Genomic DNA, 113,336 nt, shown 5'->3' with positions numbered 1-113,336 from the left:
TCGAGCGGACCAGCCGCAAGGTCGTCCTGACGCCGGTCGGGCGTCAGTTGTGCGAGGAACTTCGTCCCGCCTACGAGCAGGTTCGGCGCAGCGTCCGCAATGCCGAACTGGCCGGACGCGGACTCCACGGCACCTTGCGGGTCGGCTATTTCGGGTCGGCCGGTGGGCGGTATCTGCTGGAAATAGGTGAGATCTTCGAGGCCCGGCATCCCGAATGCGCTGTGCGGATCACGGAATTGCAGCTCAGCGACGGTGCGAGTCGGTTGCGCAGCGGTGCTGTCGACACCATGCTGTGCTGCTTTCCGATGCGCGAGCCCGATATGACCATCGGCCCGCCGCTGATCTCCGAGGCCAAAATGCTCGCAGTCCCGTCCGGCCACGATTTCGCCCGCAGGGCCTCGCTATCGCTGGAAGACCTCGCCGAGGTCGCGATGATCCGGAATCCGCCGGAACTACCCGCGTACTTCGACCAGTTCCACCATCCCGAACGAACCCCGTCCGGCCGCCCCATCGAACCGGGCCCGACCGCCGCGACCTTCCAGGAGATCCTCGCCCTCGTCGGCGCGGGCAAGGGCGTGTACCTGACAACCGAACAGGCCCCGCTGTTCTACGTCCGCCCCGACGTCACCTTCGTCCCCGTAACCGACGCCCCACCACTGCAATTCGGCCTGGGCTGGCTGAACACGGGACTCACCGCACGGGTACAGGCATTCGTCCGGACCGCGAGCGACGTTGCTGCCCAGCGGCGCTCCTGAGGAACCTCAGCTGTCGTGCTCGGTGGCTCGCTGTTCGGCGCGGTGAGTGAGGGCGTCGACGATGCGCTGCCAGGAAGGGGAGGACTCGGAGATTCGCGAGGCGACGAGTTCGGTCGACCGGGTGGTGCCTCGCCTGTGCCGGATCTCCCAGGCGTCCAGGTCGTCGATGAGCCGGTCGAGGCGCGGATCGTGCGGGTCCCAGTCGACTGATCGGTCCACCGCGAGGTACAGGCGTGTGGTTTCGGGATCGTCGAATTCGGCGTTCTTCTCGCGGACCCGCTGTGGGAGAGCATCGGCGTCCAACGCTTGCAGAAGGATCCAGGCGTCGCGCTCCAGGCGCACCCGTTGTTCGCTGACGCCGAGACCGCGCATCCGGTCCAGGATGGCGACCACTTCGGTGGGGAGGAAGAGGCTTTCGCCGCTCGCCAGTGCGGCGATCCGGTGGCGGTACTCGGCGAGCTGATCGATCTTGCGCTGCAATTGCTCATCGATATCGCCGATGGCCGCATCGAATTCGGTCGGTTGCGCATGGAGCAGCGCGTCGATCCTGGACAGTGGAACACCGGCGTCGGCGAGGGTCCTGATCCGGATGAGATCCACTGCCGCCTGCGCCGCATAGCGCCGGTAGCCGGAGGCGTCGCGCTCGGGCTCGGGTAACAGCCCGACCTGGTGGTAGTGGCGCACGGTGCGCACGGTCACGCCGGCGGTCGCCGCGAGTTGGCCGATGGTGAGCACCGCGCCGATTCTAGGGGCCTGCCACCTGGTCGACGACATCGCGGATCGCCTCGACCACGGCATCGGGACGGTCGAAGCAGAGTCGGTGGTGCACGGTGTCGGTGATGATGCGCTGTTCCCCTCGCGAAACCCCGTTCACCACGGCGGCATCCATTCGCCGCCTGCCGTCGTGCATCTCGGACAGCGCCGCAGCGGACTGGCCGGGATCGGCGCCGAGCACGCTGAGCGCCACCAGCGGAACATCAGGAAGGTTCGGCCCACTACGCAGTTCGGCTGCCACGTCGGTCAAGCCGTTGCGCTCGGCGAAGCCCACACGGATCCACTCGGCACTCGACCTGGCATCGATCAGGGGCAGGCGCACGTGCTCGGGGTAGTCCGCGAGCAACTCGCCGCGCAGCTCGCGCAGGGCGGTGCGCATCTGTTCGACCTGTTCGAGATCAGGCGCAGGTGCCGCCGCCGCGGCCAGCCGCATCGCCTGCGGCATGAACTCGTCCCAGTCGCGATGCAAGCCGTCCATCCAGACCAGTCCGGCCACGTCGTGCGGGTACAGCTGAGCGAACCGGTGCGCGTACAGGCAGCCGAGGGAGTGGGCCGCGAGCACATAGGGGCCGGGGATGTTCTCGGCGAGCAGTAGCTCGCGCAGTTCCGTGGCGACCGCCGTGGCGGTGCGAGGCAAGGGCAGCGAATCGCTGTAGCCGGTGCCGGCGCGGTCGTACACGACGGCGGTGGTGAACAGCGAAACCTGTTGCTGCACACCGAAATAATCGAGTCCGACCGCGCTCGCGCCAGGGAGGAACACCACGGCCGGGCCGCCGCTGCCCGACCGGTGCACGAAAATGCGCTTGCCGTCGATCTCGGTGAATCCGCCGACCGGCGGGGCGAGCCTGGTCGAAGCTGTGTTGTCGTTCGTCATGCGTCCAGAGTGCAACCCTGACGCAGCGTCAAGGTCAACTCCTCCTCTGATATGAATTATGGGCTCTGACATATTCGTCTGCCGGACCGAAAGAGAGTCACCCGTGCGCTACCGCGACTGTCCGACGATCGAAGTGACCGAACGGGTCCCCTGCGATGCCGCCACCGCGTGGGCGCTGGTCACCGATATAGAGCTGCCGGTGCGCTGCGCGGGCGAGCTCACCGCCGTCGAATGGATCGGCCCGGCCGACCGGGTGGAGATCGGCGCCCGGTTCCGCGGGTACAACAGCCACCCCGCCTTGGGCACCTGGGAAACCGAGTGCGAAATCGTGGAGGTCGAACCGGGCCGCCGCTGGGTGTGGAACGTCCTCGGCGCGGAGGGGGTCAGTGCCACTTGGGGATTCGAGGTCGATCCGGCGCGCGAGGGAGCGCTGCTGCGGCAGTGGGCTCGGGTCGGCCCTGGGCCGTCGGGATTGACGTTCGCGATCACCGCGACGCCGGATTTGGAGGGCCGGATCATCGCCCGTCGGCTGGACGAATGGGCGAAGGGGATGCGAGCCAACCTCGCCTGGATCCGGGCGCACGTCGAGGCGGAGGGCGATCGGGGGTGAGGGCGGCCGCGGCCCTCACATCGCCAAAGGTGGTGTCGCGACGGCGGGTCTGTTCGGTGGGCGGTAGGTGCGCCAGGCTTCGGCGAGCCGGTCGACGGCGGCCGTGAGGGTGTCCAGCGGATGCAGGAAATGGATCCGCAGGTAGCGTTCGCTGCCGCCGGTCGGATCGAGGCCGCTGCCCGCGAGGATCGAAACATGGTGGCGCAGTGCGGCTTGGGTGAAGGAGGCGCCGTCGCCGTGTGGCAGCCGGATCCACAGGGTCTGTCCGCCCTTGACCGGCGGCACGTCCCATTCGGGGATTCGGCGGGCGAGTTCGGCGCGCAGGTGGTCGTGGCGACGTTCGCGTTCGGCGGCTTGTGCGCGCAGCAGGCTGTCGAGGCGGGGGAGTAGCTCGGCCGCGGCCAGCTGCGCGGGAAGGTTGCCGCCCAGGTCGTGCACCGCGCGCAGCCTGGCCAGCTTGGCGACGACAGGGGGAGCCGCGCGGATCCAGCCGACTCGCAGTCCGCCCCAGACGCTTTTGCTCAGCGAACCGATGGTGATCACGGTGTCTGCGAACGCGGCCAATGGTCGGGGCGTTTCGTGGCCGGGGAAGCCGAGCTCGGCGAGTACCTCGTCATCGATGAGCGTAATCCCTTCCGCTGCGGCTGTTTCCGTGAGTCTGCGCCGTATGAGCGGGGACAGCACCGAGCCGGTCGGGTTCTGGAAGGTGGGGATCACGTAGGCGAGAGTCGGTCGTTGCTCGCGGATCGCCTCCGCGAAACCGTCCAGTCCGGGCGGTAATCCGGACACGACCGCCGCTTCCGCGCGGAAGGCTTCCAGCGCTCCGGGATAGGTCGGAGCTTCCACGAGTACTCGATCGCCGGGCCGCAGATGAGCCCGCGCGAGGAGTGAAAGCGCTTGTTGCCCACCGGTGGTGACGAGGATCTGCCCGGCCTCGGTGGGTAGACCGCGCCCTCGGTAGTACTCGGCGACAGCCTCCCGAAGCACCGGATGGCCGGACGGGTAGTAGCCGATGTCGTCGGTCGTCGCGGCCAGTGCCGGCAGCATCGCCGCATAGGACTCGGCCAATTCGACAGGCGGCCGGTCCGGTGCCGCGCAAGCCAGCGAGATCACATCGGACCGCGGTTCGAGCAGGTCGAGAAACATCGGTTCACTGGTGGTTTCCGGCGGATCGACCTGCGGCGTCCCCGCGACGCGCGTGCCACTGCCCTGCCGTCGAACGATTCGCCCTTCGTCGTGGAGCAGGTCATAGGCCGCCACCACGGTGCTCCGCCCGACCGACAACGCGACGGCCAGCTTGCGATCCGGCGGCAGCAGCGCGCCCGGCGGGAGTTCGCCGTCATCGATCAGCCCACGCAGTCCCGCCGCGAGCAGGGCATACAGCGGCCCACGCCCCGCCGACCAGCGACCGAGCCGATCAGTCACCGTGATTGGATCCATCACCAAACCAATTATTGCCGATTGGCGCTGGATCGTCGCCCCGAGCGGCCCGACGATGATCACCATGACAGCCTCGAGCACCACCGGTTCCGTATCGATCCCCGCGGCCATCGCCGCCCTGCCCGGCCCCTTCCGGCAACACGAGCTGGCAATGGTCAACGACACCGTCGTCCGCGTGGCCCAGCTGGCGGGCGAATTCCCCTGGCACCACCATGACGAAGACGAACTCTTCCTCTGCTGGGACGGCACCTTCCGCATCGACCTGGAAGACCGCGCCCCCGTAACCCTGCACCCGGGCGAATTGTTCGTGGTGCCCAAGGGGATTCGGCACCGACCGGTCGCCGACGCGGTCGCGCACGTGCTCTTGATCGAGCGCCCGGAGACCGCGCAATACGGCAGCTCACCGTCCGGATTCGACAGGCACGGTACGAAGTAGTTCGGCGACTTCCGCGGGCGTGGCCGTCGGAAAGAGTTGTCGCACACCGATCATGGCCAGTAGTCGATCCTGATCGGTGCCGACGCCCATCCGTGAGACCACGTCGTGCGCGGCGCGGTTGGCTTCCGCGATCTCGTCGGCTTTGCTCAGGCGTGTGAGATTCTCGCTCACGATCTTGTCGAGGTCGGTGGAACGCTTGTAGAACAATGCGGTGATCCCGACCGGCACCGCTCCCATGATCGAGGTCGCGGCGGCGGCATCCCGATTGCCGAACGCGACCATCGACGCGGCGGCGAGAACCACCACGACTCCACAGCAACCGCTGATCATGTACGCCCAGAAGAACGCCGTGCTCTGTGCCATCGCACTGCGCACCTGCCGAAGGTATTCCTCCGTTCGATGACGCGGCGTCTGGATGTGTTCGGTGTCCGGGACGGCCGGGTCGGTCGATGTCGAGACGACGGGAACGGCGTCCCCGGTCATGGTGCCTTCGATGGTCCGCTTGTTGATCCGGCGGCTGAATGTCGTCGAGAACCACGCCGACACCGCGGCGATCACCGTCGGGATCAGCCCACCCACCCCGATCAAGGCCAAGAGTTCGTTCACGATATTCCCCCGAATCAAGCGCTACACCCCTGCGAACGTCCCCGCGCACTCTATCGCGAGCCGTTCTCCGCTTGCCTGTTGCCCACTCGCGCAGGGTGATTCGTGGTCATCGTTCGGCCAGTGGCTCGGATGCCGGGTCGAAGAGGAAGGAGATGCGTTCCATCCTCACAGGTGGCCTGGCGCATTTCTAACAAGAACTCTTGTTAGAAACAAGTGTGCGTGCTGTAATCAGCGTCACCTAGTAGAGGAGACGCCATGCAGCGCAGCGCGGCAGCCACCGTTCGTCCGAGTCGCCTGGGTGGGCGCGGTCGGCCGAATCGGGGACGAGTGTTCGGAACAAGGTGGGCGGCAGTGCCTTTGGTGGCGGTGTGGCTGGCGATGTCGAGCGTCGGCAACGCCTCCGGCGACCCGTATCCGAGCTTCCCACCGGACCAGAACCAGCTCCCGCGGCTGCCCGCCGAACCGCAGCTCTACGACATGCTGCCGATCCCGGTGCCCGCTGAGGATCCCTGGTACGACGATCCGGCGGATCTGAATTCCTACGCGCCCGGCCAGATCGTCCGCTCCCGAACGGTGCAGACGCGCCTGCTCGGCCTGCCCTTCCCGGTGCACACCGAACAACTGCTGTTCCGGAGCAACGACGTGCACGACAACCCGATCGTGACCGCTACCTCGGTGATCATCCCCGGCATCCCGTGGTCGGGCAGTCCGCGACCGGTGGTGTCGTTCCAGGAGGCCATCGACTCGACCGATTCGTCGTGCAACCCGTCCTACACGTTGCAGACGGGCACGATGAAAGAAGCCGCGCTGGCGGTCTATTGGCTCGCGCAGGGGTTCGCGATCAACGTCGCCGACTTCGACGGCAAGTTCAATACCTTCAACACCTATGACGAGGGCAAAATGGTGCTCGACAGTCTGCGCGCCATGAAGAACTCGGCGTTGGGCCTGACGGACTCCGGGATCGCGCTCTACGGGTACTCCGGCGGCGGCTCGGGTTCGATCCGCGCGGCCGAACTCCGTGAGAGTTACGCCCCCGATGTGCGGTTGCTCGGCACTGCGGTGGGTGGATTCCCCGCCGATCTACGGGCCCAGGCCCGTTACGCGATCGCCCAGCAGCCGGGCCTTACCGGCGCCAGTAATTTCACGATGTGGCTCGGCTTCGCCGCGTTGTCGCGGGAATTCCCCGAACAGTTCGACGCGAAGGAATTGCTGACACCCGAAGGTCAGGCGATCGTGGCGGATATGCGGGGTCGCTGCGTTTACACGATCGCCGCCACCGGCGCGTACCGGCCGATCAGTGCCTATTTCCAGCCGGGGAAGTCACTCGAAACGGCGCCGGGTGTGATGGAAGTTCTCGCGGATCAGAGTCTGGGGCACCACATTCCGGACAGCCCCATCTTCTGGTGGCACGGAATCTGGGACGAGCTGATCCCGACATCGGCGGTACTGCCGACGGTGAACGACTACTGGAACCGGGGCGCGGACCTGCGGTTCTACACGATGCCGCTGCCCGAACACCTCGTCAACGCCGTCGCGGGCTGGCCGCCCGCGGTGGCCTGGATCAGTGCGGTGCTGCGCGGTCTACCGCCGGGGGAGCGATTCAAAGCCGAAATTCCGCTGCCCAACTAGACGAAAACAGCACGGCGCGCGGAGGGAATGCGCGCCGTGCTGTTGCCGAACCGCAGCTTTACGCGGATGCCTGCTCATAGGCCGAGATGACTTCCGCCGAGATCCTGCCGCGGCTGGACACGGTGTGCCCGTTCTGCGAAGCCCACGCCCGGATCTCGGTGAGATCGTTGCGGCGAGTGGATTCGGCCGCCGGTGCCGAGCCGAGGCGACGTGCTGCGCCCGCCTTCGCCCGACCGGTGCGACGCGCGTACGGAACCCACTGTTCGAACACCTCACGCAACTCTGCCGCGTTGGCGTCGGACAGGTCGATTTCGTAGGCTGCCCCATCGATTCCGAATGTGACAGTCGCATCGGCAGCGGACGTGCCATCGAAATCATCGACAAGTGTGACAACGACTTTGCGCGCCATGGGAGTCCTGTTCGTTCGGGTGCCGAGAATTACCGTCGCTGATCTTAGTTGACCGCGGCGCGGGTTATTCGCTCGGCATCAGTGGCGATCAGCTCGCGCGGCGTTGTGGCTCATCGCGGTAGTCGGTGTATTCAGTCGGCGCGCGGGATTCGTCCGTCGACGTCGGTGAACCCGTAATCCTCGGCGAGGTCGGCGACTTTCCAGGACTGCCCGGTGCGTGTAGACCGGCCCGGGTCGGCGGCCAGGGCCACCACGGCGCGCCCGGGGAAGCGCGGTGTCTCGGCGGTGTCGAGGTCGAAGGTGCCCTCACCGGGCAGGGTGACCCGGCGGTGGCCGTGCTCGTCGGCCGGGACCAGTTGCAGCAGCTCGGTATCCACGATCCCCGGCCAGATCGAGACCGCGGTCGCGCCGGTGCCGCCCAGGTCGTGGGCGAGGTCGGCGGTGAGGCGATCCAGTGCGGTCTTGCCGACGCCGTAGACGGCGTTGTGCATGTACCGCCGAGCGCCGGGGGAGGAGACGTTGACGATGAGCCCGGCCGACTCGATCAGCAGCGGAGCGGCGAACACGCTTGCCACATAATGTGATCGCACGCCGATGTCGAAGGTCTCGTCCCATGCCTTGGGTGGCACGTCCCAGAACTTGCGGCCCAGCCAGCGGGCGGCGGCGGGGGAGTTGTAGACGTTGTTGACCAGCACGTCGAGGCGACCCTGCTCCTCGCGGATCCGGGTGAAGAGTTTCTCGACCGCGTCGTCGTCGCGGTGATCGCAGACCGCTGCCACGCCGTGCCCGCCGAGTTCGGTCACCATCGCGGCGGTGTCGTGCACCGTGCCGGGTAGCTTCCCTGGCTCGGTGGTGCGTCCGGTGACGTACACGGTCGCGCCGGCCGCGCCCAGTTCCAGGGCGATGCCTTTGCCGATGCCGCGACTGGCCCCGGTGACGACCGCGACGCGCCCGGCCAGAATCTTGGGTGTTCCGCTCATGACCTCCGGACACTACCGTCAAATCAGAACACGTTCTAGAAATTGGAGGCGGTAGTGGAGCAGAGATTCCTCGACACGGGCGGAATCAGGATGCATGTCACCGAGCAGGGGCAGGGCTACCCGGTCGTGTTCTGTCACGGCTTTCCGCACACCGGGTTCATCTGGCACCGGCAGATCGAGGCGGTGGCCGAGGCCGGATTCCGGGCCATCGCGCCCGACCTTCGCGGTTACGGCCGCACCGAGGCGCCCGCCGATGTCGCCGCTTACACCAATGCGGCCGTGATCGGCGACCTTCTCGGCCTGCTCGACGACATCGGCGCCGAGAAGGCCGTGTTCGTCGGCCTCGATTTCGGCGCCCAACTGGTGTGGGAACTGTCGCTGCGCGCTCCCGAGCGCGTCGAAGCACTCGTGGTGCTGAACAATCCGTACTCGCCGCGTCCGCCCCGCGCGCCCTCGGCCTTCTGGACCAAGGCCGCCCAACGCCACTTCCTGCACCTGTCCTACTTCCAGGAGCCCGGTGTCGCCGACGTCGAACTCGCCGCGCGACCGAGGGAATTCCTGTCCCGCGTCTACTTCTCGCTCTCCGGCGACTACCACTATCTCGACACCTGGAAGAATCCGCCGGGGCTCGGCTACCTGGATGTGCTTCCCCAGGCGCCCGCGCTGCCGTGGACGTGGCTCAGCGAGGATGAATTCGACACCATCGCCGCAGAATTCGAACGGACCGGCTTCACCGGTGGCTTGAACTGGTACCGCAACCTGGACCGCAACTGGGAACTCGCCGAGCCCTTCGCCGACGCGAAGATCGAGGTCCCGACCTACTTCCTCTACGGCGAGAACGACCCCGACATGGAGGGCTTCAGTGGCCGCGACCCGCTCGCCACGCTACGCGCGAACGTCACCGATCTCCGGGCGGTAGTGGAACTTCCGGGCGCGGGCCATCTGGTCCACCTCGAACGAACCGAGGCGGTCGACAACTTCCTGATCACCGCGTTGCGGGAGGTCGGCGCCGATCAGCGCGCGCGGTCCTAGATCAGGGGCGATCTCGCGAAGTGGCGGTACTTTAGGTGGGAGGCACATCAGGCTGACCACTGAAAGGATGCGGCCTCTTGGAGATTGCACTCGGAGTCGACGAACGGGCGGCGAGCTGATGTTCACGCGCTGGGGCGATCTGGTCTATCGATTCCGGTTCGCCGTGCTCGGCGTCGTCGTGGCCGCACTGCTCGCGCTCGGCGGGTACGGGCTGGGGCTGCACGATCAGCTGAGCTCCGGCGGCATGGACGATCCCGGATCGGAATCCGCGCTGGCGGCGCGGTTGGCGGACAGTGCGTTCGGTCGCAACCACGACGTGGATGTGGTTGTGCTGTACACCGCGCCGCCCGGCAAGACCGTCGACGATCCCGAGTTCAGTCGTAAGATCGTCGACAACCTCAACAGCCTGCCGCGTGCGTATTCCGGCGCGATAGCCGGCGTCAACGGGGCCTACTGGCAGACCGAAACGGGCCGGGCGAGTGGTTCCCTGTTCGCCACACCGGACCGCACCCGCGCGGTCGCCGCCGTCGCCATCGTCGGCGACAACGACACCGAGATGCTGCGCAATACCAGAAAGGTGAAGGACGCCTTCGCGATTCCCGGTGTCGATGTGCAGGTGGGCGGCCTGCAACCGGTAGCGGGGACACTCAACGACACCCTGTCCGACGACATCCGGCGGATGGAATTCCTCGCATTCCCGGTGGTCGCGCTGCTGCTGTTCTTCATCTTCGGCGGGGTGGTCGCCGCTGCGCTGCCGTTGATCGTCGGCGGGCTGACGATGATGGGCGCGAGCGGGATCGTGCGTACCTTCACCTACTTCACCGAGGTGAACTCCTTTGTCGCGCCAGTTGTTTCGATGATCGGCGCCGGATTGGCCATCGACTACGGGCTGTTCATCGTGAGTCGCTTCCGCGAAGAACTCGCCGAGGGCCACGACACCGCGGCAGCCGTGCGGCGCACCATGACGACGGCGGGCCGCACCGTGGTGTTCTCCGCGACGATGATCATCGCCAGCGCGGGCGGCATGCTCCTGTTCCCGCAGGGGTTCCTGAAATCCATCGCCTACGGCGCCATCGCGACCGTGTCGCTGGCCGCGCTCACCGCGATTACGTTGCTGCCCGCGATGCTCGCGATGCTCGGTGCGCGCGTGGATATGTGGGGAAGCAGGCGGCTCAGGAGAACGAAGTCCGCCTACGAAGTGGAGAACGGTTTCTGGGGCCGCAGCACCCAGTGGGTGATGAAGCATCCGGTGAAGGTCGCCGGCGTGCTGTGCGTGATCCTGGTGCTGTTGATTCTGCCCGCTCGCGATCTCGCCTTCGGCGGCTTCAGCGAACGGTATCTGCCGCCGGACAACAGCACTCGCGTCGCCCAGGAACAGATCGACGCGACCTTCCCCGGCCGTCGCTCCGATCCGATCGACCTGATCTTCGTCTCCGGTGACAGCGTCGCGATCGGCACCGCCCTGAAGATGGCCAACCAAGCCCCCGGTCTGGCGGCGAAGTTCGAACTGCCGTCGCGGTCGCCGGTGCAGTCGGACGTGTACCGCACCAAAACCACGCTCGCGGACTCCGATTCCGCCGACGCCACCATCGACTACCTGCGTGGCATCGAACTTCCCGACGGTGTGCGGATGCTCGTCGGCGGCGTCCCCGCCATCCAGAAGGACTCGCTCGACGCGCTGCTCGAGCGCATGCCGTGGATGATCGCCCTCGTTCTGCTCGTCACCACGCTGCTGATGTTCCTGACCTTCGGTTCGCTGATCCTGCCGATCAAGGCCGCCCTCATGAGCGCGCTCGGCCTCGGCTCGACGCTGGGCATCCTCACCTGGATCTTCATCGACGGTCACGGCGCGGGCCTGCTGAACTTCACCCCGCAACCCATCCAGGCCAACATGCTGGTGATGATCATCGCGATCATCTACGGCTTGTCCACCGACTACGAGGTCTTCCTGCTCTCGCGCATGGTCGAAGCGCGGGCCCAGGGTGCGACCACCACCGAGGCGGTCCGGATCGGCACCGCGCACACCGGCCGCATCATCACCGCGGCGGCGCTGATCTTGCTCGTGGTCACCGGCGCCTTCGCCTTCTCGGACCTGGTCCTGATGCAATACGTCGCCTACGGCATGATCGCCGCCCTGATCATCGACGCCACCGTCCTGCGCATGCTCCTCGTCCCCGCGACGATGAAACTCCTCGGCGACGACTGCTGGTGGGCCCCGGCCTGGATGAAGACCGTCCACGCCAGATTCGGACTCGGCGAATCACCGTCCCCGGCAATCACAGCGGCAGATTGTCGGACCCCTGGCATACGGTGACGCGAAGGTCTGTCACGCCGTGTGTCCAACTGCCATGAACGGAGTACTGATGAGCCGCCACATTCAGATCACCTTCGACGCGCACGACCCGGCCGCGCTGTCGACCTTCTGGCGTGATGCGCTGGGATATGTGCATCCGGGGCCGCCGGGAGTCGAGGTGCCTGCCGGAGTCGACCCGCTTGTGGTGTGGGATCAGTTTCTCGCGCGGATCGGTGTGCCTGCGCAGGAGCGCAATTCGAAGTCGGCGATCGAGGATCCGGAAGGGCATGGCCCGCGGGTGTTCTTTCAGCAGGTGCCGGAGGGCAAGGTCGCGAAGAATCGGGTTCATCTCGATGTCCGGGCGGCGCCGGGCTTGCAGGGGGACGAGCGGATGGCGGCGCTGGAAGCGGAGTGCGAGCGGCTGGTCGCGCTGGGTGGCAAGCGAGTCGAGCGCTTCGAGCCCGAGCCGCCGATGAGTGCCGGGTGGATCGTGATGACCGATCCCGAGGGCAACGAGTTCTGCCTGGATTAATTCTGACACTATTGTCAGAATTAGCAATGGGGAGCTAGTTTTTACCGCATGAAACACGCTCCGATACGCGCGCTCGCCCTGCTCACCACCGGCCTTCTCACCGGTGCGTTCGGCTACGGTGCCGCGAATCTGGTCCCGACTTTTCATCGAGTCCCGTTGCAGATGCGCCTGGAATTCCACACCGAGCTCATGCAGAACAACAGCATCAGCATGCAACTCACCATGGCCGCCGCCGCGCTGAGCTGCCTCGCCCTGGCCTTCGTGCAGACCGGCAGGGACCGGGTGCTCGCCGCGGCGGCCACGGTGCTGGTCGTCGGGTCGTTCCTCATCACCCGGCTCGGCAACGTGCCGATCAACCACAAGATCAACGCCTGGGCCGTCGACGGAGCGCCCGCCGACTACGCCGCCATCCTCGAGCGCTGGGATTTCTTCCATTTCCTCCGTACCGGGACAGCGCTGGCCGCGTTCGCGCTGATCATCGCGCTGGTGGTGTGGTGTTCCGGCGAGGCGAAGCGGGAGTTTCGCCGTGCGAGCGAGGGTGTCGGCGTTACCGTGGATTGACCACGACGACGTGGTCACGTGGCTGCCACTGGAAGGAAGCCCGGGGATGCGCCATTTCGACTTTCGCGGAACCTCGATCGCCTATGACGAGGCGGGTGCGGGGCCACCGATCGTCTTCCTGCACAACCTCGGCGGTGACCGTCACATCTGGCGTGCGCAATTCGACGCACTGAAGCAGACCCATCGGGTCTTCGCGATCGACCTCATCGGATACGGCGACTCCGACGCCCCGGACGACGGGTACACGGTCGAGAACTATCTGGCCATGGTCACCGCGTTCTTCGAGGAGCGGGATCTGCGCGATGTGACGCTGGTCGGCCACTGTTTCGGCAGCGCGCTGTCGCTGCTCTACACCCAGCGTCATCCCGGCCGGGTGCGGTCGCTGGTCATCAGCAGCCCGCTCACCCCGGCCACCTTGCGGCCGACCCGAACCGGATGGGCGGCCCGGCTCGGCCGGCAGCTGCACATCGACTCGCTGCTCGCACGGGTCCGCATTCCCGGCCCGGTGGCCGGGCTGATCGTGGCAGAACAGCTCGGTTCGGGGAACGCGCCCGCGGAGATCGTCGCGCATTTGCGCAAGAGCTGGACCGAACCCCGTCGGCTGATGGTCACTGCCGCGATCTCGCGCGAGATTCCGCTCCTCGGCGAACTGGACAACTTCGTGCCGCCCGCGGACTTTCCCCCGATCACCACGGTCTGGGGCAGCCACAATCGCGTGCTGAGCGCACAAGCCGGTGCCACGCTGAACCGCACGCTGAAACCGTCGCGCGCGATCGTCGTCGACGGCGCGGGTCACCTGGTGATGGTCGAGACGCCCGATCCGGTCACCGCCGCGGTGCTCGCCGCGACGACGGGCACGCGCGTCGTCGATTCCTAGTCCGGACGAACCGCCGTCGCGGTCGAGCGTGGTTCCCGCCCACCGCGACATGCGGCCACAGCGGGCGCTGTTCGCCGGTGAACCGAACTTGTCGGTGCGCCCCTTTAGTCTGGCTCACATGGACGGACCGGACTCTGCGCTACGCCGCCTGACACGCGAGGCGGGAAAGTTGTTGCGGCCATATGGCTTTCACGGAACGGAAGCTTCATGGACGCAGGTCACCGACGGCGGTGTCGCGACGATCCGCCGCACCCGCACCCAGCGGACCTGGACAGACGGTCAGCAGGCGATCGGATTCGGCCTGGAACTGCGCGCGACGCCGATGGCGTGGTGGGAATTCTGTACCTGGCGCGATACCGTGCGGGGACTCCCACCGACCGCGCTCGAACAGGCAACCGGACCCGCATTGATCGACGAGCGCGGGATGAGCCAGGAGTTGACCGAGTTGTGGTCGCTGCGGGTCGATCCGGCCCACCGGGAGCGCCCCGCGCTCCAGGCCGACGTCGATGCCATTCGTGCCGACTTGCCTGTGCGTGTCCATGCCTACGCGCGCCGGGCGCTGCGCCTGCTCGAACCGGACGCCTACCTGAACGAACTGCTGGCGGACCCGAATCCACAACCGGCCGCCTTGGAGGCGATCGTCGTTCTGCTCGCCGAACACGGCCCGGGGCCACGACTCGATGATGCGGTGACCCGGTTCCGATTATCGGCTGCTGATCCGGACGAGTCAGGCGCCGAGAACGTCATCGCTTACTTGCGCGGCCGAGCGGTTCCGGTCTGACTGCCCTGCTCGAGGAGCCGACGGACAACTCCGCCATTAACATTGGCGACCGTGGGAGATGCGGTACAGGAAAATGCTCGGCGGATCCGCCCCGGCAACAGGAAGGACTTCGGTGTCGCCGCCGAACTGCTGGCAGCGTCCTTGGCGGCGGACCCGGCGACCCTGTGGCTGCACCCTAAAGAATCCAGCCGCAGGACCCGACTCGTCCGGTCGTTTCGCTCGTCTCTCGATGATTCACGCGATTGCAGCGATGGAGTAGACCTCGCCCTCGACAGCACCGGTGCGATCGTCGGCGTGGCGGTGTGGCTGGCCACTTTTCACATCCTGCCCCGAGCGACGGTGGGTCGAGAGTTGAAGGAGTGGCACATCTATGGTTCGCACGCCGCGCGTGCGCGGAGGGGCGCACGCGTAACCGGCGCGGCAGGCGTGCAGGAGCAGCATTGGCACCTGATGGCGGTCGGCGTCTCCGCGGCGGCACGCGGACGCGGACATGGACGGGACCTGATCGCGGCGGGAATGTATCGGGCGGCCGCCGACGGCGTTCCCGTGCACCTGGAAACAACGAACCCGAACAACGTCTCCTTCTATGAACGCCTCGGATTCGACACGACCGCGGTGATCGACCTGCCGGGCGGCGGCCCGCGCAGATGGCTCATGCGTCAAGTGCCACAATCGATCCCGGACCATGCCCGCAGTAGAAGGTCACGCGATACCTGAAGGCGCTACGAAACGCGAGTAGTTCGCGGTGGAACTTGTTGTGGGAATCCATGACAATTCCGCGGATAGGGAATAGGAACGTCAAAACCTGTGCACGGTGATAGCGATCGGCGTGGCGTTCGTGATCTGATCGAGATGTCCCGAAGCTGGGATGTTTCAACAGTGCAAATAAGGATGACCGTATGAACTCCAGAATTTCCCGTCCGCTCGCCGTCGCCGCCATCGTATTGTCCGCCGGTGCGATCGGCGCCGGTACCGCCACGGCAGCGGCTCCGGCGCCCGTCTCGGGTTCGGTGGAAGTGTGTGTCCCCCTTCCGCTTCCGGTACTCGAGGTCAGCCTCTGCCTGTAACCGGCTAGTACGGATACATGCGGCGGTGGCGACACTGGTCATGGGGTGAAGATGTGCGCGGCTCCTGTTCGGGACCGTCACCGCCGCACCGTCGTTGACCCGCAGGTCTGCGGGCGTCTTGTCGGAGATCATCATTGATCCAGCGTTCTCTTACTCGTTGTCACAAGCGAAGGCTGGGCAGACGGATTGTCGTACACGGTAGTTTGGGAGCTTGCCCAGCGATCTGGGTGGGAAGGATTCATCATGGCTGGCGCAACTTCCATTGAACCGTTCCTGACCGTTTCCGGGCGGCCGGTATCAAACCCCTTGAAGGATGTGCGGACGATATCCCGCCAGATAGTGGTGCATTTCATCGAGAATGTCGTTCCGTGTGGCACACTGCCCGGTGAAGCGCTCGACGGAGAAGTGACCACGGTGACTCGCGTCTGTCTGGAACTGACCAGAAGCTTGCTCGACGGCCGCGATATCCCGGGGCGCGTGGAGCGGGTGCAGGCCGCCGCAGCCGACTGGGCACGCGAGGGAATCCCGATCGGCACCATTCACGACGCCGTGCACGAGGGCTTCAAACTCTGCTTCGATCTCGTCATCACCAATGTCGCCAACCACGACTACGACACCGCAGTCGGGGTGGCGCGGCGGCTGATGGACGCCCAGAACATGATCTCCTCGGCGGTCTCGGTGGCCTACGTTCGTGAACTGCGATCGGTGGACAGTGAGCACCGGACGGCGGTTCACACGCTGACCTCGGCATTGCTCGGCGGCCAGAACACCTCGACGATGGCACGGGAGTGCGGCATCGAAGTCGCCGACCGCTACCACGTGATGGCCCTCGAGCTTCCGCCGCACGCGGAGGAATTCGACCCGTCCCTCGACGCGAAAGTCGTCGCTCGCCGCAAATTGCGCCGTGTTCAGGCCGAACTGGCCGACCGGTGCGACGGGAAGGTGCTCTCGCTGTTGAGCGTGGACGGCGGCACGTTGCTGCTACCGGCCCCGGAATTCGCCGAAGCCGAGCTGGACGAGTTGATCGTCCACCTGTCCGCCGCGGCACAGGTGCCGGTGCGTGCGGTGGCGACGCTGGCGACGCCGGCCGAAATTCCGCGCGCCGCCGAGCAGGTCCACGAACTCGTCGAAATCGTGCATCGGTTCGGTGGTCCGAGCAAGGTATATCGCCCGCACGAATTGGCATTCGAATATCAACTGACCCGGCCGGGCCCCGCGCGCGATTATCTGAGTTCCATCGTCGATTCTCTCGAAGCGCATCCGGAGCTGTTGCGAACGCTCGAGGTATATATGTCCACGAATATGCAGCGTTCGCGGACCGCGCGCACCATGTTCATCCACACGAATACCGTCGATTACCGATTGAAACGGATCGGCCAGATGACCGGGTTCGATCTCAACGATGTTTCCGGTCTCTGCCATCTACGTGCCGCTCTGTTGATCCGGGCCCATCGTGGATCCGGATCAACAGAGCTCTATCGAAGCCCGAGCGAAACCAGTTCGCGCGCAGGCTGATCACATGGGATAGAGCGGGTGCTTACGCGGGTTGAACTCCGGCTTGACCGGCGGCTTGTCGCGCAGCAGGCGCAGTGCGTGCCGGATCTCGAGGCGGGTGCGTGAGGGCTCGATCACCGCGTCGATGTAGCCGCGCTCGGCGGCGACCCACGGGGTGGCGATGGTCTCGTTGTACTGGTTGATCATGAAATCGCGCGCTGCGGCGCGGTGTTCCTCGGGGACAGCGGCCAATTGGCGTTTGGCGGCGAGGTCGACCGCGCTTTCGGCGCCGATCACGGCGATCCGGGCCGTCGGCCAGGCGAAGCTCACGTCGGCACCGACCTGACGGCAGCCCATCATTCCGTAGGCGCCGCCATAGGACTTGCGCACCACCAGGCTGATGATCGGTACTGTCGCCTCGATGATCGCCCGCGGCATCCGGCCGCCCCGGATGATCACGCCCGCGTCTTCCTGATCGAGGCCGGGCAGTACGCCGGGAGTGTCGGTGACGAAGATCAGCGGGATGTTGAAGGCGTTGCACAGCCGGATGAAGTAGGTGCCCTTGTCGGAGCAGGCGGCGTCGACGGACCCGCCGAGGACCAGTGGCTGATTGGCGATCACGCCGACCGGATAGCCGTCGACCCTGGCGAACCCGGTGATCAGGTTCGGGGCGAAAGCCGCTCGGATCTCATGGAATTCACCATCGTCGAACAGGCGCAACAGGACGTCGTGCATGTCGTACCCCGCACGATCGGAATCCGGGATGATCGTCTCGAGTTCCAGGTCGTAGGCGGTGATGTCGGGTTCCAGGCCGGGATTGACGACCGGCGGCTGTTCCAGGCAGCTCGCCGGCATGTAGCTGAGGTAGTTGCGGGCCCAGTCGAAGGCTTCCTGCTCGTTGTCCGCGACGTGATGCAGGGTGCCGCGTTTGGCCTGCACCTCCGCGCCACCGAGCGCCTCGGCGCTGATGTCCTCACCGTTGACGGCCTTGATCACGTCGGGCCCGGTGACGAACATGTAGGTATCCTTCGTGCCGACGAGCACGTCGGTATTGATCGGCCCGTAGACCGAGCCCGCGGCGCATTTGCCGAGCATGATCGACACCTGCGGCACATAGCCCGACAGCTTCTCCAGAACCCGGGTCATATCGCCGAACGAGGCGAGCGAACCGGCCGCGTCCTGAACCCGTGCACCGGGGGATTCGTTGATCGTCACCACCGGGCAACCGTTGTCGAACGCGAGTTTCAGCGCCTGCATGAACTTGCGCGCCGCCGTGATGCCGACCGACCCGCCGTACACGGTCGGATCATGAGCGATCACGATCACTGTCCGGCCATGGATCAGCCCACGACCGGTCACCAGTCCGTCACCGTAGAGGGCATCAGGCTGTCCGGGCTGTCGTGCCAACGCTCCGATTTCGATGAATGTCCCAGGGTCGAGCAGCATGTTCATCCGCTCGCGAACGCTGGGAACGCCCTTCTTCGCTCGCTTGGCTACGGCGGCCTCACCTGCTGGTTCCGCGGCGATCGCCAGAATCTCGGCCAGCCCGTCGAGCTTCGCCTTGGTACTTACCACGCTTACTGCCACCTTCCAACCAACTCAAATGCTGTGCGCGACGGTAGTCGAATCACGGTGTGGCAGCGCGATAAGCGGGGGAGGCGGGAGAGGTCACAAAGTCTCGGTCGGCGATCTCATCGCATTCTCTACACCGCGCTCAGCGGTCCTCGCGGGTGGACGCGGTCACCGGCCAGATCGGCAGGCGAAGGGCGGCGGTCGCGGTGACGGGAACGACGGGGTTGTTCGGTGCCACCGCGGCGATCCGCTCGTACGCAACGCCCATCGCCGGGCGCGGATCCGGCTCGCCCTTGTTGGGCCACAGCGCGGCGGCGCGCTCGGCCTGGGCCGCGATCGTCAGTGACGGATTGACACCGAGGTTGGCCGAGATCGCCGAGCCGTCGACGACGCTGAGGCTGGGGTAGCCGTGAACCCGGTGGTAGGGGTCGATCACGCCGGTGCCCGGGTCTGTGCCGATGACGCAGCCGCCGATGAAGTGCGCGGTCATCGGGACGTTGAACACATCCGGCCAGGTACTGCCCGGTGTGGCGCCGAGTTTCGCGGCGACGTGGCGGGTCGCCTCGTGACCGGGCGGAATCCAGGACGGATTGGGTTCGCCGAAACCCTGCTTGCTGGTGAACCGTCGGCCGAATACCCCGCGCCGGGTGTAGGTGGTGATCGAATTGTCGAGGCTCTGCATCACCAGCAGCACCAGCGTGCGCTCGCTCCACCGGTTGGTGCGCAACAGCCGCACGGTCTGTACCGGGTGGCGCCCGGCGATCAGCAGGACTCGCGACCAGCGCGGCAGTCGGTGATCGCCGTCGACGAGGTAGGTGTTGAGCAACCCCATGGCATTGGACCCCTTGCCGTAGCGCACCGGCTCGACATGGGTGTTCGGCGTGGGATGGAACGAGGACGTGATCGCCACGCCCTTGGTGATGTCGACGGCCGGGTCGACCTCGGTGCGTCCGGCGCCGAGGATCGCTTCGGAATTGGTGCGCGTCAGCACACCCAGCTGGGGCGAGAGCTCGGGAAGAATCGCGGTGTCCCGCATCCGGAACAGCAGGTGCTGGGTTCCCCAGGTGCCCGCGGCCAGGACGACATGTCGCGCCGACAGCGTGGCGCGGTGTTTGCGGACCCAGCGTCCGGTGCGCGCGGTGTCGACCAGCCAGCTGCCGTCGGACTGCGGCCGGATCGCGGTCACGGTGGTCATCGGCGAGACCACGGCCCCGGCCTGCTCCGCCAGCCCGAGGTAGTTCTTGACGAGGGTGTTCTTGGCGCCGTGACGGCAGCCGGTCATGCACTCCCCGCATTCGATGCAGCCGGTGCGCTCGGGTCCGACGCCGCCGAAGTACGGGTCGGGGGCGGTCCGGCCTGGTTCGCCGAAATACACGCCGACCGGGGTCGGCACGAAGGTGTCACCGACTCCCATCTGTTCGGCCACCGACTCGATGATGGTGTCGGCCGGTGTCATGTGTGGATTGCGCACGACGCCGAGCATGCGGCGCGCCTGGTCGTAATGGGGGCTGAGCTCGGTGTCCCAGTCGGTGATACCGGCCCACTGTCGATCGCCGAAGAACGCCGCTCCGGGTTTGTAGAGGGTGTTGGCGTAGTTGAGTGAGCCGCCGCCGACTCCGGCGCCTGCCAGGATGAAGCAGTCGCGCAGGCGGTGAATGCGCTGGATCCCGTAGCAGCCGAATCGGGGGGCCCACAGGTATCGGCGCAGGTCCCAGTTGGTCGCGGCGAAGTCGGCGTCCGCGAACCGGCGACCGGCCTCCAGGACGCCGACGGTGTACCCCTTCTCCACCAGGCGCAGGGCCGTGACACTGCCGCCGAACCCCGACCCGACGATCAAAACGTCGTAGTCGTAGGAGTGGGTGGCGTTACCTGGGGAGTCTTCTGACACGGACCCGACGGTAGAAGCCCGCGCGCCGAAGGGACCGATCCGGCGCGCCCACTGGCAGAACTCACGATTCCGGGTGCGAAGTTATGGAACGGATGACAGTGGATGGTTCACCCGCGTTTCACATCTCGCGGTACGCGAACGTCCCGCCGCCGACGGTCCGCGCCGCGCCGGTGCCGACGGACCTTCCGGGCCGACGACACCGGTGACGGCGATCCGTGGGACGAGAGGGATGTCACCTCGAATATGTTGTAGGTCAACATGATTGATAGGATTTCGAAGTGAGTGGATGGTCCGGGACCGCAGACCTTGGCCGTCCACTCGCTCGGGGGATGTGATTGTTCAACTGGGGGGCATCGCCACGCCCGCCAGCCGTCATCTCGGCGTCTTCGATTGCTCGCGTTCGTCGAGTTGTATGGTGCTCGGCGGCCTCCTGTGTCCTGGCTACGTGCCGGTAACCCGCGCACAGTGTTTCCTTATAGGACACGGAGGTGCAGACTGCGCACGGACCGGGAGTTGCAAACCTCACCCGCAGGACGATGTCCTGGGTAAATGGAAGGAGTCGGCGAGTGTTCAGCCGTATCGCCATCGTGAATCGGGGCGAGGCCGCTATGCGCCTCATCCACGCCGTCCGTGATCTGGCGGCGGCGACCGGGCTACCGATCGAAACCGTCGCCCTGTACACCGACGTCGACCGGAATGCCACGTTCGTCCGGGAAGCCGATATCGCCTATGACCTCGGTCCGGCGTCGGCACGGCCGTATCTGGACCTCAAGGCCCTCGAGAACGCACTGGTCGCCACCAAGGCCGACGCGGCGTGGGTGGGCTGGGGCTTCGTCGCCGAGGATCCCGCCTTCGCGGAACTGTGCGACCACATCGGTGTCACGTTCGTCGGCCCGAGTGCCGACGCGATGCGCAAGCTGGGTGACAAGATCGGCGCCAAGCTGATCGCCGAGGAAGTCGGTGTGCCGGTCGCGCCGTGGAGCCGGGGCGCGGTCGACACCGTCGAAGACGCCATCGAAGCGGCCACCGAGATCGGGTACCCGCTGATGCTGAAGGCCACCGCCGGTGGCGGCGGTCGCGGCATCCGCGTGATCACCAACGAGGCCGAACTCGTCGACGCCTACGAGCGCACCAAGCAGGAAGCCGCCCGCGCCTTCGGCAGCGGCGTCGTTTTCCTGGAGCGCCTGGTCACGGGCGCCCGGCACGTCGAGGTCCAGGTGATCGCCGACGGTCAGGGCACCGCGTGGGCGCTGGGCGTGCGCGACTGCTCGGTGCAGCGACGCAATCAGAAGGTGATCGAGGAATCCTCCTCTCCCGTGCTGAGCGCCGAGCAGACCGCCGAGCTCAAGGGTTCGGCCGAGCGCCTCGCGATCGCGGTCGGGTACTGCGGCGCGGCGACCGTCGAGTTCCTGTACCACCCCGGCGACCAGCTGTTCGCATTCCTCGAGGTCAACACCCGCCTGCAGGTCGAGCACCCGATCACCGAGCTCACCACCGGTTTCGATCTCGTGCACGCCCAGTTGCGGGTGGCATCGGGCATCCGGCTCGAGGGTGAGCCGCCGGCCGAGCGCGGCCACGCCATCGAAGCCCGCCTCAATGCCGAAGACCCCGACCGCGACTTCGCGCCTGCCCCCGGTCGCATCGTGCGACTCGATCTGCCCGCGGGCCCCGGCATTCGCGTCGACACCGGCGTCAGCCAGGGTGACACGATCCCCGCCGACTTCGACTCGATGATCGCCAAGATCATCGCCTACGGTCGCGACCGCGACGAAGCCCTCGGTCGACTGCGCCGGGCCATGGCCCAGACCAGGGTCGTCATCGAAGGCGGCGCGACGAACAAGAGTTTCGTGCTCGACCTGCTCGATCAGCCCGAGGTCATCGACGCCAGCGCCGACACCGGCTGGATCGACCGGGTGCGCGGCGAAGGCCGCCTGGTGACCCACCGTCACTCCACCGTCGCGCTGGCGGTGGCCGCGATCGACGCCTACGAGGAAGACGAGCGGGTCGAGCGGCATCGACTGCTGTCGACCGCGTCCGGCGGACGTCCGCAGGTGCAGCACGAGAGCGGACGGCCGCTCGATCTGAAACTGCGTGGCGCGGGCTATCGCGTGCGCGTCGCGCGGATCGGTGCCAACCGATTCCGTGTCGGCATCGAGGCCGGTGGTGACTTGCGCACCGCCGACGTCGATCTCGAACGTTTCGATCACCACACCGGCCAGATCGTCGTCAACGGCACCCGCTACCGCCTGATCACCGGCACCCATGGGCCCACGCACGTGGTCGACGTCGACGGCGTGACCCATCGGATCAGCCGCGACGAAGGCGGTGTCGTCCGCTCGCCCGCTCCCGCGCTGGTCGTCGGCACACCGCTCGAGGTCGGCGCCGAGGTCGAGGCCGGTGCGCCCCTGCTCGTGCTGGAGAGCATGAAGATGGAAACGGTGCTCCGCGCACCGTTCCGGGCCAAGTTGAAGGAGTGCACGGTCTCGGTCGGCACCCAGGTCGAGGCGGGCGCGCCGCTGCTGCGGCTCGAACCGCTCGCCGACGACGACGAAGCCGCCGAGACCGTGACCACCACCGGCACCGTCGAACTCGACCTGCCCAGCGAGGCAACGCCGTTGCGCGCCCACGAGCGGGTGGCGCGTGGCCTGCAGGATCTGCGCAGTCTGCTGCTCGGCTTCGACGTGGATCCGCACGACGACCGCCGCGTCCTCGACGACTACCTCACGGCCCGCCGCGAAGCCGTCAGCGACAACCGGCGCCCGCTGGGTGAAGAGCTCGAGCTGGTGCAGGTCTTCGCCGACCTCGCCGAACTGAGCCACAACCGTTCGGCCGACGACGACCACGGCAACGGTCACGTGCACAGTGCCCGCGAGTACTTCCACACCTATCTGCAGAGCCTCGACGTCGAGCGGGCCGGGTTGCCGCAGGCCTACCAGGCCGAGCTCGGCGCGGCGCTGGGGCACTACGGCGTCACCGAGCTGGATCGTTCGCCCGAGCTGGAAGCGGCGGTCTTCCGGATCTTCCTCGCCCAGCAGCGTCCCGCCGACACCGTCGCCGTCATCACGACGCTGCTGCGTGAATGGCTGACCGAGCCGATGCCCGACCAGGTGCTGCGCGAACCCGTCGGTTTGGCGCTCGAGCGCCTGGTGGCGGCAACGCAGGTGCGTTTCCCGGCGATCGCCGACCTCGCCCGCGGACTGGTCTACAGCTGGTACGGCCAGCCGCTGCTGCGCCGCAACCGCGCTCGCGTGTACACCAATGTCCGCAAGCACCTGAGCTACCTGGACGCGAACCCGGCCGCCGACGATCGCGGCGCCCGGATCGCCGAGATGGTGCGCAGCACCGAACCGCTGGTGCGATTGCTCGGCCAGCGGCTCGAGCGCGACAAGCCCGACCACACCTCGATGCTCGAGGTTCTGACGCGGCGCTACTACGGCAACAAGGGTCTCACCGGGGTCCGTACCGAACAGGTCGGCGACACCACGTTCGTCGTCGCCGAACGCTACGGTTCGATGCTGGTCTCGACCGCCGTGAGTTTCGACAAGCTCGACGGGGCACTGGACGGGCTCGCCGAATTGGCCAGCGGCGCTGTCTCCATCGACGCCGACATCTACCTCAGCTGGGAATCGCAGCCGGAGGACTTCGACGCGATGGCGGCGGCCCTGCAGGAGGTGCTCGGCGCGCACCCGGTGCCCAACCAGGTGCACCGGATCACCGCCACCGTCGCGGGCAGCGGCGGCTCGGTCATGCACCACCACTTCACCTTCCGTCCGTCGGTGACCGGCATGGCCGAGGAACGGCTGATCCGCGGGCTGCACCCCTACATCGCGCAGCGGATGCAGCTGGAGCGGTTGCGCAAGTTCGACCTCACCCGGTTGCCGTCCTCGGACGAGGAGGTCTACCTGTTCCGCGGCGTCGCCAAGGAGAACCCCTCCGACGAGCGCCTCATCGCCTTCGCCCAGGTTCGTGACCTCGCGGCCTTGCGCGATCACGACGGCCGATTGGTGGCCCTGCCCACCGCCGAGAGCGCCATCGCCACCTGCGTCGACTCGATCCGCCGGGCGCAGTCGCGGTTCCCGTCGGCCAAGCGGCTCAACACCAACCGCATCGTGATGTACATCTGGCCGCATATGGATGTCACCCGCGCGGAGCTCGAGACCATCGGTGGCCACGTGCTGCCGACGGCCGCGGGCGCCGGGCTGGAGGAGATCCTGCTCATCGCCCGCCAGCGCGATCCCGAGACCGGCGAGCTGACCAAGGTCGGTGTGCGAATCTCGTTCCGTCCCAACGGCGAATCCGAGGTGACGGTCGGCGAGCGGACCGACGAACCCGTCGAACCGCTGGACGAGTACCGGCAGAAGGTGCTGCGTGCCGCGGCGCGCAACACCGTGTACCCGTACGAATTGACCTCGCTGCTCGGCGATTTCGCCGAATACGATCTCGATGCCGACCATGTGCTGGTGCCGGTCGATCGGCCGAAGGGGCACAACACCGCGGCGATCGTCGCCGGTGTGGTGACCACGCCGACCGCGCAGCATCCGCAGGGCGTCACCCGCGTGCTGCTGCTCGGTGACCCCACCAAGTCCCTCGGCGCGCTCTCGGAACCGGAATGCCGTCGCGTGATCGCGGCGCTGGATCTGGCCGAGAGCATGCAGGTACCGCTCGAGTGGTACGCGCTGTCCTCGGGCGCGCGGATCTCGATGGCCTCGGGTACCGAGAACATGGACTGGGTCGCGGCCGCGCTCAAGCGGATCGTCGAATTCACCCAGGACGGTCGCGAGATCAACATCGTGGTCGCGGGCATCAACGTCGGCGCGCAGCCGTACTGGAATGCCGAGGCCACCATGCTCATGCACACCAAGGGCGTGCTGGTCATGACCCCCGACTCGGCCATGGTCCTGACCGGCAAGCAGTCGCTCGACTTCTCCGGCGGCGTCTCGGCCGAGGACAACTTCGGCATCGGCGGCTACGACCGCGTGATGGGCCCGAACGGGCAGGCCCAGTACTGGGCACCGAACCTGTCCGCCGCCCGCGGTGTACTGATGGCGCACTACGACCACACCTACGTCGCCCCCGGCGAGCAGGCACCGCGCCGTGCCGAGACCGGTGATCCCGTCGATCGCGATATCTCGGCCTTCCCGCATGTGCTGGCGGACAGCACTTTCGCCACTGTCGGCGAGATCTTCTCCGCCGCCGCCAACCCGGATCGCAAGAAGCCCTTCGACATTCGCACGGTGATGCGGGCGCTGGCCGATCAGGACCACCCGGTCCTGGAACGCTGGGCCGGGATGGCCGACGCCGAGACCGCGGTGGTGCACGACGCGCACCTCGGCGGAATCCCGGTGTGCCTGTTGGGTATCGAGTCACGCAATGTGGCACGGCGCGGCTTCCCGTCCACCGACGGGCCCGACACCTACACCGCGGGCACCCTGTTCCCGCGTTCGTCGAAGAAGGCCGCACGGGCCATCAACGCCGCCAGCGGTAACCGCCCGCTGGTGGTGCTGGCCAACCTGTCCGGCTTCGACGGCTCGCCCGAATCGATGCGCAAGCTGCAACTCGAGTACGGCGCCGAAATCGGCCGCGCCATCGTCAATTTCGACGGCCCCATCGTGTTCTGCGTGATCTCGCGCTACCACGGCGGTGCGTTCGTGGTGTTCTCGAAGGCGCTGAACCCGAACATGACGGTGCTGGCACTGGAGGGGTCGTTCGCCTCGGTCCTCGGCGGTGCGCCTGCCGCCGCGGTGGTGTTCGCCGGTGAGGTGAAGTCCAGGACCGCGGCCGATTCGCGCGTGCGGGAGCTGGAATCCCGGGTCGCGACTGCCGTCGGCACCGACCGCGCGACGTTGAGCGCCGAACTCGACGAGACGCGGTCCTCGGTTCGCGCGGAGAAGCTGGGCGATGTGGCCGCGGAGTTCGACCGCGTGCACAACATTCAGCGCGCGGTCGAGGTCGGCTCGGTCGACGCCATCGTCAGCGTCGCGGATCTGCGTCCGCGGATCATCGGCGCGATCGAGGCTCGACTGCCCGCGTAGTCAGTACTCGGCCGACCGGGCTCGGAATTCCGCCGAGCCCGGTCAGTCGGCGCCGTACAGGCGCAGTACCGACGATCGGAACTGGGCGGCCACGGTCGCCACATCGTTTCCGCCGCCGCGCAGGTGCTGTCCGGCGGCATGGCCGAGCGCGATCGTCGCGGCAATGAGCCATTCGGTGTGCAGGTCCGTCGTGAATTCGCCCGCGTCGCGGCCACGGCGGATTAGCGCGTCGAGGTGCTGTTCGATCGGTACGTGGCGCGCGGCATCGGCTGTGCGGTCGTTGTCGGAACAATCGAATCTCGTCTGCTCGGCGAGCATAGTGGCGACCGCGGCCAGGAATCGGTCGAGAGCCGCAGTGGCAGTGCCGGTTTCGAGGTCCGCTGCCGTCAGCGCATCGATGGCCCGTCGGCTCTGTTCGTCACGCACCGAGGCGAGCAGCATCTCGCGGGTGCCGAAGTGCGCGTACGCGGTCTGGCGGGTGACCCCGGCCGCGGCGGCGATCTCGGACATGCTCGCCTCCGGACGCTCGCCGAGCACCCGGATCGCCGCGGCTACCAGTGCCGACCGGTTGCGTCCGACCTCGGCTCGCTGACGGCGCTTCCTTATCTCTGACACGATTGACAACGATAACAGCGCACTTAAAATTGTCAAGTATGTCAGAGATAACTGAACGCGCGGCCCGTCGACTCGTCCTCGACTACACCCGCGACATGGCCCTGTCCGACGAGGATCCCGCCGAGATCGTGGACCGAACCCTGACCGAGGACGTGATCTGGCAGGCCGACGGCACCGAGCTCGATCGCGCCGCGCTGATCGCGCACGCGGCCCCCTCCCGTAAGAACGTCACCGCCGTCGATGTCCGGATCGACGACCTCCTCGTCGACGGCCACCGATTCGCCGCCCGCTGCTGCCTCGCCGCCGAACATCGCAAGCTCGGTCAGGTGGCGATCGAATGGATCATGATCGGCAGCGTCGCCGCCGACGGACGCGTGCGGCGGATTCACCAACTCGCCAGGACCCCGAAGTCCTGAAAGTGGTCCTGACCACATCGAACAGCAACCTCGGCGCCCGTGACCGCCTGTTGCGCTGGGCGGCAGCCACCAGCGTCCCGGCCGAGGTCTGTCCGGCCGCGAAGTTTCACAGGTTCGTCATCTAGGGTGATAGTCGACCCTAAGAACGCCTAACGGAACGCAGGCGCGGAATGGTTTCCGCGCACGGCCGGAACGAGGTTTCGCCTACCTGCGCTGGAAGGAAGGCAGGCGAGAATGCGCCCATCAGGGCCGAGCATCACAACATGCCGAGACGCGCTGCAATTGGCGGTGCGTGCCCCCTCGGTACACAACACCCAACCGTGGCGGTGGCGGATCCGGCCGGGCCGGGTCGATCTGTTCGCCGACTTCGGGCGTCAGGTCAGCGCGACCGACCCCAAGGCGCGCGCTCTCGTGGTGAGCTGCGGCGCCGCGTTGCATCATCTCGAAGTGGCCTTCGCCATGCTGGGCTGGCAGGCCGACATCGACCGGATGCCCGATCCGGACCGGCCCGATCATCTCGCGACGATGGAGTTCACGCCGCGCTCGCCCACAGATCTCGATATCCGGCTGGCCGCCGCCATCCACCTTCGCCAATCCGATCGGCGCCGCTACCCCCGCCTGCCGGTGGCCTCGCACGACCTGCGCGCGGTGTCGCGGTGCGCGGCCCGATTCGGGGCCGCGGCCAGGCATGTTCCGGACCTTCTGCTCTCGCACTTGGCCGCCCCGATGCGCCGAGCCGCCGCCCGGCATGCGACGGACACGAACTATCTGGCGGAACTGGAGCAGTGGAGCGGCTGCCACGGCGCGCCCGCAGGCGTGCCTGCCCGCAATGCCCCGGCAGCCCGGGCATCGGACGAACTGCCGGTGCGGGCCTTCGCCGAAACGGAACTGTCCGAGTACACCGACGAACCCGACTCCGCGCACTGGCTTGTCGTGTGCACGCCGCGTGACAACCGCCTCTCCCAGCTGCGAGCGGGCCAGGCGACGAGCGCGATGCTGCTGCAGGCCACCCACCGCGGCCTGGCGACCAGCCTGCAGTCCGAACCGCTGGGAATGGTGGACCTGCGTGATCAGATCCGCACCACCGTCCTGCAGGAATGTGCCTATCCGCACGTCATGATCCGCGTCGGCGTCATGCCGCACGCCGCCGCCCCGCTGGAATCCACCCCGCGCCGCGACCTGGCCGAGGTCATCGAGACGAACTGAATCACCGGCCCCACGCCGGGTGCCGGTTGATTGCGTCACCGTTTTACGGGCATGTCCACGACAGGGCGGTGTCGTCCTCGAAAGGAGCACGCACGGTGAATCAGTCAGAGAAGCAGTTCCTCGATAACGCTCGGACCACTCGAACACATGCGGGGGAGTCGATCAGGGACACGAGGAACTGGCCCGGATTGATTCTCGCCGCCATCGGGCTGGTGCTGCTCGGGGTCACCCTCACCGCGGCCGGGTACGGCTTCGCGGGCTGGGCGGTGATCGCGGGGGTGGCGTGCGCGGTGTGTCTGGTGGTGGGGATCGGGCTCGTGGTCGCGGAGCATCGGCGGGTGAAGGCGCAGGAGGACCTCGCCCTGGGTGAACCACGAGGACACTGAGGTGGCGGTCGTCAGGGCGCCACGTGTCTACCGGCCGCAGGCCGACACCTGGCTGCTGGCTCGCGCGCTGAACGAGGTGCCCTCGCTGCGTGGCGGCCGGGTGCTCGACGTGTGCGCTGGTACCGGCGCGTTGACGATGGCGGCCGCGGCGGCGGGTGCGGGCAGTCTGACCGCGGTCGACCTGTCCCGATCGGCGCTGATATCGACGTGGATGAACTGTCGGCTGCGCGGCGTGGCGGTGGAGTTGCTGCACGGCGATTTCGCGTCCGCGCTGCGGCTGCCGCGCTTCGACGTGGTGGTCGCGAACCCGCCCTACGTCCCCGCCGAGCGGGCGGGCGGTCGCGGTGCGGCGCTGGCGTGGGACGCGGGCCCCGACGGTAGGAGCGTGCTCGACCGGTTGTGCGCGATGCTGCCGGACCTGCTCACCGACCGCGGCGTCGGGTTGATCGTGCATTCGGCGATCAGTGATCCCCAGCGCAGCTTGGACCAGCTCCGCGAGCTGGGTGCGAACGCCGCTGTCGTGGCGACGGGAACGGTGCCGTTCGGGCCGGTGATGCGGTCGCGTGCCGGGTGGCTGGCCGCGAAGGGCTTCATCAGCCGTGGTCAGCGCGATGAGGAACTGGTGGTGATCCGTGTCGACCGAACATCGTCGTCTGTCGTCGCCGACCCCGCCTGAGCCGCGGCGCGTCGTGCTCACCGACGACGGGCCCGCACTCATCGACGGGCCCGTCGACGTGGTCACCGCCGACGGCACGGTGCTGCACTGCGATCGTTTCGTGGTGGCGCTGTGTCTGTGCCGTCGGTCGAGCACCTACCCGCTGTGCGATACCAGCCACCGGCGCCGACGTCACCCGAGGAGCGCGGACTGATGCCCCTGCGATCACTCCCGCGCCCGCGCGGTGAGCTGTCGGCCGCGGTTGCCGAATTACTCACGCGGACAACAGGTTCGGTGGTTCCCGATCCTTGCGGACTCGACCCCTACGGCGAAGATCTCCTGCTGACCCTGCACACCTGCTACGAACTGCACTATCAGGGATTCGCCGGTGTCGACGAGAACTGGGAATGGGACCCCGACCTCCTGCGCTTACGCCGCGACCTGGAGAACACCCTGCTCGCGGCACTGCGTGACGATGTCCCCGGCGGCGACGACGTCGACGGGGAACTGGACCGTCTGCTCGAACCGACCAGGGACACCGACGGTATCGCCGGGTTCCTCGCCGAGCGGGGGACCGCCGACCAGTTGCGCGAATACTTCGTCCACCGCTCGATCTACCACCACATCGAGGCCGACCCGTATGCCTGGGTGATCCCGCGCCTGCGTGGACAGGCGAAAGCGTCGCTGGTCGCGGTGGAATTCGACGAGTTCGGCGGCGGCCGCGGCGAACGCGTCCACGCGCAACTCTTCGCCGACCTGCTCGCGGGCGCGGGACTCGAGCCGGGCTACCTGCACTACCTCGACACGGTGCCCGCGCCGATGCTCGCGCTGGTGGACATGATGTCGCTGTTCGGCCTGCATCGCGGTCTGCGCGGTGCACTGGTCGGGCATTTCGCCACCGTCGAGATCACCTCGTCGCCGGCCTCCCGGCGCCTGGCCGCGCTGGCCCGCACGCTGCTCCCGCATCCCGCGTGCGCGCACTTCTACGCCGAGCACGTCGAGGCCGACGCCGTGCACGAGCAGGTGATGCGCCGCGATGTCATCGCCGGGCTGCTGGATGCTGAACCCCGCCAAGCCGCTTCGATCGTCTTCGGCATCCAGGCGACGAACCTGCTGGAGGACCGCTTGGCCGATCACATCCTGAAGTGCTGGAACGAGGATCGCTCTTCGCTGCGCGAGGCGATCAGTGCACCCGCCGCACCTGCGTGAAGGTGATGGCGACGGGGTAACCGCCCCGTGCCCGGTCGTAGGCGTCGTGGTCGGTGGTGAGGTGGTCGGTGATCGAGTGCATCACATGCCAGCCGAACCCCGTCGTGTCGATCGGGTCGGCGGCCGCACACACGCCGTCGACCGCGATCCGGATCCGGAAACCGTCGGCGGTCACCTCGCAGTTGATCTGGGAATCGGGCACCGCGCCGAGGATCAGGCAGGTGGCGGCCTCGTCGAGCGCGACTCGCATATCGGCCACGGCGTCGACGGTGAAACCCGCGATCAGCGCAACGGTTTCGGCGACAGCCCGGAGCATGACAACCTGGCCGAGGTCGGCGTCGATCTGGATACGGATCGATGTCGCATGAATCGAATCGGCGATGATCCGGTCGCTCGAATCCACGAGGTCCTCCTCCCGAGCGTGCGCTGGAGTGGCTTCACCGAGCGCATACCCAGGACCGTGGGCCCGAAACAGCTTCTCAACAGCCGGATTCGGATCGCGACGCCTCATCGATGGACAGGTAGTACCGGAACAGTGGCCGCACGCCGACAAGAACCAGCGCCCGCTCCACTTCGCGACCGCCGGTGAGCAGGCGGATGTCGACCCCGCGTGCCCACGCATCAGCTTTGGCGACGCCGAGCACGGCGGCGACCCGCAGGCTCAGGAACTCGGTATCGCGCAGATCGAGGACCACGACGCGCGCGCCGGAACACACAGCGCGGTCGAGCAACGCACTGAATCGGGGCATCCGCGCCGCGTCGAGCTCGATACCGCCGTGCAGAACCCAGCAGCCCGGTCGCCCCGGGTCGCGCAGCGCCAACTCGGCCGCGGCGGCCGCGGAGCACCCGCGGTACCAGCGCAGGCGGCTCGAATGCCGGCGATCCATGACGACGGACATAGAACCTCCTGTGCGACAGGGCGTTCCGGTTCGCACTACCGACAGGCCATTGCCCGACGGTCAGGGTGCGGCGCACGAGAACCGGGTTCGGCTGGAGGTCTCAACCTCGAACAATTTTGGCACGTGAGGGCGCTGCTGTCACGGCGCGGCCATCGGCTCGGCGAGTGCTTGCTCACGCAACGACGTCAGGGTCCGCGAAAGGATCCGCGAGACCTGCATCTGGGAGACACCCAATTCCTCGGCGATCTGGCCCTGCGTCTTGGACTCGTAGAAACGCATGATCAGCACCCGCCGCTCTTCGGCGGGCAGCTCGGCGATCAGCGGACGAACCGCCATCGCGTCCTCGGTGAGCTGGTAGCAGGGCTCCTCGGAGCCGAGAATATCGGTGATCGGCTGGGTGGAATTGTCGCGACCGTCGTGGGTGACGCCGTCGATGGAGTTGGTCTGGTAGCCGTTGCCCGCGACCAGCGTGCGGGTGACCTCGACCAGGTCGACGCCGAGTTCGTCGGAGAGTTCGTGCGCGGTGGGGAACCGCCCGAGCCGCTGCGACAGTTCCTCGGTGGCGGGTCCGATCCTGAGCTGGATCTCCTTGAGCCGCCGCGGCACGCGCACCGCCCACGTGCGATCACGGAAGTGCCTGCGCACCTCGCCCATGATCGTCGGGATCGCGAAGGACAGGAAGGAGGAGCCGCGGGTGACGTCATAGCGATCAACGGCGAGCACCAGCCCTACCCGGGCGGTCTGCTCGAGATCGTCGAACTGCTCGCCGCGGCCGTTGAACTTGCGCGCGATGTGATCGGCGAGCGGCAGACACAGTTCGATGACCTGCCTGCGCAGCGCGTCGTGGTGCGCATCGCCGGGGGGAAGTGCCCGCAGCTTGTCGAACCACGGTTCGATGTTGTCGTAGCTGTCGCCGCGCGAATGGGATCGCCGGGCGGTCGGACGAACTGCTGCTGTCGTTGATTCCCATGTCATCGCTACTTGCCTCACTTCCAGGCGGTTGCGGATGTGTTCATGGGGTACCCACCGGGACCCGGGGCCATGCCCTATCTACGAGGCTAGTGCGCGATCATCACGATTCGGTCGGTCTGTGCAAACGTCTGATCCAGCCGAATTCGACGGTGGTCGGGTAGCCGTCGCGGGCCGGGTCGAAGGCGGCGTAATCGGTGCGCAGCGCGTCGGTCAGGGTCGCGACGACATGCCAGCCGAAGGATTGCTCATCGAGTGCGGCGGGCTCTCGGGCCAGTGCGCTCACCCGGGCACCGAGCACGCCGTCGCCACCGGTGAACGAGCAGTCGAGCTGGGAGTTCGGGGTCGCGACCAGCATCAACGCGGTGGCGACCTCGTCGAGTGCCAGGAGTAGATCGGTGACCTCGTCGAGCGCGAAGCCACCGACGAGCAGCACGGTCTCGGCGAGTGCGTGCACCATGCTCAGCTGGTCCAGCTCGGCGGGCACCTGGAACCCGACGGTCCTCGAGCGGGGAGCGGTGTCGCGATCTCGAGCTCGCACGCCACCTCCCTCATCACCGACCATTTGGTCGGAGGTTACCCCGTAACCGTCAGGTCACGCCTCGAGCTCATCGCGGGCCGTTACCCGCCGAGATCGGACCGCGGTTTGCCCGGCGAATAACGCGGTAGTCCATCAGAGACGACGGCAGGCCGATTCTCCGAATTCCCCGAGTGCGACGAAGGGACGACGAAATTCCATGACCGAGCACGCTGTTCCGTCCGAATTCACCCACCCGCCTACGCCACCCGACGAGGACCCCGCAACACCCTGCGAGCAGGCGGGCCCCGCACCCGATCAGCAAGGACCCGCACTGCGCGGCCCCACCGGCGCACCGATTCCCGGCGACGCGAGCCTGCGTGCCCAGCAGGGCCCTCGGCTGACGACCCCGCAGGGTGCGGGCGTGGCCGACACCGATCACGCGCTCAAGGCGGGCCCGCGGGGTCCCACGCTGCTGCAGGACTTCCACTTGCGCGAGAAGATCACCCACTTCGACCACGAACGCATTCCCGAGCGGGTTGTGCACGCCCGCGGCACCGCCGCCCACGGGGTTTTCGTGGCCAACGGCGCCGCCGCGTCGCTGACGCGAGCGAAGTTCCTGGCCGCCGACGCGCGCACACCGGTCTTCGTCCGGTTCTCCACGGTGCTCGGTTCCCGCGGATCGGCGGACACGGTGCGTGACACCCGCGGATTCGCGGTGAAGTTCTACACCGGTGAAGGGGTCTACGACCTGGTCGGCAACAACATTCCGGTGTTCTTCATCCAGGAAGCGATCAAATTCCCCGATGTGATCCATGCCGGGAAACCGGAGCCGGACCGTGAGATCCCGCAAGCGCAATCCGCGCACGATACGTTCTGGGATTTCGTCACGCTGCACACCGAGGCGACCGCACACACCTTCTGGAACATGTCGGACCGGGCGCTGCCGCGTTCGTTGCGGATGATGGAGGGATTCGGTATCCACACCTTTCGTCTGGTCGCCGAGGACGGCACGACGAGTCTGGTGAAATTCCACTGGAAGCCGCGGCTGGGCGTGCACTCGATGCTGTGGGAGGAATGTCAGCTGACCGCCGGTTTCGACCCCGATTTCCATCGCCGGGATCTGGCCGACGCGATCGCGGCGGGCATGCCGCCGGAATGGGACTTCGGTGTGCAGGTATTCCCCGACACACCCGATCATCTCTTCGAGGGCATCGATCTGCTCGACCCGACCAAGATCGTCCCCGAAGAACTCGCGCCGGTGCGGACGATCGGCACCCTGCGGCTCACCGCGAATCCGGAGAATTTCTTCGCCGAAACCGAGCAGGTCGCCTTCTGTCCGACGCACCTGGTCCCTGGTATCGAAGTCACCGACGATCCGCTGCTGCAGGGCAGGCTGTTCTCCTATCTCGACACCCAGATCAGCCGGCTCGGCGGCCCGAACTTCACGCAGCTGCCGATCAATACACCGCACGCCGATGTCAACGACCATTTCCGCGACGGCATGCACCAGGGCGCCGTGCACCCCGGAGTCGCTGCCTACAAACCCAATTCGCTGGGCGGTGGTTGCCCCTACGCGGCCAGTTTCGCCGCCGACGCCTATGTCGAATCGCCGACTCCCATTCCGCCGCCGACCGCGAAATTGCGGACCTCCGCCGACAGTGCGGGCTCGGTGTCGTTTGCCGACCATTACTCGCAGCCGCGCATGTTCTATCGCAGCCTGACCACCGGCGAACAGCGAAATCTGGCCGACGCGTTCTCGTTCGAACTCGGCAAGTGCCTGTCGGAGACGATCCAGCAGCGTGGTCTGCAGATGCTGGTCAATGTCGATGACGGGCTGGCCGACTATGTCGCCGGGCAACTCGGGCTCGACAAGCCGACCCCGACCAGCGAACGCGTGGAGCTCGCGCCGAGTCCCGCGTTGTCGCAGCGGCACGGCAGCTTCCCGGTGGACGGGCGGACCGTGGCCGTACTGGTCGATGACACCACATCGGCCGACGCGGTGCAGGAGGTCTCGACCGCCCTGGAAGAGGCCAAGGTCAGGCCGATGGTCGTGGCGGCGCGCGGCGGTGTGATCGACGGAGTACCGGTGGCACGGACGTTCGCGACGATGCGGTCGGTCGAATTCGACGGTGCGCTGCTGCTGGCCGCACCGGATGACCCGAGGGTGAACCTGCTCGTCGAGGAGATGTGGCGGCACGGCAAGGCGATCGCTGCGGTCGGTGCCGGGGTATCGGTGTTGCAGCGCAACGACATCGACACCGACGTAGCGGGAATCACCGTCGCCGATTCCGGGGCGGCCACCAGTGGGCTACTCACCGACCTGGGTGAGCATCGCGCGTGGGCCCGCATCGAAGGCGACTGATCCGCGCCGGACGCCGTGACTGTTTGCATCCGGCAGACCCGGGTAGGCCTTCGATGGGTCCCCAGGACGGCCCACGGCCACCAGTTGGCCGAGAAACAGCCTGAAAGGAATGCCATGGGTATCGCTGACAAGGCGAAGAACAAGGCCGAAGAGCTGGCGGGCAAGGCCAAGGAAGCGGCCGGCCGCGCCACCGACGACCGTGATCTCGAGAACGAGGGTCGCGGCGAGCAGGTGAAGTCGAACCTCAAGGGCGCAGGCGAGAAGGTCAAGGACGCTTTCCGCGACTGACCGGTCATACGCCGCACGGGTCATCGGTCCGCGACGGGCCGATGACCCGCGGTCTTTCGAGACGCATCAGATCCATCACAACCGGTGACACCACCGACTCGGCGTGCTGAAATGGACGCACCAGCCGATCCGGAGCTACCAGGTTCGGCCGGGGCAGTCTGTACGCCTGCCGGTGTCGAGGGATCGAGCACTCGTGAACACCCATTCCAGCGATGGTGACAAGACGTTGCGGGTCGAAGACCCGGAACTGTGCGCGGAGGTCACCCTCCATCACACGGCGACGGTGCTGCACGTACACGGCGAGATCGACGCCTGCAATCTGCTCGAGTGGCGCGCGATCCTCGACGATGCCATCGCAGCCGAGGGGCAGTCGGGTCACCTGGTGATCGACATCAGGGACGTGACCTTCATGTCCTGCCGGGCGATTCTCGACATGGCGACCCGCGCCCAGCAGTGCGAGCTGCGCATGAGTGTGGTCAATCCCGTGCCGTCGGTCACCGATCGGATAATCATCGCCGCCGGCCTCACCGAGTGGCTACCCGTCTACGCCAGCCGCACCGAAGCCATGGCCGCCGCGCGCACGCTACCGCTCCAGCAGTCCGTCCGAACGTTCCCGCCGGCGTCGTGGACGACGATGTAGGCACGGGCAGGCGCGGGGTTCAATCGTTCACGCCGGAATCGGTCAGTATCGGCAGCAACGCCTTGGCGCTGACCATGTGGTCCTGCCCGGCGAGCACCCGATGCGTCGCGTGTGGAATCGCCGCGGCCAACTCCCGCGCCACCTGATGCATTCCGGGCGGGTTCTTCGCCCCGACAACGACATTCACCGGCACCCCGATGTTCTCGAAACGCTCCACCGGGGGAAGTACCTCGGTGATCCCGATGTCGTACATCAGCGTGGGAGCGAGTGCCTTCATGGTCCTCCAGCCGGGAAACAGCGGTAGCAGCGCGACGAACGCACGCGGCATACCGATCCCGTGCAGGAATGTCTTCAGCGCCCGGGCATTGTTTCCCTCGTCGAGCAGCGCGCGTACCTTCTCGGCCAGCTCGGCATAAGACGCCCGCTCGGCCTCGTCGTGCACATAGGGAGCGTCGTAGATCACGACCCTGTCGAGCTTGTCCGGCATCCGAGCCGCGGCTTCGAGTGCCAGCGCGGCACCGGACGAATGTCCGTAGAGAATCGCGCGCCCACCAGCGGCGTCGACAACCGCCTCGATATCGTCGACTTCGCGCTCGATCGCGTACGGCAGCACGTCCCCGCTGTCCCCACGCCCACGCCGGTCATAGTTGTAGACAGTGAATTCGGTCGCGAACACCCCCACGTCGGCGACGATCGGCCGAAACCGCCGGAAACACGTCGCACCGGTGATGTACACCAGCGCGGGCCCGTCCCCGGACACGTCATACGCGAGTTCCGTGCCGTCCTTCGACGTAGCGATCCTCATAACTCGTTCCTCTCGGGTGCCGGGCGCGCGGATCCCTGATCGATCCACTGCCTTCTACCAGTACGACGCCTTCACCTCCCGAAACTCATCGGTGCGGCGAGAAGCCCCGGCCGTACGAGCTGTGCCCGCTTCGCCCGCTGAAGCACGTGCGCGGTTCGACCGCTGTGGCGTCCTGGGGTCACCAGCCGGGTGGCAGTCTCGTGTCCGCCGGACCATTCATGAACGCGGAGATCACGTGATCGGTGAGGTAGAGCCTCAATTCGCTGCGCCACTCGGCGGGGAGATCCGCCGGGACCAGGTCGAGTGCGTCCTCGACCTCGTCCCATATGAGGGGAAAGGGAATGCCGTCGCGCGAGCAGGATTCGACGGCGACCATCAGCTGATCTGTCAGGCGATCCATGTGCGCATTCGATGTCACACTGAATCCCGGGTCGAGAAGGAGCTCGAGATCGTCCATGTGTTTCCCCTTACCAGTTTCGCACCCCTGCTGTGCGCTCAACGTAGGTGACCGATTCGCGGCGCGCGAAATCGTGTGGGGGTTACTGGTCGTTCAGATATCTTTCGGCTGCCGGCTTGTGATCGGCACCCACTGACCGGTGTAGGTTCGACCGATGATCTCCACGGCTCTGTACTGCGGCACTCGCTGGGACGAGCAGGGGCGATGGTTCTACGAGCTGCTCGGCGACGACGGGACCACCGAACTGATGCCCGGTATCGGGACGCGGCTGGCGTTCCGGATTACCGATTCCGGGCGATTCTGCCTGGGGTACAACGGGTTCGGTGGCGGCCGTCGCGGGCGGCTGCCGTGCCCGCGCCGCGCACGCGTCGACGCGGGCCGTCAGTGCGAGCAGTGCCGAATCACCGAGGGCTGGTCGGTGGTGCACAGCCATCGTGGTCCGCTCACGGCATTGCCGGAACAGGTCCGCGACTATATGTCGCAGCCTCACCACCTCTACATCGCGTATTTCGGCGACGGGATGACCAAGGTCGGCACAGCGTCGGCGTCGCGGCGCAATCGGCGTCTCTTCGAACAGGGCGCGCTGGTCGCCCGATTCATCACCGATTCCCCTGATGGACTACATGTTCGAGATCTCGAACGGACGGTGACCGAACGAGCGGGAATCGGGCAGGCGGTCGCCGGTGTCACGAAGACCCGCATTCTGACCAAACCGCTGCGCCCGTGGGCAGCCCTGGAATCAGCCGTCGCCGATGCGGCCGAGCACGCCGCGAGCGCACTGCCCACCGACATCACGCGCACCGATATCGCCTGGTCGGGCGGCCGGGACTTCTACGCCACGATCCTCGAACACGGCCGGTTCCCGGTCGCCACCGAAATCGCCGGGGAGCCAGGCGAATACCTCATCGACGCGGTGACCGCGCACGGCCACACCATCGCGTGCCGGGACACCGCGGGCGCGAGCGAACTCGTGCTGGTCAACGACACCCGCCTGGTCGGTCGCCGCATCGAACTCGACTCCACGATCACGGCGACTCCGGAACCCGCGCAAACCAGCCTGTTCTGAAGACCCTCACGCCATGGCGGCCAGTTGCGCCCGCATCGTATCCAGACCCATTCCACCCAATCGCAAAGCGCGGGTGTGGAATTGCTTCGAATCGAACGCCGCGCCCGCTCGTTCCCTCGCCTCCGCGCGGGCCGCGAGCCACAGGCGTTCACCGAGCTTGTACGCGGGCGCCTGTCCCGGCCACCCCAGGTACCGGTCGATCTCGTCGCGGGCGGTGATGGAATCAGTGACCGTCCGGGTCAGCAGGAACTCCAGGCCGAGGTCGGGAGTCCAGCGCTCGCCCTCGTGGAAGCCGGTGCCCGCGGGGATCTCCCATTCGAGGTGCATCCCGATGTCCACGATCACCCGCGCGGCGCGAAACAGCTGCTGCGACAGCATGCCGAACAGATCGCCGTCGTCGCCGAGGTAGCCGAGCTCGTGCATGAGGCGTTCGGCGTAGAGCGCCCAGCCCTCGCCGTGCCCGGAGACGAACGACATCATCCGCTGGTACCGATTCAGCGAATCCGCCTCGCGCACAGCGGTCGCGACCTGGAGATGATGGCCCGGCACGCTCTCGTGGTAGACGGTGCTGACCTCGCGCCAGGTCGCGAAGTCTTCTTTTCCGGGCTCCACCGACCAGCACATGCGAGCGGGACGGCTGAAATCGGCACTCGGCCCGACGTAATACGCCCCGACCACACCGCCGGGCGGCGCGATCGTGCATTCCAGCTGCACGATCTCGTCGGGAATCTCGAAGTGCTTGTCGCGCAACGTCTCCAGGGCCTCGTCGGACACCTTCTGCAGCCACGCTCGCAGCTCGGACTGCCCGCGCACCCGGTATTTCGGGTCGGCGTCGAGCACGGTCGCCGTCTCGGTGAGTGAGGCGCCCGGTGCGATGCGGGCAGCGACAGCCAGCATCTCGGCCTCGAGCCGGGCGAACTCCGCCCACCCCCAGATATAGGCCTCCCGCAGGTCGAGGTCGGCGCCGGTGAAATAGCGCGACCAGAGCCGGTAGGTGTGCTCGCCGACGGCATCCTTGGCGGGAGCCAGGGGCACGAGTTCGGCGCGCAGGAACTCGGCGAAGTCGGCATAGGCCCGCTGGGCCGTGTCCGCGCCCCGGCGCAGTTGCGCCAGCGGCGCACCGTCGATGTCCTCGGCGGCGGCGACGAAGGTGGTGAAGAACCCTTCCTTCCCGCCGGAACCCGCCCACGTGTCGGCCTGTTCGGCGACTTTGACGACCTGTCGCAGCCCGCTGACCTGTCCGCGTTCCGCGGCGACCAGCAGCGACGCGCGCACACCGGCCAGCGCCGCGGGCACCCCCGAGAGACGCTCGGCGATCACCGACCAGTCCGCGGCGGTCTCAGCGGCCATCACGTCGAACACCATTCGAATGTTCTGCACCGGACTCTCGATCACATTGAGCGCGGCGAGGGGGAGCCCGGCGTCATGGATCTCCACGTCGAGCCCGATGCGCTCGGTGAAGACGGCTTTCGCCACCCGTTCACCGTCGTCGGCGGGTTGCGCGGAGAGTATGGCGCGCAAGGCGTTTCGGGCGATCTCCGCCCGAAGCGCGTGCCCGGCAGGCGAATAGTCGGTCAGGCGATCGTCGTGGCCCGCGATGCCGAACATGGTCGCCGTGACCGGATCAGCGGCCGCGTAGTCCTCGACGTACCGATCACAGATCTCATCCACACCCATTCGGGACACGCTAACGGCCATCGAGCTCCGACGGGCAACTAACGAGCGCGAGTGCGGCGGGTCGGGGCGTCAGCCGTTCTGTCGACGCACCATCTCGGTGATCCAGGTGGGTGCGAACGGGGAGGTGCAGCCAGGGGGAGTCGGGTAGTCCTTCAGGACCTCCAGTCGCTCGCCGATGTCGAGGGCACGGGCGCGGTGGTCGGGATGGTCGATACCGATCTGGGCGAGGCAATGGTTCATCGCCCACTGCAGACGATCGGGCGCGGTTTTCATCCGCGCCTCGATGAGGTCGAGCAGCTTCGTGAGGTCGAGGCCATCGGGCTTCTTGGCGACTCGTTCGGTGGTCAGCGCCCAGCCCGCGCTCGCGACCACCGGGTCCGGGTCGGCGAACCACGCCGTGCGCAGCTCTTCGGCGTGCGGGTTCTTCTTCACGACGTAGTTGACGAGCCAGTCGTGGACCTTCGGGGTGCGTGCCTGGCGGATCATGGCGTCGAGCTCGTCCCGCTCGAAGAGCTTCGGGCGGCAGATCAGCAGCGCGAGCAGTTTCGCCGCGGTGTCGTCGGTGTCCCAGAGTTGCCGGGCCAATACAGGTTGGGTCTTCAGGCGTTTGGCCAGCGCACGCAGCTTCGTGAGGTTGACGCCGTGATCGTCGCCGTGTTTCTCGTTCACCGCGCGCATCTTCGGGTCATCGAGGGCGACCAGTTCGGCCATCACCTCGTCCACCGTCATCTCCGACACCTGCGCCTCTTATCTATTGCTCGTCGGTGCCCATCATGCGTCGCGATCGGTGCGCGCGTTCGAGTCGGGTGTCAGGGAGAACACCGCGACCAGGAAGTCGGAGTCGTCGGTGAAGGGCCGCAGATCCCAGGTCGACAGCAGCAGATCAACTGTGAGACCGGCGGATTCGGCATCGGCCAGGAACTCGGCGAACTCGTAGCCACGGTCCGCGCCGAACCCGATGATCGCCCGGCCGCCCGGCGCGAGATGCCCGGCGAACCCCGCCAGCACCGCCGACCGGGTGGACGGGGCGAGAAAGGTCATCACATTGCCCGCGCACACGATGGCGTCGAAGTCGGGGGCAGGCAGATCCAGTTCGGCGAGGTCGCCGACCAGCCAGGTCGGTCCGGGATAGTCCGCACGCGCCGCATCGATGAGCACCGGGTCGACATCGACCCCCACCACCGTGTGCCCGGCGCCGTGCAGGTAGCCACCGGTCCGCCCCGGCCCGCAGCCCGCGTCGAGCACTCGGCTACCGCGCCCGAGCATCGCGTCGATCAGCCGCGCCTCGCCCACAATGTCCTCGCCCTGCGCGGCCAGGGTCCTGAACCGCTCCACGTACCAGCTCGAATGTGCCGGGTCCGCGGCGGTGAGCTCCTCCCATCCGCTGGGTGTGCGCTCGTTCGACGTGTTCATGATCGCCTGCTCCTCAGGTTCGTCCGCCGAATCACCCTGCCGACCTTAGCCGCGCTGGTAAGAAGGCCGAACCACCTGATCGAAACGGCTCCCGACGGCCGCCCGCCCGAGCGAGGCCGGGTCGGTGCCGTCCGCACATCCACTCCTCTTCCTCGAATTGGTCCTCGAACAGTTCGTGGATCTCCGGCGCAGTCCGACAAGTTGTTTCGATGATGTCCACAGGAGACCTGGTCGCCCGCGGAAGCGACTGTCCCTCCGTCGGCAAGGTGTTCACATCGGATGTGGCTTGGTGGCCCCGGATCCGATCACGGGTGGCCGCCGGGACCCGGCGCGGCGGATCGCGGTGATGATCAGGATGGCGACGCCGAGGATGATGGCAGTGATCGCGATCGCCACGGCGAGCAGGATCGGACCGGCGAACGAGGAGCCGAGGTCGTGGCCGACAGCAAGGGTGATGCCGGGGCCGCCGTCGGTTTCGAGGACGTACATGCCGTCCTGAACTGCGTGGAATGTGAACTCCGCGGTTCCCTCGCGGCTGCCCAGTTGATATGACTGCTCGGCGCCGACGGCCTCGGTGCGCACCACTTGCCCTGTGGGGTCGGTCAATCGGGCCCGCACTGCCTCCGGCGGATCGAGCGTGGCCGCCCCGGGATACTCGAAGTAGACGGTGTAATCGCCTGCCGCGAGTTGCAGATCGCCGGAGCCGGGGACCGTAACACGCTGGTAACGGTCGACGTCGTCCGACATGCGGAAGAATCCGATAGCACCAACACCGATAGCGCCGAGGATTCCGACCACGATCACGAGGACCGCCGCCACGATCCAGCCGCCTGAGGACTTTTGCGGTCGCGAGGGACCTTGTTGACGTGTTCGGCCTTGATGCGAGGTCGGGTAGCCTGCGGGACTGGACATGAGGGAGCCTCCTGTGACCGCCGTACAGTTCACGGCTTCGCGGCTCAACTTATCTTGTCCCACAGACAGTTTCGTAGATGACGGAGCGTGGTCGCACTGAGGTGCAGGCGGCAGTGACCGTCACGGCGTGAGTGGCGGCCGTCCGATAGGCGGCCACCACTCACGACCTGCTACGGCGTCGAGTAGCCGATGAGGGCGCCGATGCCCGCACCGATCGGGATGGTCACCAGTGCGCCGACTCCGCCGAGGAAGAAGCCGAGCACTGCGCCGATCCCGGCGCCGATGAGTGCGCCGATGCCCGCGTTGTGCTGCTTGCGGGCCTGGGTGTCACTGGCCGCGTCGACGAAGTCGGCCATGTTGGCGGTGACGACGGCCGGTGCGGCGGCGGGGCTCAGCGTCGCTGAACGTCCGTCGGCGGAGATGCCCGCCACTAGATCGAAATCGCCTGCGCCGGTGATGATTCGGGTCGGTACGGCGGCGACGACTTGGCCCTCCCGGTTCGTGAGGGTGACCGCACCACCGGCGACACGGAACGTGCCGTCCGGGGCGGACACGGTGAGCCCGGAGCCATCGGCCAGCGGACTCGCGGTGAACGCGACGCCGCTGTCGACGCCCTGCACGATCGGAGCCGCCGCTGATGGTGCGGCCTGCGCGGTGGTGGTGGCCGCGAGACCGACAGCTCCTGCCGCGAGAACGGCGATCGCGCTGAATTTCGAGAAAAGCATCCTGCCCCTCCAGTCTGCCCGCCGAGTCCGGCGGAACATCCTCTGCCGGACCGGATCTCGGTCCGAGGACATTTTCGCATCGTCAACGATTCCGTGGAACCCACCAGCTGTGATACCGGAAAAACATCATCACTTCGACATAAATGGTGAATTACATTGCCATACCATAGATATCGATACGGTTACCGGAAATATTCCTATGCTATGGCTGATTCAGCCTTGGGCTCCTGGACGACAACCAGATTCGCCGACAACTCAGCAGCATCGATACGAGTGATCGAGTCCAACATCAACTGCGAGACATCGACGACCTCGACACCCTCGCCCTGACCCTGCTCCTGGCGTGCGGTCACACCATCGTTGAGCATGACCCGACAGAACGGGCAACCCGTCGCGATCTTGGTCGGGTTGGTCGACAACGCCTCATCGACCCGGTCGACGTTGATGCGCTTGCCGAGCTGCTCTTCCATCCACATCCGAGCACCACCGGCACCACAGCACATGGAACGTTCGCCGTGGCGGGGCATCTCGATCAGATTCGAACCCGACGCTTCCATCAGCTCACGCGGTGCGTCGTAGACCTTGTTGTGCCGACCCAGATAGCAGGGGTCGTGGTAGGTGATGTTCTGCGAGACCGTCGCGACCGGGACCAGCTGCTTCTGGCGCACGAGCCGGTTCAGCAACTGGGTGTGGTGGACCACCTCATAGGTGCCACCGACCTGCGGGTACTCGTTGTTGAGCGTGTTGAAGCAATGCGCGCAGGTGACGACGATCTTCTTCTTGGACTGCTCGACACCCTCGAACACCGAGTTGATGACCTCGATGTTCTGCAACGCCAACTGCTGGAACAAGAACTCGTTACCCGCACGCCGCGCCGAGTCACCGGTGCAGGTCTCTTCCGCACCCAAGACCATGAACTTGGTCCCCGCGGTCGCGAGGAGCTCCGCGACTGCCTTGGTCGTCTTCTTCGCACGGTCTTCGTAGGCGCCGGCGCAACCGACCCAGAACAGGTACTCGTACCCGTCGAAGCTGTCGGCGTCCTTACCGAAGACCGGGATGTCGAAATCGACTTCCTTGATCCAGTTCAACCGGTCTTTGGAGTTCTGACCCCACGGGTTGCCCTTGTTCTCGAGGTTCTTGAACAGACCGGCCAGCTCGGAGGGGAACTCCGACTCGATCAGCACCTGGTAGCGGCGCATATCGATGATGTGGTCGACATGCTCGATATCGACCGGGCACTGCTCGACACACGCACCACAGGTCGTGCACGACCACAACACCTCGGGATCGATGATCCCGCCGATGTCCTCGCCGCCGACCAGCGGACGATCAGCCTCCGCACGATCAGCCTCGGACAGTTTGTCTTCGTCTCCACTGGCGAGCAGGTAGGGCGCCTTGGCATAGGTGTGGTCGCGCAGCGACGTGATGAGCAGCTTGGGGGACAGCGGCTTTCCGGTGTTCCACGCCGGGCACTGCGACTGGCAGCGACCGCATTCGGTGCAGGTGGTGAAGTCGAGCAGGCCCTTCCAGGTGAAATCCTCGACCTTGCCGACGCCGAGCGTGTCGACATCGGGGTCGGCGGTTTCCAGATCGAGGACCGCGCCACCCGACATCATGGGCTTGGCTGCTCCGAGGGCGACGCCGCCGTCGGCCTCGCGCTTGAAGTAGATGTTGAAGAAGGCCGAGATCCGGTGCCAGGCCACACCCCAGGTGAGTTTGCGGCCGATGAGATAGAGGAACGCCGCACCCGCGAGCATCTTGATGAACGCGAAGATCGAGATCATCGGCGGACTGGCCGGAAGCAACCGCGCGACCTGCATCGTGAACAGATCGCTCGACGCGTGCCCGCCTCCGTAGGTGGCGATTTTGCCTGCTTTGAGCAAGACATCACCGAGGCCGTGGATGAGCACGATCGTCTCGATGGCGTATGCGGCAACGAGATCGGATCCGCTGAACCGGGAAAGGCGCTCTGGCCGGCGTGGATGATTCAGCTGGCGGATGGTTATCAGCACCACGATCCCGATGACGGTGGCGAGACCGAGGATTTCCTCCAGCAGGTGATAGCCGAACGTGTCGCCGATGATCGGCCAGCCGAACTCCGGGTCGAAGGTTTGTCCGTAGGACTCGAAGTAGAACACCATGCCGAGCAGGAACCCGACCATCACGAGCCAATGCGCCCAGCCGACGGTCCGGAACTTGTTCATCCGCGTGTGCGCGCCGACCTCGACGATGACGGTCTTCATCCGTGGCAGCACCGGGTGTATCCGTGATCGGTCGGGCTGGCCGGCACGCAGGACGCGGACCATCCGGCTCAGGCCGAGAAGCAGTGACCCCCAGCAGATCACGGTGATGATGGCGCCGATGATCCCGAGTGTGATCGTCGCAGTGCTCACGGTGTTGCCCCCGTTCCGCTGGCCGGTAACGGCATGTTACTGGCCGGTAACTTGATCTCCGGTGCCAAATTATCACCGATTCGACAGCGGCGAAAGCCCCCTTCCGCCATGTGCGCCGGTCGGATTTCGTTGGCAGGATCGAAGGGTTCAACGATCCGAGAGGGAGGGAAACCGATGACAATCCTGGTTACCGGGGCGACGGCCAATATCGGGCGCATGGTCGTGGACCAGCTGATCGCGCGAGGTGCCACCGACATTCGCGCGCTGACCATCAACCCGAGCAAGGCCGCACTGCCCGCCGGGGTTCAGGTGGCCAAGGGGCATCTGGGCAGGCCGGACAGCTTGCCCGCCGCATTCGCGGGCGTCGACCGGATGTATCTGGCACCGTCGCCGGACAACGTCACCGAGGTGCTCGAGCTGGCACGGGCAGCCGGTGTGCGGCACGTCGTGGATCTGTCGGGTGAGCCCGAAAGCTGGTGGGGCAGTGTGTGTAACGCTGTGGAGGCCAGTGGGCTGGCGTGGACCCATCTGTGGCCTGCCGACTTCATGGAGAACACCCTGACGTGGTCCCAGCAGATCCGCGAAACCGATGCCGTCCGGGAGCCGCACCCCGACAGCGCGAGCGCACCCATCGCCATGAACGATATCGCCGCTGTCGCCGCCACCGCTCTACTCACCGACGGACATCTCGGCCGCGCGCACTCGCTCGGGGGCCCGGAGATCCTGTCCCGTGCCGACATGGTCGCCCACTTGGCCGACGCGCTCGGCCGCGACATCACCTTCCGCACCTCCACCCGCGAGGAGACCATCGCCGCACTGGAACCCACGATGGGTGACAACACCACCTGGTACGTCGACAACGTCCTGATCGACTTCACCCCGCCGCCGGAATCCCTGCCCATCACCAGCGTCGAGGACATCACCGGCCACCCCGCCACCACCTTCAACCACTGGGCACACGCGAACGCCGCCCGCTTTCTGACTCCCTGATCGATGCCGGAAGTGGCGGGGCCGCAGTCGGTCCCGCCACGAACCTCATTGCCCCGCGGTAGGAAATGTTGTCGGAAACAAGGAATCGGGGGGCGCTGAGGGAGTTCGACCAAATCTTGTGTAGTCGATTCCTGGCGGGCGGGGGAAATGCCACTATGTGGGCATTTCGGGTGGCATCCAGGGGTTCGGCGGTAGGGCTGTGGGAAAGATATCGGCGCCAATAGGTCGTGTACTCGCGGCAATCTTCTTGATTGTCGCGGCGATCATCGCGCTGCAAGGACGTTTACCTGGGACGGTTGTTCCCAGTGAATCCGGTGGTACTTCGCCGGTGGCTGTCGCGTTGATGCCGGTATTGCTGCTGGTTTCGGTGGTGATCTTGCTCGCGGGAGTCGTTGTCAGTCAGCATCGGCTGCCACTGGCGATGCCCGCGGTCGAGCGTGATCTCGGGGTTCGCTTGTCGTTCAGGCGTTTCACGGTGCTGGCTCCGGTCGCGCTCAGTGCTGTCGCGCTGACGTTCGCGGTGGGCGTCACCATGCTGTTCGTGTTGCCCGGCGCCAGGCGTCAGCCCGATCCGGCGCTGCTGGTGACCGAAGCGGGCACACCGCCGGTGTCGGGCGAGGTCGACGTGCAGGTGATCGACTCGGCGGTCGGCCCGGCGCGCCTGAGCGGGATGGCGTTGCTGGGAGCCGCAGGGCTGGCGGTCGTGCTGATCGGCATCGCGCTGGTCGGTCTCGTCGGCGTCACCGTCGCCGGGCGGCGGGTGCCCCTGGTCGATGGAGTGCAGCTGACCGAGGAGGAGGTGGTGAGTACGGTCGACTCGCTCACCAGGGCCGCCGAGCTGGGCCTGGCCGCGATGAACGCGCCGGGTCAGGATGCGCGCACCGCGGTGATCGCCTGCTATGTGGCGATGGAGGCCGGCCTGGCCGCGGATCGTGCCGCGGCGCCGCTGATTTCGGATACACCAAGGGAAGTGCTGGAGCGAGCTTTCGACAGTGGCGTGCTGCACGACGACGGTGCGCACGAACTGGTAGCGCTGTTCGAGGAGGCCCGGTTCAGTCCGCACGCGATGCTGGGCTGGCAGCGCATCCGTGCCGAACAACTGCTTCGCCTGGTACTCGCCGACCTCCAAGCCCGCGACGAAGTATCCGTGTAGCTCCCGCGACCGGGCTGTTCGTGGCGTGGGCGCGGGGCCGCACGATCAGCGTTTCGTACGTTCGGCGCGATCCGTGCTGGTCGTCGGCGTGGGCGTGCCGGTGATTGTCGTACCCCGGTGCCAGACTCTGGCAGGTGCGATGGGCGATTGCGGAGACGGGCGAGGGCGGCGCTCGGTTGTGTCCGCTCGATCAGGACGGGCACCCGGCGGGACCGGTGCTCGACGAGCCCTCGCTCGTCGAGGCGGTGCGCACCCGCCCCGACGTCGAGCGGTGGGTATGGCGATCCACCGCCGAGATCTACCGAGCCTTGCTGGCGGCGGGCGTGTGGGTCGAGCGGTGCTATGACGTGCAGGCGGCGGAGTCTCTGCTGATCGGGCACGAGGAAGGGCAGTCGGGGCAGGCGCGCTCGCTGGCGGCGGGCTGGGCACGGTTACACAACCTGGCTGTCCCGCCGGATGCTCCGGTACGGGCCGCCGAGACGCAGCCGTCGCTGTTCGAGTCAGGTCCGGTGCCGCTGCCGCCGGGGGTCGACGAGTTCACCGCATTGCTGGCGGTCTACGCCGGACAGGTCGCCCGAACTGCTCGCACCGAGCATCCCGAGCGCATGCGACTGCTGCTCGCCGCCGAATCGGCCGGCATGCTCGTCGCGGTCGAGATGGGTCGGCTCGGAATTCCGTGGCGCGCCGATGTCCACCGCGAACTCCTGGATTCGATGCTGGGCGAGCGCTTTCCGGGTGGATCGGAACCGCGGCGGATGGCGGAGCTGGCCGAGCAGGTGTCGCGCGCGTTCGGGACCGGGGTACGGGTCCGGCCCGACCTGCCCGCCGACATCGTCAAAGCCTTCGGCCGCGCCGGAATCCTGCTGTCCTCCACCAGGAAATGGGAGCTCCAGCAGATCGACCACCCAGCCGTCGCCCCGCTGCTGGCCTACAAATCGCTGTACCGCCTCTACACGGCGCACGGTTGGTCCTGGCTGGAACAGTGGGTGCACGGCGGCCGCTTCCGCCCCGAATACCTACCGGGCGGCACAGTGTCGGGGCGCTGGACCACCAACGGTGGTGGCGCACTACAGATTCCGAAGGTCATCCGGCAGGCGATCCGTGCCGACCCAGGATGGTCGCTGGTGGTCGCCGACGCCGACCAGATGGAGCCGAGGGTCCTCGCGGCGATCTCGCGTGACCAAGGGCTGATGGAAGTGGCCGGTCGTGGCGAAGACCTGTACGCGGATCTGGCGGCTCGTGGATTCGGCGGCGATCGGGACCAAGCCAAGATCGGGCTCCTCGGCGCCATCTACGGACAGACCTCCGGCGATGCCCTGACCCACCTCGCCGGCCTGCGTCGGCGGTATCCGGCCGCCGTGGCCTATGTCGACGACGCCGCGCGCGCCGGCGAGGAAGGCCGCCTCGTGCGTACCTGGTTGGGGCGCACCTGCACGCCGTTGTCGGTTGGGCTCGACGAGATCGACGCGCCCCAGGACACGCGCGCCGATTCCGCCGCCCGTGCCCGCGGCCGCTTCACCCGGAACTTCGTGGTGCAGGGCAGCGCCGCCGACTGGGCCCTGCTGCTCCTGGCAGGCATCCGGCACGCGATCCGCGACCTCCGCGCGGAACTGGTCTTCTTCCAGCACGACGAGGTGATCGTGCACTGCCCGACCGAGGAAGCCGCGGCGGTGGCCGAAGCGATCGCGACCGCCGCCGACACCGCGGGCCGGATCGCCTTCGGGCAGACACCGGTCCGGTTTCCGTTCACGACCGCGGTGGTGCAGTGCTACGGCGACGCCAAGTAGCACTCCGTGACGTGAGATGTCGGTGGGTATCGGTAGCGTCTTGTCCGTGGAAACAGGGGAACGCATCCAAGAACTCGCCGACCGGATGGTCGCGCTGCGCGACGCCTACTACCAGGGAGCACCGCTGGTCGCGGACGCGGAATTCGACGCGATCGAAGACGAGCTGCGCGCGCTGATCGAGGCGCATCCCGACCTCGCGCCGGACCCGAATCCGCTCGAGCAGGTCGGTGCGCCCGCGGTGCTGCACGCCCCGGTCCGGCACGCGCGGCCGATGCTCTCGCTGGAGAAGGCGACCAAGCCGGAGCAGGTCGAGGCGTTCTTCGGTCGTTTCCCCGGTCAGTCGGTGGTCGTGATGCCCAAGCTCGACGGCTTATCGCTGTCTCTGGTCTTCGAGAACGGGCGGCTGGCGCGTGCCGTGACCCGCGGTGACGGCACCACCGGTGACGATGTGACCCCGCTGGTCCGTGCCCTCGTCGACGGGGTTCCCGAGCGGATCGACCTTCCCGGCCGCGTCGAAGTGCGCGGCGAGGCGGTGATGCTGCGATCGACCTTCCTCGCCTACAACACCGCGCACCCGGACAAACCGCTGATCAATCCGCGCAACGCCGCGGCGGGCACCCTGCGGGCGAAGGACCCGGCCACCGTGTCGGAGCGGCGCCTGCAGTTCTTCGGCTTCGACTTGGATACCTCGGCCGACGACGCCGCGCACGACCTGGGGGAAGGGCTGCGTGCGATCGGGGTCGCGGGTGCGCGGATGCGGCTGTGTGCCGACGCCGCGCAGGCGCAGGCGGCGATCACCGAGATCGAGCAGGGCCGCAACGATCTGGACTACGACATCGACGGCGCGGTGCTGCGTCTGGCCGACCGTGATGCCTACGCGGCGGCCGGAACCCGGTCGAACTCCCCGCGTGGTGCGCTGGCGTTCAAGTTCGCCGCCGAGGAGAAGACCACCTTGCTGCGCGAGGTGATCTGGGACGTCGGCAAGACGGGCAAGATCGTCCCCGTCGCGTGGTTGGAGCCGGTGTTCGTGGGCGGCACCACGGTCACGAAGGCCACGCTGGCGAACCAGGAGGTGATCCGCGCCCGCGACATCAAGGTCGGTGACACGGTGCTGGTGCGCCGCGCGGGTGATGTCATCCCGTTCGTGGCGGGTGTGCTCGACGCCGCCAAGCGCACGGGCGAGGAACTCGAGATCATCTCGCCCACCGTCTGCCCCTCGTGCGGTCAGCCGGTCACCGAACAGGGCAACAGCCGAGAACTGTTCTGCACCAACGTTTCCTGTCCCGCGCAAACCGTTCGCAGGCTGATCCACTGGGCCTCGCGCGCGGCAGCCGACATCGACGCCATCGGGGGAGTGTGGATCGAACGCCTCGCCGAGGCGGGCATTCTCGAAAGCCCGTCGGACTTCTACACACTGACCAAGGAGCGGCTGCTCGAATTCGACCGCGTCGGCGAGATCTCCGCCACGCGCATGATCGACTCGATCGACGCCAGCCGCCAGGTCGGCCTGCGCCGCGCCCTGATCGGCCTTGCCATCCCGATGGCCTCCGACGGCACCGCCGCTCGCCTGGCGCGAGCAGGCTTCGGCTCGCTGGAAGAGGTCGCCGACGCGGGCGAGGAACGACTCGTGGCGGTCGAAGACATCGGCCCGAAGGTCGCTGCCTCCCTGGTCGCGCACCTGACGCGACTGCGTCCGGAACTGGACCGCCTGCGCGAACTCGGCGTCAGTCTGGATGTGCGCGAAGAGGACCTGCCGCCGGTCATCGCGGCAGGCGCGCCCCTCGAGGGCAAAACGGTGGTGATCACCGGGGCGATCAGCGACCCGCGCTCCGGCGAGAAGGTGGCCCGCCCGACGTTCCAGCGACTGTGTGAGCAGGCGGGGGCGACGGCGGCCTCCTCCGTCTCGGCGAACACCGACATGCTCATCACCGGCGCGGGAGTCGGCGACAGCAAGCTGGCCAAGGCGGAGAAGCTCGGCGTCGAAGTCGTCGATCAGGGCGAGATCTGGACCCTGCTGATCGACGCGAAGGTCATCTGACTGACAGCGTTGCCTCAGTCGGTCCGATGGTCGGGGGCGCGGTCGGTGAGGTAGTCCTTGGCCCAGCGATAGTCGGGTTTGCCACTGGGTGAACGGGAGATCGTGTCTGCCACCCAGATGCGTTTGGGAATCTTGTACCCGGCGAGGTGGGGGCGCAGGTGAGTGCGCACGGCATCGAAGTCCAAGGTGTGGTCCGGGGCGATCGAGATGATCGCGGCGACCTGCTGGCCCCACCGTTCGTGCGGGACCCCGATGACGACCGCGTCGTAGATCGCGTCGTGGGATTTCACGACGGCCTCGACCTCCTCGGGAAACACCTTCTCCCCACCGGTGTTGATCACCATGTTGCCGCGCCCGATCAGAGTGATGGAGCCGTCGGACTCGGCGCGGGCGCGGTCGTCGGTGACCACGATGCGGGCTCCGTCGACCGTCTTGAACAGCCGAGCGGTGCGATCGGGATCGTTGTAGTAGCCGATCGGGACCGCACCGGTCTTGGCCAGCCAGCCCTCCTCGCCGGGGGCGACGGGCCGCCCGTCCTCGCCGACGACCACCGCACCGCGCCCGGTCTGCACCCGTGGCCCACGCGCCGGATCGTCGTCCTTCTGCGCGAAACCGATACCGCCGAAGCCGGTTTCGGACGACCCGATCGAGTCCGACACCATCGACGTCGGAAACTTCTCCAGCAGTGCGTTCTTCACCGGCTGGGACAGCAGCGCGGCCCCCGAGGCGATGACCAGCAGCGACGAGGCATCGACCGGTTCGTCGTCGAAGGCATCCATGAGCGGGCGCGCCATCGCGTCACCGGTGATGACCATGACGTGCGGACGGTGCGTGGCAACGGAACGCCACACCTGCGCCGGGTCGAAGCGCGGCTCGAACAGCACGGAATTGCCCGACCAGAGTGCGTTGAACGTCGGCATCATCGCCGCGGCGTGGATCAGCGGCGGGAGCACGAACCAGATGCTCGGCACCGCCTGCGTACCGTTCGCGGACTGCTGATATTCGTCGCGCACCGGTTCGCCGCTGTAGAAGTCGACGCCGCCGCCGAGCACGCGCCACATGTCCTCCTGCCGCCACATGACCCCTTTCGGCATGCCGGTGGTCCCGCCGGTGTACATCATGAACAGGTCGTCCGCGGTGCGGGTCACCGTGGGGCGCAGCGGTTTTCCCGCCTCGACGAGCTGCTCGTAGCGGATCGAGCCCGCACCCGGTACGCCGACATCGCGGTCGTCGTCGACGCAGATCGCCTGGCGCACAGTCGGCGTGAGCTCGAGGGCCGCACGGACCGTGTCGCCGTAACAGGCGTGGTACACCAGCACTTCGAGGTCGGCGTTGCCGTAGACGTAGGCCAGTTCGGTCGGGCCGTACCGGTAGTTGATATTGATCGGGACGGCCGCCAGCTTGAAGCAGGCGATCAACGTCTCCATCGTTTCGATGCTGTTGTGCATCTGGAAGCCCACGTGCGTGCCGTGGCCGACGCCCAACTCGGCCAGTTGGTCGGCGAGCCGGTTGGCCCGGATATCGAGCTCCCGGAAAGTCACTCGACGATCGCGCTGAATGAGGGCGATCCGATCGGGCATGGCGTCGACGGAATGTTCGAATAGGTCGGCGAAGTTGTTGGCCATGTCAGTCCATCTCTTGACGATCTCTCACACGACGGTGAGTGGCAGGGGTTTTCCGCGGTCGGTGAAGGCGAAGCCAGCACCGGTGCTGAAGCGGGTCACCGCGACCTCGGAGGCTTCTCGGAACGGTTGCTCGGCCAGGTCGATGTCGACGGTCCAGCCGTGCTGGTCCGTCCCGGCGACACGGGCGACGAAACGCGGGTTGACCCCGCGGACAAGGGCATCGAGAGGACGCAGATCTTCGGGCGACAGCATCGAAGACCAGGCACCGTCGGTGCGAGCCCCGCTGGCGTGCGGAAAACGCAGGCGCACACCGGATGGCAGCATCGAGATACCGATATCGGTATAGCTCGCCGGGTTCAGCGCCGGATGCAGGCGCAGGACCGTGGCGAGCGCGTGCGGATCGTCATCGAGGGCAAGGCATTTGCGGATGCGCTCGGAGGTCAGTCCGGCGATCCCGGCGAACTGTTTGCGCCCGATCCCGAGGGCGGTCGCCGCATCGCCGCGTTCGCGGATGGCGACCATGAACCCGAGGGTCAGCAGATGCTGCTGCAGGCAGATCTCATCAGCCATCCGCCGCAAGGCCGCGTGCGAGAAATCGGCGAATCGCAGATCGCTCAGCAGCGGCCCTGTGTAGTCGGCGAGGCCTTCCTCGCGCGGGTCGATCTCGGCCAATTCCAGCCCCGCGGCAACGGAATTCGCGACGAGCGCCGCGTTGCGTGGCACGGCGGGCGGGACGTGGGCGGGATCGATGACGACCGTCCACGCGCACACCGGGGTCCGGTCGGCGGGTTGGCGTGGTGGGCGGTGCACCGGTCGCACCTGGGCGTGCGGGTTGGTGGCCAGCGCCGTCGCGTCGAAGGTGGGGTCCTCGATGTCGTGGCACATCGCCACCACGAATTCCTCACCCATCGGCTCGACATCGGCCAGCGCACCGCAGTGATCGAGCCAGAACTCGCCGTGATCGTGGTCGTCGACCCGGAACCGGAAGTCCATGAACTGCGGTGGCGCGCCGATGTCGAGTTGCAGCCCTTTGAAGATGGTCTCGACGCTGTCCCCGGCGAACCCGAGGGCTTGCTGCATGCGGCGCGTATAGATCGGGCTGGCCAGCTGCCACTCCTCGATGGCTACCGCTGTCATCCCCTCGCGACCGAAAGCGGCGATGGTGTGCGCCATCCCGGACCGGTCGATGAGGTGACCACACAGCAGTAACTCGGGGACCAGCGCGGCCAGCTGGTCCCTGGACAGCATGGTGAAGCTGCTCATCGGTGTCACCACAGGGAGGCGGGTGATTCGCCGACGCGGTACCAGCCGGGCAGCGGGTCACGCGATACCGAGCGCTCGATGCGCTTGTGCATGCCCGGCGACAGCGCGTTGTCGGTGATCATGTCGAGGAACATCGCCGAGACATTGCCGAAGTCGAAGAAGTCGCGCTGCCAGGACCATTGGAAGTCACCGCCGTAGCGGAACCAGCTACCGCCGATGCCCTCGGGGGAGTAGTGGCGGCCGTCGGCGCGCTTGCCCTCGTTGATCTGCTTCCAGAAGCCGATCACGGTGCCGCTGCGCTCGTCGATGACGAACTCCTGGTACGGATAGGTCCAGCCTTCGAGGCCGAGCATCTCCTGGCCGAGGGCGTAGTCGCGGATCTCGTCGCGGCCGACGGACATGAACTCCTGCTTGGGACCGTAGTTCCAGCCGTAGGTCGCATCCACCGTGTACATCTCGGCCAGCGGCTTCCAGTCGCCCTTCTCCTCGCACCGCTGGTTCTCCACGACCCAGCGCCGAACCATCTCGTCGAGTTCGGACCGCTCGAAACTTGCCATCAGACTGTGCCTTTCGCAGAGGAGTCGGATTCGCCACCGTCGGCGATCGACAGAGCTTGGGTGGGGCAGTAGCGGATCGCGGCCTCGACGGCCTTGCGCTGCGCGTCGCCCGGAGTGGCGTCCACGATCTCGACCAGGCCGCGTTTGGGCACGGTGAAGACAGCGGGCGCTTCGTCCTGACAGACCCCGTGTCCCTGGCACAGGTCCAGATCGACCACGATTCTCACGACGCGCCTCCGTCCGGCACCGGCCGCAGGGGCGCCTCCGGCTGCACCTCGACCAGCACCATGTGGGCGCCACGGGGGACGGAGACGACGGTCGCGACCGCATCGGCGAGGTGTTCGGGACGCAACATGTAGGGGTGGCGGGCCAAGCCCCAGTCCTTCCAGTCCTGTAGCACCGGCCCGACGATCTCGGGGGTCGAGTCCATGCCCATCCCGGTCAGGGTCGGGCCCGGCCGTACCAGCGAGGCGCGAATCCCGCTGCCTTCCAGTTCCATGCGCAACTGGCCGACCATCGCTTCGAGGCCGTTCTTCGCGGCGCTGTAGGCACCGGAGCGCGGCCGTGGGTTGTCGGCGCAGTCGGAGCTGATCACGACGAGATCGCCGCGTCGCCGCGCGGTCATCCCCGGCAGCACCCGGTGGACGAGGCGTTGCGCGCCGACGAGGTGGACCTGCACCTGGAACAGGAATCGCTCCGGGTCCATCTCGCCCACCAGCGAGAATTCGATGTCGCCCGCACCGGAGACGAGGATCTCGGTCGGGCCGAGTGTGCGCTCGGCGGCCGTCACGAACTCGTCGACGGAGCCGGCATCGGTGACGTCGAGCCGGTGGGCGTACGCCTCGCCGCCGCCGGCGCGGATCTTGGCGGCGATCTCCTCGCACAGCTCGACCCGGCGCGCGCCCAGCGTCACCGGATGGCCGAGCTGGGCCAGGGCGACGGCGGTCGCGGCGCCGATACCGGAGGAGGCGCCCGCTACCAGTACGGGCCTGCGGTCGGGATTGGGTTCGAATCGGGGCACTAGCTGACCTCTACTGTGATGGGGAGTTTGGCGAAGCCGCGGACGTTCGTGGAGTGCACGCGGGCGATGCCGTCGGCCGCGACGTCGAAAGTCGCTACCCGCGAAGCGAATTCGCCGAGCACGATGGTGGCCTCGAGCCGGGCCAGGTGCGCGCCGAGGCAGAAGTGCACGCCCGCACCGAAACTGGCGAGCGCCGAGCTGCTGCTGCGGTCGATGACGTAGCTGTCACCGTCGTCGAAGGCCGCCGGATCGCGGTTGGCCGAGCCGATCAGCAACAGCACCTTCGCGCCCGCCGGGATGGTGCCGCCGTGGTATTCGAGGTCGACCGCCGCGGTGCGGGCCACGATCTGGCTGGAGGTGTCGTAGCGCAGGGTCTCCTCCACCCAGTCGTTGACCAGCTCCGGTTCGGCGACGACCTTGGCGTACTCCGCGGGGTTGGCGCCCGCCCAGTAGAGAGCGTTGCCCAAAAGCTTTGTGGTGGTCTCGTTTCCGGCGACGACCATCAGGAACATGAAGCCGATGATCTCCTCGTCGGTGAGGGTGTCGTCATCGATCTCGGCATCGAGCAGCGCCGAGGTGAGATCGTCGGCGGGGTCGGCACGGCGCTGGGCGACCATGTCGGCGTAGTAGCCGAACAGCCGGATCGAGGCGTCGATCGCGTCGACCGGTACGTCGAGCACGCCCTCTTCGCGGTGCACCACCAGGTCGGCCAGGCGGCGGATCTCGGCGCGATCGGGCTCGGGCACGCCCATCAGTTCGGAGATGACGTCCATCGGCAGCTTGCCCGCGACCTCGTCGATCCAGTCGAAGCTGCCGCGCGCGAGCGCCGGCTCGAGATGCTCGAGGGTGATCTCCCGGATCCGGACTTCCATCTCGGCCACACGTTTCGGTGTGAAACCCTTGAAAACGAGTCTGCGCATCCGCATATGCCGCGGATCGTCCATCGCCAGGAATGACATCACCCGGTGTGCGTGCGGACCCCAGGCCGCCGGATCGAGGGAGACTCCATTGGCACTCGACAGCCGATTGCTGTCCCGAAATGCCGCGACCACATCGGAATGCCGGGAAAGCGCCCAGAAATCGAGCTCGGGATTGTGGTAAAGCGGCGCCTCGGTGCGCAATCGGTGGTAAGTCGGGTACGGGTCTTCATGGAATCCGTAGTCGTACGGGTCGAAAGTCACGGGCTCCACAGTGGCGCTGGTCATCGCGAATACCCCGGTTTCGATAGGTCGTCCCCTTCGGCGGCGGGGGCCTGCAACCCCGAGGGAGACACGTAGCTGGACATGTGTCTGGACGGTATCATCGACGCAAGTTCGGCACAACGCTTTCTCCGACTTCATGGCTCTGACCGGCCGGTGAACGTCCGTTCGAAGCCGGTCAGCAATCTGGACCAGTGTCTGGAATGTGGTCTAAATCATATGGTACGGTCACCGGCATGGCACGGGTAGACGGCGAAGTTGCACCGGCTCACGGTGGTGTGACGGGCCCTGGTGACCCGGCAGCGCCGGAGGGGGAACAGGTCAGCGCTGGACAAGTAATTCGTCGGAACTTCTCCGACACCGTCCTTTCGAGTGTGGCGACTCTCGGCCGCGCATTGCATATCGGCGCCGCGGCGATCTACATCGGCACGATCGACGCCATTCGAGGGCGATTCCAGGTACACGAAACCCTCACGCAAGCGTGGTTTCTGATCAGAGTCACCGCGGTGCCGAGCATTTTGATGGCCATTCCGTTCGGTGTCATCGTTTCCGCGCAAGTCGGCAATATCGTGTCCGAACTCGGCGCCGATTCGATGATCGGCGCGGCGGGCGGACTCGGCGTCATCAAACAGGGTGCGCCGATGGCCACCGCGATGCTGCTGGGCGGTGCGGGCGCCGCCGCCATCGCGGCCGACCTGGGCGCCAGAACCGTCCGCGAAGAGGTCGACGCACTGCGGGTGATGGGCATCGACCCGGTGCAACGCCTGGTCGTGCCACGCATCGCGGCCATGATGCTCGTCGCGCCGCTGCTCAATGTCCTGATCATCTTCATCGGCGTCAGTTCGGGCTTCGTGGTCGCGGTGTCGGCGCTGAACGTCACCCCGGGCAGTTACTGGCAGTCCTTCGGCGCCTTCACCACCTCGATCGACGTGTGGGTCTCGCTGGTCAAGGCGCTGATCTTCGGCTTCCTGGTCGTCGTCATCGCCTGTCAACGGGGGTTGGAGGCCAAGGGCGGACCGCGCGGTGTCGCCGACGGGGTCAATGCGGCCGTGGTGATGTCGATCGCCGCGGCCGTCGTTCTGAACACCGTGATCACCCAGGTCGTCACCATGTTCTTCCCGGTGAGGATGGCCTGATGAGCGCTCCCTACTATCCCGGTGGGCTGCGGTGGGTCGGCCGGCTCCGCCGGCGTGGCATTCGGCCGTTCGGCCCGATCGAGTCCATCGGGTTCGTGCTCGGCTTCTGCTGGCAGGTGCTGTCGTCGGTGCCCTACACCCTCGTGCACTACCGCCGTCAGACGATCACGATGGTGACGGACATGACCTGGGGTCGCGGTTCGGTGATCATCGGCGGTGGCGTGGTACCGCTGATGCTTCTGCTCGGTGCGGCCATGGGCGCGTCCATCGGCATCGAGGCGTTCAGCGCGCTGAATCTGTTGTCCCTGGGTCAGCTCAGCGGTCTCATCTCGGCCTTCGGTGTCACCCGTGAGCTCGCGCCGATCGCGGCCGGGATCGGATTCGCGGCCCAAGCCGGGTGCCGGATGACCGCCGAGATCGGCTCCATGCGCATCTCCGAGGAGATCGACGCACTCGAATCGCTGGGCATCCGCTCGGTGCCGTTCGTCGTGACGACCCGGGTGATCGCCGGAATCTTCGCCGTCGCACCGGCATTCGTGGTCGCGCTGATCCTGAGCTACTTCTCCTGCGCCTTCATCGTGACGACCATCCATGGGACACCGACCGGAACGTACAACCACTACTTCGATCAGTTCGTCGTCGGCTGGGATGTCTTCGCCGCGACCGTCAAGGTGATGGTGTTCGCGGTCGCTGTCGTGCTGATCCATTGCTATCAGGGCTATTTCGCCACGGGCGGCCCCGAGGGCGTCGGCATCGGTTCCGGGCGCGCCATTCGGGCGAGCCTGGTGGCGATCATCGCGCTCGACATGGTCGCCACCATCGCACTGTGGGGATTCCAATCTCCCGTCACGTTCACCGGGTGATGCCATGCCTGCTTATGCCCTGCCGGGAACCGAAGTCGGGCCACTGCGCGCCCGCGTACTCGGCACCCTCGCCATCGTGCTCACGCTGCTCGGCGTGCTCGTCTGGCGGGTGGTGCCCGACAGTGAGCCCGCCGACCAGATCCAGGTCGCGCTACTGGTCGGCGAGGTCGGCGAGGGAGTGGGGGAGGGGACCGACGTCCGGCTCGACGGCGTGCGCGTCGGGTCGGTCGCCACGATCGACTTCGCGGGCCGGAGCACCCAGCGCATCGAGCTGACGCTGAGCGGGTCTCAGCTGTTCGGCCTGACGAACGCGCTGACCGTCGACTACGCGCCGGGAAACCTCTTCGGCATCAGCGCCATCGAGCTGCACTCGACGGCGGGCGGCGCCGAGCTGGTCGACGGTTCGATCGTCGACCTCACCGACCGCGAAGCCGATCGGGTCCACGACGCCACGCTCTCGGCCCTGCTGAAATCGACGGGACAGCTCACCGACGAGGTGCTGACACCGAAACTCGTCGAACTGCTCAGCACGATCTCGCGCGACCTCACAGCCTTCACGCCGCTGATGCAGGCCATCGGCACGACCGCCCGTTCCTATGCCGAAACCAGGCAGCTCCCGCCGTCGATGCTGTTCGAACAGTTCGGTTCGGCGCTGACCGGGTTGCCGCCGATGCTCACCGGCGGGCTGACGCTGCTGAACGCGGAGTACACGAACAAGTACCTGGCGGTACCCGATCAACTCCAGCGCTTCGGCCAGATGTTCGAAGGCATCCAATACCAATTGCTGCCGACCGTCACCCAACTGCTCAGCACGTCCCGACAGTATTTCGGTGGAATCCTGCCCATGATCAGCCTTGTCCTCGACCGGCTTTCCGCGTCGGTCAGCACCCCGGAACGCTCTGCGCAGCAGCTGAGCGAACTACTCACCCGCCTCGACACCGCCTTCCGCGACACACCCAATGGCCCGGTGCTCACCGCCGGGGTCGAACTGGATGTGGTGCCCGGCCTGGCGACACCGCTGTCCTCGATGCTCGGGGGCGTCCGCTGATGACGACCCGTGCCCTGCTGCTGCGCGTAGCCTCCGCGGTCCTGCTGATGGGTGTGGTGCTGGTGGGCGTCCTGCGCGTGATCGAACGACCCGTCGACGGCGAAACAGACACCTACACAGCGCTGTTCACCGATGCGAACGGCCTGCGCGGTGGCGACGACGTGCGTCTCTACGGCGTTCAGGTCGGCAAGGTGCGCGCGGTCGAACTCGACGGCGCACTCGCTCGGGTGCGGTTCACCGTCAGCAGGGATCGGGCGCTGTTCACCAATACCGTGATCGCCATCCGGTACCAGAACCTCACCGGATTCCGGTATCTGGACATCGAGCAGCCCGAACAGCCCGGGGGAAAGCGTGATCCGGCAGCGGTTTTCGGCACCGCGGAAACGGTGCCCGACTTCGACATCACCCGACTGTTCAAAGGCTTGCAGCCGGTGCTGGCCGAACTCTCGCCCGACGATCTCAATCAGTTCGCGACCAGCATCCTCGCGGTGATCCAGGGCGACGGGACGGGTATCGGGCAGGCGCTGGGCGCCATCGACAAGCTCAGCCGCTACGCCTCCGATCGGCAGGCGGTGCTGGCGACCCTGGCGGGCAACCTCGCCCAGGTGGCCGATCATCTCGGCGGAAAGTCGGGCAATGCGATGACCCTGCTGACCAATCTGACCAACCTGTTCATCACCATCACCGAGAAGCTGCCCGGACTCGTCGACTTCGCGAACGGGATACCCGGTGTCCTGCAACCACTTCGGAGCATGCTGACCGTCCTCGGGGCCACCGGCGAACCCGGCGGAGACCTCGATGTAGCGCTGCGAAGGGCATTTCCCGATCCGTACGACGCGGTGGCCGCCTTCGAGAGCCTGCCCGGCCTCATTCAGGCGATGACACAGGCGATTCCGCCCACCGGGCCCGACCTCACCTGCTCGCACGGGGATGCCACGGCGCCTCAACCTCTGCAAGTGCTCATCGCCGGACAGGGGATCGTGCTGTGTCACCGATAACGCGCGGACGCGCCGCCGATCCGCGGGCAGGCGAATTGCGTTGGGGGATAGCGGGAATGTGCGCGGCCGTCCTGCTGCTGGTCGCGATCGGCGCGGTCTATGTCACCGGAACAACCGCTGAGCGGACGTATGCGGCCGAGATGACCCAGGCGGGCTCGGTCCGCACCGGCGACGACGTGCGGCTCGCGGGGATACCCGTCGGGAAGGTGACCTCGCTGACCCTGCTGCCAGATCGGGTCAGGATGGAATTCACCGTCGCGCAGGACGCGTTCCTCGGTGATCAGACCACCCTCGACATCCGGATGCTCACCTTCGTGGGTGGCTACTACGTGGCCGTCCTGCCCGCGGGCACGAAGCCGCTCGGCGCCGCGGTGATCCCCACGGAGCGAGTCATCGTGCCCTACAACCTGACCAAGGCGTTCCAGGACGCGGTGGAGCCGGTGCGCCGGATCGACGGGAACATCTTCCGGCGCGACCTCGGCGCACTGTCCACCGCGATCGACAAGAGCCCGGACGCCGTGCGGTCGACGGTGCGCGCCGCCGGTGACATCGTCGCGATCCTGGACGAGCAGAACGCGGACATCTCCCGGGCCCTGTCCATCGCCGACGAATACCTGACCGCGCTCAACGCGAACGCCGATGTGCTGGCCGATCTGCTCATCACCCTCGGCACGCTCGAACAGATCATCCAGACCAACAAGGTGCAGGTCGCCGCATCCCTGTACGACCTGGCAGTGATCCTGCAAGACCTCACGCCGCTCGGGCGCGCGTGGGACGCGTCGATCGAACAGCGCGCCCAGCCGCTCGCCGATGCCATCCCCGCGCTCGAGGAGCTCGGCGCGCGCCTCGGCACCCTGCTCGATTCCGTGCGAGCGCTCGAGCAACGGTTGCTGCCGCTGATGCCGACGGGCGGCGGGGTGCGCGTCGACCAGTCCGCTGCGACGATCCAGCTGCCCGCCGTGTGCGTGCCACTGCCGGGAGGCGGTTGTTGATGCTGAAGAAGATCCTGGGATCGCGCGGGCTGATGTCGGCCGGGGTCGTCGTGACGCTCGTCCTCGCCGGTGCGATCGGTCTGCGGCTGAGTTCGCCGAATCCGGCGATGCGTGGCTACTGCGCCGAAATGCCCGACAGCATAGGGCTCTACGAGGGCAGCGCGGTCACGGTCATGGGGGTGCAGGTCGGGCGGGTCACCGAGATCAGCATCGACGGTGCGGTGGCGCGCGTCGAATTCGCCGTCCGCGCCGATCGCAAGCTGCCGGTCGATGTCGGGGCGGTGACCGTCAGCGACACCTTGATCGCCGACCGGCGGCTGGCCCTGATCGGCGCCGAACCCGCTGGGCCGGGCTGGAATTCGAGCGAGTGCATCACCAAGACCCTGACCCCCAAGAGCCTGACGCAGACCTTCGACGCGCTGGCCGGGCTCGCCGACCAGCTCAACGGTGCGGGAGATCCCTCGCAGCGCACCGCCGTCGGGGCCGGAATCGACGCGCTCGATCGCGCGACGGCGGGGACGGGCGATCAGATCAACGACGTCATCGCCGCACTGAGCAGGGCACTGGCCGCACCCGACGCGGCGATCGGCCACATCGGGCAACTGCTCGACGCGCTCACCGAGCTCGCGCACCGGGCCCGCGGCGGCTGGTCCCAGGTGGAGACCACGGTGAGTGGGCTGCCGCAGACGTTCAACGACATCGTCACCATCGCGTTCCCGCCGATCATCGAGATCGTCGCCGCGCTCGCCGATCTGCTGCCTCAGCTCAACGACGTGATCGTGATGTTCGGTTCGCCCGCGCTGCGCGCCTTGGATTCCGTGCCGGATCTTTCGCGCATGATCGCGGCGGGCGTCGGCTCGCTCGCCGACGTCATCGCCATGACTCCGGCCGTGGCGAGCGGCTTCGCCGGCGCCGTCGACCCGGCCAGTGGTGCGCTGACCATCGGCTACACACCACCGAAACTCCTACTCGCCCAGCACGACACGGCCCAGGTCTGTGCGGCCGTGCAGATCATCACCCGGCAGCGATGCCAGGCGGCCGAAAGCGGTGCGATGACGATTCCTGCCCTGCCACTGCTGCTCGGGGCGGTGAGTGCACGATGAGACGCGCCGCCCTGCTCCTGTTCGCGGTGCTGCTCGCCGCCACCGGCTGCGGCTTCCAGCCCGCCGACCTACCGGTTCCGGGTTCGGGTGTCGACGGTCCGACATATCCGCTGCGGATCGAGTTCGCCGATGTGCTCAATCTTCCGCAGGGCGCCAAGGTGATCGCGGCCGGTGTCCGGGTCGGCATGCTCACCGGGGTCACCCTCGTCGATCCCGTCGCCGCCACACCGGACCGGGCCGCCGTGCCCGGCTATGCCATCGCCGATGTGGCCATCGGGCAGTCGGTACGGCTCTCGGTCGGCACCACCGCCGAACTTCGGCAGGAGACTCCGCTGGGCGACGTCCACATCGCGCTGAGTGAACCGGCGCAAGCGCGGGCGGGCGAGCTGACGGCGGGCGCGACCATCCCACTCGCGGACACCACCCAGTCGCCCCCGATCGAGGACATCCTGGCCGGGCTGTCCACCTTCATCGGCAGCGGAGCGGTGACCGACTTCCAATCCATCGTCCGCACCATGAACGGCGTGTTCCCCGACGATCCGCGCGACACCGCCCGCCTCGCGGGCATTCTCGGCGCCGACATCACCGACCTCGGTGACCACCTGCACTCGGTCGACGCCCTGCTCGACGGCTTGGAGGCCACGGTCGAGGAGGGCATGCAGCAGAACCTGCCGATTCTCGACGAACTGCTCACGCCCTACGGGGTCCAACACACCACCGATGCGGTGAACGCGCAGATCCGGGTCATCTTCGTGCTGACCGCGCTCGGCCCGGTCGCGCCGAGCGCGCAGTGGCTCGGCCCGCTGCTGTCCTCCCTGGACGACACCACCCGCGCCCTGGTCCCGATGCTGCTGGGCAGCCGCCCGCTCGACGCCGATTCACCGTCGAACATGAAGGCGCTCATCGACCTGATCAATACCGATCTCGTTCCCTTCGCCACGCACGGCCCGAAGGTCGACCTGGTCGACGTCACCCTCGGGCCGTCGGCCGACCCGGTCACTGCCGACGAGCACACCGCCCGCATCGTCGACACCCTGCGGATGATCGGACTCGTGCGATGAATCTCCGTGCGGCAGTGTCGCTCACCGCGATCGCGGCGGTCCTGGTCTTCGGGGTCGGGTACATGTCTCTCGGTGTGCTGCGGCTGGACCCGCGACTGAGCTACATCACCGCCGACATGCGGCTGGACAACTCGGGCGGGCTCGCGCCGAATTCGCCTGTCCTGCTGGCCGGTGTCCAGGTCGGCCGCACCGAGTCGGTGCGCAAACAGGCGGGAGGGGTGCTCGTCCGGCTCCGGATCGACAGCCGCTACCGCATCCCGGTGTCCAGCGATGTCCGGATCGAGCAGCTCTCGGCGCTCGGTGAGCCCTATATCGCCTTCGCGCCGGAATCGGGTGCGGGCCCGTATCTCGAGGACGGCCAGGTCGTCGCGGCGGGCCGGATCCACCTGCCGATGACCATCACGGCTCTGTCGGCCCGACTGGTCGAATTGCTCGAACAGATCCATCCGGAGGCGATCGCGAACCTGGTCGACACCTTCGACCGCGCGCTGGCCGGGACGGACACGGCGATGCAGACCTTGCAGCGGTCGTCGACCCTGCTCGCGGCCACCCTGCTCAGCCGCACCGAGGCCGTGCGGCAACTGTTCGCCGACGTGCAGGCCCTCGGCGGCAACATGGAATGGCTCGGGCCCTCGCTCGGCACCGCGGGCCCGCTGTTCGGCGAGTTCGGCGTGACGCTGAACGCGATCGTCGAATCGGGTGCGGAGCTCGTCGAGAGTCGTCCGGTGCCCGCCTATTTCACCGGCGACGGCCTCGTGCCGTTCCTGGCCGACCTGACCACCCTGATCGACGAGATCGGGCCGAGCATCGCCTCGCTGGGACAGATTCTCGGTCCGGTCGTCACCGATGCGGTGAACCGGACACCCGCCATCGATATCAGCACCCTGATCGACCAAGCCCTGCAGAGCGTGGACGCCGACGGCACAGTGCATTTCCGCATCGGCGTCAAATAGCCGGACGAAGGACAGACCATGAGTACAGCGACCGAAGAAGCCACCACCACCGAGGCTGCCGCGCAGCCGCCGCGCACCGTGTCCCTGCGACTGTCGACCGTGCTGACCACCGCCGCGATCGCTGTCCTCGTCGCCGCGGTCGTCACCTTCGCGGCGCTGTACTTCTCGGCCGAGGCGACGATCGCCGACCGCGAGGCCCGCGACGCCGACGCCGAGCATGTCGAACAGATCGCGTCGGACTACGGGGTCGGCGCGTCCACCATCGACTACCGCGACGTGCAGGCGTGGTTCACCCGGCTGCGGACCGGCACCACCCCGCAACTGGCCGCGAAATTCGACGCCACCGCACCGCAATTGGAGCAGATCCTGCTGCCACTGCAGTGGACGTCGAAGGCCACGCCGCTCTCGGCGACGGTCACCTCGGAAAACGGTGGCATCTACAAGGTCAACGCCTACCTCGACGTGGTCTCCACCAGCGCCCAGACGCCCGAGGGAACGCGAACCACCGTCACCTACTCCCTCACCGTCGACCGCAATGCCGACTGGCAGATCACCGAGGTGGGTGGCCTGCAGAACGCGCTGCCGACGAAGTAGGCGCTCAGTAGGCGATGAAGAGGATCTCGTCAGGGGTGTAGTCGTGACCGGGGTGGTTCTCGGCCAGGTGCTCCTGGGTCTGCTTGATCAGGTCGGCTTCGTCGGTGCCCTTGATGGCGACGCCGCAGGGGCAGTTGAGGCGAGTCTTCATCGTTGTTCTCCTTTGGTTCCGACTATCCGAGCAGGTTTCCGGACAGTAGTCCGGATTGTATTCCAGGTCGTATGTTAGCGTGGCCCGCATGGGAGCTGTAGACGAAATCGCCGCCGGTACCAGCGACCTGTTCGCACTCGCCGAACAGGCCATCGGATTCATGCCGCCGGACGAGGGACACGCGCTCTACGCTGCCGCTCGCGCGTACGCGGGCGATGGCACCATCATGGAGATCGGCACCTACTGCGGCAAGTCGACCGTCTATCTCGGCGCGGCCGCCCGCGAAACCGGTGCCACCGTGTTCACGGTCGACCACCACCGCGGCTCCGAGGAGCACCAGCCGGGCTGGGAGTACCACGACACCACCCTGGTAGACCCGGAGACCGGCGTCTTCGACACCGTGACCACGTTCCGGCGCACCATGATTCGCGCGGGCCTCACCGACACGGTGACCGCGATCATCGGCTCCTCCACCGCCGCGGCACACATCTGGCGAGCCCCGCTGCGCATGCTGTTCATCGACGGTGGCCACACCGAGGAAGCCGCCCAGCGCGACTACGACAACTGGGTGCACTGGGTGGCAGGCGGCGGGCTGCTCGCCATCCACGACGTCTTCCCCGACCCCGCCGATGGTGGCCGCGCGCCGTTCAACATCTACCGCCGCGCACTCGACAGCGGCAAGTTCACCGAACTCTCGGTCACCGGTTCGCTGCGCATCCTGCAGCGAACCGCCGCCTGCGGCTGAGCCGCCTCAGCGGGGGAGCGCGTCGCGGAAGATGCCGTTGCCCGCGGTGGTGCGGGTGAGGGCGTCGGCGGCGAGCACGACAGCCGCCGCGGTCCAAGTGGTGCGTTCCTCGGGCCAGCGCTTGCCATCGCTGAAAACCAGTCCGGTCCAATAGGATCCGTCGAGTTCGCGCAGATGCTGCATATTGCCGAACAACGTGGTGGCGGCAGCGGTGTCGCCGATGGCATCCAGGGCGAGCACCAGTTCACAGGTCTCGGCGCCGGTGACCCATGGTGCATCGGAGACGCAGCGAATACCGAGGTCGGCGACCACGAATTCGTCCCAGCGCCGAGCTATCAGCTCCGTGGCCGCCGCGCCGCGCACCGCACCGCCCAGGATGGGGTAGTACCAGTCCATGGAGTAGCGGCTCTTGTCCAGGAAGGCTTCCGGATGATGACGGAGGGCGCGGCCGAGCCGGTCGCGGGCCGCCGCCCAATCCGGGCGTGGATCGCCTACCCGCTCGGCGAGCGTCACCGCGCAGCCGAGGCTGTGGAAGATGCTGGAACAACCGGTCAGCAGGGCCTCCCCGGACGAACCGGATTCGTTTGCCGACCAGTGGATCTCGCCGTGGGCGCCCAGCTGGAGGCCGAGGACGAAGTCGATGCCCGCGCGGACGGTCGGCCACAACTCGGCGGCGAAGCCGGTATCGCCGGTGATCGAAAGGGCGTGCAGGACACCGGTGGCCAGGTAGGCGCAGAAGTTGGTGTCGGCGTCGTGGTTCTCGATCACGCCACGGCGCACCTGCATCGGCCACGAGCCGTCGTCGCGCTGCGATTTCGCCGACCAGATGTAGGCCTCGCGGGCCTCGTCCCACAGGCCGGCCACGGTCAGTGCCATCGCGGACTCGATGTGGTCCCAAGGATCGGTGTGACCGCCACTGAACCAGGGGATCGCACCATCGGGTTCCTGTGCGGCGGCAATGGATTCGGCGGTCATCCGGATATCGCGCGCGGAGACGACCCCGGGAACTGCCGGTAGCTCAACGGGCATCGGCGCGCACCGCCGGTTTCGTAAAGTAGAGCGCGACGGACTTGCCGACCAGCGGGTTCAGCACCCGTTCGGCTGTGCGAGTCACCGCGGGCGCCGACATCATGTCCCACACCAGCATGCGGTGATAGGCGCTCACCAGTGGGTGCTTGTCATTGCGCACGCCGACAGCGCATTTCAGCCACCAGAAGGGCGCGTGCAGCGCGTGCGCGAAGTCCTGGTGGTGGTAGCGCAGACCGCGCGCGGTGATCTTGTCGCGCAGCGCGTCGGCGCGATAGATGCGCACGTGGCCGCCCTCGTTGGCGTGGTACTCGTCCGAGAGCGCCCAGCAGATGCGTTCGGGTAGCCAGCGCGGAACCGTGACCGCCAGCGCGCCACCGGGTTTGACCACCCGCGCCAGCTCGGCGATCGCCTGGGTGTCCTGCGGGACGTGCTCGAGGATCTCCGAGGCGATCACGACGTCGAATTCGTCGTTGCCGTAGGGCAGATCGAGCGCGTCGCCGCGCACGGTCTCGGCCTTGGCGTACTCCGGGGCTTCGCCCGCCGCGGCCATGGCCTCGAACATGACATCGACATCGGCGAGGTCGGCGGCGTTCTGGTCGAAGGCAACGACGTCGGCTCCGCGGCGGTAGGCCTCGAAGGAGTGTCTGCCCGCGCCGCAGCCGATGTCGATCACCCGTGACCCGGGGCCGACGCCCAAGCGGTCGAAATCGACGGTCAGCATGAGGCCTCCTGGCAAGGGTCGGAAGTGGTCGTCATCGGGCGGTGCCCGGCGGAGTGGGGGAGCGGCGGGCGATCGCCTGGTCATAGATCGCGACAGTCTGCGCGGCGACGGCCGACCAGCTGAACAGGTCGAGGACGCGAGCACGACCCGCCGCTCCCATGAGCCCGCGTCGGCCGGGGTCGTCGAGCAATTCGCCGAGTACCAGGGTGAGCGCGTCTACATCGCCCGGCGCGACCAGTTCGGCGCACTCGCCGACGACCTCGGGCAGCGCGCCTGCCCGGCTGGCGACCAGCGGTGTCCCGCTGGCCATCGCCTCGACGGCGGGCAGCGAAAACCCTTCGTACATCGACGGAATGCAGGCGATCTCGGCCGAGGCGAGCAGTTCGGCCAACTGCTCGTCGCTCACTCCGCTGACCGGGGTGACGATATCGGCGATGCCGAGCTCGGCGATCAGCTTCTCGGTGGGGCCGTTCGGTTCCAGCTTCGCGACCAGCCGGAGCTCGACATCGCCGGTATGACGCAGCCGGGCAACGGCTTTCAGCAGATGCGCGATGCCCTTGAGTGGCTTGTCGGCACTGGCGACCGCGACGATCCGCCCACGCACCCGCGGTGTCTCGCGCGGCCGGAACAGTTCGGTGTCCACGCCGAGGGGAACGGTATGCAACTGTCCCGGCGTCACGCCGAAGTCTTCCGCGATATCCGCGGCCGACGAGGAAGACACCGTGATCAGATCCGGAATCCGCTGTGCGACTTGCTGTTGCATGCCGAGGAAGCCGTACCAGCGCCGCACGAACAGCTTGCGCCGCCACGGCGTCGCGGCCAGATCGACCGCGCGGTCTCGAGTGATCGGATGGTGGACGGTCGCCACCAGCGGCAGCTGCTCGGCGATGGCGAGCAGGCCGTAGCCGAGGCACTGATTGTCGTGCACGACATCGAAATCGGCTGCGCGCGACGCCAACAGCTTGGCGACGCGCAGGCTGAACGTGCGCGGTTCGGGGAACCCCGCCGTCCACATGGTGGCGAGCTCGAGCAGGTCGACGCGATCGCGGATCTCGCGGGGATGCGGTGTGCGAAAGGGATCTTCGTCGCGATAGAGGTCCAGGCTCGGCACCTCGGTGAGCCGCACCCGCGGATCGAGATCCTCGGGATAGGGCTGGCCGGAGAACACCTCGACCTCGTGGCCGAGCTCGACGAGCCCCTGGCTCAGGTACCGGACATACACTCCCTGCCCGCCACAGTGCGGCTTGCTCCGGTAGGACAGCAGCGCGATCCGCATCAGTCCCTTGCTCCTGACTCGTAGCTGACCTGCCAGTGTTTTATTCCGTTGATCCACCCCGACCGTAGTCGCTGCGGCTCCGACACCTGGGACAGATCGGGCATCACATCGGCGATGGCGTTGAAGATCAGATCGATTTCGAGCCGGGCCAGGTTGGCGCCGACACAGAAGTGCGTGCCGGTGCCGCCGAAGGCCAGGTGCGGATTGGGGTCGCGCAGGATGTCGAAGCTGAACGGGCGCTCGAAGGCATCCTCATCGAAATTGGCTGAGCTGTAAAACAATCCGACGCGCTCACCCGCCCGGATGCGTTGCCCGCCGAGCTCGGTGTCGGCGGTCGCGGTGCGCTGGAACACCGTCACCGGGGTCGCCCAGCGCACGATCTCGTCGGTCGCGGTGCGTGGGCGCTGCTGTTTGAAGAGCTCCCACTGCTCCGGATTGTCGATGAACGCCTTCATCCCGTGGGTGATGGCATTGCGGGTGGTCTCGTTGCCCGCCACCGCCAGCAGGATCACGAAGAACCCGAACTCGTCGGAGCCCAGCGCCTCCCCGTCGAGATCGGCGTGCACCAGCGTGCTGACGATGTCGTCGGCCGGTTCGGTGCGCCGCTGTTCGGCCATGTTCCAGGCGTAGCCGAGGATCTCCATCGCCGCGGCCGACGAGGCGTCGGTGGTCGTGGCGTCGCCGTATTCCGGGTCGTCGTAGTTGAGCATCTGATTCGACCAGTCGAACAGCTTGCGGCGGTCCTGCTGGGGAACGCCGACCAGTTCGGCGATGGCTTGCAGCGGAAGCTCGCACGCCACCTGCTCGACGAAATCACCGCTGCCCGCCGCCCGCGCCGCTTGCACGATCGCGCCCGCCCGTTCGGTCAGCGCCGCGCGCAACCCCTCGACCGCGCGCGGCGTGAACCCCTTGGAGATGATCCGCCGGATCTTGGTGTGCTTGGGCGGATCCATGTTCAGCAACAGGGCGCCGGTGAGTTCGATCTGCTCGGGAGTCACCTCGCCGGGCAGCCGGATGACCGAACCCTTCTGCTGGGAGGAGAACAGCTCAGGATGGCGCGAGATCTCCTTGATGTCCTCGTGTTTGGTGATCACCCAGTAGCCGCCGTCGCGGAACCCGCCCGACTGCGGGTCGGTCTGGGCGTTCCACCACACCGGCGCGGTCCGGCGCAGCTCGGCGAATTCCTGGACGGGGTTGCGGGATTCCCACAGGGCCGGATCGGTGAAATCGAATCCGCTGGGGAGCGACGACGCTGTCACACTGATCTCCGCCCGCGCTCAGCGCTGCCTGCGGCGGTAACGCACGCGGCAGGGTTGCTCGAGCTGCACCACCATCTTCGAATGATCGTTGCGGTAGGTGTCGGACGGCTGCGCGAGTTCGAACTCCCAGTCCCGCAGCAGAATCGAGAAGATCGCCTTGAGCTGCATCAGCGCGAACGGCGCGCCGACGCAGCGGTGCCTGCCGGCGCCGAAGGGAATCCAGGTCCATCGGTTAAGGGTGTCGTCCTGGCGTGGATCGAGGTAGCGCGCGGGATCGAAGGCGTCCGGATCGGGGAAGTCCTCCGGAATCCGGTTGGAGATCGCGGGGGTGGCGGCCACCATGTCGCCGGGCCCGATCCGGTGCCCGCACACCTCGAACTCCCCGCGCGCCAGGCGCATGAGGATGATCAGCGGCGGATGCAGCCGCAAGGTCTCCTTGAGCGCGGCTTCCAGATTCGGGATCTGGCGTAGCGCATGGTGACTGACGTCGGCCCCGTCGGCGTAGAGCTCGTCGAGTTCGGTGACGACACCGGCCAGCGTCTCCGGGTGGCGCAGCAGTTCGATGATCGTCCAGGCGGCCGTACCCGAGGTGGTGTGGTGGCCTGCAAACATCATCGAGATGAAGATGCCGGTGATCTCGCTGGCCGAGAACCGCAGCGCCCCGTTCTCGTCCTTTACCGAGATGAGGACATCGAGCATGTCGCGATCATCTTTGCCCGCGGGTGGATTCGCCTCCCGCTGATCCATGATCGCCTGCACCAGCTCGACCAGGGCGACCCGTGCGGCGTCGCGGCGGGCGAAGCTCTCGATCGGCGCGTACGGATCGACGTAGGCCAGGGCGTCGGTGCCCTGTTCGAGCTCGTGATAGAGGTGCGCGAAGCGCCCGTCGAGCTGTTTGCGGAATTTCACCCCGATCAGACAGGCCGATGAGGTGTAGATGGTCAGCTCGGCGAAGAACTCGAGCAGGTCGATCTCGCCCTCGTCGTCCCACTGGGCGACCATCTGATCCACTTCGTGGGCGATGGTGCCCGCGTGCCCGCGCATATGGTCCGCGCGCAGCGCCGAATTGTGCAGCATCTCTTTGCGACGCTCGGGCGGTGCGTCGAAGACGACGCCCTCGCCGAAGATCGGCTTCATGAACGGATAGGCCGCGCCCTGGTCGAGATCCTCGTCGCCGGCGCGGAAGAAGAACTCGTTGGCTTCGGCGCCGGACAGCAGGACGACATCGCGTCCCGCGAGTTCGAAGGTACCGACATCGCCGCACTCGGCGCGAACACGCCGCATCAGTGCGATCGGATCGGTGCGGAACTCGGTCAGGTGCCCGTGTTCGTCTTCGCCTCCGGATACGCGCTGCGGTTTGACCAGCGTCATTGGAAAGTCCTTCCCGGAATAATGTCCAGACATTATTTGGACATGTGTCTGGACAGTACTACGGTTTCCTGATGCGCGACAGGGTTCGGTCCGAATCCGGTCGTCGAACGCGCTAGTCGTCGGTAGCGGGCTCGGCCATCAACCGGCGCGCGCACATTTCGAGCAGATCGGCGACCTGTGCGTACGACAGCAGTCCCATGCCGCCCTGGAGGAGCGCGCCCGCGTACAGCAGTTCGAGGGCGGCCAGGCGTTCGGGATCTTTCGCGCCGAGCGCTTCGCCGAGCCGATGGCGGATCTGCATGCCGATACGCACCCGCAGGTGTTGCACGTCGGGATCGTCGCCGAGCAATGCGCTGCTGACCGCGCCTGCCAGCGCGGGTTCGTCGGCCACCAGCATCGAGACCTGACGAAGGACGCCGACCACGCGCGTGGTCGCGTCGGCGTCCCCTGCCTCCAGTGGGGGCATGGCGACCAGCCGTCGCCAGAACACCTCGGAGATCAGGTGCTCCTTGGAGGAGAAGTACGTGTAGGCGGTGGCGGTCCCGACCCCTGCCGACGCGGCGACGAGCCGGATCGTCGTCCCCGAATAGCCCTCGCGCGACAGCACGTCGACGGCGGCGACCGTCAAGCGGTCCACGGTATCGGCCTGCTTTTCGGTCAAGCGTCGTCGAGTTGCTTCGATGCCGGTAGGTGCGTTTTCGGACATGTGTCTGGATGCTACTACAGTCGGGTGTACGGGCCAATCGACGTGCATGGTCTTGCGTCCGATCGATAAACCGAACTATATTCCGTACACCTGTCCAGACACGTATCGGAGCCTCGCTATGAACGGCCTCGTCCCCGCCGAAGGCACACCACTGTTGATCGGCGGCAAGTTGATCCCGGGTGGCTCCGGTGTCTTCGTGACCATCAATCCCGCCACCGAGGAGGTGCTCGGATACGCCGCCGACGCCTCGGGCGCCGACATGGACGCGGCCATCGCCGCGGCACGCACCGCCTTCGACGAGACCCAGTGGTCGCGCGATCCGGCATTCCGCGCGCACTGCCTGCGCCAATTGCGTGACGTGCTGGGCGAACACCTCGAGGAGTTGCGGGCGATCACGATCGCCGAGGTCGGCGCACCGGTCATGCTGACCAGCGGACCGCAGCTGGAAGGCCCGATCGCCGATCTGTCTTATGCCGCCGACCTGGCCGAGAACTACACCTGGGAAACCGATCTCGGCACCAGGGACCTGATGGGCATCGCCAGCCGCCGGGTGATCCGCCGCGAGGCCGTCGGCGTCGTCGGCGCGATCACGCCGTGGAACTTCCCGCACCAGATCAACCTCGCCAAGCTCGGGCCCGCACTGGCGGCGGGCAACACCGTGGTGCTCAAGCCCGCCCCCGATACTCCCTGGTGTGCTGCGGTACTCGGCCCGCTCATCGCCGAGCACACCGATTTCCCCGCTGGCGTGATCAATATCGTCACCTCCTCCGATCACGGCCTCGGCGCCCAGCTGGTCCTCGATCCGCGGGTCGACATGATCACCTTCACCGGCTCCACCCAGACCGGGCGCTCGGTGATGGTCGGCGCGTCGGCGACGCTCAAGCGGACCTTCCTCGAACTGGGCGGCAAATCCGCCGCCATCGTGCTCGACGACGCCGATATCGCCACCGCCGCGAGCTACACCGCGTTCACGGTCGCCGTGCACGCAGGCCAGGGCTGCGCACTCACCACCCGGCTGCTGGTGCCGCGCGAGTCCTACGACGCGGCGGTCACCGCGGCGGCCGGTGCGCTGCGCGGACTCGCTGCCGGTGATCCGACAAATGCCGGAACCGTCTGCGGACCACTGATTTCCGAGCGGCAACGGGCGCGGGTGGAGCGCTATCTCGAGATCGCGCGCGCCGAGGGCGGGCACATCGAGGTCGGTGGCGGCAGGCCCGCGGACAAGGAGCGCGGGTACTTCATCGAACCGACGCTGATCAGCGGGCTCGACAACACCGCGACCGTCGCGCAGGAGGAGATCTTCGGTCCGGTGCTCGTCGTGATCGCCCACGACGGCGACGACGATGCGATCCGGCTCGCCAACGAATCGCCCTATGGCCTGTCGGGTTCGGTCTGGGGCACCGACCCGGACCGGGTCGAGCGCGTGGTCTCGGGGGTGCGAACCGGGACGCTGAGCGTCAACGGCGGGCTCTGGTACCACGCCGACGCGCCCTTCGGTGGCTACAAACAGTCCGGCATCGGCCGCGAGATGGGCGTCGCCGGTTTCGAGGAATACCTCGAGACCAAGTTGATCGCCACCCCCGCCTGACCTCACCGACATCGACCACACACAGGAGCTGAACACCATGGCACGTTTCACCGGTCGCACCGCGATCGTCACCGGCGCCGCGCAGGGCATCGGCGCGGTCTACGCCGCAGCGCTCGCCGCCGAAGGCGCCAATGTCGTTGTCGCCGACCTCAATGTCGAGCGTGGCGAGGAGGTGGTCAAGCAGATCGTCGCCGACGGCGGGTCGGCGGCCTTCCGTCGCGTCGATGTCGCCGATCCCGAATCCGCTGCCGCACTGGCGGAATTCACCGTCGCCGAGTTCGGCGCGATCAATCACCTGGTCAACAACGCGGCCATCTACGGCGAGATGAAGCTCGATCTGCTGCTCACCGTGCCGTGGGACTACTACAAGAAGTTCATGGGCGTGAACTTCGACGGCGCGCTCAATGTGACGCGTGCGGTCTGGCAGCCGATGATCGCCGCGGGCGGTGGCTCGATCGTCAACCAGTCCTCCACCGCCGCCTGGCTGTACTCCGGCTTCTACGGGCTGGCCAAGGTCGGCATCAACGGCCTCACCCAGCAGCTCGCCACCGAACTGGGTGGTTCCCGGATCAGGGTGAACGCCATCGCGCCGGGCCCGATCGACACCGAGGCCACCCAGACTGTCACGCCGGGAAACATGGTGAAGGACATGGTGAAGCGCATTCCGATCAAGCGGATGGGCACCCCGCAGGACCTGGTCGGCGCCTGCCTGTACCTGCTCTCCGACGAGGCGAGCTGGGTCACCGGCCAGATCCTCAATGTCGACGGCGGGCAGATCATCCGATGACGACCGAATCCACCAGCGCCCCGGTCGGATTCATCGGACTGGGCAATATGGGCGCGCCGATCGCACGACGGCTGCTGGAATGGCCGGGCGGGCTGACGGTCTGTGATGTGCGCGCCGAGGTCACCGAACCCTTCGTCGCGGCGGGCGCGCGTTCGGTCGCCGATCCGGCGCAGGTCGCGACGCACGCGCGGATCATCTGCGTGACCGTCATCGACGACGCGCAGGTGACCGAGGTCCTCACCGGCCCGGCGGGCATCCTCAGAACCGCGGCACCGGGCACGGTGGTCGCGGTGCACTCCACCATCAGCGACCGGACCGCGCAGGAGCTGGCCGCCCGCTGCGCCGAACACGAGGTCGAGTTCGTCGACGCGCCCGTCAGCGGCGGCGCGCCCGGCGCCACCCAGGGCAGGCTGGCGGTGATGGTCGGCGGCAGTGCCGCCGCGGTGGACCGGATCAGGGCGCCGTTCGGGTGCTTCGCCGACCTCGTCGTGCACGCCGGTCCGGTCGGAGCGGGCACGCGAATGAAGTTGGCGCGCAACCTGCTCCACTTCATCTCGTTCACCGCCGCGACCGAGGCGCAACGCCTCGCCGACGCGGCCGGGCTCAGTCTCACCGCACTCGGCAAGGTGGTCCGGCACTCCGACGCGGTGACCGGCGGGCCGGGCGCGATCATGTTGCGCGACACCACCGCGCCGATCGAGCCGGACGATTTCTGGTTCCCCATCCTCGGTCACGTGCGCGATCTCGGCGAGAAGGACCTGTCCCTCGCGCTCGAACTCGGTGACCGGCTCGAGGTCGACCTGCCCCTGGCGCAACTCGCCATCGAACGCCTGGCCGACGGGCTCGGCGTCGCCCACCCTGTGCTCGACAAGGAGTCATCATGACCACCAACGGAGAAACTCCCGCCGACGTGCGGCAGCGTGGCCTGGCCAAGATGAGCGAGGTCTACGGCTGGGAATTCGCCGACGGCCCCGGCGAGCATTTCGCCGTCACCGCCGACCACCTGTTCGCCGACATCTGGTCGCGTCCCGAGCTGACCGTCCGCGAGCGGCGACTGTTGCTGATCGGGGCGCTCACCGCGCAGGGCAATCTCGACGTCGCCGAGATCCAGATCGGCGCGGCCTTGCGCAACGGTGAACTGTCCGAGGAACAGCTGCGCGAGATCGCGCTGTTCCTGTGCCACTATGTCGGCTGGCCCGCGGGCACGAAGCTCGACGGCACCGTCGGCAAGGTGATCGCGCAGGAGCGGCGCAAGAAATGACGCACTCCGAACCCGGCCGTCGGCGATCGCTGTAGCGTGCGGTCGATGGGTATGCCGAAGAATCAGCCGAAAGGGCTGAACGCGCCGATGACGACGCGGATCATCCGATACGGGTCGCGCGTGCAAGCGTGGGTCTATCGCCGCACCAACGGGCGCGTCGGCGGAACCTGGCGGATCGGCGCCGGGTTCCGCCGCCCGGTGCCGACCCTGCTGCTCGAACATCGAGGTCGCAAGTCCGGCAAGATCTTCGCCGCGCCGCTGCTCTACCTCGTCGACGGCCAGGATCTCGTCATCGTCGGCTCACAGGGCGGCCTCGCGAATCACCCGCAGTGGTATCTGAATCTGCTCGCGGATCCGAACGCGCACGTCCGGATCCGCGCCGAGCACTACCCGGTCCTGGCCCGTGTCGCCGATGCCGAACAGCGGCAACGGCTGTGGCCGCTGTTGACCGAGCTCTACGCCGATTTCGATGCTTACCAGTCGTGGACCGAGCGGGAGATCCCCGTGGTGCTCCTCTCCCGCACCGGCGCCTGAGCGGTCAGTCGGTCGAGAGCCGGTCGTCGTAGGCACGGCGGGCATCGCGGTCGACATCGATGAAGGAGCGGTGCACGCCCAACCGCCGAGCCATGAATTCGCCGAGCGGGCGCGGGGTCAGCTTGTTGAAGGCGGCGAGCACGCCCGCGAGGCGGGTGACCGAGACGCGTCGGCGTGGCCGGGCGATCAGTGCGGCGACCGCGGCGGCGACGTCGGCCGGGTCGGCGAGTAGTGCGCGCGGGGCACGGGTTCCGGCGATCATCTCGGTCCTGGTGAACGTCGGCAGGACCGCCGAGAACCGCACGCCGGTGCCGCGGTGTTCCAGGCGCATGGTCTCGGTGAAGCTGAGCACGGCCTGCTTGCTCGCGCAGTAGGTGGCCATCCCCGGCGTCGGGTTCTCACCGGCCATCGAGGCCATGTTCACGATGTGGCCGCGGCCGCGAGCCAGCATCCGCGGCAGCACGAGTTTGGTGCCGAGGGCGACGCCGTAGACATTGATGTCGAGTATCCGGCGGGTGATCTCGTCGGACTCCTCGGTGAACCGGCCGACCGGCATGATGCCCGCATTGTTGATCAGCACATCGACAGGGCCGCAGGACTTTTCGACCTCGGCGAGGAAGGCGGCGTACGAGGCGGGGTCGGTGACGTCGAGGTGCAGCGCCACGGTTGCCGCGATCTCTTTTCCGGTGTCGAAGACCGTGGTCGCATCGATGTCGCCGATGGCGACGATCGAGCCTGCGTCGACGAGTGCGCTCGCGACCGCCCGTCCGATACCGCGGGCTCCGCCGGTGACAACGACTACTTTGCCGACGGTGGACCGCGCCGTTCGTTCATCAGACATGTGTCCAGATTCTATTCTGGACGGTATTCCAAATCAACCCCCGGACAACCGCCGACGCGGTGTGGTTCACCGAGGCGTCGGGACTGACGAGTAACATCCGGACGCATGTCTGAAAGCGATTCCATCAGCCTCGAAGCGACCAGGCGTCGATTGACCGGTAAGCAGGCCGACACCGTCGATCGGCTGACCAGGGCCGCGCTGGTGGTGCTGACACGCGATGGCTTTTCCGGCATGACGATCCGGCTGGTCGCCGCGGAGGCCGGCGTCGCCACCGCGACCGCGTACACCTACTTCTCCTCCAAGGAGCACCTGGTCGCCGAGATCTTCTGGCGTCGACTGCTGGCCTCGCGTTCACCCGCGAGCGATGATCCCGACTCGACCGTGCGAGTGCTCGCCGAGTTGCGCAATATCGCGCTGCTGGTGGCCGAAGAGCAGGAGCTGGCCGGCGCGGTCACCGGCGCGCTGCTGGGGTCGGACCCCGATGTCGAGCACCTGCGCACCCGCATCGGGATCGAGATCCGCGGCAGGATCGCGCGGGCGCTCGGCCCGGACGCCGACAACGAGGTCATCGAATGGCTCGAGATCATCTACGCCGGTGCGCTGGTGCGGGCCGGAATGGGCTACGAGTCGTACTCCCAGATCGCCGATCGCATCGAGCGGGCCGCGCTGAGGATTCTGCGGCCCGCCTGACGCTCAGGGTTCGAAGCTCGCCAGCATCTGCTCCAGCGCAGCCTGATCGGGACCGACGAACGGTGCGGCGTGGGGCGCCTCGGCAAGCATGTCCAGGTATTCCGAGGTGCGTCCTCGGGCGGGCGGAAGATGTGTACTGAGAATCCGTTGCGGGTCGAACGCACGCAATTCCGACACGGTGGCAAGGTATTTGCTCTCGTCCACAATGTGCACCCACGGGCTGTCCACCGCCGTCCAGAGATGCTGCGCCGCACGAATCGCGTCAGACGGCGCGTAACCGACGTCGTCGGCGGTCGCGAGCTCGGCGCTCGGCATCGGAGCGCCGAAACAGTCCGAGGTGAAACATGATTCGCTGTGTTCGTCGTAGAACCCGACGGTGCTCGGGTTGTCGAACAGCGGTGGGCGAAAAGCGGTCAGGCGTCGGTCGCCGACATCGAGGGACTGTCCCGGATTCAGCAGGTACACGCGATTCATCGGGACCGGTCGAGCGCACGACATGATGCCGAGGCCGAGGAATGTCGTGACCAGCCGGGCGTTGGGGGCGGCATCGAGCAGGTCGAACAGCGATCCGGTGTGGTCGCGATCGGGATGGGTGAGCCAGATCCATTCCACGTCGACGGGATCCACCACCGAACTCAGCGCCGCCATGAATCCGCGGTCGGGCAGGCTGAGTCCGGTGTCGACGACGACGGGTTCCGCCGCGTGCAGAACGTAGGCGTTGACCGGTAGATGGCCGATACCCGGAACCTCCAGTTCATCGGCGAGAACAGTGATGTCGTGCTGGATACGATTGATACGCATGGCGTTTCCTCAGTCCTCGAAATCGACCCGAATGATCGAGCGTGCGATGACGGCGAGATCGTCGGCGGTCGGGTCGTATCCGCGCGTGATCTTCAGCCCGAACTCGAACGGACGGGCACCGTCATCCATCGCCGCCCGCATCGCGGCACCGACTTGTGAGGGTGCGGCATCGACGAGCACCGCCCGGCCGTGGCGGACATGCCCGCGATGGGTGACGGTGACGGGTGCCCCGCCGACAATCAGTCGCATCAATTCCGGCGGCGGCGGGTTGAGGCGCACATGCGTGGTTCCGGTGTTCGTCATACATCGAGGCTAGGAATATCCCGGTCGCCGCGACATCCCACAAACCTGGTATTTCCCCTGGTCCGAGTGCGGCCTACCGTTGATCTGGTGAGCACGGATTCGATGCAACGCGCCGCCGACAAGATCGGGCGGCTGTGCCGGGAGCCGCACGATCTGGTGTCGCTGTGGCAGGAGACGACCGAGGTGCTTGCCACCGCCGTCCCGCACTACTGGACGCCGTGCTGGTACACCCTCGATCCCGCGTCGCTGCTGATGACCAGTCACTTCCACCTCGGCCTCGCCGAGTTTCCGCCGCAGTGGCTGGCCGAGGAATACGGCGAGGAGCGCAACGGCATCGTCGATGTCGTCCGGTCGGTGACCGGATTATCGACGTTGCACGAAGCCCTCGGCGGTGACCCGTCGAAAAGTGAACGCTGGCAACGCAATATGACGATGGGTGGCGATCAGGAATTGATCGCGCGACTGCGCACCCGCTCCGGTGAGGTGTGGGGGGCGCTCGCGCTCTATCGCGAACCCGGTGCCGCGATGTTCGACCCCACCGAGAAGGAATTCGTGGCGACGGTGGCGCCGACACTGGCCGACGGCGTACGCCGGGCCCTGCTGATCGGGCAGGCGGGCGAACCCGAGTACGCGGACTCGCCCGGCCTGCTGGTGCTCAACTCGGCATGCGAGATCGAATCGGCCGGCGCCGGTGTGCAGCGCTGGATATCCGACCTGCCGGACGGCGACTGGGATCGCGCGAAGCTGCCCAGCGCCGTGGTCACCCTCGCCGCCCGCGCGTTTCGCAATGCGGCTGACGACCGGCCCGACGAGGTGCTCGTGTCGCGAGCGCTGTCCAGGTCGGGAACCTGGGTGGTGCTGCACGGCGCCCGCCTGACCTCGACGGCGCAGACCAGGGTGGCGGTGATCATCGAACCCGCCCACCCCAGCCGCATCTACCCGCTGCTGATGTCGGCCTATGGGCTCACCGAGCGCGAGCGCGACGTCACCCGGCTGGTGCTACAGGGCGCCTCGACATCGCAGATCGCCCACGACATGACCGTCTCGGCACATACGGTGCAGCAGCATCTGAAGAGCATCTTCGACAAAACCGGCGTCCACAGCCGCCGTGACCTGGTCGCCAAGGTGTTCTTCACCCACTACGAACCCCGCTTCCGGGACAACGAGCACCGCGTCACCGCCACCAAGCCGGTCCGGGGTGGACCCTGGCCGACGTACTGACCTACCTGTCGACGGTGCGGCTATCGATCCGCGCACTGGATCACCGCTACGGCTCGTCCGAAGATCTTCCTGCCGTCCTGTTTGGCGGTGATGGCGATCGTCGCGGTCTTGCGGTCCGGATCGACAGCCTTCACTTTGCCCGTGTACTCGACCGTGGCTCCGCCGGTCGGGACGTAGACCGGGCTGGTCAGCCGTACCGCGTATTCGGTCACCATGCCGGGATCGCCGGCCCATGAGGTGATATACCCCGCGCCGATGCCGATCATCAGCATGCCCTGTGCGACAGGCGAATCCAGGTCCACCGACGCCGCCGCGTCGTCGCTCCAGTGAATGGGGTTCGGGTCGCCTGCCACACCTGCGTAATTGACCAGATCGCCGAGTCGCACGGTCACGATTCTCGGCGGAAGTTCGTCGCCGACGGCTATCGCGCTGAACGGCAACATATTCCGGCTTCGGTCTGTGACCCGACGTGGCTGATCGGGATGCTCGGGTGTGTGGAGTTGCCGTGGAATCGACGTGCCATGGCGGAAGTTCTGCATCAGCAGTCCGTCGCAGATGCGCGTGGCGGCGATGTTCACCTCCGGCCTGCCGACGAAGGACGTGCGTGTGGTGACGACTTCGTCGCCGTGCTGGTCGGTCACCGAACATTTGAATCCGAAGATTTCGCCGCCGAACGCTTTTCGGAGCGATTCGAACTCGACCTCGAAACGCAATGCGTCGCCCGCCAGGATCGGCCGGTGGATAGTGAGGGAGTGGTCGGTCTGCATGATCTGGCTGAGGTCGTAGCCCTGGACAACTCGATCGAACATCCCTATCTGGGCCAGAAACCCCGGTATCGAGATGAACGTCAACGGCGCGACGAGGCCGGTGTAACCGTGCTCGGCGGCCGCCTGCTCGGACCGGTGAACCGGATGATGGTCCTGAACCGCACGGGCGAACTCGCGGATCTTCTCGCGCCCGACGACATAGCAGTCGCTGGTTCGATAGGACTGCCCGAGCATCGGTGAGGACGTGGCTGAATCGGCGGGTGAATCGAGCAACCTGGAGTCGTCTGGAGTCGGGCGCACACCCCGCAAGATAGCCAATGACCAGCAATTCAGGCGATATTTGCCGTTCCTAGAGTGTCGCAAGGGCACGGGCCGCCGGTCGGCGACGAAACGATCGTTTCACGGGTGCGATTGCCGAGGCGAGAGCTGGTCGATCTGTTCGCGGAGGATGTCTCCGTGGCCCGCGTGACGCGCGAACTCCTCGATCATGGCGAGCAGAGTCCATCGCATGCTCACCGTCCCTTCGCGAGGATTGTCCTTGGTCTCGTCGAGGTCGAAGCGAGCGGCGATCACCCGTGATCGCCCGCTCGCGCGCTCGAATTCGGCGATCACCTCGGCCAGCGACTCGTGGTCGGCGACAACGAAAGTGCCCTCGTCCCGCTTCGAGTATCCATCGCATTCGGATTCGTCGAGTCCGCCCCAGAACCGCTGAAACCAGATCCGTTCCGCCGCGGCGGCATGTTTGATCAACGAGATCGGTGTCGTCAGCGACGCGACGAGCCGTCGGCGGGCATCGGCATCGGACAGCCCGCGTGCGGTCGCGATCAGCGCTTCGCGGTTGCGATCGAGCGTGTTCTCGATCATCGCTCGCTCGGCGCCGATGGTAATCGGGTTGGTAACCATAGACTTTCACTCCATTCTCTTGCTGATCGGCGATGCAGGGAACTGGCAGGGAACCGCTTCAACGACTGATCTCGGGTCGGCACCACACGTCCGATGCCGGAGGCGAACCAGGGGAGGGGCGAATCTGATGTGCTCGTCGCGGAATGCGCACTGAGGAGGTTGATGCGGGTCGATCTACACCGCAACCAAGACCGCCGAGCACCGAAGAAAACGATGCCGCCTGGCGCCAGTATGTCACACCGCTGATCCACCCGTGGACTCCGTTTGCGGGTCGCCGCCACTAGCCGCGGTCACCAGGGACGCCTGGAGTCCGTCCGCGGCGAGACTGCCGACGTTGTTTCTTCCGGAAGCGTTGGGCGCCAAGAAACTCCAGAAGCGGTCTAGGAGGTCGGCTAGGCGCGCGTTCGGTTGACGTGCCGGTCGTCTGTTTGCGTGCGAAGTCATGGCCGGAAGCAACCGCGAGCATCTTTGTCCTCAGAGTTCAGCGGAGGGCCGATGGCCATGGCGGGCTCACACATCGGGAAGCAGTACACCAGGGCTTCGACCTCGCCCGACCGCAACCGGTTCGAACCATCGCTGAGCTGCATCTCGGTACTCGAAGTCGTTCGGCGATCCGGTCGGACCTGTGTGCCTGCGATCATTGCCCGCTGGTTAACGACCCTTGGGTGATTTGTCGTTGATCACGGTTGGCGAACGCTCGATCATTGAACTTCGTACGGGAAATATTCAAAGAGGTCGGTTTTGACCTGGAGGTAGCGGCCGCCAGCAATTCACCGGCCGAACATCGCACTGTCTCGTCCTGAGAGTTGGATCATGCTCACCCCCCTCGCCTATGGCCTCGCAATCTTCCTCATCGTCTTCGTCCTTTTCATCGGAGCACGGTTTCTGCTGACCCCGGAATCCGCCGCCGACGGCTTCGGCGTACCCGCGAAGCCAGACGGAGACGCGGCGTACCTGACCGTCAAAGGATTGCGTGACTTCACCTCCGGCGTCATCGGCCTGGCGTTGATCATCTTCGCCAACGCCGATGCGGTCGGCTGGTACATGCTCGCTGTCGCGCTCATCCCCCTCGGCGACACGCTCATCGTCCTGCGCCACGGGGGAACAAAGGCCACCGCGTTCGGCATCCATTTCGCCACCGCAGCGGTTGTACTGATCAGTGCCGCTCTACTATTCATCGCCTGAATCCGAGGAATGTCGTGAAAAAGATCGTCAACGCGGCGCACATCTACATGATCGTCGGCCTTGTCTCCGGCCTCTACTACCGCGAAATCACCAAACTCAACGACTTCACCGGCGACTCCCAACTCGGGCTTGTCCACACCCACCTGCTGGCCCTCGGGATGCTGTTCTTCCTGATCGTCCTGGCGCTGGAGAAGCTGTTCACGCTCACGGCGGAAAAGCTGTTCAACCCGTTCTTCTGGACCTACAACGCAGGCTTAGCGCTGACCGTCACCGTGATGACCGTGCGCGGCACCCGGACGGTCCTCGGCCACGAAACAAGCCAAATCGCGGCTCATCTCGCAGGAGGCGGCCACATCTTTCTCACCGTTGGTCTGGTTCTGTTCTTCATCACGCTGGGCAAACGCGTCCGTGAAACCCCCGCGCCGATCCGATCCGAAAGTCTTGCCGCGTGAAAGACGCCGATCCGTGCCTGCGCGAGCCCATAGCAGCGACCAAAGACGTTGCAGCATTGACGACCCCCGTCCGACTCCAGTGGCCAGTGGTCAGTGGAAGCGGACATATCTACGAATCGAATGGAACTGATGTGGTAACACAACGAACGGCAATCAACCCGGTGACCTGGTCGGTGGAGATGGGATTCAACCAGGGAGAGCTCGTCGTCGGGCACACCCGGACCTTGTATTGCTCCGGGCAGACCGCAATGAGCAGCGACGGCAAGCCTCAGCACGCCGGTGATATGGCCGCACAACTGGCGCTGAGCCTGGAGAACGTGGAAGCCGTCCTCACAGAAGCCGGAATGTCCCTGGCGAACCTTGTCCGGCTCAATGTCTATACCACCGACGTCGACCTGCTCTTCGAACACTACGGCATACTCGCCTCGCGATTGGGTGCCGCCGGGGTAGCACCGGCCACCACGATGCTCGGAGTCACCCGGCTCGCGATCCCCGGCCAGCTGGTCGAGCTCGAGGCAACCGCGGTCGAGTGATATCGCCTCGTCTCGATATCTGCGCTGCAGGGTGCGGGTGCTGACGGCGAGGCGTCGGGCTGTGGCGTCGAGGTCGGGTTCTCCGTGTGGCAATGCCGCTCCGATGGTGACGCGTCCCAGAGGTAGTCCCATCCCTTCGCAACGTCGGCACGTCACCCAACCGCCGACCGCACCCGCCCCGTAAGATCAGACCCGCCAACCGAACAGCTTGCATCAAGCCTGTCTGCACGGCCGATTACCCGATCACGAACGCCCCACGCTCAACCGATCGTGGGGCGTTCGTCGTACCGTAAACCTTGTCCGAGGACGTGTTTCAGATCCTGCGTCAGCATCGCTGTCACGGTGATCGTTGTCGTCGCCCGCCCGAAGGTTTTGCGCCCGGCGGGCGCGCTGGAACCACACACTTGCTGGTTTGCTCACCAGGTGCGCCGACAGCTCACGGGTCCATCAGGGGCGCAATAGCATCAATCGTGTTGGCCACCAGCAGGTTCAAGGGCTTTCCGGCCGGAAATAGGGCGGGTTCGACACCGCCGCGCCGCTAGTTCAGTAGCAAAGGCGTTGGCGAGCCGGACTGTCCGGTTGAACCAGTGTCCAACCGGACGGTGTCCGTAGCCGGGGCCCTGTCGCATAGCGGGTCCAGTCACCGAGAGTGTTGCGACGACCGCTAGAACCCAAGGCCCTAGCCCGGGCGCTGGCATCATATGGCTATGTACGACACATCCTCGGCCGAGCGAGTGCGCCCGGGTCCGGCACGGAGCTGGCGGATCGCTACCGGCGTGGGTGTCCCGCTGCTCGGCGCGTGGGCTGCCGTTGGGCTGCTGTGGAATTCACTGACGAGCGGTTACCTCTTCGCGACGATAACCAGTGATGGGGATGGCTTTCCGAGCCTCGATATGGCATTACTTGCGCTGCTGCTGGCAATGGCTGCAGCGCTCGGGTGGGCAGTGCTTGCGATCATCGGCATCGTCCGCTACCGGAATCCCTGGCCGCACATAGCGGTCGCACCGCTCATCGCGATCGTCCTTGCCGCACTGTTGCTGTCGGGAGTGCCGGGTTGGCTGGGCTGGCGGCTCTCCGAGAACGCCCTGCGCGACGCTGCGGCACAGTGCACCGCGCAGCACACCCGGATCGGTGTGTTCTACGTTGAGGAGACCCACCCGACCGCGGGAAACGGCTGCGTCTTCCAGCTCAGCGACAGGCTGTACTACGGCGCCAATTTCAGCTACCTTCCGCGGGGACCACAAGCTGGGGCACGAATTGACGGTGCAATACAGGTTCACTTCGAGCACTGGCGCGGGCCGTGGTATCACACCCACGTCTCGACCTGACCGTCCGTATGCCGCGCCGGGTGAAGCGGCGTCCGTCAATAGCTCACGGGCCATGACCTGAGGTGTCGACTCCCTGTCAGGATTGAGCTGACGACCTTTCGCTACAAGGCGAGTGCTCTACCACTGAGCTGCGGAGCGGTGTCAGCCCGACATTTTAGCGAGGACCGTGCGGGAACTAGATCAAGGCCGGGTGCAGGCGTGGTCGCCATTGAACGCGCCGGCGCTTCCGGTGCCGGTGGGGAGGTTGCGGGTGGCGTCTGCGTATGCCTCCCCTGGGTTCGCCCCTTTACCGAAGCCCACGATCGGGAACCCTGCGACGATCGCGAGCGGACTCGTCACGACTGCACCGCAGCCGTTCGCGAACGTCACCACCATCCGGCAGTCGATGATGCCCTGACCCTTGCACGCTCGGTCGGCGGCTCGAATGGCGTCGGCTTCCGTCGGGTGGTTGACCGAAAACGCGTAGACGTTGCCCCACACGCTGAGGGAAGCGGCGCCCCAGTTGACCGGGTCGGCGGCGGCGGGCGGTGCCACGAGGACGGCCGCGGCGCCCACCGAGAGCGCGGCGGCCGCAAAGGACTTGTTGAACATGTGGTGTGTGCTTCCTCTGCGCGCCGACCGGGGTGCGGCGATCGCATGGAAGATACCGCAGCGCATGGACGCGAGGTCGCCCCAAAAGTCTTGGGGTCACGGCAAAGACCGTCACGAACTGCGGCGTTCGTGACGGATCTGCCGAAACCGATCTGCCCGCCAAACGACCGGAACGGCTGGGAGCCGATTCCGCTCACCTCCGGCGACGAATCGAATGCCATCAGCCAGTCGCGCTCCACCCAGACTCGTAGCCGACGTGCGAACCCGTCGTCGCCGACCACCACGATCCCGAGAAGTTCTTCTGATTACGAACGACGGAAACCTCCGCGCCGGGTCAACCCTGTCGAAACGCACTGCCACGCAAGCCAGCAGAGGCAACCGGCAACGACCACCAGCATCCGGATCGCCGAGACCCACGACGCGGCAATGATCCTCCCGGCAGCGCGGTCGCATGACCGGCTGCCCGGCGTCCTTGACGCATCGCGCGAAGCGGAGTGTCGATGGCCGGCTGTGAGACGACGGCGCATGTAAGTGAGCGGCACGATGATGTTGTCGCAGTGACCTGGACGCTGTACTGAAGTCATGACGAACACCACCTCCCGTCAGCACCTCTTCCTTGTCACAGGCGGTACCAGCAAGACAGGTCGCCGCTACCACCTGACCTGGAAATCGACTGTCGCAGCGGCCGTCTGACTGGGCGACAGCCTTCCGCAACTTGCGCATATCTCGCCTCTGAACAGGACACTCTGATGAAGCTCTCCACTGCCGCCGCTGCGCTCACCGTTGGTGTGGCCACACTGTTCGTCGTGCCTGCCGCGAACGCGAACGCCCAGTCTCCGTCTTGTGCCAAGTCCATCGAACTGATCAACATCGCCGTCGAGACCTCCGGCGGCTGCTCCTGAGAGCCTGACCGTTGGTCCCCTGCCGGATCGGCATGCCGAGGGGTCGGCAGGGGATTCCCGCCGCATAGCGATCGGCGGAAACCATGATCGATGGTCGGCCGAAAACCTCTCGGGCGGTATCGAGAACGATCGACCTCCCAGACGATCCGATGAATCTGCAGCAACCGCACCGTCTGATCCTTTGACCGCGAACGACGCGGATCGCAAGAAGTCCACAAGCAGCGCCGAGTACGTTCCTCACGACGCTCGTGCCACTGATTCGGGAGAAAACCATGGGCAAGCTGATCGAATCCACGTTCGTCACGCTCGACGGCAGCGTCGACGCACCGCACGAGTGGAGTGCGTCGTATTGGGACGACGAACATGCCGCGTACGCTTCGGAATTGCTGTTCGCCGCCGATGCGCTGTTGCTCGGCCGCCACACCTACGCGAACTTCGCGCAGGCGTGGCCGAGCCGACCAGCGGGAGATCCTTACACCGACCGTATCAACGCCTTGCCCAAGTATGTCGCCTCCACCACCCTGAAGCCGACAGAGTTGTCCTGGAATGCGGAACTGCTCGACGGTGATGTCGTCGAATCCGTCCGGACCCTCAAGGCGAAGACGAGCGGCAACCTGCTCAAGTTCGGCACGGGGTCGTTTTCCCGGACATTGCTCGAGAATGCATTGGTGGACGAATACCGCTTCTGGGTTTTCCCTGTCGTCGCAGGTCCCGGCGCCCGGCTGTTCGACGACATTGCCGCCACCACACATCTGCGGCTGCTCGATACCACCCGATTCGATTCGGGCATCGTCGTGCACCGTTTGGCTCCGCGGTGACAAGGGATTCCCTGTGCATCGGCGAACACCAGGCGAAAGTTCTGCACCACCGATCGAGGTGCCCCGATGGTTGGATCCGCGAGCGAGTAGGTATCCACTGAACACAGCGATCGTGTTCTTTCAGGCGGGTGAACCACCGGATTGGCGTCCTGCCCTGGGTAAGACCGCTCTGCTGGCCGGTTCGCTCGGTTCCGGGTTCCTGACCTGCACGACGATCGAAGCGTTCTCGCCGGTCGAACTGGCGCGGCCATGGGTGGATTTCGGTGTCTGCGTGGCCCTGCTGGTCGTCGTCACGCTCGTGGTCTCGTTTCGGTGGTGGCGCCGAGATCGCCGACGCGTGAACGCCATTCGTGAGCTTCTCGCCACCGGCCCCATCGTCCTCGCGCTGCCCTTGGTACTCATGATGATCGACCGGCATCGCGAATTCCCGCTCAATCCGTTGAACGAGGAAGTGTGGTGGCAGCGGATCGAGCACGAAATTCGCCATCGAGTCGCCGAGGAGAAGGTGACAACCGCCCTGGCCTCGGGCCGCGCTGCCACGATCGAAGTATCTGAGGCGGATCGGGCAGTCCGACAGGCGTTGCGGCATGAGCGACTCGGCGAACTCGACGCTGCCGAGAAGCAGTGGCGGATCGCCGCGGTGGCGGGCAACGCCAAGGGCGTGATCGGACTCGCGGCAGCACTGCGCGCCCGCGGTGAGGTCCACGAGTCCCTCGCCTGGACTCACCGGATGCAGGTGACCGGACTGGACGACATCCACTTCCTCGTCGACCGCAATCGTGGGATCGACCCCGAACTAGCCGGGTTCATGCGCCTGCTCGCCGACATCGTGACCGACATCGACAAAGGACAGAAGAGACCATGAGCACCGATCGTGCGGCCTTGGGCAATGTCTTGGCTGATGACATCGGTCCGGTTGAGGTGCGACGATTGATGTCATGGTTGCGGTGGAGCTGGTTGGGGTTCCCTTCGACGGATACGGCCGGTCGGGCCATCAGGCAGCCGCTGCCGCGGCGTTGCGTGGGTCCGGTCTCGGCGCCGCCTTGGCGGCGTTCGAGGTCGTCGAGCGTGACGACATGGTGCTGCCCACTGGGAGCCCCGAGCGGGGAACGCAGACTTCGCTGATCAACGAACCCGCACTGCTGGCCATGACCGAGGAGGTCGGCTCCCGGGTCACGACAGCGGTGACTGGTGGACGCTTCCCGCTCGTGTACGGCGCGGACTGCACCACACTGCTCGGCACAATCCCAGCACTTCGTGCTGACGGACCGGTGAGCGTGCTGTTCGTGGACGGGCACGAGGACACGATGCCGTTGGACGTCTCCGAAGACGGTGAGGCCGCCAACACCGAGATCGGCCTGCTGCTCGGGCTCTCCGGGCATCTGATGGAAGGCCCCTTGTCCGAGCGACTACCCGCGCTCGGCCGCGACGAGCTCGCCCTCCTCGGCCCGCGTGACGGTGGCTGGCGTCAGCAGTTCAACGTCGGCTCGCTGCGTGACAGCGGCGTCTGGATGCGCGACTGGCAGGAAGTCGCCGCCGCACCGGAGGACCTCGCGCGCTCGGCGGTGGACCACCTGAAACAGAGTGCCCGACGCTGGTGGCTGCACGTCGATCTCGACGTCCTCGACCCCGAACAGTTCCCGGCCCAGGGCCTACCTGACGTCGCCGACGAACCGCACGGCTTGACCTGGGACCAGCTCACCCGCGCGCTGACCGCCGCAGTGGCATGCGGAGGATGTCTTGGCTGGAGCCTGGCTATCTACGACCCGGACCAGGACCCTGACCGCTCCGACGCCCAGCGGATCGTCCGTCTCGTCGCCGACACAATGGCGGCGCTGCCGGAGACCGCACTCTGAGGCATACCGCGGGATGCTCGGCGACGGTGCCGACGTAGGGCACCGGCATCTCCCACCGCCGAAGGGCGCGAACATGGCGCCCAGTTCGACGTGGACGTCGTGGATCCGTCCTTGCCGCAGGGTTTTGTCGGTCACCTGGGCGAGCGTATCGCTTTGCGCAGACTCGTCAGCGCCTGTGTCTGCGCATGCATGCGGCCGGCCGACCCACGGTTGACGTGGTCGACGGCGGCATACAGCAGCGCCCACATCATGTTCAGGATCCACGAGGCGTCGAGCTCTGCGTCGATCGAGCTGTCGTCGCGCCCCCGTTCTATCGCCGCGATCGCGGCGTCGTCGGACAGGCACGACGTGGTCTCGTCGTATACGCCTGACGTGAAGAAGATGACCGTCAGGACATCGCTGAGTTCGAAGTACTCCTGACACAGCCGCAGGACCGCGTCGAGCCCTGTCCCGTCAGCCAGGCGCGCACGCTTCGAGGCGTCGGCCACGGCCTGTTCGGTGAGCCGCCCGACGGCAGTGATCAGGTCGGATCGTTCGGGAAAGTAGCGGTGCAGCGTCGTGCGCCCGACGCGCGCCTTCTCGGCGACTTCCGTCAGCGACGCGTTGGGCGATTTCGCGAACGTCGCCACTGCCGCATCGAGAATCGCGCGACGGGTGCGTTCGCGGGCACTGGTCTCTTCGACTTCCTCCACAGGTGCAGCATAAGGGAGATCCAGTCTGGATATTTGCTTTACTAAAATGGAACAATGCTGTTCCATTGAAGCGTGACGACGATTGCTCCTCCCATCGAAACAGCTCCACCGATGACCATGTCGAACCTGGGTGTCCTGATCGGCTATGCCCGACCGCACACACGCACCCTGCTGATCGGTCTCGTACTCGCCCTCGGCAGTTCCGCGACGGTGATGGCGACGCCGATGGTGACCAAATCGATCCTCGACGCTCTCGGTACGGGCGCGTCGATCATGGGCCCGACCTTCGCCCTGTTGGTGCTGCTCGTCATCGGCGCCGCACTCGGGTGGGGTTACTGGATCCTGCTCGGGACCGTCGCCGAGAACATCGTCTTCGACGCACGCACGACGCTCGTTCGACGACTGCTCGGCGCGACGGTTCCGTCGGTGCAGGCACGTCCCACAGGCGAGTTGGTCACGCGCGTCACGGCCGACACCTTGCTGCTCAAGGAGGCCGCGTCGTCGGCGGTGATCGGCATCATCAACGCCACCTTCCTGACGGTGGGCACCGTGATCCTCATGGGTGTGCTCGACATGATGCTCCTCGGCGTCACCGTGCTGGCCATCGTCGTCGTCGGCATGCTGTTCGGAACGCTCATGCCGCGAATTGCCAAGGCGGACGCGCAAACTCAGGAATCGCTCGGCCGCCTCGGCGGAGTGCTGGAAGGCAGCCTGCGTTCGGTGCGCACCGTCAAAGCGGCACGCGCCGAGCACCGCATCGCCACGCTGATCGGCGCCGACGCACGCAACGCCCGGACACACGCGATCGAGTCGGTGCGCGTCTCGGCAACGGCATGGACCGTCGCGTGGACCGGCGTGCAGGGCGCCATCATCGCGATCCTGGCCATCGGCGCCTGGCGCGTCGACAACGGTTCGCTGACCGTCTCGACGCTGATCGCGTTCCTGCTGTACGCGTTCACGTTGATGGGACCGATCCAGGAACTGACCACGCACATCACGGCCATGCAGTCGGGTATCGCGGCCGCCATGCGTATCCGGGAGATGGAGACGCTGCACTCCGAAGCAGACGTGGCGCACGAGCCTGCGCCTGCGACGACCGCCGAGCCCGACGCCGCCTTGCGTTTCGACGACGTCACGGTCCGCTACGCACCTGATGCACCGCATGCATTGAAGGGATTGACCCTGCGGATTCCCGCGACCGGCCATACCGCCATCGTGGGCCCGTCCGGCGCGGGCAAGACAACGGTGTTCTCGACGATCCTGCGATTCGTCGAACCCGACACCGGGACCATCTCGGTGGGCGGCGTGGCGTACCGGAACCTGACGATGTCGGAAGTTCGCGCGCGTATCGCCTACGTCGAGCAGGAATCCCCTTTGGTGCCGGGCACATTGGGCGACAACCTGCGGTTCCTGCGGCGCGGTGCCACTGACGACGAGGTGGCCGAGGTTCTTCGCCTGCTCCGCCTCGACTCGGTCGTCGCGGCCCAGCCGAAAGGCCTGGACACCCACGTTCGCGACACCGACCTTTCGGGCGGGCAGCGGCAACGGATCGCGATGGCACGCGCGATGCTCGGTGACGCCGACGTGCTGCTTCTCGACGAAGCGACATCGCAGATCGACACCCTGACCGAGGCGTCGATCGTCGAAGCGATCGCCGTGCGGGCGCGCACCCACGCCGTCGTCACGATCGCTCACCGCTTGTCGACCGTGCGGCACGCCGATCGGATCGTCGTGATGGACGACGGCAGCGTACGGGCGGTCGGGACGCACGACGAATTGATGCTCGCCGACGACCTCTACGCGCGGATGGTCCGCGCCGGTGGATTCGCCTAGGCGCGTGTTGTCTCGGCCACGGCGGTGGCGGGCGGCAGCATATCTACGCAGTTCACACGGAGGCCGACGCCTGTAAGGCGAGGTGGGTGCCTTCCCAGCGGCTGCGCAGTCGCCGGTCGTGGCTGACGACCACGATGGCTCCCGGGAAATGGGCGAGCGCGGTTTCCAGCTCCTCGACCAGACCTGGCGACAGATGATTGGTCGGCTCGTCGAGGAGCAGCACGTCGACGGGTTCGGTGACCAAGCGCGCCAAGGCGAGGCGCTGGCGCTGGCCGGTGGACAGGTCCTCTACACGCGTCGTGAACTGGGAGACGTCGAACAGGCCGAGTGAGAGCAGTTGGTCGCCGTGGAATTCTGGGTCACCCGGGCGATCGCGCGCGAAGGCGACGAACATCATGCGTCCGCGGACGGCGGGCGGCGGTTCCTGCGCGAGGTAGCCGATCTTGCCGGTCCGCGCGACGGTGCCGGTGTCGGGTGCGAGTTGACCGGCCAGCACGCGCAGCAGGGTGGTCTTGCCCGCGCCGTTCGGGCCGGTGATCAGCAGGCGGTCGCCCGCGGCGAGCGTCACGCTGGTCGGCTCGAGTCTGCCCGCGACGGAGATGTCGGTGGCCTCGAGCCCCGTCCCGTGTGTGCCCGCGGTCGCCAGGGTGGGCGCGAATCGTAGGGGTTGCGGCGGTGCAGGCACCGGGTTGGCGAGCAGGCGCCGCAGCCGTTCCTGCGCATTGCGAACCCGGCTGGCCACTGATTGCTGCACCCGTCCACCGGCTCGGCTGTAGGCCATCTTGTTGTTGTCGGCCATCGCCCGGCCCGGTGCGACCCTGCGGGCGGTAGAGTCGGCGGCCTCGCGGAATCGTTCGGTATCGGCCAGCCATCGCGCGTGCGCCTGCACCCATCGCGCTCGTTCGGCCGCCTTTTCCGCCAGGAATCCTGGGTAACCGTCGTTGTAGCGGACGACGCGCTGCCGATCCGCGTCGACCTCCAGCAGGCTGGTTGTCACCCGTTCGAGGAAGGCCCGGTCGTGCGAGACCGCCACCGTCGTGCCGCGCCGGGTGAGCAGGTGGTCTTCGAGCCAGGTCAGGGCGACGTCGTCGAGGTGGTTGGTCGGCTCGTCCAGTAACAGCAGTTCCGGAGCTGCCGCCAGCACCGCGGCCAGGCGCAGTCGGACCTGCTCGCCGCCCGATAGCTCGCCGATCGTGCGGTCGCGATCTACCAGGCCCAATCCCAGTCCGTGGAAAGCCTGTTCCACTCGCGCGTCGGCGTCGTAGCCGCCGTGATGTTCGAAAAGTAGTGTCAGCTCACCGTATTCGTCGATTCCGGACTCGTCGCCGTCGGCCATCGCGACCTCGAGGCGGCGCATCTGGGCTTCGACCGCTCGCAGCTCGGTGAGGGCTTGGTCGATGAGCTGCTGCACAGTGAGGTGCTGGGGGAGTTGCTCGTCTTGCGCGAGGTAGCCGACGCCACCCTCGGCGTGGACGACGATCTCGCCGCGATCGGGCTGCACCCGCCCGGCGAACAAACGCAGCAGGGTGGTCTTGCCGGAGCCGTTTTCGCCGATGATCCCGGTGCGCTCGCCGACGTCAAGCGAACATGTCACATCCGCGAGAACGGGATTGCCGTCGAAAGACTTGCTGACCGCGAGCGCGGTGATCTGGGTTGGCATGGCACACTCCGAAGCATTCGAGGACGACGCAGTCAGGGGACCGCGGGGTCGGGTGAAAAGCTCGGAAGAACAATCGGGCAACCTCGCTTGCGTACGACAACTGTCGCACCACGGTAGCAAGACGATGATGGCGGAGGATGCGGGCGGCGGCGTTGAGCGGGGCGACAAGCGGTAGGCCTGGTTCGCTGTCGATATGCCATTGACCGTCGTGGCCGGCTCCCATCGTTCATGAGGGCGCGACGAGCGAGGCTCCTGCTGTGGCACCGCCGTCCAGTACGAATTCCGAGCTGGTCGAAAAGGTGGATTCGCTGACAAGAAGACCGATCATCGCCGCGACTTCCTCTGGGCCGCCGAAGCGTGGAAGTGGCTGTCCGGCGGTGACTCTCGGGTCAATCCATGCGGCTATCGGGGTCCGGATCGGTGACTCTGACCCGATCCCGCCGAAATCGATGATGCCCGTGTTGTTCGCCAACGCCGCCAACGGGCCAAACGTCGCTTCAGGCCACTTGGTCGCGAATCCCTGGATGGCATTGCCGGAACTTTTGGCCGGAATCAATGCCGATTCATGCGCATCGCTGAGAACAGTCGTCTCGCGAAAAAGCTTGGTGCTGAGCACTATTGGGCATTGATGGGTAGGGTATGGACCACCGGACCGACCTGGTTGGCCGATGCCGGCGTGAGCCTGCACTTGCTCCAGAAGATCGCGGACCATGCCGACAGTCGAACAACTGAGCGATACCTACGCCCGGATCGGCGGGAGGTCACCGAGGCGGGCGACAAGCTCTCGAACCACCTTCGGTCCCGTTCTGGTCCCGCTCTCCGTGTGGTGGGATAACAGCTCCACCGCATCGCGGCCGAGGCTCCTTCTGATCAGCAAAAGGTGCATCTACCAGCCGATTAGTACCTTCGCCGAGAGGTGAGGTAATCTTTTCGAGCACCCGGAGACGGGGGCAAGAACGGGCTGTGGCGCAGCTTGGTAGCGCACTTGACTGGGGGTCAAGTGGTCGCAGGTTCAAATCCTGTCAGCCCGACAGTAGAAAACCCGCTCTGACCTCGGTCGGAGCGGGTTTCTCATTTTCCAACAACGCGGAGCACGGGACCAGTACGGGACCGAATCAGCGTGGAGAGCATGTCCCCCGCCCCGGTGACCTCGCTGTGGTCGGGGTGTAGGTATCGCTCAGTTGTTCGACTGTCGGCATGACCGGCGACCTTCTGAAGAACGTGCAAGCTCACGCCGGCATCGGCCATCCACGTCAGCCCGGTGTGGCGGAGATCGTGTCGCCGAAGGTGCTCGTATCCCAGATCGGTCACTACCTCGTCCCAATGGGTCGCATCACGCAGAACCCCGGTAGCGATTCGTCCACCGCGTGGCCCGACGAAGAGCCGAGCATCAGCGTTATCAACTCCAACGGCCGCGATCCGATCCTTGACGAGTTGCCGAACTTCTTCGATGAGCGGCACGAAGCGGCGACGGTTGCCTTTCGTGCCCTTGTCCTCAAGTCCGCCTGGTCCGGGCGTGGTCTGACGGCGGACGGTCCAAATCCAGTTCTTGGTGTCGATGTCGCCCACGCGGCATCCCGACACCTCACCGATCCGCGACGCGGTGCACGCGGCGAAAGTGATGACGTCGCCCCAGCCCTGGTACTCATCAGCGGACCGTGCCACCAGTGCGGCCGACAACGTCACCAACGCAGACCAGTTCGGAAGCGCAAGCGAGCGCGGGTCGTCCAATTCGTCTTCGATCTGGACATAGAGCTTCTGCCAGCCACGCACCTGTGCGGGATTGTCGGGTCGAAGGCCATCACGTTTGGCCTGCTCCATGACCCGCACCAGGACCGCAATCGTATTCTTCACGCTCGACTTCCCGACTCCGTCGTTGATCCAGCTCACGACGGCCCGGTCGATCGCACCATTGGTGATCATTCCGACAGGAATGTGCCCCAGCGTAGGAACCACTCTCATGCGCCAGCCAGCACCGTATGGGTCGGTCGTCTTCTTCTCGAGTCCACGCAGAGCCAGATCCATATTCGCGTTCCCGTATTCGGTCAGCGACATGGTGGCCGTCTTCGGATCAATTCCCTGCATCGCGACCCGTTTGATGTTTTCGAGCCAGGTTTCAGCTTCTTCGCGGGTTTCAAATGACTCGGAGATGACCGGTCGCCTTTTCGCAACGGAATCTGTCCACCGCGCACGAGCACGATATGGGCGATTCCATGACGAGTCGCGCTCCTCGATGTCACACGAAATACGTAGGCCCACAGGGAGTTGCACCTGCTGCGCCATTACGCTGCCGCCTGCCTCGGGTCGGTGCGCAGCTCTTGGAGCCACGTCTCTACGTCGGCCGCGCTGTACTTCACGACGCGCGGTGAGACACGAACATACGCGGGACCGCATGGCGGATGTGCCGTTCGCCATCGCCTCAGGCTGGAACTGTCGATCCCGAGCACGGCCGCGAGTTGAGCGGTCGTGTACCACCGACCATCTGCTAGATCTGCCATTGTCGTACCCTCCTACGCTGCCGACTGCGTGATAGTTGAAAGCCCTTGTTGCACAACAGTTTCACGTGAAACGCCCTGGTCACCGGGTGGATCATCGGCGAGTGCCATTCGCGCGGTGGTGTACTCGGCACGCCATATCGAGCGAGCGTTCACCAGCGCCATCACCAGGTGTTCGCGCGGTGGCGCGTCCGGATCACCAGACGGGACCGGATACACCCGCACGTGTGAGGTGTCGGGTTTGACGATGCCCACGGCCGCGAGCTGTTGCCGAACAAATTCCGCGCGTTCGGCTTTGTGGTCGGGCAAGGTCTTACCGGTCCACTTTTTCGAGTTCAGGACCCGTCGACCGGGCAAGCCGAGAGTGTCGCGGCGGTGCGCTTTGCCCTTGCAGTAGCCGGGTTGGGTCTTCTCGCTGGCGCCCTTGGGCACGATGCCGTAGCGCAACCACACCCCGCATTTCGGCGAGCACGGCGTCACGCACATCTCCGCGTGGAGACGGTCGTAGTGTTCGGCGACGCGACGCGAGTCCGGTTCGAGCAGGTCGGCGACGCTCTTGGTCAGGTACTTCGTCAGGTACCGCACCCGGCGTTCCATCTTGTCGGTACCGCCGAGGATCTGAATCGACTTCTTCTGCACCCCGAAGCGGACCACGTGCGCGGGTTCGAGGTCGTCTACCTCGTCCATCACCGCCAGGGCGTCATCCCAGGAGGGCAGCAGGTCACCCGTTTGAGGGTCGACGAAAGTGCCAGCCACGTAGTCCCATTCGGGCATCTGCCCGTCGTGGTAGACCGGCTTGTCGAAGTGCGGCCACCAGATCTGGCGGTAGGTCGCCGCGGTGACCGCTTTCAGCATCTTGTTCGACACCGACCCACGAATAGCCAGGTGCAGGTGTGGGGCACCCCGCTTCTGCGGTTCCACACTGGCGAAGTACTGCACATCCCAGCCGACCGCCCTACGCAGGTTCTGGACCCAGCGGTCGACCAGTGCGGCGAAGTGGATCGCGTCGCGGGCTGCACGGGAGTAGTCGTAGGTTTCCGGATCGACCGGGGAACCATCCGAGACCATGGCGCCCTTGCCGTCTTTGCCCGCCTTGGGGTCCCACACCTGGTTGATCGGGCCGTAGCTGTCGAGGGTGACGGTCAGGAAGGTGGAGGGCTGGTACCCGTTGTAGACCTGGCCCAGGGTGCGTTTTTCGACCTTGCGGCGGGGCAGGTTCGGGACGTCCTGGCGGCGGCGGGTGGACTTGGCTTTACGGCGTGGTTTCTCATCCAGCGACGGGAACCGACCTTTGACACCGAGGTCACGCAGTTCGGCGTCGATCTCGATGACCAGGGCACGGATCGAGTCGGCGAGTTCGTCGTCTTCGTCTTCGCGAGCCTGGCGGAACTGGTCGAACAGGTGCGCGCGGGCAGTGAGCAAGTCTGTTTGTTCCTGAGTGGGCTCGACGGTCTCATCGACCGGTTCCTCACTCAGGCACCACCCTTCACGGAGCTGGTTGGCCCGCAGGGTGCGGTAAGCCTTGGCGCAGGCCGGGCAGATCGCTTCGAAGCGGCATTTGCACGGTGCGCCGATGTAGGAGATCTTGCCGGTGGTGTCGTCGACGGCACGCATCGGAATGACCCGAGCGCACACGCCTTCCTTCTCCGCGGCCGATTCGGCGATGTCCTTCAGTGAGGGCATTGCGCGGCGCTGGGCGGCTGTCGTACGGCCGAGGGAGGCCACGGGGGCGGATTCGGCAGTGTTGGTGGCGTTGTCCATGGTGTGGCCTCCCTCAGCTAGGCGATCGGTGGTGGTGTTCATGCGGCCTTGCGCAGCGGCAAGGTTTTGAAACCGGCCATCGATTCGAAGTCGACGACGATCGGTTCAGCGAGCGAATCGGAACGACGGAAGGTGACCTCGAGGAGGCTGGGACCGACGATGGCAACTTGGGCATGGCGGGTACCGAACGCGTGGGCCACGTGCTCGGCACGGTTCTCCCAATCGCTAGGGGCGTGACCGGGCAGCATCTTCGCCCGCACCACATCGAGAGATTCCCCGATCCGCACGTCGACCAGCCGCGGGATGAGTACTCGGTCACCGTCTTTGCGAGCCAACAGGCAAGCGTTCATGACCGAGGTCCAGCGGCGGCGGTAGCGGAACCAGGTCAGGAATCGGGACCGGATGCGACCGGTGAGCCAGCGCTCGAAGGTCTGCGGACTCGAAACTCGCCACAGCACCATCCCCGCGACAGCCACACCAGCCACCCCGACCCCGGCAGGCCAGCCGTAGAACCATCCAGCCGCGACAGAAAGGCCGGCGGGGACCGAGAGGATCGGGAACAGGATCGCCAACCAGATCAGTTGGAAGGCGGCGGTGACGATGGCGACCAGGAGGTTGCCGATCATGTCCATGATCACGTCGCCGAAGTCGGTGTCGTTCGTGGTCGTGGTCGTAGTGCGAGTCATGCTGCATTCCAATCGAATTCGAGCTGGGTGGGTACTTCGTGGTCGCGGGTGAAGGTGAGCCACGGGTCAGTTGTGTTGTGTCGGTAGACCACTTCGGTGTCTCGACGGTCCTTGCCAGAGGCGATGTAGGCGTCGGCGGCTCCGCGAGCTTTGGGCAGCGGGTGGACCGTCTCGCCGACGAGCAGGCCCCAGTGCTTGGCTTTGGCCGGACCGGTCATGCTGCGTCGTCCCATCCATCCGTGCCGTAGTCGTTCCAGGCGGGGGCGTAGCCGGATTCGGCGAGCATCGTGACCGCCACCTCGAGGGGGTCGAGGCCGCGGGCTTCGGACCGGAAACGGCTCCGGGTCTGAAAGTCGATGACGTCCGCGAGACCGTTGTCGGTGCGGGTATCGTTCTTGCGCTTCATTGTCAGTTCCCCTGTGTCAGTTCGGATTTGGTGATTCCACACCCGTAGCAGGCGAGGTCGCCGTCGAAGCACGGCCAGATCGACTCCGGGAATTCGTGACCACTGGCCGCGCACTCGGCCACCGCGATGCAGGTGATGCAGGTGATGCGGTCGCCGTCGTAGATCCAGCCGCTTGCGCGATCGGCGGTGAGGAAGGCCGCGGCTTGGTTGGTGGAGTCGAAGCAGATCGATTCCCCATCGGCATCGGTGAGGATGTCGCCGCAGGTGTCGCAGTAGATGACGACGTGGGATTCGGTGACCATTCCGCGTTTCATGCCGCCTGCCCGAGGTCGTCGTCTTCGCCGGGGATGTAGTCGGGGTCGAAGTCGGTGTAGTCGGCTTGGGGTGTGTAATCGGGCTTTTCGGGGGCGTACGCGGCCACCAGGGCGTCGATGTCGTCGTTGGCCACCCAGAACGCCCGCACCCGCGAGAACCCCGCCCGACCGTCTTCAGCGACGTAGCCGACGCCCTGTGATGTGGCAGGGATTTCGGTGCACCGTGCACCACGGTCCTTGGCCGATTCGCCGTGCACCATCGCGATCTGCGTCGGCTCGTCCAGGCGCAAGCCGATCCGGACGGTGAACAGCTGCCGGTTGGGCATGGTGTCCTTGGACGGGTCCTGCACCGCCGAGATCACCGAGTAGCCGACCGCACGACCCTGGGTTTGCAACAGGCCCGACAGCTGCCGGAACTTCTCTTGCTCCTCACGGGACGCATACGACGACAACGCCGCAGCCTCGTCGATGATGATCAACACCAGCGGGTCAGCCGGGGACGGCTCGAACACGCGGACCTTCGCGGCCTTGAGCTTGGCGGTCCGTTCCCGCATCTGCGCCACCGCGTCCGAGAGCATCGCCAAGATGCCCGACGCTTCCCACTCGAACCGGGTGAACAGGTCTTCGCCGCGGGAAAATTCCATGCCGCCTTTGGGGTCCGCGACCCACACATCGACGTATCCGGCTTTGATCGCGCGCCCGAGTCCGGCGATGACCGACCACAACACCGAGCCCTTGCCCGACCCGGTGGCACCGGCGAGCAAGATATGAGCGCCCAGGATGCGCAGCAGCCACAACCGGCCGTCCTCATGCCTGCCGACCGGGACCGCTTCCAGGTCCACCCCGGTCGCTTCCTGCACCGAGACAACAGGTTCGGCCAGGGTGTCAAAGCACCACAGTTCCAGCCGAACGAATCCCGGACCCGCTTGAGAGACAAGGACTTTCGGAACCGCGAGGTATTGCGCCAGTGCGTCGGCGGTGTCCTCGTTGGTCCAGTCGGTCAGTTTCTGCCCGCCGACGATCTGCACGTCGAGCACCGCACCGGTGGGGGTCAGGTCGACACCACCGACGATGGTTGGCCAGTTCCCCGCCGAGCCCAGACCCAGTGCGGCCCACATCATCTCGAGGTGCTTGACCTCGGTCAGGATCACAGCCGCGGGACGCAAATCCGCCGGCACTCCGTCGAACGGGTCGACATCAGCGACGCGGAAACGGGAAGGGTTGTCGAGGTGACGCCACCACAGCATCACGCCAGCGGCGAGGACGGTGGAGATCGAAACGATGGTTGTGCCCATCACCGCACCGCCTTGGGGTTGCAGCACGCCCACTGGCACCGCTCACCGGTCACGTCGATGAAAGGCTGTGGCACACCGTGCGCTTCACCGATCGCGGCGGCCAGCATCTCGATCAGTTCCATCGCCTCATCAACAGCGAGTTCGAGATTCAGCCCGCTCGGAGCATGACCCAACGCGATCACGATGCCGGGAGCTTCATCGCACAGACCGCCGTCATAGCGGACACCGAGAACACCCTCGGCGTGCAGAACGTTGCGGGTGTTGTCGGCGTCGAACATCCACCCCCGCGACCAAGTGGGTTCCTTGCGGGTCTCCCAGTAACCCTCACGCTGGTGCAACATCAGCGCTGTCCTTTCACGCGTTCGGTCAGGCATTGCGGGCAGTCGCACACCTCGCGGTTGCGGTCTTCGGCCAGGGCGGTAGCGACGCATTGCAGGCAGTCACACGGCTCGCAGGTGACATCCCGATACGGTTGCGCCAGCTCCGCGGGAACCACGCCTTGACCGATCAGCCCGTCCAGGTTGGCGCGGCTCAGCAACGTGGCAAGTTCGCCCGCAGCCGCGACGCTCATACGCAGGATCGGGGTACCGCCGTCCCTGTGACGCCCGCCCAGGCTCAGCCACACCTCCCCGGACGACTCCTGGAAGCGGACAGCCGGGGAGCCGTACCCGTGCACATGAGCGCCCCACACCTCGAAATCGATACGACGGGTCTTGTCCGGTGAGACCCAATGGTTTTCGGCCTTGACCGGTTCGGGCTGCTCGAATGGATGCGACATCACGCCACCGCCTTCAAGGTCGACGCGTAGACATCGAGTGCGGCGGTGAGCTGATCGACCAGGTCTGCGGCGTGCTCAGGTGTGAGGAACGCCTGGGCGATGCCGAGGTCGACGAGCACCTTGTTCAGGTAGTCGGCGTACTCGACACGGATCGGAGCGTCATCGGTACTGGTGGACATATGGACGTGCGAACGGTCAGACATTTCAGTTGCCTCCTGTGGAGACCGCGACCGGAACAGGGCGCGGAGGTTGGAAAGGTTGGACCACCCGCACAGGCGGCGGTGTGGTCGGCCGGACAGGTGCCGGGGGAATCGGCGAACTCGTCGACATCGGTGCCGGAACAGGTTCGGGGACAAAGGGTTCAACCGGTTCGGCTACGACGGCAGAGGTAGCAGGTTCGGTCGGCAATGTGTTGCGGGTGCGCAGCAGCACCGCCAGGCCGTGAGTGTCGAGCAGCAACGCAGCGGGAGCGATCACCGCGAGGATGGCGGCCAGAGCGCCGTGACCCGATACCAGTGCGTGCGCGATGTTCCCGCCGATCGAGACCGTCGCCCCAGCGATCAGCACACGGGTGAAGAAGGTCCGTTCGTCGCTGTCGGCCAAGGCCAGGACCGCGATCGTGGCTTGAATGATGGTGCCGTCCACGATCACCGGGAACAGCCACGCCAGATGAGTAGGTGTGTGTGCCATGACCGCGAGGTCACGCAGCGCCGCGAACGAGAGAACGAACGCGGCGAGCCCGATGACCGAGACAATGAGAACGGCGGACCAGCGAGCCCACCGAACACTCTTGGGCTGCTGATCCGCCGTACTCACGGTCACGCCGCCCGGGACTTCGCTGCGGACTTCTCAGCGGCCACCTGTTCGGCCCGAACATGCTCGGCGGCATCGTGAGCCATCACCAGCCCCGGCAGCACCTCGGCGAGATACCGAACATCCTCGATCTCCAGGAAGAGATTCACGTCTCCACCGGAGGTCTCGTTCAAGCGCACACGCACATACGCCGGGTCCGCCGACTCGTGCACCTCTTCGAGGTACTCAGCCACGGTCAGGCCCCACACGCCGCTGCTCACGAACATCATCGACATGACGATCACGCGGCCTTGTCAGCGACGGGGCGGTTGCGGGCACCGGAGTTGTCGCCCTTGATCGCACCCGCGAAGTACTGGTAGCCCAGGTACTTGAACTCGCCCTGCCCCATCACCTTCGGCTCAGCCATCAAGCCTTCCACCTGGAGCATCCGCAGACCCGTGCCGGGAGCCAGCTCCTCACCCGTGACCGCCGGAACGTTCTCGGCCAGGAAGATCAGCTCGAAGCTCTTGCGCTTGGCCTTGGGCTCGTGCGGATCGGTGACATTGGCCTTCCACATCAGCAAGCCCGTGCCCTCGTTGGTCTTCGGGTTGTAGTCACGCAACTGCTCCGGCATCGCGTTGCGGTCCGGGTTGTACTTGATCGCAGCCTCGATCGGACCGTTCAGCAGCAAGCCCATCGGGAACGCCTCGGTCTGCGAGACGGGGAAGCGGAAACCGCGCTGAAGTGCCATGGTCTGTCTCCTTGTGTGCTGGGGGGCTTCGGTGGATGTCGATTCGGTTGGTCTCTGCGCCCCGTGACTCTAGTGTATGTGCAGTTGTGTATGCACACAAGACCTTCTCGCAAAGTCGCGGGTGCTGTCCGGTTGCCAGATGGGCGTAAATGGGGATTTACCTGTGTGTATGACTAGTTGCGTATACTGAAAAAGGAAACACACGCCCAACGCGAGAGGGATGAGAATTCATGTCCGAGCCGCAGTACGTAGCCATCGCCGGTAAGTTCGCCCGCGACATTCGCAGCGGAAAGCTGATGCCTGGCACCCAGCTACCCAGCTACGCGGAACTCACGACAAAGCACAACGTCTCGGCCATCGTCATTCGCGCGGCGGTTGACCTGCTGATCAGTCAGGGGCTTGTTAGGACAGTGCCCCGCCGAGGGACATTCGTCGCTGATCGCCCGAATTTGGTGCGTGTGTCCCCGGAGCGCCAGCTCGAGGACCCCGAAGAGACGTTCCGCAGCGAGTCAGATGACGAGTCTGAGCAGAAAGTCGTAATCGACCGTCACGTCCAGGAGATCAGTGCCAGCGACGAGGTGGCCGCTGCGTTGGGCCTGAAGCCGGGGACCCGAGTGACGCACACAATCACTCGTGCGAGCGAAGACCGCCGGCCTATTTCCATCTCGGACACCTACCAGCCGATCGGTGTCGAGGGCATTTCCGGCGCAACGTTCCTCGAAGAGACCCTCTCCGACAGTCTGCCGACAGCGACGCATGCGGAATGGTTGAGGGCTTCGCCTGGTGGCCTGGTGAAGTCGGTTTATCAGCGCTTCATCGCGCCAGGCGATCAGGTCGTGATGATCTCGTACGTCTCGTACCCACGCGATCGCTACGAGGCGTTTGTCTTTCGAATGTCGTTGAATCCTGCGGACGCGACCAAGGTCTAGCGCACGCCGAAATCAAACAGCCCGGTCACCTCACATTGGTGGGGTGACCGGGCTGTTCTGGTGTGTCCTACCGACGCAAGACCCATCCTTGCGCAACGTCGCAGTTGCGGAACCAGGTCACGTAGTCGGCATCCTCCGCGGCGAGCTCCCACCGATCGGCGAGGCCCGCGAAGAATGCATCATCGCCGGTCTTTCCGCCCTGCGGCTCCCCGACGAACACAAGTTGACTTCCACCGTCTCGCTCGAACGCGGCCAATGCTTCAGACGCCATCGGATCCCCCCACCCAGGCGGCCAGCACAGGAACAACACGGCATCGGATTTGTCCGCAGTTGCGTATGCATCGAGACCCTCGACCGGGTGCCATACGGCCTTCTGCCCGCTCACCACGGGGAATGACGGGTTCACCGTCTCGTTTGGAGGCTCGGAATCGTAAGCCATGACCCGACATCCGGTGTCGGAGAGTTGACTGGCCCAATATCCGCGACCGGCTCCCAGCTCCAGCAGCGTGCGGCCAGCGGCGAAGTCCCCAACCCACGCCAGTGTTTCGGGCGATGGAATCGCGTACGCGTAGGTGGACTGGAGAACCGTCTCTGCGTATGCGAGTCGCGCCTTGCCTGACTGGCCATGGATGGCCCGGCGCCCCTTGTCATCTCGGGAGACGACCGGCGCCACGACTTCCCAATATGGGTTGCCAGATGGCGTCAACCCTCCAGTCAGAAAGTGCACCATCCTGAGATCGAACGATGCGTCCCGCTCCGGATCACCCGAACCCGGAAGGCGCATCACGGTATCCAGATAGTCCGCAACGTGGGGGAACGCGGCGTCCAACCTCGCTTCGTCGTTGAGTAGCTCTGTCAATTCTGCTTGTCGCTCTGTCGTCAGTGCTAGCCCGCTCATGGTTCGATTCTGAGTCTTCGGGGCACCGATTGGCCATGTGATGCGAAAAACGCACTTGGCTTCGCAGCTCAGCCCATGTCAGAGCTGCCGAACCTTACCTCCCTTTGGGTGTGAAGTTTGGGGTACTCGGGGTACCATCGAGGCCATCACGAGAGTGATGCCGAGCGGGTGGACGCCGTTGCATCGACGCCCACCCTGATGAACTAGCTAGCCCGTCGAACTCGGCTGACCAGGAACAGAGCCCCGGCGATCACGGAAGCTGTCGCAAGCAGCAGACCGTAATCGACCGGGGTTTCTTTCATGCTCCGGCGGTGTTTAGCCATGTTCATCACCTCCCTTCCCGGCACGGCACGGTGACCAGGTCCCGTACCGCCCCTGAGCTGGAGGTGATCTCAGCGTACTCGAGGCATCACGACACGGAACCGTTTGCACCCCAGACCCTTCCGGCATTCGAGGCATGTTCTCGACGGGCAAACGACTCTTCGAGCTACCGCGACCGAGTACGTGGCCGGTGTCCGCAGCTCCCGCACAATCACCACCCAGCACAATCACCACCGAGCCAACGAGTCTCAGCCCGTCGTCACTTCGATCACGGAGCAGCACAGTCGGTGAACGTTCCCGAGTTGCTGAGCGCCCGTCACTTCACGGAGTTGTTGCTGAATTCGGCTATATAGAGTCAAGAGCGCCAACGGCGGCGCGTGCGCGCCGCCGCCGCGCTGCGACGCGCAGCGCGCGACAAAGGGCGAGTCGCGCGGCCCGTCGGCACGTCGGCGACGAGCACGCGCATACCGGAGGCAGCTGTTCTTCTACGTGCTCGCTTCTTCAACAACCGAGCAGTGTGGGCGCGACGGGAGCCGTACCCGATCGACCTCCCGTAGTCGAGGACGAAAAGGCCGGCTACTTGCCGGGTCGACTGGCTGTGGTCCCGATCAGCGATGGACTCGGAAGATGATCGGCACGTTGGTTGGTGGTTCGTCGGGCCAGAACGCGGGACCGAAGCCCCTTCCTGGTCAGCAGTCGAGCACGACCATCGAACGCCTCGAGGTGACCAAGCCGCGGTAGCAGGTGACCGGCGTAGGTGCAGGTGCGCTTCTGCCACCCGGTCACCTCCGGTGGGTGGCGGGGTTGGTGCAGTCGCGACAATGCCGCAGATCGTGCCGGGGGCGATGGCCGAGGTCCTTCCGTGTCGGCAGAATCTGCCGATGGCGTACCAGACCACACCCACCCCGGCAAGGACCAAGCGTTGTCACCACCCGAGGGGGTCACCAGCGGCGACGTGATTTCGGGACGTCATCTCACCCCAGGGATTGCAGCCGGGTGACCCCCTCGGGCGGTGAGCCCTTGCCGGGGTGGGTGCGGCCTGGTCCGGGCGAGCCCAGATCCCACCGACACGGAAGGCCCCCGACCATGAACATCACCCCCGCCACGATCTGCGACATCCGCGGCTGCACCAACCCCGCCACCCACCTCGCCGAGTCCGAGTGGCAGAAGCGCACCTACACCTACGCCTACTGCCCCACCCACCACCGCCACTTCCTCACCTCGAACCGTTCGCTCGCCGCGCTCGACTGCTGACCAGGAAGGGGCTTCGGCCCCTTTTCTGTGCCCTCCTGGGTTGGCAGACGAATAGCGACCTCCGGCCGCTGACCTAGGTGCCGGGCCGGATTGCTGAACAGAATCCGCGGTGAGGGTGGTGGTATCGCGACCGGCGGCCGCGTGGCCCTGTTCTGGGTTGGCCTGCATTGTGATCCCGCGCCCCTCACACCTCAAGGGCGCCGATGGCGTCAGCTCCGCTGATTGCTGAGCAACCCTTGACCTGCGAGCCTCTACGCGTGAACGGCAGGCCGTATCGGGCAGGCGGTGAGCCAGCCCCCATGTGCGCAACCCAACCCAGAACAGGGCCAAAACTACGGGACCACCACGGGACCACCACGGGACCACACGTTACGAACGATGCTGAACAACCTCCACGTCAGCGCCAATCGGTGCACCAACGAAAATGCCTCCTGACCAGGCTTTTCCGCCTCCCCGCTGAACTGGGGGTCAAGTGGTCGCAGGTTCAAATCCTGTCAGCCCGACAGTGAAAACCCCCTCTGACCTGGGTCGGAGGGGGTTTCGCTTTTTCGGAGATTTGACGTTTTTCGGCCAATTCCCACAGAAACCCCACGTTTTTGAACTCCACGGCCTGCCGAAGACGCGGGAGTAGCCCCCTCGCGGCGCCCGTCGGCGAGTTCAGCGGAGCCCCTTTCCGCCTCTCACGCCTAGGGCTTGTTGGTCTGGAACCGACGCTGCGTGTGCCCCCGCCGGGGCTGGCGCGGCTCGCGTGATCGCGCTGCTGACTCGACTAAGGTCGAGGGTGCCCCGCGACGTGGCGGCGGCGTGTGGGTGCACGGGGAAGGTTTCGCCTCGACCGGCTGGCCTTGTCGAGGCGAACCGCGCATTCTGGAACGCGCAGTTAGGTTCAGTAGATCCGGACCGGCGAGCATATGAGTGCTGCCGCCGAAAGTTTGCTCAGCCTTCTGCACGGGTCCCACAGCACGCCGTATGTGAGGAAACCGCGATTCATGCTCTGAAGCTCCTGAAGCGCTGCCCCCCGCCTGTAGCGTTGACCGTCGGTCCGTCTCAGTGCATCGGGTCGGCGCTGGAACACCGGGATCTTCGGCTTGATCGACCTACTGCCCGATACTCAGCTGCGGCCGTGCCAAGTATCGCCACCGTCGCGATCAAGGCGACCAACTCGCCCTGGTACTTCTGACCACTTGGCGCGGGTTCCAATTGTCCAGAACCTACCCATCAGTGCCCAATAGTACTCAGCACCAGGCTTTTTCACGAAAAGACCGTTCTCAACGATTCCCGTGGATTCGCGTTGATTCCGGTTAAAAGTGGGGGTTTCTGTGGGGCGCTTTCCGAGCCCGCACCCATGGCGTGGCATGGACTCGTCGATGTTCAGGCGTGCGCTGGGGCCGCCCAGATCGGTCTTCACCCAGCCCGGTGCTATGAGCAGCAACGTGCGCGGGTCGTCGCCGTGCCGCGCAGCGAAGCTGAGCTCAGCTGGTTCAGGGCGGACTTGCTGGCCCGGTGCTCCCTGGTCGGGAAGGCCACCACGGAAGATCTGGCGGGGCGGCCGACGAGGGGCTCAAGCCGAACGGGCTCTTCGCGGTACTCGTGCTGCGGCGGTTCGCCGACCCCACCCAGCCGGTACCTCCCCGAATCGCGGACCTGCGGTGAGGCTTTCGGGGACCGGCCTTCCGATCGCCAGCGGTGACATCTCGACGATCGCGCCCCGGCAGCTGCGTCGCCCGCTCGGATCGGGGTATTCCACGGAGTGAAGGGCGGTGACGCCGGGTCGCTGTGCACCGTGGCATCACGATCGTCGGTCCGCTCATCGGCTCGACTCGCACGCGGCCAGCGGGCGGGCGGCACCACACGTACACCGGTGTAACCGGATTCGGAGACTGTCATGATTGTTTTCCTCGGCCTGGTCCTGCTCATCGCCGCGGTGGTGATCGGCACGGCGGGCGTGCTGAGCAACAGCGGACCCGCCCACACGCTCAGCGACGACTTCAGCCTGCTCGGCTACCACATCACCGCAACGTCGGGCACGTTGTTCCTGTGGGCAGTCGTGCTCGGAGCCATCGGCATGCTCGGCCTGGTCCTGCTCACCGCCGGCGCGCACCGTTCGTCGCAGCGCCTGCGTCAGACCAAGGCCGATCTTCGGCTCGCCCGTCGCACCGGCACGAGCGGGCGGACCTTCCGTCCTTCGGCCGAACCGAAGGAGAAGGGGACCGTGCTCGCGAAGACACCGCGTAGTGCGAGCGCACGCCGCACCTGGCGACATCCCTTCGGTGACCGCTCCGCCGACGCCGTGACGCACTGACCCGACCGCACGGAATCGTCATCAACACCACCGACATATTGCCTACGTGGCCAACCGCGAGACCGGTAGCGTCCACGCGATCGACATCCGTTCCCGGACACTGACAGCCACCGTGAAGCTAGAACCGGTCAGATCCGCGCGCCCTTCTCAAGATTGCATCGACGGCACAAGATTTGGAGGTTTCCGACGCTCGTTGCGCCACCTCGACTAAGTGGGATGACGTGATCGAATTCGAGGTAGTGGGCATCGCCGCATTGACAACACCGACCGCCGTCTCGTTGCCACACCTCGGATTTCACATCTGGCGGGATCGATCGGGTATCACGTTGTCCAGGAGCGAGAACCAGTCGCTTCGCGATCCGCAACGCTCCCTCCAACACCGCTGCAACATATTCAGGATCGGGGACACCGTATGTTCCACCACCGCGCGCGGTGGTCGCGGAGACGATGACGTTCCCGTACTCGCTTGTGATCGAGACGATCTTCGACCACGGCAGTTCGGTACCAGCTCCGGCGCCGATGAAGCGGAGCTTCTTGCTGGAACCGATCAGCCTGCCGCTGTTGTGCCGTGGTCCGCTGGCCAAGTACTTGATCTGTGACGCGTTGACGTCTACGTACAGCGTTTCGTCCGCTTCCAGGTGCAGGTTCGAACGCTGTATGCGAGGGAGCTCCCCGGCACGGACCTGTGTCAGCGATCGGCCTCTGAGCATGCGCTGGCGGAGCTCGTCGACACGTCGTTGGGCAACCCTCAGATCAACCGCCGCCGCAAGATCGACAACCGCACGCTCGAAGTCACCGAGCTCATCGGCTTCGATTTCGTCGTCGGCGAAGGCGAAAGCGACCACGCGTTCCAAATAGGCGACGGCAAGGGGACGCAGAGCTTCTCGACCGCTGGCATCATGAATCCGTTCGAAACGCAGAGCGACCCACAGCTCCTCCCATCCGCTACCGCGCGGTCCGGACTCTGTCAGCACCCGCCAAGCCGGGGATCGCCACGTTTCCATGAATCTGTTGACGTCGGACTCACACCACCGGCACGGAGGCGGGCTACCGAACCGGGAGATCCGCCGTTCTCTGCCACAGCGCTCGCACAACGCCGGATCCGACGGAATCAGTTGCCAGGTGTCGTCGGTCCAACCGGTGCCGTTCCACCAACGCAGCAGACCTGAGCCCGCCACCTCCGGATACCACCCCGGTTCCATCCGCGCCGGGGATGGCTGGGGTTCCGCGCCGTTGGGTGCGGGAGCTGGCGATTCTGCTGGTGACGGGTTCGCGGGTGGGTCGTCGACTTCCACACCGAATTCTTCGGCAAGTCCACGTAGCCCGTTCGCCCATCCCTGGCCGACTGCCCGAAATTTCCACGTTCCGTTTCGTCGATAGAACTCGCCGAGCACGATCGCGGCAACAGCATCGGGCTGATCGACCTCGAACGAGATCAGTGCGTCGCTCTCATCCTGGACCGTCAGCGTGAGGTCCCGGACGTCGCGGAACGACCCCTCGTCAACCGATGCCGAGACGACGATGCGGGAAACCGCTGTTTCAACAGTGGCAAGCGAGACCGTGAGAACGGCACGGCCAGTGCCGGATTCGGTCAGCGAGACCGCATCTGACGGGTGTTTTGCCGCGTTGTAGAACACGAAATCGTCGTTCGTCCGGATCTTTCCGTTCTCGGCCAGGAGGAGCGCTTGCGGATCGACGTCGGACTGTGATCCCCACGTCAGGGTCACCGCCACCGTCGATGCGGTGACCGCAGCGTTTTCACCTCTGGAGAGCTTCACGCCGTGCACACCGTTCTTGCAGCGAATTCCGTTACGCACAACGCCTTCCGGGGGCGGATGTGGCTACAGCTCAGTCAGCGTGCCCGCCGCGCTACTTCAGCAGTCGAACTCTGGAGCGTAGGGCCTCTTGAGCGATGGGTGGTGTTCCTCCCCGCCGACGAGGAACAGACGGCGATACGCGTGCTCTACCGTGGCGTGAAGATGCGTCCCGTTCATGCGGCCAGTACCCACGGACTGACGATGCCGGACATCTCGATCGGAGCAGGACATGCGCGAGACCACGCCGCATTGTGAGACCAACGGCAGCGAGTCGGAGTTGTCATGGCCCTGGGCAGTAACGGGATGCGCAGACTACGGAAGAAGCCCGTCGAGCGCGGCCTGATATTGCGGAATCAAGGTCTCGTCGATCGGGCTCGGCCCATCACGCTTGAAGCGCAGCACGATCGAGCCGTTCCTGTAAATCAGAGACGATTTCGACATGACGGTTGCGTACTTCTCCGCAGCCGCTTCGCCACCGAACTGGTACACCGAAACCGGATCAATCGCGATCATCTGTGAACACCCCAGATCAGCGCATCCAGCTACCTTGGTGCGGTCCGCGCGCCCCGTAGCAGGAAGGCCCGCAGCCTCCATCGCATCGACCACAGCGGCAGCGGTAGTGGCTGCGGGCGGGAGCGAGGATCTCACCACAGACGTCGTTGATGCCCCAGTGGACACCACCACCGAAGGAGTTACAAACACGCCGTCTTGACCGGCGCCACTGCATGCACCCAACCCAGCCGCCAAAGCTGCGATGCATCCAGCAACAGCTACGCGCCTCACAACTGTTCTCCTAGCATGGCGGGTCTTCTGAACGGTGCCCTGGTCGACGAATAGTACCGTTCTGCACAGCATTCCGACCTTGTCGAACTCGGACTCGTCGGACTCCTCGCGGAGTAATGCGTGAGGTAGGCACCGTTCGTTCCGTGACCCCGCGAGCACCCTCGCCCGCGTCTCGTCCCGTGTTCGTTCGGATCCGCTAGTGCTTGTCGGGCCGTCTCGCTAGTGTGTCACGCCTGAAATAAGCCAGATAAATTGTTAGCCTGTTTGCGTGTCGAATCGTGGGCCTTCTGCTGTTGAGATCGTTGTGTCCGACG

At 66.2% G+C, this 113,336-nt stretch carries 115 protein-coding genes, 1 tRNA gene and 3 pseudogenes (1 of these 119 running past the window's edge); 58 read left to right on the top strand and 61 right to left on the bottom strand.

The features are described 5' to 3' along the window. On the top strand, positions 1-755 hold the 3' portion of the coding sequence (locus ACFWPK_RS18400; protein ID WP_378917243.1) for a LysR family transcriptional regulator. It extends 142 nt beyond the left edge of the window; 755 of the gene's 897 nt are visible here — the last part of the coding sequence; its start codon lies off the left edge, out of view; the stop codon is at positions 753-755. A 6-nt stretch (positions 756-761) separates the two neighbouring features. On the opposite strand, the gene ACFWPK_RS18395 is transcribed toward ACFWPK_RS18400, so the two are convergent. Continuing rightward, entirely contained in the window at positions 762-1,490 is a 729-nt protein-coding gene (locus ACFWPK_RS18395) for a MerR family transcriptional regulator (protein ID WP_378917241.1), read from the bottom strand. A 10-nt stretch (positions 1,491-1,500) separates the two neighbouring features. After that, a complete protein-coding gene (locus tag ACFWPK_RS18390; RefSeq protein ID WP_378917239.1) occupies positions 1,501-2,403 on the bottom strand; it encodes an alpha/beta fold hydrolase in 903 nt (300 codons plus the stop codon). 103 nt (positions 2,404-2,506) lie between these two features. Between ACFWPK_RS18390 and ACFWPK_RS18385 the strand changes: the two genes are divergently transcribed. After that, positions 2,507-3,013, top strand: a complete 507-nt coding sequence (locus ACFWPK_RS18385) for an SRPBCC family protein (RefSeq protein ID WP_378917237.1) — start codon at positions 2,507-2,509, stop codon at positions 3,011-3,013. Positions 3,014-3,028: 15 nt separating this feature from the next. On the opposite strand, the gene ACFWPK_RS18380 is transcribed toward ACFWPK_RS18385, so the two are convergent. Further along, positions 3,029-4,438, bottom strand: a complete 1,410-nt coding sequence (locus tag ACFWPK_RS18380) for a PLP-dependent aminotransferase family protein (protein ID WP_378917235.1) — start codon at positions 4,436-4,438, stop codon at positions 3,029-3,031. Between the two features lie 79 nt (positions 4,439-4,517). Between ACFWPK_RS18380 and ACFWPK_RS18375 the strand changes: the two genes are divergently transcribed. Then, positions 4,518-4,889, top strand: a complete 372-nt coding sequence (locus ACFWPK_RS18375) for a cupin domain-containing protein (protein WP_378917232.1) — start codon at positions 4,518-4,520, stop codon at positions 4,887-4,889. Here ACFWPK_RS18375 and ACFWPK_RS18370 read toward each other — a convergent pair. After that, a complete protein-coding gene (locus ACFWPK_RS18370) occupies positions 4,854-5,495 on the bottom strand; it encodes a hypothetical protein (protein ID WP_378917230.1) in 642 nt (213 codons plus the stop codon). The genes ACFWPK_RS18375 and ACFWPK_RS18370 overlap by 36 nt on opposite strands. Before the next feature lie 378 nt (positions 5,496-5,873). On the opposite strand from ACFWPK_RS18370, the gene ACFWPK_RS18365 reads away from it, so the two are divergent. Then, positions 5,874-7,124, top strand: a complete 1,251-nt coding sequence (locus ACFWPK_RS18365; protein ID WP_378917321.1) for a lipase family protein — start codon at positions 5,874-5,876, stop codon at positions 7,122-7,124. Positions 7,125-7,182: 58 nt separating this feature from the next. Here ACFWPK_RS18365 and ACFWPK_RS18360 read toward each other — a convergent pair whose 3' ends face one another. Next, on the bottom strand, positions 7,183-7,533 hold the full coding sequence (locus ACFWPK_RS18360) for an Lsr2 family protein (RefSeq protein ID WP_056822989.1): 351 nt from the start codon (positions 7,531-7,533) through the stop codon (positions 7,183-7,185). Between the two features lie 131 nt (positions 7,534-7,664). Next, entirely contained in the window at positions 7,665-8,513 is an 849-nt protein-coding gene (locus ACFWPK_RS18355) for an SDR family NAD(P)-dependent oxidoreductase (protein ID WP_378917228.1), read from the bottom strand. Positions 8,514-8,603: 90 nt separating this feature from the next. On the opposite strand from ACFWPK_RS18355, the gene ACFWPK_RS18350 reads away from it, so the two are divergent. The 9 genes and pseudogenes from ACFWPK_RS18350 to ACFWPK_RS18310 all read left to right on the top strand — a co-directional run bounded on the left by ACFWPK_RS18350 (position 8,604) and on the right by ACFWPK_RS18310 (position 17,171). Continuing rightward, entirely contained in the window at positions 8,604-9,545 is a 942-nt protein-coding gene (locus ACFWPK_RS18350; RefSeq protein ID WP_378917319.1) for an alpha/beta fold hydrolase, read from the top strand. Between the two features lie 118 nt (positions 9,546-9,663). After that, a pseudogene (locus ACFWPK_RS18345) lies at positions 9,664-11,805 on the top strand (MMPL family transporter); the annotation flags it as partial. Between the two features lie 103 nt (positions 11,806-11,908). Continuing rightward, entirely contained in the window at positions 11,909-12,370 is a 462-nt protein-coding gene (locus tag ACFWPK_RS18340) for a VOC family protein (protein WP_378917226.1), read from the top strand. A 48-nt stretch (positions 12,371-12,418) separates the two neighbouring features. Beyond that, positions 12,419-12,931, top strand: a complete 513-nt coding sequence (locus ACFWPK_RS18335) for a DUF1772 domain-containing protein (protein ID WP_378917224.1) — start codon at positions 12,419-12,421, stop codon at positions 12,929-12,931. Between the two features lie 46 nt (positions 12,932-12,977). Beyond that, complete coding sequence (locus tag ACFWPK_RS18330; protein WP_378917222.1) at positions 12,978-13,808, top strand: alpha/beta fold hydrolase; 831 nt, start codon at positions 12,978-12,980, stop codon at positions 13,806-13,808. Positions 13,809-13,926: 118 nt separating this feature from the next. Then, entirely contained in the window at positions 13,927-14,589 is a 663-nt protein-coding gene (locus ACFWPK_RS18325; RefSeq protein WP_378917220.1) for a hypothetical protein, read from the top strand. A 51-nt stretch (positions 14,590-14,640) separates the two neighbouring features. Then, complete coding sequence (locus ACFWPK_RS18320; protein WP_378917218.1) at positions 14,641-15,306, top strand: GNAT family N-acetyltransferase; 666 nt, start codon at positions 14,641-14,643, stop codon at positions 15,304-15,306. 182 nt (positions 15,307-15,488) lie between these two features. Then, positions 15,489-15,656 carry a hypothetical protein gene (locus tag ACFWPK_RS18315; RefSeq protein WP_165610405.1) on the top strand — a complete coding sequence of 56 codons (168 nt, stop codon included), beginning with the start codon at positions 15,489-15,491 and terminating at the stop codon, positions 15,654-15,656. 243 nt (positions 15,657-15,899) lie between these two features. Further along, entirely contained in the window at positions 15,900-17,171 is a 1,272-nt protein-coding gene (locus ACFWPK_RS18310; RefSeq protein WP_378917216.1) for a PucR family transcriptional regulator, read from the top strand. Here the strand turns inward: ACFWPK_RS18310 and ACFWPK_RS18305 are convergent, their stop codons facing one another. Both ACFWPK_RS18305 and ACFWPK_RS18300 read right to left on the bottom strand, forming a co-directional pair. Beyond that, on the bottom strand, positions 17,172-18,725 hold the full coding sequence (locus ACFWPK_RS18305) for an acyl-CoA carboxylase subunit beta (protein WP_378917214.1): 1,554 nt from the start codon (positions 18,723-18,725) through the stop codon (positions 17,172-17,174). A gap of 139 nt (positions 18,726-18,864) precedes the next feature. Next, a complete protein-coding gene (locus tag ACFWPK_RS18300; RefSeq protein WP_378917212.1) occupies positions 18,865-20,610 on the bottom strand; it encodes an FAD-dependent oxidoreductase in 1,746 nt (581 codons plus the stop codon). Positions 20,611-21,176: 566 nt separating this feature from the next. Between ACFWPK_RS18300 and ACFWPK_RS18295 the strand changes: the two genes are divergently transcribed. Continuing rightward, a complete protein-coding gene (locus ACFWPK_RS18295; RefSeq protein ID WP_378917211.1) occupies positions 21,177-26,642 on the top strand; it encodes a carboxyl transferase domain-containing protein in 5,466 nt (1,821 codons plus the stop codon). 42 nt (positions 26,643-26,684) lie between these two features. Here the strand turns inward: ACFWPK_RS18295 and ACFWPK_RS18290 are convergent, their stop codons facing one another. Next, on the bottom strand, positions 26,685-27,257 hold the full coding sequence (locus ACFWPK_RS18290; RefSeq protein ID WP_378917209.1) for a TetR/AcrR family transcriptional regulator: 573 nt from the start codon (positions 27,255-27,257) through the stop codon (positions 26,685-26,687). A gap of 38 nt (positions 27,258-27,295) precedes the next feature. Here ACFWPK_RS18290 and ACFWPK_RS18285 point away from each other — a divergent pair, with 38 nt between their 5' ends. The 6 genes from ACFWPK_RS18285 to ACFWPK_RS18260 all read left to right on the top strand — a co-directional run bounded on the left by ACFWPK_RS18285 (position 27,296) and on the right by ACFWPK_RS18260 (position 31,129). After that, positions 27,296-27,673: a nuclear transport factor 2 family protein gene (locus ACFWPK_RS18285; RefSeq protein ID WP_378917207.1), complete on the top strand. Its 378-nt coding sequence runs from the start codon at positions 27,296-27,298 to the stop codon at positions 27,671-27,673. A 234-nt stretch (positions 27,674-27,907) separates the two neighbouring features. After that, positions 27,908-28,879, top strand: coding sequence for an Acg family FMN-binding oxidoreductase (locus ACFWPK_RS18280; protein WP_378917205.1), 972 nt, complete (start codon positions 27,908-27,910; stop codon positions 28,877-28,879). 95 nt (positions 28,880-28,974) lie between these two features. Then, a complete protein-coding gene (locus ACFWPK_RS18275) occupies positions 28,975-29,265 on the top strand; it encodes a hypothetical protein (protein ID WP_378917203.1) in 291 nt (96 codons plus the stop codon). Between the two features lies 1 nt (position 29,266). Further along, on the top strand, positions 29,267-29,941 hold the full coding sequence (locus ACFWPK_RS18270; protein ID WP_378917201.1) for a HemK2/MTQ2 family protein methyltransferase: 675 nt from the start codon (positions 29,267-29,269) through the stop codon (positions 29,939-29,941). Further along, positions 29,898-30,134, top strand: coding sequence for a CDGSH iron-sulfur domain-containing protein (locus ACFWPK_RS18265; protein ID WP_378917199.1), 237 nt, complete (start codon positions 29,898-29,900; stop codon positions 30,132-30,134). Before ACFWPK_RS18270 ends, ACFWPK_RS18265 begins: the two co-directional genes overlap by 44 nt. After that, positions 30,134-31,129, top strand: a complete 996-nt coding sequence (locus ACFWPK_RS18260; protein WP_378917197.1) for an iron-containing redox enzyme family protein — start codon at positions 30,134-30,136, stop codon at positions 31,127-31,129. The genes ACFWPK_RS18265 and ACFWPK_RS18260 overlap by 1 nt, the downstream gene beginning before the upstream one ends. On the opposite strand, the gene ACFWPK_RS18255 is transcribed toward ACFWPK_RS18260, so the two are convergent. From ACFWPK_RS18255 to ACFWPK_RS18240, 4 genes are all read right to left on the bottom strand, one after another. Beyond that, a complete protein-coding gene (locus ACFWPK_RS18255; protein WP_378917195.1) occupies positions 31,104-31,532 on the bottom strand; it encodes an ATP-binding protein in 429 nt (142 codons plus the stop codon). The two genes, ACFWPK_RS18260 and ACFWPK_RS18255, sit on opposite strands and share 26 nt — an antisense overlap. A gap of 76 nt (positions 31,533-31,608) precedes the next feature. Further along, on the bottom strand, positions 31,609-32,028 hold the full coding sequence (locus ACFWPK_RS18250; RefSeq protein ID WP_378917193.1) for an STAS domain-containing protein: 420 nt from the start codon (positions 32,026-32,028) through the stop codon (positions 31,609-31,611). A 138-nt stretch (positions 32,029-32,166) separates the two neighbouring features. Further along, positions 32,167-33,003, bottom strand: a complete 837-nt coding sequence (locus tag ACFWPK_RS18245) for an RNA polymerase sigma factor SigF (protein WP_378917191.1) — start codon at positions 33,001-33,003, stop codon at positions 32,167-32,169. Between the two features lie 97 nt (positions 33,004-33,100). Then, positions 33,101-33,538, bottom strand: coding sequence for an anti-sigma factor (locus ACFWPK_RS18240; RefSeq protein ID WP_378917189.1), 438 nt, complete (start codon positions 33,536-33,538; stop codon positions 33,101-33,103). Positions 33,539-33,734: 196 nt separating this feature from the next. On the opposite strand from ACFWPK_RS18240, the gene ACFWPK_RS18235 reads away from it, so the two are divergent. The 3 genes from ACFWPK_RS18235 to ACFWPK_RS18225 all read left to right on the top strand — a co-directional run bounded on the left by ACFWPK_RS18235 (position 33,735) and on the right by ACFWPK_RS18225 (position 36,807). Then, positions 33,735-35,879, top strand: a complete 2,145-nt coding sequence (locus ACFWPK_RS18235; RefSeq protein WP_378917187.1) for a catalase — start codon at positions 33,735-33,737, stop codon at positions 35,877-35,879. Positions 35,880-35,993: 114 nt separating this feature from the next. Beyond that, entirely contained in the window at positions 35,994-36,167 is a 174-nt protein-coding gene (locus ACFWPK_RS18230) for a CsbD family protein (RefSeq protein ID WP_378917185.1), read from the top strand. Positions 36,168-36,360: 193 nt separating this feature from the next. After that, the gene (locus ACFWPK_RS18225) at positions 36,361-36,807 is read left to right on the top strand and encodes an anti-sigma factor antagonist (protein ID WP_378917183.1); all 447 of its coding nucleotides are present in this window, start codon (positions 36,361-36,363) and stop codon (positions 36,805-36,807) included. A gap of 19 nt (positions 36,808-36,826) precedes the next feature. Here the strand turns inward: ACFWPK_RS18225 and ACFWPK_RS18220 are convergent, their stop codons facing one another. Together ACFWPK_RS18220 and ACFWPK_RS18215 are read right to left on the bottom strand one after the other, a co-directional pair. Next, entirely contained in the window at positions 36,827-37,612 is a 786-nt protein-coding gene (locus ACFWPK_RS18220) for an alpha/beta fold hydrolase (protein WP_378917181.1), read from the bottom strand. Between the two features lie 178 nt (positions 37,613-37,790). Then, positions 37,791-38,069 (bottom strand): hypothetical protein, encoded by a 279-nt coding sequence (locus ACFWPK_RS18215; RefSeq protein ID WP_378917179.1) that lies wholly within the window; start codon positions 38,067-38,069, stop codon positions 37,791-37,793. A gap of 154 nt (positions 38,070-38,223) precedes the next feature. Between ACFWPK_RS18215 and ACFWPK_RS18210 the strand changes: the two genes are divergently transcribed. Beyond that, complete coding sequence (locus tag ACFWPK_RS18210) at positions 38,224-39,135, top strand: hypothetical protein (protein WP_378917177.1); 912 nt, start codon at positions 38,224-38,226, stop codon at positions 39,133-39,135. Positions 39,136-39,141: 6 nt separating this feature from the next. On the opposite strand, the gene ACFWPK_RS18205 is transcribed toward ACFWPK_RS18210, so the two are convergent. From ACFWPK_RS18205 to ACFWPK_RS18180, 6 genes and pseudogenes are all read right to left on the bottom strand, one after another. After that, a complete protein-coding gene (locus ACFWPK_RS18205) occupies positions 39,142-40,812 on the bottom strand; it encodes a DUF885 domain-containing protein (protein ID WP_378917175.1) in 1,671 nt (556 codons plus the stop codon). Between the two features lie 69 nt (positions 40,813-40,881). Further along, positions 40,882-41,541, bottom strand: a complete 660-nt coding sequence (locus ACFWPK_RS18200; protein ID WP_378917173.1) for a DNA alkylation repair protein — start codon at positions 41,539-41,541, stop codon at positions 40,882-40,884. Positions 41,542-41,583: 42 nt separating this feature from the next. Continuing rightward, a complete protein-coding gene (locus ACFWPK_RS18195; RefSeq protein WP_378917171.1) occupies positions 41,584-42,225 on the bottom strand; it encodes a class I SAM-dependent methyltransferase in 642 nt (213 codons plus the stop codon). A gap of 270 nt (positions 42,226-42,495) precedes the next feature. Continuing rightward, positions 42,496-43,044 carry a hypothetical protein gene (locus ACFWPK_RS18190; protein WP_378917169.1) on the bottom strand — a complete coding sequence of 183 codons (549 nt, stop codon included), beginning with the start codon at positions 43,042-43,044 and terminating at the stop codon, positions 42,496-42,498. A gap of 263 nt (positions 43,045-43,307) precedes the next feature. Next, positions 43,308-43,862, bottom strand: a complete 555-nt coding sequence (locus tag ACFWPK_RS18185; protein WP_378917167.1) for a hypothetical protein — start codon at positions 43,860-43,862, stop codon at positions 43,308-43,310. Between the two features lie 263 nt (positions 43,863-44,125). Further along, a pseudogene (locus ACFWPK_RS18180) lies at positions 44,126-46,255 on the bottom strand ((Fe-S)-binding protein); the annotation flags it as partial. Between the two features lie 174 nt (positions 46,256-46,429). Here ACFWPK_RS18180 and ACFWPK_RS18175 point away from each other — a divergent pair. The 4 genes from ACFWPK_RS18175 to ligA all read left to right on the top strand — a co-directional run bounded on the left by ACFWPK_RS18175 (position 46,430) and on the right by ligA (position 52,223). Further along, positions 46,430-47,245, top strand: coding sequence for an NAD(P)H-binding protein (locus ACFWPK_RS18175; protein ID WP_378917165.1), 816 nt, complete (start codon positions 46,430-46,432; stop codon positions 47,243-47,245). A 328-nt stretch (positions 47,246-47,573) separates the two neighbouring features. Then, positions 47,574-48,398, top strand: coding sequence for a DUF4129 domain-containing protein (locus ACFWPK_RS18170; protein WP_378917163.1), 825 nt, complete (start codon positions 47,574-47,576; stop codon positions 48,396-48,398). A 134-nt stretch (positions 48,399-48,532) separates the two neighbouring features. Then, positions 48,533-50,185: a bifunctional 3'-5' exonuclease/DNA polymerase gene (locus ACFWPK_RS18165; protein ID WP_378917161.1), complete on the top strand. Its 1,653-nt coding sequence runs from the start codon at positions 48,533-48,535 to the stop codon at positions 50,183-50,185. Positions 50,186-50,231: 46 nt separating this feature from the next. After that, positions 50,232-52,223: an NAD-dependent DNA ligase LigA gene (gene ligA / locus ACFWPK_RS18160; RefSeq protein WP_378917159.1), complete on the top strand. Its 1,992-nt coding sequence runs from the start codon at positions 50,232-50,234 to the stop codon at positions 52,221-52,223. A gap of 14 nt (positions 52,224-52,237) precedes the next feature. Here the strand turns inward: ligA and ACFWPK_RS18155 are convergent, their stop codons facing one another. The 6 genes from ACFWPK_RS18155 to ACFWPK_RS18130 are packed head-to-tail and all read right to left on the bottom strand — an operon-like array spanning position 52,238 to position 57,894. Beyond that, a complete protein-coding gene (locus tag ACFWPK_RS18155; RefSeq protein ID WP_378917156.1) occupies positions 52,238-53,848 on the bottom strand; it encodes an acyl-CoA synthetase in 1,611 nt (536 codons plus the stop codon). Between the two features lie 24 nt (positions 53,849-53,872). Then, complete coding sequence (locus ACFWPK_RS18150; RefSeq protein WP_378917154.1) at positions 53,873-55,111, bottom strand: hypothetical protein; 1,239 nt, start codon at positions 55,109-55,111, stop codon at positions 53,873-53,875. A 5-nt stretch (positions 55,112-55,116) separates the two neighbouring features. Next, complete coding sequence (locus ACFWPK_RS18145) at positions 55,117-55,668, bottom strand: nuclear transport factor 2 family protein (RefSeq protein ID WP_378917152.1); 552 nt, start codon at positions 55,666-55,668, stop codon at positions 55,117-55,119. Then, positions 55,668-55,895 (bottom strand): ferredoxin, encoded by a 228-nt coding sequence (locus tag ACFWPK_RS18140; RefSeq protein ID WP_378917150.1) that lies wholly within the window; start codon positions 55,893-55,895, stop codon positions 55,668-55,670. Before ACFWPK_RS18140 ends, ACFWPK_RS18145 begins: the two co-directional genes overlap by 1 nt. Beyond that, positions 55,892-56,689, bottom strand: a complete 798-nt coding sequence (locus ACFWPK_RS18135) for an SDR family oxidoreductase (protein ID WP_378917148.1) — start codon at positions 56,687-56,689, stop codon at positions 55,892-55,894. Before ACFWPK_RS18135 ends, ACFWPK_RS18140 begins: the two co-directional genes overlap by 4 nt. Then, a complete protein-coding gene (locus tag ACFWPK_RS18130) occupies positions 56,689-57,894 on the bottom strand; it encodes a cytochrome P450 (RefSeq protein WP_378917146.1) in 1,206 nt (401 codons plus the stop codon). The genes ACFWPK_RS18135 and ACFWPK_RS18130 overlap by 1 nt, the downstream gene beginning before the upstream one ends. 368 nt (positions 57,895-58,262) lie before the next feature. Between ACFWPK_RS18130 and ACFWPK_RS18125 the strand changes: the two genes are divergently transcribed. From ACFWPK_RS18125 to ACFWPK_RS18085, 9 genes are read left to right on the top strand one after another with little or no spacing between them, the layout of a single operon-like run. Continuing rightward, on the top strand, positions 58,263-59,024 hold the full coding sequence (locus ACFWPK_RS18125) for an ABC transporter permease (RefSeq protein ID WP_378917144.1): 762 nt from the start codon (positions 58,263-58,265) through the stop codon (positions 59,022-59,024). Then, on the top strand, positions 59,024-59,887 hold the full coding sequence (locus tag ACFWPK_RS18120; protein WP_378917142.1) for an ABC transporter permease: 864 nt from the start codon (positions 59,024-59,026) through the stop codon (positions 59,885-59,887). Before ACFWPK_RS18125 ends, ACFWPK_RS18120 begins: the two co-directional genes overlap by 1 nt. Before the next feature lie 4 nt (positions 59,888-59,891). Then, the gene (locus tag ACFWPK_RS18115; RefSeq protein ID WP_378917140.1) at positions 59,892-60,935 is read left to right on the top strand and encodes an MlaD family protein; all 1,044 of its coding nucleotides are present in this window, start codon (positions 59,892-59,894) and stop codon (positions 60,933-60,935) included. After that, on the top strand, positions 60,935-61,933 hold the full coding sequence (locus ACFWPK_RS18110) for an MlaD family protein (RefSeq protein ID WP_378917137.1): 999 nt from the start codon (positions 60,935-60,937) through the stop codon (positions 61,931-61,933). The genes ACFWPK_RS18115 and ACFWPK_RS18110 overlap by 1 nt, the downstream gene beginning before the upstream one ends. Further along, positions 61,921-62,925 carry an MlaD family protein gene (locus tag ACFWPK_RS18105; RefSeq protein WP_378917135.1) on the top strand — a complete coding sequence of 335 codons (1,005 nt, stop codon included), beginning with the start codon at positions 61,921-61,923 and terminating at the stop codon, positions 62,923-62,925. The genes ACFWPK_RS18110 and ACFWPK_RS18105 overlap by 13 nt, the downstream gene beginning before the upstream one ends. Next, complete coding sequence (locus ACFWPK_RS18100) at positions 62,925-64,028, top strand: MlaD family protein (protein ID WP_378917133.1); 1,104 nt, start codon at positions 62,925-62,927, stop codon at positions 64,026-64,028. Before ACFWPK_RS18105 ends, ACFWPK_RS18100 begins: the two co-directional genes overlap by 1 nt. Then, positions 64,025-65,089 carry an MlaD family protein gene (locus ACFWPK_RS18095; protein ID WP_378917131.1) on the top strand — a complete coding sequence of 355 codons (1,065 nt, stop codon included), beginning with the start codon at positions 64,025-64,027 and terminating at the stop codon, positions 65,087-65,089. Before ACFWPK_RS18100 ends, ACFWPK_RS18095 begins: the two co-directional genes overlap by 4 nt. Beyond that, a complete protein-coding gene (locus tag ACFWPK_RS18090; protein WP_378917130.1) occupies positions 65,086-66,042 on the top strand; it encodes an MlaD family protein in 957 nt (318 codons plus the stop codon). The genes ACFWPK_RS18095 and ACFWPK_RS18090 overlap by 4 nt, the downstream gene beginning before the upstream one ends. Before the next feature lie 18 nt (positions 66,043-66,060). Next, complete coding sequence (locus ACFWPK_RS18085; protein WP_378917128.1) at positions 66,061-66,636, top strand: hypothetical protein; 576 nt, start codon at positions 66,061-66,063, stop codon at positions 66,634-66,636. Between the two features lie 4 nt (positions 66,637-66,640). On the opposite strand, the gene ACFWPK_RS18080 is transcribed toward ACFWPK_RS18085, so the two are convergent. Then, a complete protein-coding gene (locus tag ACFWPK_RS18080; protein ID WP_378917126.1) occupies positions 66,641-66,787 on the bottom strand; it encodes a DUF1059 domain-containing protein in 147 nt (48 codons plus the stop codon). An 88-nt stretch (positions 66,788-66,875) separates the two neighbouring features. Between ACFWPK_RS18080 and ACFWPK_RS18075 the strand changes: the two genes are divergently transcribed. Beyond that, entirely contained in the window at positions 66,876-67,532 is a 657-nt protein-coding gene (locus ACFWPK_RS18075; protein WP_378917124.1) for a class I SAM-dependent methyltransferase, read from the top strand. A 6-nt stretch (positions 67,533-67,538) separates the two neighbouring features. Here the strand turns inward: ACFWPK_RS18075 and ACFWPK_RS18070 are convergent, their stop codons facing one another. The 6 genes from ACFWPK_RS18070 to ACFWPK_RS18045 all read right to left on the bottom strand — a co-directional run bounded on the left by ACFWPK_RS18070 (position 67,539) and on the right by ACFWPK_RS18045 (position 73,894). Then, positions 67,539-68,561: a prenyltransferase gene (locus tag ACFWPK_RS18070; protein ID WP_378917122.1), complete on the bottom strand. Its 1,023-nt coding sequence runs from the start codon at positions 68,559-68,561 to the stop codon at positions 67,539-67,541. Next, positions 68,551-69,282 (bottom strand): class I SAM-dependent methyltransferase, encoded by a 732-nt coding sequence (locus ACFWPK_RS18065; protein ID WP_378917120.1) that lies wholly within the window; start codon positions 69,280-69,282, stop codon positions 68,551-68,553. The genes ACFWPK_RS18070 and ACFWPK_RS18065 overlap by 11 nt, the downstream gene beginning before the upstream one ends. Positions 69,283-69,313: 31 nt before the next feature. Further along, a complete protein-coding gene (locus tag ACFWPK_RS18060; protein WP_378917118.1) occupies positions 69,314-70,558 on the bottom strand; it encodes a glycosyltransferase family 4 protein in 1,245 nt (414 codons plus the stop codon). Further along, positions 70,558-71,817 (bottom strand): cytochrome P450, encoded by a 1,260-nt coding sequence (locus ACFWPK_RS18055; RefSeq protein WP_378917116.1) that lies wholly within the window; start codon positions 71,815-71,817, stop codon positions 70,558-70,560. The genes ACFWPK_RS18060 and ACFWPK_RS18055 overlap by 1 nt, the downstream gene beginning before the upstream one ends. Before the next feature lie 18 nt (positions 71,818-71,835). Then, positions 71,836-73,188, bottom strand: a complete 1,353-nt coding sequence (locus ACFWPK_RS18050; RefSeq protein WP_378917114.1) for a cytochrome P450 — start codon at positions 73,186-73,188, stop codon at positions 71,836-71,838. A gap of 112 nt (positions 73,189-73,300) precedes the next feature. Continuing rightward, a complete protein-coding gene (locus ACFWPK_RS18045; protein ID WP_378917112.1) occupies positions 73,301-73,894 on the bottom strand; it encodes a TetR/AcrR family transcriptional regulator in 594 nt (197 codons plus the stop codon). A gap of 118 nt (positions 73,895-74,012) precedes the next feature. On the opposite strand from ACFWPK_RS18045, the gene ACFWPK_RS18040 reads away from it, so the two are divergent. From ACFWPK_RS18040 to ACFWPK_RS18020, 5 genes are read left to right on the top strand one after another with little or no spacing between them, the layout of a single operon-like run. Further along, positions 74,013-75,482: an aldehyde dehydrogenase gene (locus ACFWPK_RS18040; protein WP_378917110.1), complete on the top strand. Its 1,470-nt coding sequence runs from the start codon at positions 74,013-74,015 to the stop codon at positions 75,480-75,482. 37 nt (positions 75,483-75,519) lie between these two features. Next, a complete protein-coding gene (locus tag ACFWPK_RS18035) occupies positions 75,520-76,269 on the top strand; it encodes an SDR family oxidoreductase (protein WP_378917108.1) in 750 nt (249 codons plus the stop codon). Beyond that, positions 76,266-77,153, top strand: a complete 888-nt coding sequence (locus ACFWPK_RS18030; protein WP_378917106.1) for an NAD(P)-dependent oxidoreductase — start codon at positions 76,266-76,268, stop codon at positions 77,151-77,153. Before ACFWPK_RS18035 ends, ACFWPK_RS18030 begins: the two co-directional genes overlap by 4 nt. Beyond that, entirely contained in the window at positions 77,150-77,530 is a 381-nt protein-coding gene (locus tag ACFWPK_RS18025) for a carboxymuconolactone decarboxylase family protein (RefSeq protein ID WP_378917104.1), read from the top strand. Before ACFWPK_RS18030 ends, ACFWPK_RS18025 begins: the two co-directional genes overlap by 4 nt. 51 nt (positions 77,531-77,581) lie before the next feature. After that, positions 77,582-78,064: a nitroreductase family deazaflavin-dependent oxidoreductase gene (locus ACFWPK_RS18020; protein WP_378917317.1), complete on the top strand. Its 483-nt coding sequence runs from the start codon at positions 77,582-77,584 to the stop codon at positions 78,062-78,064. 4 nt (positions 78,065-78,068) lie between these two features. Here ACFWPK_RS18020 and ACFWPK_RS18015 read toward each other — a convergent pair whose 3' ends face one another. Then, positions 78,069-78,905, bottom strand: coding sequence for an SDR family oxidoreductase (locus tag ACFWPK_RS18015; protein ID WP_378917103.1), 837 nt, complete (start codon positions 78,903-78,905; stop codon positions 78,069-78,071). Between the two features lie 105 nt (positions 78,906-79,010). Here ACFWPK_RS18015 and ACFWPK_RS18010 point away from each other — a divergent pair, with 105 nt between their 5' ends. Continuing rightward, entirely contained in the window at positions 79,011-79,595 is a 585-nt protein-coding gene (locus tag ACFWPK_RS18010; protein ID WP_378917101.1) for a TetR/AcrR family transcriptional regulator, read from the top strand. Positions 79,596-79,598: 3 nt separating this feature from the next. On the opposite strand, the gene ACFWPK_RS18005 is transcribed toward ACFWPK_RS18010, so the two are convergent. Both ACFWPK_RS18005 and ACFWPK_RS18000 read right to left on the bottom strand, forming a co-directional pair. After that, positions 79,599-80,396 carry an MBL fold metallo-hydrolase gene (locus tag ACFWPK_RS18005; RefSeq protein ID WP_378917100.1) on the bottom strand — a complete coding sequence of 266 codons (798 nt, stop codon included), beginning with the start codon at positions 80,394-80,396 and terminating at the stop codon, positions 79,599-79,601. 9 nt (positions 80,397-80,405) lie between these two features. Then, the gene (locus ACFWPK_RS18000) at positions 80,406-80,699 is read right to left on the bottom strand and encodes a hypothetical protein (RefSeq protein ID WP_378917099.1); all 294 of its coding nucleotides are present in this window, start codon (positions 80,697-80,699) and stop codon (positions 80,406-80,408) included. 87 nt (positions 80,700-80,786) lie between these two features. On the opposite strand from ACFWPK_RS18000, the gene ACFWPK_RS17995 reads away from it, so the two are divergent. Beyond that, positions 80,787-81,920 (top strand): helix-turn-helix transcriptional regulator, encoded by a 1,134-nt coding sequence (locus ACFWPK_RS17995; protein ID WP_378917097.1) that lies wholly within the window; start codon positions 80,787-80,789, stop codon positions 81,918-81,920. Between the two features lie 20 nt (positions 81,921-81,940). On the opposite strand, the gene ACFWPK_RS17990 is transcribed toward ACFWPK_RS17995, so the two are convergent. Beyond that, a complete protein-coding gene (locus tag ACFWPK_RS17990) occupies positions 81,941-82,987 on the bottom strand; it encodes a fused (3R)-hydroxyacyl-ACP dehydratase subunits HadA/HadB (RefSeq protein WP_378917095.1) in 1,047 nt (348 codons plus the stop codon). A gap of 99 nt (positions 82,988-83,086) precedes the next feature. Continuing rightward, positions 83,087-83,590, bottom strand: coding sequence for a DinB family protein (locus ACFWPK_RS17985; protein WP_378917093.1), 504 nt, complete (start codon positions 83,588-83,590; stop codon positions 83,087-83,089). Positions 83,591-84,403: 813 nt separating this feature from the next. Between ACFWPK_RS17985 and ACFWPK_RS17980 the strand changes: the two genes are divergently transcribed. The 4 genes from ACFWPK_RS17980 (at position 84,404) to ACFWPK_RS17965 (ending at position 87,088) form a co-directional block, all read left to right on the top strand. Further along, positions 84,404-84,775, top strand: a complete 372-nt coding sequence (locus ACFWPK_RS17980) for a DUF4267 domain-containing protein (RefSeq protein ID WP_378917091.1) — start codon at positions 84,404-84,406, stop codon at positions 84,773-84,775. Positions 84,776-84,789: 14 nt separating this feature from the next. Continuing rightward, positions 84,790-85,227: a DUF2871 domain-containing protein gene (locus tag ACFWPK_RS17975; RefSeq protein WP_378917089.1), complete on the top strand. Its 438-nt coding sequence runs from the start codon at positions 84,790-84,792 to the stop codon at positions 85,225-85,227. A gap of 179 nt (positions 85,228-85,406) precedes the next feature. Continuing rightward, entirely contained in the window at positions 85,407-85,760 is a 354-nt protein-coding gene (locus ACFWPK_RS17970) for a RidA family protein (protein ID WP_378917315.1), read from the top strand. A gap of 707 nt (positions 85,761-86,467) precedes the next feature. Continuing rightward, positions 86,468-87,088, top strand: a complete 621-nt coding sequence (locus ACFWPK_RS17965; RefSeq protein ID WP_378917087.1) for a hypothetical protein — start codon at positions 86,468-86,470, stop codon at positions 87,086-87,088. Between the two features lie 180 nt (positions 87,089-87,268). Here the strand turns inward: ACFWPK_RS17965 and ACFWPK_RS17960 are convergent, their stop codons facing one another. Beyond that, positions 87,269-87,679, bottom strand: coding sequence for a DUF4189 domain-containing protein (locus ACFWPK_RS17960; RefSeq protein ID WP_378917085.1), 411 nt, complete (start codon positions 87,677-87,679; stop codon positions 87,269-87,271). A gap of 749 nt (positions 87,680-88,428) precedes the next feature. On the opposite strand from ACFWPK_RS17960, the gene ACFWPK_RS17955 reads away from it, so the two are divergent. From ACFWPK_RS17955 to ACFWPK_RS17940, 4 genes are all read left to right on the top strand, one after another. Continuing rightward, entirely contained in the window at positions 88,429-88,581 is a 153-nt protein-coding gene (locus ACFWPK_RS17955; RefSeq protein ID WP_378917083.1) for a hypothetical protein, read from the top strand. Between the two features lie 272 nt (positions 88,582-88,853). Further along, on the top strand, positions 88,854-89,399 hold the full coding sequence (locus tag ACFWPK_RS17950; protein WP_378917081.1) for a dihydrofolate reductase family protein: 546 nt from the start codon (positions 88,854-88,856) through the stop codon (positions 89,397-89,399). A 112-nt stretch (positions 89,400-89,511) separates the two neighbouring features. Continuing rightward, positions 89,512-90,264, top strand: coding sequence for a hypothetical protein (locus ACFWPK_RS17945; protein ID WP_378917079.1), 753 nt, complete (start codon positions 89,512-89,514; stop codon positions 90,262-90,264). A gap of 73 nt (positions 90,265-90,337) precedes the next feature. Next, positions 90,338-91,255 carry an arginase family protein gene (locus tag ACFWPK_RS17940; protein WP_378917077.1) on the top strand — a complete coding sequence of 306 codons (918 nt, stop codon included), beginning with the start codon at positions 90,338-90,340 and terminating at the stop codon, positions 91,253-91,255. 4 nt (positions 91,256-91,259) lie between these two features. Here the strand turns inward: ACFWPK_RS17940 and ACFWPK_RS17935 are convergent. Together ACFWPK_RS17935 and ACFWPK_RS17930 are read right to left on the bottom strand one after the other, a co-directional pair. Beyond that, positions 91,260-91,390, bottom strand: a pseudogene (locus tag ACFWPK_RS17935) (glycine cleavage system protein T); the annotation flags it as partial. Beyond that, positions 91,387-91,947 carry a TetR/AcrR family transcriptional regulator gene (locus ACFWPK_RS17930; protein ID WP_378917075.1) on the bottom strand — a complete coding sequence of 187 codons (561 nt, stop codon included), beginning with the start codon at positions 91,945-91,947 and terminating at the stop codon, positions 91,387-91,389. The gene ACFWPK_RS17930 and the pseudogene ACFWPK_RS17935, both read right to left, overlap by 4 nt. A 111-nt stretch (positions 91,948-92,058) precedes the next feature. On the opposite strand from ACFWPK_RS17930, the gene ACFWPK_RS17925 reads away from it, so the two are divergent. Beyond that, positions 92,059-93,780: an ABC transporter ATP-binding protein gene (locus ACFWPK_RS17925; RefSeq protein ID WP_378917073.1), complete on the top strand. Its 1,722-nt coding sequence runs from the start codon at positions 92,059-92,061 to the stop codon at positions 93,778-93,780. Between the two features lie 52 nt (positions 93,781-93,832). On the opposite strand, the gene ACFWPK_RS17920 is transcribed toward ACFWPK_RS17925, so the two are convergent. Next, the gene (locus tag ACFWPK_RS17920) at positions 93,833-95,440 is read right to left on the bottom strand and encodes an ABC-F family ATP-binding cassette domain-containing protein (RefSeq protein ID WP_378917072.1); all 1,608 of its coding nucleotides are present in this window, start codon (positions 95,438-95,440) and stop codon (positions 93,833-93,835) included. Positions 95,441-95,666: 226 nt separating this feature from the next. After that, positions 95,667-96,056, bottom strand: a complete 390-nt coding sequence (locus tag ACFWPK_RS17915) for a hypothetical protein (RefSeq protein WP_378917070.1) — start codon at positions 96,054-96,056, stop codon at positions 95,667-95,669. A gap of 341 nt (positions 96,057-96,397) precedes the next feature. Between ACFWPK_RS17915 and ACFWPK_RS17910 the strand changes: the two genes are divergently transcribed. Beyond that, positions 96,398-96,471: transfer RNA gene (locus tag ACFWPK_RS17910), tRNA-Pro, on the top strand. A gap of 40 nt (positions 96,472-96,511) precedes the next feature. Here the strand turns inward: ACFWPK_RS17910 and xerC are convergent. From xerC to ACFWPK_RS17840, 14 genes are read right to left on the bottom strand one after another with little or no spacing between them, the layout of a single operon-like run. Next, positions 96,512-97,723: a tyrosine recombinase XerC gene (xerC, locus tag ACFWPK_RS17905; RefSeq protein ID WP_378917068.1), complete on the bottom strand. Its 1,212-nt coding sequence runs from the start codon at positions 97,721-97,723 to the stop codon at positions 96,512-96,514. Beyond that, a complete protein-coding gene (locus tag ACFWPK_RS17900) occupies positions 97,723-97,938 on the bottom strand; it encodes a helix-turn-helix transcriptional regulator (protein WP_378917066.1) in 216 nt (71 codons plus the stop codon). The genes xerC and ACFWPK_RS17900 overlap by 1 nt, the downstream gene beginning before the upstream one ends. A 12-nt stretch (positions 97,939-97,950) precedes the next feature. Continuing rightward, positions 97,951-99,696 (bottom strand): replication initiator, encoded by a 1,746-nt coding sequence (locus ACFWPK_RS17895; protein WP_378917064.1) that lies wholly within the window; start codon positions 99,694-99,696, stop codon positions 97,951-97,953. Positions 99,697-99,734: 38 nt separating this feature from the next. Further along, positions 99,735-100,382 (bottom strand): hypothetical protein, encoded by a 648-nt coding sequence (locus ACFWPK_RS17890; protein WP_378917063.1) that lies wholly within the window; start codon positions 100,380-100,382, stop codon positions 99,735-99,737. Continuing rightward, on the bottom strand, positions 100,379-100,615 hold the full coding sequence (locus tag ACFWPK_RS17885; protein ID WP_378917061.1) for a hypothetical protein: 237 nt from the start codon (positions 100,613-100,615) through the stop codon (positions 100,379-100,381). Before ACFWPK_RS17885 ends, ACFWPK_RS17890 begins: the two co-directional genes overlap by 4 nt. Further along, complete coding sequence (locus ACFWPK_RS17880) at positions 100,597-100,788, bottom strand: hypothetical protein (RefSeq protein ID WP_378917059.1); 192 nt, start codon at positions 100,786-100,788, stop codon at positions 100,597-100,599. The genes ACFWPK_RS17885 and ACFWPK_RS17880 overlap by 19 nt, the downstream gene beginning before the upstream one ends. Positions 100,789-100,790: 2 nt before the next feature. Continuing rightward, a complete protein-coding gene (locus ACFWPK_RS17875) occupies positions 100,791-101,102 on the bottom strand; it encodes a hypothetical protein (RefSeq protein WP_378917057.1) in 312 nt (103 codons plus the stop codon). Next, entirely contained in the window at positions 101,099-102,397 is a 1,299-nt protein-coding gene (locus ACFWPK_RS17870; protein WP_378917055.1) for an FtsK/SpoIIIE domain-containing protein, read from the bottom strand. Before ACFWPK_RS17870 ends, ACFWPK_RS17875 begins: the two co-directional genes overlap by 4 nt. Beyond that, on the bottom strand, positions 102,397-102,738 hold the full coding sequence (locus tag ACFWPK_RS17865) for a hypothetical protein (RefSeq protein WP_378917053.1): 342 nt from the start codon (positions 102,736-102,738) through the stop codon (positions 102,397-102,399). The genes ACFWPK_RS17870 and ACFWPK_RS17865 overlap by 1 nt, the downstream gene beginning before the upstream one ends. Then, the gene (locus tag ACFWPK_RS17860; protein ID WP_378917051.1) at positions 102,738-103,175 is read right to left on the bottom strand and encodes a hypothetical protein; all 438 of its coding nucleotides are present in this window, start codon (positions 103,173-103,175) and stop codon (positions 102,738-102,740) included. The genes ACFWPK_RS17865 and ACFWPK_RS17860 overlap by 1 nt, the downstream gene beginning before the upstream one ends. Next, positions 103,175-103,378, bottom strand: a complete 204-nt coding sequence (locus ACFWPK_RS17855) for a hypothetical protein (RefSeq protein ID WP_378917049.1) — start codon at positions 103,376-103,378, stop codon at positions 103,175-103,177. The genes ACFWPK_RS17860 and ACFWPK_RS17855 overlap by 1 nt, the downstream gene beginning before the upstream one ends. Position 103,379: 1 nt before the next feature. Beyond that, positions 103,380-103,991, bottom strand: a complete 612-nt coding sequence (locus ACFWPK_RS17850; protein ID WP_378917047.1) for a DUF2637 domain-containing protein — start codon at positions 103,989-103,991, stop codon at positions 103,380-103,382. 2 nt (positions 103,992-103,993) lie between these two features. After that, positions 103,994-104,257 carry a hypothetical protein gene (locus ACFWPK_RS17845; RefSeq protein ID WP_378917045.1) on the bottom strand — a complete coding sequence of 88 codons (264 nt, stop codon included), beginning with the start codon at positions 104,255-104,257 and terminating at the stop codon, positions 103,994-103,996. Between the two features lie 11 nt (positions 104,258-104,268). Beyond that, complete coding sequence (locus ACFWPK_RS17840; RefSeq protein WP_378917043.1) at positions 104,269-104,718, bottom strand: hypothetical protein; 450 nt, start codon at positions 104,716-104,718, stop codon at positions 104,269-104,271. A 230-nt stretch (positions 104,719-104,948) separates the two neighbouring features. On the opposite strand from ACFWPK_RS17840, the gene ACFWPK_RS17835 reads away from it, so the two are divergent. After that, a complete protein-coding gene (locus ACFWPK_RS17835) occupies positions 104,949-105,647 on the top strand; it encodes a GntR family transcriptional regulator (RefSeq protein ID WP_378917040.1) in 699 nt (232 codons plus the stop codon). Positions 105,648-105,714: 67 nt separating this feature from the next. Here ACFWPK_RS17835 and ACFWPK_RS17830 read toward each other — a convergent pair whose 3' ends face one another. Beyond that, positions 105,715-106,545, bottom strand: coding sequence for a hypothetical protein (locus tag ACFWPK_RS17830; protein WP_378917038.1), 831 nt, complete (start codon positions 106,543-106,545; stop codon positions 105,715-105,717). Positions 106,546-107,952: 1,407 nt separating this feature from the next. On the opposite strand from ACFWPK_RS17830, the gene ACFWPK_RS17825 reads away from it, so the two are divergent. Continuing rightward, a complete protein-coding gene (locus ACFWPK_RS17825) occupies positions 107,953-108,120 on the top strand; it encodes a hypothetical protein (protein WP_378917036.1) in 168 nt (55 codons plus the stop codon). A 1,885-nt stretch (positions 108,121-110,005) separates the two neighbouring features. Continuing rightward, complete coding sequence (locus ACFWPK_RS17820; protein ID WP_378917034.1) at positions 110,006-110,422, top strand: hypothetical protein; 417 nt, start codon at positions 110,006-110,008, stop codon at positions 110,420-110,422. Between the two features lie 128 nt (positions 110,423-110,550). Here ACFWPK_RS17820 and ACFWPK_RS17815 read toward each other — a convergent pair whose 3' ends face one another. Further along, the gene (locus ACFWPK_RS17815; protein WP_378917031.1) at positions 110,551-112,239 is read right to left on the bottom strand and encodes a TerD family protein; all 1,689 of its coding nucleotides are present in this window, start codon (positions 112,237-112,239) and stop codon (positions 110,551-110,553) included. Positions 112,240-112,551: 312 nt separating this feature from the next. Continuing rightward, the gene (locus ACFWPK_RS17810; protein WP_378917029.1) at positions 112,552-112,752 is read right to left on the bottom strand and encodes a hypothetical protein; all 201 of its coding nucleotides are present in this window, start codon (positions 112,750-112,752) and stop codon (positions 112,552-112,554) included. Positions 112,753-113,336 lie beyond the last annotated feature (584 nt).

The organism is Nocardia sp. NPDC058519, from assembly GCF_042719755.1.
Classification (GTDB): Bacteria; Actinomycetota; Actinomycetes; order Mycobacteriales; family Mycobacteriaceae; genus Nocardia.
This window is presented reverse-complemented; position numbering and strand designations above follow the sequence as displayed.

Bases quoted from the DNA above. Each gene is read 5' to 3' on its own strand.
- ACFWPK_RS18390 (WP_378917239.1), bottom strand. From the start codon at position 2,403: ATGACGAACGACAACACAGCTTCGACCAGGCTCGCCCCGCCGGTCGGC.
- ACFWPK_RS18375 (WP_378917232.1), top strand. From the start codon at position 4,518: ATGACAGCCTCGAGCACCACCGGTTCCGTATCGATCCCCGCGGCCATC.
- ACFWPK_RS18365 (WP_378917321.1), top strand. From the start codon at position 5,874: ATGTCGAGCGTCGGCAACGCCTCCGGCGACCCGTATCCGAGCTTCCCA.
- ACFWPK_RS18360 (WP_056822989.1), bottom strand. From the start codon at position 7,533: ATGGCGCGCAAAGTCGTTGTCACACTTGTCGATGATTTCGATGGCACG.
- ACFWPK_RS18355 (WP_378917228.1), bottom strand. From the start codon at position 8,513: ATGAGCGGAACACCCAAGATTCTGGCCGGGCGCGTCGCGGTCGTCACC.
- ACFWPK_RS18350 (WP_378917319.1), top strand. From the start codon at position 8,604: ATGCATGTCACCGAGCAGGGGCAGGGCTACCCGGTCGTGTTCTGTCAC.
- ACFWPK_RS18340 (WP_378917226.1), top strand. From the start codon at position 11,909: ATGAGCCGCCACATTCAGATCACCTTCGACGCGCACGACCCGGCCGCG.
- ACFWPK_RS18335 (WP_378917224.1), top strand. From the start codon at position 12,419: ATGAAACACGCTCCGATACGCGCGCTCGCCCTGCTCACCACCGGCCTT.
- ACFWPK_RS18330 (WP_378917222.1), top strand. From the start codon at position 12,978: ATGCGCCATTTCGACTTTCGCGGAACCTCGATCGCCTATGACGAGGCG.
- ACFWPK_RS18325 (WP_378917220.1), top strand. From the start codon at position 13,927: ATGGACGGACCGGACTCTGCGCTACGCCGCCTGACACGCGAGGCGGGA.
- ACFWPK_RS18315 (WP_165610405.1), top strand. From the start codon at position 15,489: ATGAACTCCAGAATTTCCCGTCCGCTCGCCGTCGCCGCCATCGTATTG.
- ACFWPK_RS18310 (WP_378917216.1), top strand. From the start codon at position 15,900: ATGGCTGGCGCAACTTCCATTGAACCGTTCCTGACCGTTTCCGGGCGG.
- ACFWPK_RS18285 (WP_378917207.1), top strand. From the start codon at position 27,296: ATGTCAGAGATAACTGAACGCGCGGCCCGTCGACTCGTCCTCGACTAC.
- ACFWPK_RS18280 (WP_378917205.1), top strand. From the start codon at position 27,908: ATGCGCCCATCAGGGCCGAGCATCACAACATGCCGAGACGCGCTGCAA.
- ACFWPK_RS18260 (WP_378917197.1), top strand. From the start codon at position 30,134: ATGCCCCTGCGATCACTCCCGCGCCCGCGCGGTGAGCTGTCGGCCGCG.
- ACFWPK_RS18250 (WP_378917193.1), bottom strand. From the start codon at position 32,028: ATGTCCGTCGTCATGGATCGCCGGCATTCGAGCCGCCTGCGCTGGTAC.
- ACFWPK_RS18245 (WP_378917191.1), bottom strand. From the start codon at position 33,003: ATGACATGGGAATCAACGACAGCAGCAGTTCGTCCGACCGCCCGGCGA.
- ACFWPK_RS18235 (WP_378917187.1), top strand. From the start codon at position 33,735: ATGACCGAGCACGCTGTTCCGTCCGAATTCACCCACCCGCCTACGCCA.
- ACFWPK_RS18230 (WP_378917185.1), top strand. From the start codon at position 35,994: ATGGGTATCGCTGACAAGGCGAAGAACAAGGCCGAAGAGCTGGCGGGC.
- ACFWPK_RS18220 (WP_378917181.1), bottom strand. From the start codon at position 37,612: ATGAGGATCGCTACGTCGAAGGACGGCACGGAACTCGCGTATGACGTG.
- ACFWPK_RS18215 (WP_378917179.1), bottom strand. From the start codon at position 38,069: ATGGACGATCTCGAGCTCCTTCTCGACCCGGGATTCAGTGTGACATCG.
- ACFWPK_RS18210 (WP_378917177.1), top strand. From the start codon at position 38,224: ATGATCTCCACGGCTCTGTACTGCGGCACTCGCTGGGACGAGCAGGGG.
- ACFWPK_RS18205 (WP_378917175.1), bottom strand. From the start codon at position 40,812: ATGGGTGTGGATGAGATCTGTGATCGGTACGTCGAGGACTACGCGGCC.
- ACFWPK_RS18200 (WP_378917173.1), bottom strand. From the start codon at position 41,541: ATGACGGTGGACGAGGTGATGGCCGAACTGGTCGCCCTCGATGACCCG.
- ACFWPK_RS18195 (WP_378917171.1), bottom strand. From the start codon at position 42,225: ATGAACACGTCGAACGAGCGCACACCCAGCGGATGGGAGGAGCTCACC.
- ACFWPK_RS18185 (WP_378917167.1), bottom strand. From the start codon at position 43,862: ATGCTTTTCTCGAAATTCAGCGCGATCGCCGTTCTCGCGGCAGGAGCT.
- ACFWPK_RS18175 (WP_378917165.1), top strand. From the start codon at position 46,430: ATGACAATCCTGGTTACCGGGGCGACGGCCAATATCGGGCGCATGGTC.
- ACFWPK_RS18155 (WP_378917156.1), bottom strand. From the start codon at position 53,848: ATGGCCAACAACTTCGCCGACCTATTCGAACATTCCGTCGACGCCATG.
- ACFWPK_RS18150 (WP_378917154.1), bottom strand. From the start codon at position 55,111: ATGAGCAGCTTCACCATGCTGTCCAGGGACCAGCTGGCCGCGCTGGTC.
- ACFWPK_RS18145 (WP_378917152.1), bottom strand. From the start codon at position 55,668: ATGGCAAGTTTCGAGCGGTCCGAACTCGACGAGATGGTTCGGCGCTGG.
- ACFWPK_RS18130 (WP_378917146.1), bottom strand. From the start codon at position 57,894: ATGACCAGCGCCACTGTGGAGCCCGTGACTTTCGACCCGTACGACTAC.
- ACFWPK_RS18120 (WP_378917142.1), top strand. From the start codon at position 59,024: ATGAGCGCTCCCTACTATCCCGGTGGGCTGCGGTGGGTCGGCCGGCTC.
- ACFWPK_RS18115 (WP_378917140.1), top strand. From the start codon at position 59,892: ATGCCTGCTTATGCCCTGCCGGGAACCGAAGTCGGGCCACTGCGCGCC.
- ACFWPK_RS18110 (WP_378917137.1), top strand. From the start codon at position 60,935: ATGACGACCCGTGCCCTGCTGCTGCGCGTAGCCTCCGCGGTCCTGCTG.
- ACFWPK_RS18100 (WP_378917133.1), top strand. From the start codon at position 62,925: ATGCTGAAGAAGATCCTGGGATCGCGCGGGCTGATGTCGGCCGGGGTC.
- ACFWPK_RS18095 (WP_378917131.1), top strand. From the start codon at position 64,025: ATGAGACGCGCCGCCCTGCTCCTGTTCGCGGTGCTGCTCGCCGCCACC.
- ACFWPK_RS18090 (WP_378917130.1), top strand. From the start codon at position 65,086: ATGAATCTCCGTGCGGCAGTGTCGCTCACCGCGATCGCGGCGGTCCTG.
- ACFWPK_RS18085 (WP_378917128.1), top strand. From the start codon at position 66,061: ATGAGTACAGCGACCGAAGAAGCCACCACCACCGAGGCTGCCGCGCAG.
- ACFWPK_RS18080 (WP_378917126.1), bottom strand. From the start codon at position 66,787: ATGAAGACTCGCCTCAACTGCCCCTGCGGCGTCGCCATCAAGGGCACC.
- ACFWPK_RS18075 (WP_378917124.1), top strand. From the start codon at position 66,876: ATGGGAGCTGTAGACGAAATCGCCGCCGGTACCAGCGACCTGTTCGCA.
- ACFWPK_RS18070 (WP_378917122.1), bottom strand. From the start codon at position 68,561: ATGCCCGTTGAGCTACCGGCAGTTCCCGGGGTCGTCTCCGCGCGCGAT.
- ACFWPK_RS18065 (WP_378917120.1), bottom strand. From the start codon at position 69,282: ATGCTGACCGTCGATTTCGACCGCTTGGGCGTCGGCCCCGGGTCACGG.
- ACFWPK_RS18060 (WP_378917118.1), bottom strand. From the start codon at position 70,558: ATGCGGATCGCGCTGCTGTCCTACCGGAGCAAGCCGCACTGTGGCGGG.
- ACFWPK_RS18050 (WP_378917114.1), bottom strand. From the start codon at position 73,188: ATGACGCTGGTCAAACCGCAGCGCGTATCCGGAGGCGAAGACGAACAC.
- ACFWPK_RS18045 (WP_378917112.1), bottom strand. From the start codon at position 73,894: ATGTCCGAAAACGCACCTACCGGCATCGAAGCAACTCGACGACGCTTG.
- ACFWPK_RS18040 (WP_378917110.1), top strand. From the start codon at position 74,013: ATGAACGGCCTCGTCCCCGCCGAAGGCACACCACTGTTGATCGGCGGC.
- ACFWPK_RS18035 (WP_378917108.1), top strand. From the start codon at position 75,520: ATGGCACGTTTCACCGGTCGCACCGCGATCGTCACCGGCGCCGCGCAG.
- ACFWPK_RS18030 (WP_378917106.1), top strand. From the start codon at position 76,266: ATGACGACCGAATCCACCAGCGCCCCGGTCGGATTCATCGGACTGGGC.
- ACFWPK_RS18025 (WP_378917104.1), top strand. From the start codon at position 77,150: ATGACCACCAACGGAGAAACTCCCGCCGACGTGCGGCAGCGTGGCCTG.
- ACFWPK_RS18020 (WP_378917317.1), top strand. From the start codon at position 77,582: ATGCCGAAGAATCAGCCGAAAGGGCTGAACGCGCCGATGACGACGCGG.
- ACFWPK_RS18015 (WP_378917103.1), bottom strand. From the start codon at position 78,905: ATGTCTGATGAACGAACGGCGCGGTCCACCGTCGGCAAAGTAGTCGTT.
- ACFWPK_RS18010 (WP_378917101.1), top strand. From the start codon at position 79,011: ATGTCTGAAAGCGATTCCATCAGCCTCGAAGCGACCAGGCGTCGATTG.
- ACFWPK_RS18005 (WP_378917100.1), bottom strand. From the start codon at position 80,396: ATGCGTATCAATCGTATCCAGCACGACATCACTGTTCTCGCCGATGAA.
- ACFWPK_RS18000 (WP_378917099.1), bottom strand. From the start codon at position 80,699: ATGACGAACACCGGAACCACGCATGTGCGCCTCAACCCGCCGCCGCCG.
- ACFWPK_RS17985 (WP_378917093.1), bottom strand. From the start codon at position 83,590: ATGGTTACCAACCCGATTACCATCGGCGCCGAGCGAGCGATGATCGAG.
- ACFWPK_RS17980 (WP_378917091.1), top strand. From the start codon at position 84,404: ATGCTCACCCCCCTCGCCTATGGCCTCGCAATCTTCCTCATCGTCTTC.
- ACFWPK_RS17970 (WP_378917315.1), top strand. From the start codon at position 85,407: ATGGGATTCAACCAGGGAGAGCTCGTCGTCGGGCACACCCGGACCTTG.
- ACFWPK_RS17965 (WP_378917087.1), top strand. From the start codon at position 86,468: ATGTACGACACATCCTCGGCCGAGCGAGTGCGCCCGGGTCCGGCACGG.
- ACFWPK_RS17960 (WP_378917085.1), bottom strand. From the start codon at position 87,679: ATGTTCAACAAGTCCTTTGCGGCCGCCGCGCTCTCGGTGGGCGCCGCG.
- ACFWPK_RS17955 (WP_378917083.1), top strand. From the start codon at position 88,429: ATGAAGCTCTCCACTGCCGCCGCTGCGCTCACCGTTGGTGTGGCCACA.
- ACFWPK_RS17950 (WP_378917081.1), top strand. From the start codon at position 88,854: ATGGGCAAGCTGATCGAATCCACGTTCGTCACGCTCGACGGCAGCGTC.
- ACFWPK_RS17940 (WP_378917077.1), top strand. From the start codon at position 90,338: ATGGTTGCGGTGGAGCTGGTTGGGGTTCCCTTCGACGGATACGGCCGG.
- ACFWPK_RS17925 (WP_378917073.1), top strand. From the start codon at position 92,059: ATGACCATGTCGAACCTGGGTGTCCTGATCGGCTATGCCCGACCGCAC.
- ACFWPK_RS17920 (WP_378917072.1), bottom strand. From the start codon at position 95,440: ATGCCAACCCAGATCACCGCGCTCGCGGTCAGCAAGTCTTTCGACGGC.
- xerC (WP_378917068.1), bottom strand. From the start codon at position 97,723: ATGGCGCAGCAGGTGCAACTCCCTGTGGGCCTACGTATTTCGTGTGAC.
- ACFWPK_RS17900 (WP_378917066.1), bottom strand. From the start codon at position 97,938: ATGGCAGATCTAGCAGATGGTCGGTGGTACACGACCGCTCAACTCGCG.
- ACFWPK_RS17895 (WP_378917064.1), bottom strand. From the start codon at position 99,696: ATGGACAACGCCACCAACACTGCCGAATCCGCCCCCGTGGCCTCCCTC.
- ACFWPK_RS17890 (WP_378917063.1), bottom strand. From the start codon at position 100,382: ATGACTCGCACTACGACCACGACCACGAACGACACCGACTTCGGCGAC.
- ACFWPK_RS17885 (WP_378917061.1), bottom strand. From the start codon at position 100,615: ATGGGACGACGCAGCATGACCGGTCCGGCCAAAGCCAAGCACTGGGGC.
- ACFWPK_RS17880 (WP_378917059.1), bottom strand. From the start codon at position 100,788: ATGAAGCGCAAGAACGATACCCGCACCGACAACGGTCTCGCGGACGTC.
- ACFWPK_RS17875 (WP_378917057.1), bottom strand. From the start codon at position 101,102: ATGAAACGCGGAATGGTCACCGAATCCCACGTCGTCATCTACTGCGAC.
- ACFWPK_RS17870 (WP_378917055.1), bottom strand. From the start codon at position 102,397: ATGGGCACAACCATCGTTTCGATCTCCACCGTCCTCGCCGCTGGCGTG.
- ACFWPK_RS17865 (WP_378917053.1), bottom strand. From the start codon at position 102,738: ATGTTGCACCAGCGTGAGGGTTACTGGGAGACCCGCAAGGAACCCACT.
- ACFWPK_RS17860 (WP_378917051.1), bottom strand. From the start codon at position 103,175: ATGTCGCATCCATTCGAGCAGCCCGAACCGGTCAAGGCCGAAAACCAT.
- ACFWPK_RS17855 (WP_378917049.1), bottom strand. From the start codon at position 103,378: ATGTCTGACCGTTCGCACGTCCATATGTCCACCAGTACCGATGACGCT.
- ACFWPK_RS17845 (WP_378917045.1), bottom strand. From the start codon at position 104,257: ATGATGTTCGTGAGCAGCGGCGTGTGGGGCCTGACCGTGGCTGAGTAC.
- ACFWPK_RS17840 (WP_378917043.1), bottom strand. From the start codon at position 104,718: ATGGCACTTCAGCGCGGTTTCCGCTTCCCCGTCTCGCAGACCGAGGCG.
- ACFWPK_RS17835 (WP_378917040.1), top strand. From the start codon at position 104,949: ATGTCCGAGCCGCAGTACGTAGCCATCGCCGGTAAGTTCGCCCGCGAC.
- ACFWPK_RS17830 (WP_378917038.1), bottom strand. From the start codon at position 106,545: ATGAGCGGGCTAGCACTGACGACAGAGCGACAAGCAGAATTGACAGAG.
- ACFWPK_RS17825 (WP_378917036.1), top strand. From the start codon at position 107,953: ATGAACATCACCCCCGCCACGATCTGCGACATCCGCGGCTGCACCAAC.
- ACFWPK_RS17820 (WP_378917034.1), top strand. From the start codon at position 110,006: ATGATTGTTTTCCTCGGCCTGGTCCTGCTCATCGCCGCGGTGGTGATC.
- ACFWPK_RS17810 (WP_378917029.1), bottom strand. From the start codon at position 112,752: ATGATCGCGATTGATCCGGTTTCGGTGTACCAGTTCGGTGGCGAAGCG.